Annotated in this window: 103 protein-coding genes (1 of these 103 running past the window's edge); 36 read left to right on the top strand and 67 right to left on the bottom strand. The window is 45.2% G+C overall.

Annotated elements, in window-relative coordinates:
• Window positions 1–1,894, top strand: the 3' portion of a protein-coding gene (locus tag L0U88_RS18125) for an outer membrane protein assembly factor (RefSeq protein WP_234867848.1). Its footprint begins 1,580 nt before the window's first position; the window shows 1,894 of its 3,474 coding nt (coding positions 1,581–3,474); its start codon lies beyond the left edge, outside the window; its stop codon occupies window positions 1,892–1,894.
• A 67-nt stretch (window positions 1,895–1,961) separates the two neighbouring features.
• On the opposite strand, the gene creD is transcribed toward L0U88_RS18125, so the two are convergent.
• Genes creD through L0U88_RS18110 form a run of 3 tightly spaced genes read right to left on the bottom strand, consistent with a single transcriptional unit; the run spans window position 1,962 to window position 4,670 of the window.
• Window positions 1,962–3,719 carry a cell envelope integrity protein CreD gene (gene creD / locus L0U88_RS18120; protein WP_234867847.1) on the bottom strand — a complete coding sequence of 586 codons (1,758 nt, stop codon included), beginning with the start codon at window positions 3,717–3,719 and terminating at the stop codon, window positions 1,962–1,964.
• Window positions 3,720–3,743: 24 nt separating this feature from the next.
• The gene (locus L0U88_RS18115; protein ID WP_234867846.1) at window positions 3,744–4,040 is read right to left on the bottom strand and encodes a winged helix-turn-helix domain-containing protein; all 297 of its coding nucleotides are present in this window, start codon (window positions 4,038–4,040) and stop codon (window positions 3,744–3,746) included.
• A 12-nt stretch (window positions 4,041–4,052) separates the two neighbouring features.
• A complete protein-coding gene (locus tag L0U88_RS18110) occupies window positions 4,053–4,670 on the bottom strand; it encodes a hypothetical protein (RefSeq protein ID WP_234867844.1) in 618 nt (205 codons plus the stop codon).
• 122 nt (window positions 4,671–4,792) lie between these two features.
• Between L0U88_RS18110 and L0U88_RS18105 the strand changes: the two genes are divergently transcribed.
• The 5 genes from L0U88_RS18105 (at window position 4,793) to L0U88_RS18085 (ending at window position 11,723) form a co-directional block, all read left to right on the top strand.
• A complete protein-coding gene (locus L0U88_RS18105; RefSeq protein ID WP_234867842.1) occupies window positions 4,793–7,312 on the top strand; it encodes a DUF5686 family protein in 2,520 nt (839 codons plus the stop codon).
• A gap of 47 nt (window positions 7,313–7,359) precedes the next feature.
• Entirely contained in the window at window positions 7,360–8,859 is a 1,500-nt protein-coding gene (gene glpK, locus L0U88_RS18100) for a glycerol kinase GlpK (protein ID WP_234867839.1), read from the top strand.
• Window positions 8,860–8,893: 34 nt separating this feature from the next.
• A complete protein-coding gene (locus tag L0U88_RS18095) occupies window positions 8,894–10,447 on the top strand; it encodes a glycerol-3-phosphate dehydrogenase/oxidase (RefSeq protein WP_234867837.1) in 1,554 nt (517 codons plus the stop codon).
• A 15-nt stretch (window positions 10,448–10,462) separates the two neighbouring features.
• The gene (locus tag L0U88_RS18090) at window positions 10,463–11,173 is read left to right on the top strand and encodes an MIP/aquaporin family protein (protein WP_289623319.1); all 711 of its coding nucleotides are present in this window, start codon (window positions 10,463–10,465) and stop codon (window positions 11,171–11,173) included.
• 73 nt (window positions 11,174–11,246) lie between these two features.
• Window positions 11,247–11,723 carry a RidA family protein gene (locus tag L0U88_RS18085; RefSeq protein ID WP_234867836.1) on the top strand — a complete coding sequence of 159 codons (477 nt, stop codon included), beginning with the start codon at window positions 11,247–11,249 and terminating at the stop codon, window positions 11,721–11,723.
• Here the strand turns inward: L0U88_RS18085 and L0U88_RS18080 are convergent.
• Both L0U88_RS18080 and L0U88_RS18075 read right to left on the bottom strand, forming a co-directional pair.
• Window positions 11,704–15,150 carry a TraB/GumN family protein gene (locus tag L0U88_RS18080; protein WP_234867835.1) on the bottom strand — a complete coding sequence of 1,149 codons (3,447 nt, stop codon included), beginning with the start codon at window positions 15,148–15,150 and terminating at the stop codon, window positions 11,704–11,706. The genes L0U88_RS18085 and L0U88_RS18080 overlap by 20 nt on opposite strands.
• A gap of 39 nt (window positions 15,151–15,189) precedes the next feature.
• Window positions 15,190–16,380 (bottom strand): aspartate aminotransferase family protein, encoded by a 1,191-nt coding sequence (locus tag L0U88_RS18075; RefSeq protein WP_234867834.1) that lies wholly within the window; start codon window positions 16,378–16,380, stop codon window positions 15,190–15,192.
• Window positions 16,381–16,528: 148 nt separating this feature from the next.
• Between L0U88_RS18075 and L0U88_RS18070 the strand changes: the two genes are divergently transcribed.
• From L0U88_RS18070 to L0U88_RS18055, 4 genes are all read left to right on the top strand, one after another.
• Complete coding sequence (locus tag L0U88_RS18070; protein ID WP_234867833.1) at window positions 16,529–17,050, top strand: gamma carbonic anhydrase family protein; 522 nt, start codon at window positions 16,529–16,531, stop codon at window positions 17,048–17,050.
• Between the two features lie 70 nt (window positions 17,051–17,120).
• Window positions 17,121–17,291, top strand: a complete 171-nt coding sequence (locus L0U88_RS18065) for a hypothetical protein (protein WP_234867832.1) — start codon at window positions 17,121–17,123, stop codon at window positions 17,289–17,291.
• A gap of 37 nt (window positions 17,292–17,328) precedes the next feature.
• Entirely contained in the window at window positions 17,329–17,661 is a 333-nt protein-coding gene (locus L0U88_RS18060; protein ID WP_234867831.1) for a DUF3630 family protein, read from the top strand.
• 94 nt (window positions 17,662–17,755) lie between these two features.
• A complete protein-coding gene (locus L0U88_RS18055) occupies window positions 17,756–19,012 on the top strand; it encodes a PQQ-dependent sugar dehydrogenase (RefSeq protein WP_234867830.1) in 1,257 nt (418 codons plus the stop codon).
• A gap of 142 nt (window positions 19,013–19,154) precedes the next feature.
• Here L0U88_RS18055 and rsgA read toward each other — a convergent pair whose 3' ends face one another.
• Genes rsgA through L0U88_RS18030 form a run of 5 tightly spaced genes read right to left on the bottom strand, consistent with a single transcriptional unit; the run spans window position 19,155 to window position 23,958 of the window.
• Window positions 19,155–20,081 (bottom strand): ribosome small subunit-dependent GTPase A, encoded by a 927-nt coding sequence (gene rsgA, locus L0U88_RS18050; protein WP_234867829.1) that lies wholly within the window; start codon window positions 20,079–20,081, stop codon window positions 19,155–19,157.
• A 36-nt stretch (window positions 20,082–20,117) separates the two neighbouring features.
• Window positions 20,118–21,125: a vWA domain-containing protein gene (locus tag L0U88_RS18045; protein ID WP_234867828.1), complete on the bottom strand. Its 1,008-nt coding sequence runs from the start codon at window positions 21,123–21,125 to the stop codon at window positions 20,118–20,120.
• Window positions 21,122–22,048: a BatD family protein gene (locus L0U88_RS18040; RefSeq protein ID WP_234867827.1), complete on the bottom strand. Its 927-nt coding sequence runs from the start codon at window positions 22,046–22,048 to the stop codon at window positions 21,122–21,124. Before L0U88_RS18040 ends, L0U88_RS18045 begins: the two co-directional genes overlap by 4 nt.
• On the bottom strand, window positions 22,035–22,904 hold the full coding sequence (locus L0U88_RS18035) for a DUF58 domain-containing protein (RefSeq protein ID WP_234867826.1): 870 nt from the start codon (window positions 22,902–22,904) through the stop codon (window positions 22,035–22,037). The genes L0U88_RS18040 and L0U88_RS18035 overlap by 14 nt, the downstream gene beginning before the upstream one ends.
• Window positions 22,905–22,956: 52 nt before the next feature.
• Entirely contained in the window at window positions 22,957–23,958 is a 1,002-nt protein-coding gene (locus L0U88_RS18030) for an AAA family ATPase (RefSeq protein ID WP_234867825.1), read from the bottom strand.
• A 144-nt stretch (window positions 23,959–24,102) separates the two neighbouring features.
• On the opposite strand from L0U88_RS18030, the gene L0U88_RS18025 reads away from it, so the two are divergent.
• Window positions 24,103–24,579, top strand: coding sequence for a lipocalin-like domain-containing protein (locus L0U88_RS18025; protein WP_234867824.1), 477 nt, complete (start codon window positions 24,103–24,105; stop codon window positions 24,577–24,579).
• An 88-nt stretch (window positions 24,580–24,667) separates the two neighbouring features.
• On the opposite strand, the gene L0U88_RS18020 is transcribed toward L0U88_RS18025, so the two are convergent.
• Window positions 24,668–26,377 (bottom strand): NAD+ synthase, encoded by a 1,710-nt coding sequence (locus tag L0U88_RS18020; protein WP_234867823.1) that lies wholly within the window; start codon window positions 26,375–26,377, stop codon window positions 24,668–24,670.
• Window positions 26,378–26,458: 81 nt separating this feature from the next.
• Between L0U88_RS18020 and gldB the strand changes: the two genes are divergently transcribed.
• Window positions 26,459–27,478 (top strand): gliding motility lipoprotein GldB, encoded by a 1,020-nt coding sequence (gldB, locus tag L0U88_RS18015; protein WP_234867822.1) that lies wholly within the window; start codon window positions 26,459–26,461, stop codon window positions 27,476–27,478.
• Window positions 27,479–27,486: 8 nt separating this feature from the next.
• Here gldB and L0U88_RS18010 read toward each other — a convergent pair whose 3' ends face one another.
• From L0U88_RS18010 to L0U88_RS17995, 4 genes are all read right to left on the bottom strand, one after another.
• Window positions 27,487–28,557 carry a fatty acid desaturase family protein gene (locus L0U88_RS18010; RefSeq protein ID WP_234867821.1) on the bottom strand — a complete coding sequence of 357 codons (1,071 nt, stop codon included), beginning with the start codon at window positions 28,555–28,557 and terminating at the stop codon, window positions 27,487–27,489.
• A gap of 62 nt (window positions 28,558–28,619) precedes the next feature.
• Window positions 28,620–29,096 (bottom strand): YcxB family protein, encoded by a 477-nt coding sequence (locus L0U88_RS18005; RefSeq protein WP_234867820.1) that lies wholly within the window; start codon window positions 29,094–29,096, stop codon window positions 28,620–28,622.
• Window positions 29,097–29,099: 3 nt separating this feature from the next.
• On the bottom strand, window positions 29,100–30,455 hold the full coding sequence (locus tag L0U88_RS18000) for an alkaline phosphatase D family protein (protein WP_234867819.1): 1,356 nt from the start codon (window positions 30,453–30,455) through the stop codon (window positions 29,100–29,102).
• 433 nt (window positions 30,456–30,888) lie between these two features.
• On the bottom strand, window positions 30,889–34,254 hold the full coding sequence (locus tag L0U88_RS17995; RefSeq protein WP_234867818.1) for a vitamin B12-dependent ribonucleotide reductase: 3,366 nt from the start codon (window positions 34,252–34,254) through the stop codon (window positions 30,889–30,891).
• A 255-nt stretch (window positions 34,255–34,509) separates the two neighbouring features.
• On the opposite strand from L0U88_RS17995, the gene L0U88_RS17990 reads away from it, so the two are divergent.
• Window positions 34,510–35,262 carry a DUF2490 domain-containing protein gene (locus tag L0U88_RS17990; protein ID WP_234867817.1) on the top strand — a complete coding sequence of 251 codons (753 nt, stop codon included), beginning with the start codon at window positions 34,510–34,512 and terminating at the stop codon, window positions 35,260–35,262.
• 58 nt (window positions 35,263–35,320) lie between these two features.
• Window positions 35,321–36,079, top strand: coding sequence for a phosphoglycerol geranylgeranyltransferase (locus L0U88_RS17985; protein WP_234867816.1), 759 nt, complete (start codon window positions 35,321–35,323; stop codon window positions 36,077–36,079).
• Here the strand turns inward: L0U88_RS17985 and L0U88_RS17980 are convergent.
• Genes L0U88_RS17980 through L0U88_RS17965 form a run of 4 tightly spaced genes read right to left on the bottom strand, consistent with a single transcriptional unit; the run spans window position 36,066 to window position 40,159 of the window.
• Complete coding sequence (locus tag L0U88_RS17980; protein WP_234867815.1) at window positions 36,066–37,010, bottom strand: M28 family metallopeptidase; 945 nt, start codon at window positions 37,008–37,010, stop codon at window positions 36,066–36,068. The two genes, L0U88_RS17985 and L0U88_RS17980, sit on opposite strands and share 14 nt — an antisense overlap.
• Entirely contained in the window at window positions 37,010–38,299 is a 1,290-nt protein-coding gene (locus L0U88_RS17975; RefSeq protein ID WP_234867814.1) for a M28 family peptidase, read from the bottom strand. Before L0U88_RS17975 ends, L0U88_RS17980 begins: the two co-directional genes overlap by 1 nt.
• A gap of 59 nt (window positions 38,300–38,358) precedes the next feature.
• Window positions 38,359–39,090: a LytR/AlgR family response regulator transcription factor gene (locus L0U88_RS17970; RefSeq protein WP_234867813.1), complete on the bottom strand. Its 732-nt coding sequence runs from the start codon at window positions 39,088–39,090 to the stop codon at window positions 38,359–38,361.
• A 10-nt stretch (window positions 39,091–39,100) separates the two neighbouring features.
• Window positions 39,101–40,159, bottom strand: coding sequence for a sensor histidine kinase (locus tag L0U88_RS17965; RefSeq protein WP_234867812.1), 1,059 nt, complete (start codon window positions 40,157–40,159; stop codon window positions 39,101–39,103).
• Between the two features lie 157 nt (window positions 40,160–40,316).
• On the opposite strand from L0U88_RS17965, the gene dxs reads away from it, so the two are divergent.
• Window positions 40,317–42,245 carry a 1-deoxy-D-xylulose-5-phosphate synthase gene (gene dxs / locus L0U88_RS17960; protein ID WP_234867811.1) on the top strand — a complete coding sequence of 643 codons (1,929 nt, stop codon included), beginning with the start codon at window positions 40,317–40,319 and terminating at the stop codon, window positions 42,243–42,245.
• Between the two features lie 63 nt (window positions 42,246–42,308).
• A complete protein-coding gene (locus L0U88_RS17955) occupies window positions 42,309–42,608 on the top strand; it encodes a hypothetical protein (RefSeq protein ID WP_234867809.1) in 300 nt (99 codons plus the stop codon).
• On the opposite strand, the gene L0U88_RS17950 is transcribed toward L0U88_RS17955, so the two are convergent.
• The 6 genes from L0U88_RS17950 to mscL all read right to left on the bottom strand — a co-directional run bounded on the left by L0U88_RS17950 (window position 42,579) and on the right by mscL (window position 47,462).
• On the bottom strand, window positions 42,579–43,514 hold the full coding sequence (locus tag L0U88_RS17950; RefSeq protein ID WP_234867808.1) for a bestrophin family protein: 936 nt from the start codon (window positions 43,512–43,514) through the stop codon (window positions 42,579–42,581). The two genes, L0U88_RS17955 and L0U88_RS17950, sit on opposite strands and share 30 nt — an antisense overlap.
• 3 nt (window positions 43,515–43,517) lie before the next feature.
• Window positions 43,518–44,168 (bottom strand): hypothetical protein, encoded by a 651-nt coding sequence (locus L0U88_RS17945; protein ID WP_234867806.1) that lies wholly within the window; start codon window positions 44,166–44,168, stop codon window positions 43,518–43,520.
• 45 nt (window positions 44,169–44,213) lie between these two features.
• Window positions 44,214–44,978 carry a type 1 glutamine amidotransferase domain-containing protein gene (locus L0U88_RS17940; protein ID WP_234867804.1) on the bottom strand — a complete coding sequence of 255 codons (765 nt, stop codon included), beginning with the start codon at window positions 44,976–44,978 and terminating at the stop codon, window positions 44,214–44,216.
• A gap of 111 nt (window positions 44,979–45,089) precedes the next feature.
• A complete protein-coding gene (locus L0U88_RS17935) occupies window positions 45,090–45,878 on the bottom strand; it encodes a segregation and condensation protein A (RefSeq protein ID WP_234867803.1) in 789 nt (262 codons plus the stop codon).
• A gap of 55 nt (window positions 45,879–45,933) precedes the next feature.
• Entirely contained in the window at window positions 45,934–46,968 is a 1,035-nt protein-coding gene (locus L0U88_RS17930; protein WP_234867801.1) for a DUF3078 domain-containing protein, read from the bottom strand.
• Window positions 46,969–47,051: 83 nt separating this feature from the next.
• Entirely contained in the window at window positions 47,052–47,462 is a 411-nt protein-coding gene (gene mscL / locus L0U88_RS17925) for a large conductance mechanosensitive channel protein MscL (protein ID WP_234867799.1), read from the bottom strand.
• Between the two features lie 58 nt (window positions 47,463–47,520).
• Here mscL and L0U88_RS17920 point away from each other — a divergent pair, with 58 nt between their 5' ends.
• The gene (locus L0U88_RS17920; RefSeq protein WP_234867797.1) at window positions 47,521–48,396 is read left to right on the top strand and encodes a DMT family transporter; all 876 of its coding nucleotides are present in this window, start codon (window positions 47,521–47,523) and stop codon (window positions 48,394–48,396) included.
• Between the two features lies 1 nt (window position 48,397).
• Here L0U88_RS17920 and frr read toward each other — a convergent pair whose 3' ends face one another.
• Together frr and L0U88_RS17910 are read right to left on the bottom strand one after the other, a co-directional pair.
• A complete protein-coding gene (frr, locus tag L0U88_RS17915; protein WP_234867796.1) occupies window positions 48,398–48,961 on the bottom strand; it encodes a ribosome recycling factor in 564 nt (187 codons plus the stop codon).
• 37 nt (window positions 48,962–48,998) lie between these two features.
• Window positions 48,999–50,126: a glycosyltransferase family 4 protein gene (locus L0U88_RS17910; protein ID WP_234867794.1), complete on the bottom strand. Its 1,128-nt coding sequence runs from the start codon at window positions 50,124–50,126 to the stop codon at window positions 48,999–49,001.
• A gap of 141 nt (window positions 50,127–50,267) precedes the next feature.
• Between L0U88_RS17910 and L0U88_RS17905 the strand changes: the two genes are divergently transcribed.
• Entirely contained in the window at window positions 50,268–51,104 is an 837-nt protein-coding gene (locus tag L0U88_RS17905) for a transketolase (protein ID WP_234867792.1), read from the top strand.
• Here L0U88_RS17905 and L0U88_RS17900 read toward each other — a convergent pair.
• Window positions 51,101–52,321, bottom strand: a complete 1,221-nt coding sequence (locus tag L0U88_RS17900; RefSeq protein ID WP_234867791.1) for an FtsX-like permease family protein — start codon at window positions 52,319–52,321, stop codon at window positions 51,101–51,103. The two genes, L0U88_RS17905 and L0U88_RS17900, sit on opposite strands and share 4 nt — an antisense overlap.
• 10 nt (window positions 52,322–52,331) lie before the next feature.
• Window positions 52,332–52,694, bottom strand: a complete 363-nt coding sequence (gene rbfA, locus L0U88_RS17895) for a 30S ribosome-binding factor RbfA (protein WP_234867790.1) — start codon at window positions 52,692–52,694, stop codon at window positions 52,332–52,334.
• Between the two features lie 95 nt (window positions 52,695–52,789).
• On the opposite strand from rbfA, the gene L0U88_RS17890 reads away from it, so the two are divergent.
• From L0U88_RS17890 to L0U88_RS17880, 3 genes are all read left to right on the top strand, one after another.
• Complete coding sequence (locus L0U88_RS17890) at window positions 52,790–54,610, top strand: ABC transporter ATP-binding protein (protein WP_234867789.1); 1,821 nt, start codon at window positions 52,790–52,792, stop codon at window positions 54,608–54,610.
• A gap of 25 nt (window positions 54,611–54,635) precedes the next feature.
• Entirely contained in the window at window positions 54,636–56,747 is a 2,112-nt protein-coding gene (locus tag L0U88_RS17885; protein ID WP_234867788.1) for a S9 family peptidase, read from the top strand.
• 75 nt (window positions 56,748–56,822) lie between these two features.
• Window positions 56,823–57,929: a Gfo/Idh/MocA family protein gene (locus L0U88_RS17880; protein ID WP_234867787.1), complete on the top strand. Its 1,107-nt coding sequence runs from the start codon at window positions 56,823–56,825 to the stop codon at window positions 57,927–57,929.
• 100 nt (window positions 57,930–58,029) lie between these two features.
• Here L0U88_RS17880 and L0U88_RS17875 read toward each other — a convergent pair whose 3' ends face one another.
• A complete protein-coding gene (locus tag L0U88_RS17875) occupies window positions 58,030–59,160 on the bottom strand; it encodes a TraR/DksA family transcriptional regulator (RefSeq protein ID WP_234867786.1) in 1,131 nt (376 codons plus the stop codon).
• Between the two features lie 40 nt (window positions 59,161–59,200).
• A complete protein-coding gene (gene ileS, locus L0U88_RS17870) occupies window positions 59,201–62,602 on the bottom strand; it encodes an isoleucine--tRNA ligase (RefSeq protein WP_234867785.1) in 3,402 nt (1,133 codons plus the stop codon).
• Between the two features lie 138 nt (window positions 62,603–62,740).
• On the opposite strand from ileS, the gene L0U88_RS17865 reads away from it, so the two are divergent.
• Window positions 62,741–64,906, top strand: a complete 2,166-nt coding sequence (locus L0U88_RS17865) for a T9SS type B sorting domain-containing protein (RefSeq protein WP_234867784.1) — start codon at window positions 62,741–62,743, stop codon at window positions 64,904–64,906.
• A gap of 338 nt (window positions 64,907–65,244) precedes the next feature.
• Here the strand turns inward: L0U88_RS17865 and L0U88_RS17860 are convergent, their stop codons facing one another.
• On the bottom strand, window positions 65,245–66,063 hold the full coding sequence (locus L0U88_RS17860; RefSeq protein WP_234867783.1) for a hypothetical protein: 819 nt from the start codon (window positions 66,061–66,063) through the stop codon (window positions 65,245–65,247).
• 40 nt (window positions 66,064–66,103) lie between these two features.
• A complete protein-coding gene (locus L0U88_RS17855) occupies window positions 66,104–67,381 on the bottom strand; it encodes an OmpA family protein (RefSeq protein WP_234867782.1) in 1,278 nt (425 codons plus the stop codon).
• A gap of 200 nt (window positions 67,382–67,581) precedes the next feature.
• On the opposite strand from L0U88_RS17855, the gene L0U88_RS17850 reads away from it, so the two are divergent.
• The gene (locus L0U88_RS17850) at window positions 67,582–69,576 is read left to right on the top strand and encodes a tetratricopeptide repeat protein (protein WP_234867780.1); all 1,995 of its coding nucleotides are present in this window, start codon (window positions 67,582–67,584) and stop codon (window positions 69,574–69,576) included.
• Here the strand turns inward: L0U88_RS17850 and L0U88_RS17845 are convergent.
• Window positions 69,573–70,178 carry an FMN-binding negative transcriptional regulator gene (locus tag L0U88_RS17845; RefSeq protein ID WP_234867779.1) on the bottom strand — a complete coding sequence of 202 codons (606 nt, stop codon included), beginning with the start codon at window positions 70,176–70,178 and terminating at the stop codon, window positions 69,573–69,575. The two genes, L0U88_RS17850 and L0U88_RS17845, sit on opposite strands and share 4 nt — an antisense overlap.
• 66 nt (window positions 70,179–70,244) lie before the next feature.
• Between L0U88_RS17845 and L0U88_RS17840 the strand changes: the two genes are divergently transcribed.
• Entirely contained in the window at window positions 70,245–71,732 is a 1,488-nt protein-coding gene (locus L0U88_RS17840; RefSeq protein WP_234867777.1) for an aminotransferase-like domain-containing protein, read from the top strand.
• Between the two features lie 54 nt (window positions 71,733–71,786).
• Here L0U88_RS17840 and L0U88_RS17835 read toward each other — a convergent pair whose 3' ends face one another.
• The gene (locus tag L0U88_RS17835; protein ID WP_234867775.1) at window positions 71,787–73,124 is read right to left on the bottom strand and encodes a vanadium-dependent haloperoxidase; all 1,338 of its coding nucleotides are present in this window, start codon (window positions 73,122–73,124) and stop codon (window positions 71,787–71,789) included.
• Between the two features lie 290 nt (window positions 73,125–73,414).
• Between L0U88_RS17835 and L0U88_RS17830 the strand changes: the two genes are divergently transcribed.
• Window positions 73,415–74,350: a sensor histidine kinase gene (locus L0U88_RS17830; RefSeq protein WP_234867773.1), complete on the top strand. Its 936-nt coding sequence runs from the start codon at window positions 73,415–73,417 to the stop codon at window positions 74,348–74,350.
• Window positions 74,343–75,041, top strand: coding sequence for a LytR/AlgR family response regulator transcription factor (locus L0U88_RS17825; protein ID WP_234867772.1), 699 nt, complete (start codon window positions 74,343–74,345; stop codon window positions 75,039–75,041). The genes L0U88_RS17830 and L0U88_RS17825 overlap by 8 nt, the downstream gene beginning before the upstream one ends.
• Window positions 75,042–75,050: 9 nt before the next feature.
• Here L0U88_RS17825 and L0U88_RS17820 read toward each other — a convergent pair whose 3' ends face one another.
• The 5 genes from L0U88_RS17820 to L0U88_RS17800 all read right to left on the bottom strand — a co-directional run bounded on the left by L0U88_RS17820 (window position 75,051) and on the right by L0U88_RS17800 (window position 79,585).
• The gene (locus L0U88_RS17820; RefSeq protein ID WP_234867770.1) at window positions 75,051–75,446 is read right to left on the bottom strand and encodes a hypothetical protein; all 396 of its coding nucleotides are present in this window, start codon (window positions 75,444–75,446) and stop codon (window positions 75,051–75,053) included.
• Window positions 75,443–76,195, bottom strand: a complete 753-nt coding sequence (locus tag L0U88_RS17815; protein WP_234867768.1) for a class I SAM-dependent methyltransferase — start codon at window positions 76,193–76,195, stop codon at window positions 75,443–75,445. Before L0U88_RS17815 ends, L0U88_RS17820 begins: the two co-directional genes overlap by 4 nt.
• Complete coding sequence (locus L0U88_RS17810) at window positions 76,186–76,923, bottom strand: DUF2071 domain-containing protein (RefSeq protein ID WP_234867767.1); 738 nt, start codon at window positions 76,921–76,923, stop codon at window positions 76,186–76,188. Before L0U88_RS17810 ends, L0U88_RS17815 begins: the two co-directional genes overlap by 10 nt.
• Window position 76,924: 1 nt before the next feature.
• Window positions 76,925–77,299: a DoxX-like family protein gene (locus tag L0U88_RS17805; RefSeq protein ID WP_234867765.1), complete on the bottom strand. Its 375-nt coding sequence runs from the start codon at window positions 77,297–77,299 to the stop codon at window positions 76,925–76,927.
• 96 nt (window positions 77,300–77,395) lie between these two features.
• Window positions 77,396–79,585: a TonB-dependent receptor family protein gene (locus tag L0U88_RS17800; RefSeq protein ID WP_234867763.1), complete on the bottom strand. Its 2,190-nt coding sequence runs from the start codon at window positions 79,583–79,585 to the stop codon at window positions 77,396–77,398.
• Between the two features lie 196 nt (window positions 79,586–79,781).
• On the opposite strand from L0U88_RS17800, the gene L0U88_RS17795 reads away from it, so the two are divergent.
• Complete coding sequence (locus L0U88_RS17795; RefSeq protein ID WP_234867761.1) at window positions 79,782–81,227, top strand: radical SAM protein; 1,446 nt, start codon at window positions 79,782–79,784, stop codon at window positions 81,225–81,227.
• On the opposite strand, the gene L0U88_RS17790 is transcribed toward L0U88_RS17795, so the two are convergent.
• Together L0U88_RS17790 and hemH are read right to left on the bottom strand one after the other, a co-directional pair.
• Complete coding sequence (locus L0U88_RS17790) at window positions 81,228–81,779, bottom strand: CopD family protein (RefSeq protein ID WP_234867759.1); 552 nt, start codon at window positions 81,777–81,779, stop codon at window positions 81,228–81,230. It abuts the gene before it with no gap.
• Between the two features lie 145 nt (window positions 81,780–81,924).
• Complete coding sequence (hemH, locus tag L0U88_RS17785; RefSeq protein WP_234867757.1) at window positions 81,925–82,944, bottom strand: ferrochelatase; 1,020 nt, start codon at window positions 82,942–82,944, stop codon at window positions 81,925–81,927.
• 219 nt (window positions 82,945–83,163) lie between these two features.
• On the opposite strand from hemH, the gene hemA reads away from it, so the two are divergent.
• From hemA to hemL, 8 genes are read left to right on the top strand one after another with little or no spacing between them, the layout of a single operon-like run.
• On the top strand, window positions 83,164–84,417 hold the full coding sequence (gene hemA / locus L0U88_RS17780) for a glutamyl-tRNA reductase (protein ID WP_234867755.1): 1,254 nt from the start codon (window positions 83,164–83,166) through the stop codon (window positions 84,415–84,417).
• A 1-nt stretch (window position 84,418) separates the two neighbouring features.
• Window positions 84,419–85,366: a hydroxymethylbilane synthase gene (gene hemC, locus L0U88_RS17775; protein WP_234867753.1), complete on the top strand. Its 948-nt coding sequence runs from the start codon at window positions 84,419–84,421 to the stop codon at window positions 85,364–85,366.
• Window positions 85,356–86,075 (top strand): uroporphyrinogen-III synthase, encoded by a 720-nt coding sequence (locus tag L0U88_RS17770; RefSeq protein ID WP_234867751.1) that lies wholly within the window; start codon window positions 85,356–85,358, stop codon window positions 86,073–86,075. The genes hemC and L0U88_RS17770 overlap by 11 nt, the downstream gene beginning before the upstream one ends.
• A 19-nt stretch (window positions 86,076–86,094) precedes the next feature.
• Window positions 86,095–87,129: a uroporphyrinogen decarboxylase gene (hemE, locus tag L0U88_RS17765; protein ID WP_234867749.1), complete on the top strand. Its 1,035-nt coding sequence runs from the start codon at window positions 86,095–86,097 to the stop codon at window positions 87,127–87,129.
• Entirely contained in the window at window positions 87,122–88,030 is a 909-nt protein-coding gene (gene hemF, locus L0U88_RS17760; protein WP_234867748.1) for an oxygen-dependent coproporphyrinogen oxidase, read from the top strand. Before hemE ends, hemF begins: the two co-directional genes overlap by 8 nt.
• A 16-nt stretch (window positions 88,031–88,046) precedes the next feature.
• Window positions 88,047–89,021, top strand: coding sequence for a porphobilinogen synthase (gene hemB / locus L0U88_RS17755; protein ID WP_234867746.1), 975 nt, complete (start codon window positions 88,047–88,049; stop codon window positions 89,019–89,021).
• Window positions 89,022–89,051: 30 nt separating this feature from the next.
• Window positions 89,052–89,345, top strand: coding sequence for a YciI family protein (locus L0U88_RS17750; protein WP_234867744.1), 294 nt, complete (start codon window positions 89,052–89,054; stop codon window positions 89,343–89,345).
• Window positions 89,346–89,357: 12 nt separating this feature from the next.
• Complete coding sequence (gene hemL, locus L0U88_RS17745) at window positions 89,358–90,647, top strand: glutamate-1-semialdehyde 2,1-aminomutase (protein WP_234867742.1); 1,290 nt, start codon at window positions 89,358–89,360, stop codon at window positions 90,645–90,647.
• Window positions 90,648–90,650: 3 nt separating this feature from the next.
• Here the strand turns inward: hemL and L0U88_RS17740 are convergent, their stop codons facing one another.
• The 25 genes from L0U88_RS17740 to L0U88_RS17620 all read right to left on the bottom strand — a co-directional run bounded on the left by L0U88_RS17740 (window position 90,651) and on the right by L0U88_RS17620 (window position 113,205).
• Window positions 90,651–91,166 carry a hypothetical protein gene (locus L0U88_RS17740; protein ID WP_234867740.1) on the bottom strand — a complete coding sequence of 172 codons (516 nt, stop codon included), beginning with the start codon at window positions 91,164–91,166 and terminating at the stop codon, window positions 90,651–90,653.
• Between the two features lie 3 nt (window positions 91,167–91,169).
• Window positions 91,170–92,711, bottom strand: a complete 1,542-nt coding sequence (locus L0U88_RS17735) for a M20/M25/M40 family metallo-hydrolase (protein ID WP_234867738.1) — start codon at window positions 92,709–92,711, stop codon at window positions 91,170–91,172.
• Between the two features lie 106 nt (window positions 92,712–92,817).
• Window positions 92,818–93,225, bottom strand: coding sequence for a hypothetical protein (locus L0U88_RS17730; RefSeq protein ID WP_234867736.1), 408 nt, complete (start codon window positions 93,223–93,225; stop codon window positions 92,818–92,820).
• Entirely contained in the window at window positions 93,222–93,728 is a 507-nt protein-coding gene (locus tag L0U88_RS17725) for a hypothetical protein (RefSeq protein ID WP_234867734.1), read from the bottom strand. Before L0U88_RS17725 ends, L0U88_RS17730 begins: the two co-directional genes overlap by 4 nt.
• A gap of 27 nt (window positions 93,729–93,755) precedes the next feature.
• Window positions 93,756–94,100: a hypothetical protein gene (locus tag L0U88_RS17720; RefSeq protein ID WP_234867732.1), complete on the bottom strand. Its 345-nt coding sequence runs from the start codon at window positions 94,098–94,100 to the stop codon at window positions 93,756–93,758.
• A gap of 60 nt (window positions 94,101–94,160) precedes the next feature.
• Window positions 94,161–94,757 carry a mobile mystery protein B gene (locus tag L0U88_RS17715; RefSeq protein ID WP_234867730.1) on the bottom strand — a complete coding sequence of 199 codons (597 nt, stop codon included), beginning with the start codon at window positions 94,755–94,757 and terminating at the stop codon, window positions 94,161–94,163.
• The gene (locus tag L0U88_RS17710; RefSeq protein WP_234867729.1) at window positions 94,748–95,206 is read right to left on the bottom strand and encodes a mobile mystery protein A; all 459 of its coding nucleotides are present in this window, start codon (window positions 95,204–95,206) and stop codon (window positions 94,748–94,750) included. The genes L0U88_RS17715 and L0U88_RS17710 overlap by 10 nt, the downstream gene beginning before the upstream one ends.
• Before the next feature lie 104 nt (window positions 95,207–95,310).
• Entirely contained in the window at window positions 95,311–96,222 is a 912-nt protein-coding gene (gene moaCB / locus L0U88_RS17705) for a bifunctional molybdenum cofactor biosynthesis protein MoaC/MoaB (protein WP_234867726.1), read from the bottom strand.
• A gap of 9 nt (window positions 96,223–96,231) precedes the next feature.
• The gene (locus L0U88_RS17700; RefSeq protein WP_234867724.1) at window positions 96,232–96,675 is read right to left on the bottom strand and encodes a molybdenum cofactor biosynthesis protein MoaE; all 444 of its coding nucleotides are present in this window, start codon (window positions 96,673–96,675) and stop codon (window positions 96,232–96,234) included.
• Between the two features lie 2 nt (window positions 96,676–96,677).
• Window positions 96,678–97,787 carry a HesA/MoeB/ThiF family protein gene (gene moeB, locus L0U88_RS17695; RefSeq protein WP_234867722.1) on the bottom strand — a complete coding sequence of 370 codons (1,110 nt, stop codon included), beginning with the start codon at window positions 97,785–97,787 and terminating at the stop codon, window positions 96,678–96,680.
• On the bottom strand, window positions 97,787–98,020 hold the full coding sequence (locus L0U88_RS17690) for a MoaD/ThiS family protein (RefSeq protein ID WP_234867720.1): 234 nt from the start codon (window positions 98,018–98,020) through the stop codon (window positions 97,787–97,789). The genes moeB and L0U88_RS17690 overlap by 1 nt, the downstream gene beginning before the upstream one ends.
• A 5-nt stretch (window positions 98,021–98,025) precedes the next feature.
• On the bottom strand, window positions 98,026–98,763 hold the full coding sequence (locus L0U88_RS17685) for a sulfite exporter TauE/SafE family protein (protein ID WP_234867718.1): 738 nt from the start codon (window positions 98,761–98,763) through the stop codon (window positions 98,026–98,028).
• Between the two features lie 8 nt (window positions 98,764–98,771).
• A complete protein-coding gene (locus tag L0U88_RS17680) occupies window positions 98,772–99,956 on the bottom strand; it encodes a molybdopterin molybdotransferase MoeA (RefSeq protein WP_234867716.1) in 1,185 nt (394 codons plus the stop codon).
• A 5-nt stretch (window positions 99,957–99,961) separates the two neighbouring features.
• A complete protein-coding gene (locus L0U88_RS17675) occupies window positions 99,962–102,535 on the bottom strand; it encodes a TonB-dependent receptor (RefSeq protein WP_234867714.1) in 2,574 nt (857 codons plus the stop codon).
• Window positions 102,532–103,521, bottom strand: coding sequence for a GTP 3',8-cyclase MoaA (moaA, locus tag L0U88_RS17670; RefSeq protein WP_234867712.1), 990 nt, complete (start codon window positions 103,519–103,521; stop codon window positions 102,532–102,534). The genes L0U88_RS17675 and moaA overlap by 4 nt, the downstream gene beginning before the upstream one ends.
• Window positions 103,522–104,136 carry a nucleotidyltransferase family protein gene (locus tag L0U88_RS17665; protein ID WP_234867710.1) on the bottom strand — a complete coding sequence of 205 codons (615 nt, stop codon included), beginning with the start codon at window positions 104,134–104,136 and terminating at the stop codon, window positions 103,522–103,524.
• Entirely contained in the window at window positions 104,133–105,290 is a 1,158-nt protein-coding gene (locus tag L0U88_RS17660; protein WP_234867708.1) for an XdhC family protein, read from the bottom strand. Before L0U88_RS17660 ends, L0U88_RS17665 begins: the two co-directional genes overlap by 4 nt.
• A complete protein-coding gene (locus L0U88_RS17655) occupies window positions 105,287–106,270 on the bottom strand; it encodes an XdhC family protein (RefSeq protein ID WP_234867706.1) in 984 nt (327 codons plus the stop codon). Before L0U88_RS17655 ends, L0U88_RS17660 begins: the two co-directional genes overlap by 4 nt.
• The gene (locus tag L0U88_RS17650; protein ID WP_234867704.1) at window positions 106,263–107,402 is read right to left on the bottom strand and encodes a vWA domain-containing protein; all 1,140 of its coding nucleotides are present in this window, start codon (window positions 107,400–107,402) and stop codon (window positions 106,263–106,265) included. Before L0U88_RS17650 ends, L0U88_RS17655 begins: the two co-directional genes overlap by 8 nt.
• Window positions 107,399–108,262, bottom strand: coding sequence for an AAA family ATPase (locus tag L0U88_RS17645; RefSeq protein WP_234867702.1), 864 nt, complete (start codon window positions 108,260–108,262; stop codon window positions 107,399–107,401). The genes L0U88_RS17650 and L0U88_RS17645 overlap by 4 nt, the downstream gene beginning before the upstream one ends.
• Window positions 108,263–108,266: 4 nt before the next feature.
• On the bottom strand, window positions 108,267–108,794 hold the full coding sequence (locus L0U88_RS17640) for an SRPBCC family protein (protein WP_234867700.1): 528 nt from the start codon (window positions 108,792–108,794) through the stop codon (window positions 108,267–108,269).
• Window positions 108,795–108,872: 78 nt separating this feature from the next.
• Window positions 108,873–111,239: an aerobic carbon-monoxide dehydrogenase large subunit gene (locus L0U88_RS17635; RefSeq protein ID WP_234867698.1), complete on the bottom strand. Its 2,367-nt coding sequence runs from the start codon at window positions 111,237–111,239 to the stop codon at window positions 108,873–108,875.
• Between the two features lie 29 nt (window positions 111,240–111,268).
• The gene (locus L0U88_RS17630; protein WP_234867696.1) at window positions 111,269–111,772 is read right to left on the bottom strand and encodes a (2Fe-2S)-binding protein; all 504 of its coding nucleotides are present in this window, start codon (window positions 111,770–111,772) and stop codon (window positions 111,269–111,271) included.
• Between the two features lie 21 nt (window positions 111,773–111,793).
• Entirely contained in the window at window positions 111,794–112,666 is an 873-nt protein-coding gene (locus tag L0U88_RS17625) for an FAD binding domain-containing protein (RefSeq protein ID WP_234867694.1), read from the bottom strand.
• 56 nt (window positions 112,667–112,722) lie between these two features.
• A complete protein-coding gene (locus L0U88_RS17620; protein WP_234867692.1) occupies window positions 112,723–113,205 on the bottom strand; it encodes a hypothetical protein in 483 nt (160 codons plus the stop codon).
• 1,235 nt (window positions 113,206–114,440) lie between these two features.
• On the opposite strand from L0U88_RS17620, the gene L0U88_RS17615 reads away from it, so the two are divergent.
• The gene (locus L0U88_RS17615; protein WP_234867690.1) at window positions 114,441–115,019 is read left to right on the top strand and encodes a hypothetical protein; all 579 of its coding nucleotides are present in this window, start codon (window positions 114,441–114,443) and stop codon (window positions 115,017–115,019) included.
• Window positions 115,020–115,343: the final 324 nt, after the last annotated feature.

Genomic DNA, 115,343 nt, shown 5'->3' with positions numbered 1-115,343 from the left:
TCACTTCACTTTTGCAGCAGATGAAAACGGTATAAACAACCGGTATGCCGGCTTCTTCTCCACTACAAGAGCCGGAGTAGATACCATTTACCAGGTGGGTGATGATATCCTTCGAAATCCGGATTACAGGGATCTGGATTCACTGCTGAAGTTCTATGACAAAACAGAGCCTGATACCATTTATACCTTCTCGATTACCAACGATTCTGCATATGTATTTCCGATAACCAACTACCAGAGTGGATTGAAGGAAACCAAGTCAGCCGGAGACAATGATATAGTAAGTGAAGTGCGCCAGGAAGGAGAGTTAAAATTCCTGTACAAACTGAAAGTGGATGAGAATACCCTGCGCAAGAGAAATATCAATCCAAGGCCAACAGATTTCCGGAAACGGACAGTAGACCAATTGAGACTGGCAAGAGGAATACCTGCACAAATTCGTCCGACTGCGCCGGTTGATACTGCCAGAAAAGTACCCACCATCGAATTTGAATCTGAATTTGATGATGAGCCGGTAGATTCTGCTGCCATCGCCCGAAACAGGCAAAAAAGACTGGAAGAAGAGGCTCCAACAGTATTGAAAAAAGCCGGACGATTTGATTATACCTGGAAATTCTCAGTAGACCAGGTAACAGGTTCATTGTTTAACAACGATGTATTGGTAACGCGCTATGAACCCTTCACCGGATCATTACCAGTAACGAACAGTGCCAATAATGGATTCAATGGTATGTTCAAAGTGACTGTGTATGATATGATGGAAGATCTGCGGTTTACAGGTATGTTCAGATCACCCCTTATAAATACAGCCGGACAAGGATTTCCTATCAATGTAGGACAACCGAATATATTCATACCCGGGTCTCAGTCGCTCTTTAATTCAGGTTCTGAATACCTGGCAAGAGTGGATTACCTGAAACACCGGTTTGATTATAGTGCATTGTATTATCGTCGTACGGATGTGGGTTCAGCCAACCTGGGTGGAGGCATATTTGGTCCGGCCAAGTTATTCACCAACCTCTACCAGCTAGGAATACGTTATCCCTTTGATAAGATCCGGAGTTTGCGTATCAATGCAGGCGTTCGTTCCGACAAAGTGGTAATCAAAGCCATCTCTGATCCTCCGCAGACCCTGACCATTGATGATTCCAAACAGACCTATGGTTTGTTGCGCCTCGAATATGTACATGACAATACAGTTCAGAAAACCCTGAACATATTAAACGGACTTCGCTACAAAGCCTATATTGATTATAATACACAACTGGCGAATACCAATAAAACCATTGCCGGCAGAAATACCTTCAACCTGGGTTGGGATGCGCGTTATTATTATCCCATCTTCCAGAATTTTATCTGGGCAGGACGTGTTGCGGCAGACTTCTCCTGGGGTGATAAAAAAATCGTGTACTACCTGGGCGGCCAGGATGGGTGGTTATTCCCCAAGGCTAACAATGAAGTACAACCGCAGGATCCAGACTATGCCTTCCAGGCATTGGCTGTGAACATGAGAGGTCACCGCCAGAATATCACCAACGGAAACAATGCTGTGGTAATAAACAGTGAATTCCGGTTCCCTGTATTTACTACCCTGCTGAAGCGCCCGATCAACAATGCGTTTTTACGAAATTTCCAGTTGGTACAGTTTGTAGATCTTGGAACTGCCTGGAATGGCAGCTACAATGGCATTCAGCGCCCGTCGAGAGTTTACCAGGAAGGAAATGTGCTGGTTAAGATCAAAGCGGGTGGTGTTGGTCCCTTTGTTGGCGGATATGGATTTGGTGCAAGATCAACGCTGCTGGGTTATTTCCTGAGACTGGATACCGGTTGGGAGATGAATGGTGTATTCAAAGGAAAACCGATCTGGCATTTTGCAATGGGCATCGATTTCTAAACAAACAGTAAGGTATAAACGAAGAGGCTGCATCAGTAATTGATGCAGCCTCTTTTTTTTTGTGGGTTCAGGATACCGGCACAGCAGGATACCAGTTGATTTTCCGGGTACCATACATAACCAATGCGAGAATCAGGAAGAGTCCGATGCTTCCAACCAGGAGGGCTGTATCTTCCAGGCGAACCAGTATGAAGGCAAAGAGATAAAGACAACTAAGAACCAGTGCAAACAGGGATGCCGTTTTCCAGCTTTTAAAATGAGCATTCGCATAAAGAGTAATCAGCAGAATGGTAGCAATTGCTGCAATTCCATAGGCCGAATCAAAAGGCAGGAACTCCGAAACCGATAACAAGAGTGTATAAAAAACAGAAAGCGCAATACCAATCAGTACATACTGAACCGGGTGTACCGGCTTCTTCTGCATCAGTTCGATTACGAAAAAGAGAGAGAACGTAAGACCAATAAAGAGGATGGCATACTTCACACTGCGTTCTGTTTTAGCATAGTGATCTGCAGGCTGGATCATGGATACACCAAAAGAAAAATCAGTTTCGTTTAGATCAACTTCGCGTAATATGGTGCCGAAGGGCAGATTGGCTTTGCTAAACGACCAGCTGGCAGAAAATCCGCTGTCCTGAACGAGATGTTTGGCAGGCAGACTGGTACCATCAAAAGAAGGACTGGGCCAGGTTGATTTTACTTCGTAGGTACTGTTACCTGCAAGGGGAACAAAATGTAATTGTTCACTGCCGCGAAGTTTCAGTTGTGTTGAAAAGGAAAGTTTGGCAGGATCCAGACCGGTTAAATCAACCAGTGCGGACAAACCAGTTTTAACCAATTCCTTATTAGGTAAACCCGGGGATAATTCCAGTTCCTGTGTACCCAGTTTAACTACCACTTTTTCTTCAATACCCTTGATATCAGATAAACCCATGTTGATGCTGGCATCTTTCCAGATAACCTGTTCCGGCAGGATTTCTTTTGGTAACTGAATGGCAAAATGACCTGAGAATTTGGTATCGGTGCGGTACAGCAGCACTTTGTAAATACTGCGGGTACGTACTACCGGTTCCATAGTACTTCCAACAGTAAGATCCTCCGGCAATACCACAAGCTCCTTGCGGATCATCGTTTCTTTACCCTTTTCATCTTTGAAAGGCTGCTCATAGGGTAATACCAGGAAGATGCCGGATAATTCCTGCGCACCGGCCCATCGTTTGCTGTCTTCCTCCACGATTTCGCGCTGGCGGGCTTTACGTTCCTGCACCAGGCTGGAAATAAACAGGGTGGGAATCATCATAAGCAGGATCAGAACCCCGGTTATGATTCCTTTAAATAAAATCGGAGAGTTGGTTTGTTGTTCCATAATTGATTGGTATGATTGATTTAGTATAAGCACATGGTAAATCCGTTTCCGTGTCAGGTAACTACCAAGTATAACCGAAAGCAGCAGCGCGGCGGTAAGTGCCATCCACAATTGCCATTCCTCTGGTCTGCCTCCCAGGAAGAGAATGAGCAGGGCCATTCCTGCGGAATGCACGAGCACGATTCCTGCCAGCAGCAGCAGGAAAGATTTCAGGCGTCGGAGATATTGATCCAAGGTACGGGTGATGATAACAGTTCCGACAAACACTACTACCAGTGAAGGAATACTGGCAACTAAAGAGCCTGGAACCAACGCCAGCAGCCAGCTCATATCATCTTCCGGCAGGAGCAATAAAAAACCCACCATCAACAGGAGCGCAAAAATCAGGGCAGTCCGGATCCATATATAGATCGCCATCTGTGCGAGGGCAGATAACTTATTATTCAAAGCGCTTTGCATTTCAAAGTATTTAGATAAAAAAAATTACTGTATAGACCGGATCATTTTTTCCAATGCATCCAGGTGTTGTTTGAAGGCTTTTTCGCCTGCTTTTGTTACAGAATAAGAGGTATTTGTTTTACGCCCGATAAAACCTTTCTGTACTTTGACGTACCCGCTGTCTTCCAGGGTTTTAAGGTGAGAAGCCAGGTTGCCGTCGGTTACACCAATGAGTTCTTTGAGCTCGTTGAAGCTCATCTTCTCATTCACCAGCAGTGAACTCATGATGCCAAGCCGGATACGGCTATCGAATATTTTATTTAACTGATCTATCGGATTCATGTCTGTCGCGGCTTAATTCCTTTCATATTTCCACCACATAGCAATTCCATATACAATGTGCAAGATACCAAATCCAAAGGCCCAGGCAGCCAGCCCGTTACCAGGAAACCAAAGGCAATAGAATCCGGTGATCAGTTGTCCATATCCCAAAAACCGGATCTCACCCAGGGTATATTTACTGCCATTCACGAGTGCAAGTCCGTAAAAAAGCAGGGAGCTGGCTCCAACCAGAGAATAATATTGCATTTCCATCAGGTGGAAAATAAATACCGCACCAACTGCCATGGGTAACATGGTATTCCAGAGCAGTTTGCGTGCAGTTGTACCCCAAATGGCAACTCCATCTCTCTTGGAGCGGGTATAAGTAAAAAAGAAAGCAAGTACCAGGGCGCTGATAAATACCAGGCCGGCAATCACCATCAGGTCCTGTTTCAGGCAGGCGGGACAAGCATCCGGCGTACCATATGCATTTGCATAGTAGGCTTTTATGTACCGGTTGGCAAAAAATGCACCCACCAGGGCCGAAATACCAGCAGCAATCCCACTCCAGCCACTCAGGCTGATGAACCGGCTGCTTTTTTCCATCATCTGGCGGATCTCCCGAAGGTCCTGGTATGAACTTGTTTCCATATTTACTAAAGCACTTTGAATTTCAAAGTAAATAAAGGAAATCCGGATTTCAAAATATTCCTTTTTAACACATCTGTTAAATTCGGTAAATCCATCATTCTATATCCTAATTTTGCGCTTCTATGGAACTGAGACCCATTCGGCTACGTGCAGTCGGGCTAGTGCTTTCCTTATTATTAACCTTATTCACCCAGGCGCAAACCAAAACCATCCGGGGCTACGTGAAGGACAAGTTGAGTGAGGAAAGGATTCCCTTTGCTTCTATTCAATTCCTCGCCGGTACCCAGGGAAAACTGACTGACTCGGCGGGGCATTTTGAATTTCGCTTTGCCGAATGGCCAACAGATACCCTGGTTGTTACCTATGTTGGTTACCAGGATCTGAAAATTCCCATTCATCCGGGCATGACCCAGATTTCAGCCGACGGCCAGGTAATGGAGCTGGTGCTGGCATTGGACCGCGGTAAGTACACCAAGGAAGTTATCGTGAAGCGTAAAATTGATCGCGGCTACCTCATGTGGAAAAGAATCAATAAGCGCAAACCATACAACGATCGCTACCGGTTCAGCAATTTCACCTACGAATTATACAACAAGCTGGAACTTGACCTGAACCGCATCAACAAGGAAAAACTGAAGGAATTAGGTCCGCTTAAACCCTTTGATTTCATTTTTGACAATGTGGATACTACGGAAGGTCAGCCCTTCCTACCTGTTTACCTGACTGAAACCATCTCAAATTATTATTATCAGAAATCACCCTGGAGAACCCGCGAAATTATCAAGGGCGTTAAAACCATGGGGGTGGAAAATGAAAGTATTTCCAAACTGTTGGGAGGAACCGAGCAGAATATCAATATCTACAACAATTTTATTCCGGTTTTCGACAAACAGTTTGTGAGTCCGTTGAGTGATAACGGTCCGGCTTATTATAATTATACGGTGCTGGACACGCAGTATGTTGCCGGCCAGCGACTGATTCATTTTGTATTTCAGCCAAAGCGCCGGGGTGAAAATACTTTTGAAGGGGATGCCTGGGTGCATGATCCTACCTGGGCCATTCAGAAAATGACCCTGCACCTGAGCCGTGAAGCCAATATCAATTTTATAGATAAACTTTCCCTGATCCAGGAGTTCTCATTGATCAGCGACAGTACCTGGTTTCTTTCAAAGGATAAATTCGTGGCAGATATTGCACCGATTGGAAAATCCAGGTTTGGAGTGATTGGCAGAAAAACCACTACTTATCGAAATGTAGTGGTTGACCAGCAATTTATACGGGATACCATTGCTAAAAATAAAGTTCAGTCAGAAATCCTGTTTGCGGAAGGCGCAATGAAAAAAGAAGACAGTTACTGGTCTGACTCTCGACATGAATCACTTACCAAAAATGAGAAAGCGATTTATGATATGATTGACACGCTGCAGAAAATGCCGCTGTTCAAACGATATGTAACTACGATCAACTTTTTGGCTACCGGTTACCGAAATGTGGGCAATTTTGAAATCGGTCCCTGGTACAACTGGTTCACCGGTAACCTCTGGGAGGGATTCCGTACCCGCTTTGACCTCGGAACCAACACCAAGTTTCATAAAGACCTCTACCTGCACGGTTACCTGGCTTATGGTTTTGGCGACCGGGTGTTTAAATACAAGGCGGAGGCCAAGTACCTGTTCAGCAGATCGCCCCGATCGTATATTCATGGTAGTTATACCAAGGATCTGGATAATGGCCAGGTGTATTATGATGAAATAAGTACGGACAACATCTTTGCACTTGCGATCCGAAAGCCGGGCATACCGATCAAGTTCATGCAGATCAAGGAAGCCAAGCTGGAGTATTTTAAAGAATGGAGTCCCGGCATATCTGCTACCATCATTGGTACACATAAAAGTTTTGATCCATTGAAAAATATTCCACCGAAGGAAATATTCCAGATCAATGGAGAAAAAGGAACGCCCTTAACCAATTTCGAAATGGCCATTAAATTGCGATTTGGTTACAATGAGCGATTCTTCGAAACCAATTTCAACCGCTTCAGCCTGGGTAGCTCCTACCCTATTGTTGAGTTTATGTATGCTCGCGGGTTTCCGGGTGTGTTTAACAGCGATTACAGCTACAACAAATATTATCTGAGCATCTCTGATTATGTAAAAGTGGCGCCTGTGGGAACACTCTACTATAATCTGTTTGGAGGAAAAACCACCGGAACCCTCCCTTATATGTTATTGAATGTTGCACCGGGAAATGAAATTTATTACTACAATAAATATGCATTCAACCTGATGCAGCGATTTGAGTATATCCATGACCGTTATATTGGATTCAACGTAGAGCATAATATCGGAAATGGGATATTCAGGCTGATACCATTAACCAGGAAATTAAAATTCCGGCAGTTCTGGACAGCGAAGGGAATCAGTGGTGATCTGTCTGAAGCGAACCGCGCCCTGAACTTCGACAACGCGTTCAACCAGTTTCAAAACCTGGATGGAAAGACCTACATTGAACTGGGTACCGGGGTGGATAATATCCTGAAGGTATTCCGGCTGGATTTCGTCTGGAGGGTAAGTCCACGCCCCCTACCAGAAGCAAGAGTAGGTCGCTTTGGCATTTTTGGAAGTTTCCGATTGGCATTCTAGTCCCGAACCAGTATATTTTGCTTATCTTAAAAAGCAAAATTCGATGCATGCCGGAAAAATACATTTTAGCACTTGACCAGGGAACGACCAGCTCCAGAGCAATCTTATTTGATAAATACGGGCAGATCTGTCATATCGCGCAGAAAGAATTCACTCAACTATATCCCCAACCCGGATGGGTTGAACACGATGCGGAGGAAATATGGGCTACCCAATTTTCCGTGATGGCAGAGGCCATCGCTAAAGCCTCCTTAACCACAGCTGATATTGCTGCGATAGGCATTACCAACCAGCGGGAAACTACAGTAGTTTGGGACAGGGCCAGTTCCAAACCGATCTACAATGCCATTGTTTGGCAGGATCGCCGAACGGCAAGCTATTGCGATCAACTCAAAGCAGATGGCCTGGCCCCCCTCATCCAGTCCAAAACCGGTTTGGTAATTGATGCCTATTTCTCCGCTACCAAATTGAAATGGATCCTGGATAATGTAAGTGGCGCAAGAGAAAAAGCGGTGAAAGGGGAACTTGCATTCGGCACTATCGATTGCTGGCTGAACTGGAAACTAACTAACGGAAAAGTACATGCGACAGATGTATCCAATGCAAGTCGCACGATGCTGATGAACCTCGAAACCTGCGAATGGGATGAAGAGTTACTCAGGCTCTTCGATATTCCTGCCTCTGTATTACCTGAAATCATTCCAAGCAGCAAAATATATGGAGTCACGGAATCGGTGGTTAAAACTGCCAATATTCCCCTGGCTGGAATTGCAGGTGATCAGCAGGCTGCACTTTTCGGACAGCAATGTACCACTCCCGGTATGGTGAAAAATACCTATGGGACCGGTTGTTTCATGTTGATGCATACCGGAGATAAAATTGTGCACTCCTCCAATAAACTGCTGACAACGGTTGCGTGGAAACTCAATAACCGCGTTGAGTATGCTGTTGAGGGCAGTATTTTCATAGGTGGTGCAGTGGTACAATGGCTGCGTGATGGCTTGCATATGATCAGGTCATCCGCTGAAATAGAAGAACTGGCATCCCGGGTTACTGATACCGATGGCGTTTACATTGTACCTGCCTTTGCCGGATTGGGTGCACCTCACTGGAACCAGCATGCAAGGGGAACTGTCTTTGGATTAACGCGAGGCACAACGCGGGCGCACATTGCGAGGGCCTGCCTGGAAAGCATTGCTTATCAAACCATGGATGTACTAAAAGCCATGGAAGCCGATGCAGGTTTACCTATAAAAGAGTTAAGGGTGGATGGCGGAGCTACCATCAATAACCTGCTCATGCAATTCCAGTGTGACCTGCTGCAGGTGCCGGTTATTCGTCCGGAAGTATATGAAACCACCGCATTGGGTGCTGCATACCTGGCAGGATTGGGAGTAGGTTATTGGGAAAGCACAGCCGATATCCAGCAGCAATGGAAGGCCGCGAAAGAGTTCCATCCCGAACGCACAACCGAAGAAATGAGATCCTTCACACGCGGATGGGAAAGGGCGATCAAAGCAAGTATCGCCTGGGCTGATGAGCGATAGAAATTCAGAGTAAGAACCGGAAAAAAAACTGATTATGTTACGTTCGGAGATGATCCTCCAGTTAAAGAGCACTACACGTTGGGATATATGCATAGTAGGCGGTGGGGCAACAGGACTCGGTATTGCAATTGATGCTGCTTCCCGTGGATATAAAACCATACTTATAGAGCAGGCAGATTTTGCAAAAGGGACTTCCTCCCGTTCCACCAAACTGGTGCATGGAGGGGTACGCTACCTGCAACAGGGAAATGTAAAACTGGTAATGGAAGCGTTGAAGGAAAGAGGACGCTTGCGAAAGAATGCACCACACCTGGTAAAGAATCAATCCTTTCTGTTACCCAATTATAAGTGGTGGCAGGGGCCGTTTTACGGACTCGGATTAAAAATCTACGACTGGATGGCAGGTGACCTTGGGCTTGGGCCATCCTTGTTCCTGTCGCGCGAGGAAACCCTGGAAAGAGCCCCCACACTGGATCCGGAGGGATTGAAAGGTGGCGTGTTATTTCACGACGGTCAGTTTGATGATGCCAGGCTAGCCATCAACATGGCACAAACGGCTGCTGAACAGGGAGCGGTAGTACTGAATTACATGAAGGCAGGCAGACTGCATAAAGAGAACAACCAACTGGTTGCCATTGATGCGGTAGATCAGCTTAACGGAGATGCCTACACGATACATGCCGGCTGCTTCGTAAATGCTACCGGCGTATTTACAGACCATCTGCGTAAGGCAGATGATCCTTCCAAAGAACCGGTCTTATCCCTGAGCCAGGGTACGCACCTGGTAGTAGACAGGAAATTTTTGCCGGGAGATACAGCCATCCTCATTCCTGAAACATCTGATGGCCGTGTATTATTTGCAGTTCCCTGGCATCAGCATACCATCATTGGAACAACTGATATACCGGTAGACAAGCCCAGTATGGAACCCATACCAAAGGAAGATGAAATCCAGTTTATCCTTGATAATATCAAACTCTACCTGGCCAATGATCCCCAGCGAAGTGATGTATTGTCGGTGTTTTCAGGATTACGTCCACTGGTGAAAGGCAATGCCAGCAGCACTTCCGGATTATCGAGGGATCATTTTATTGAAACCAGTGAATCCGGCCTCATCAGTATAACAGGAGGTAAATGGACTACCTACCGGAAGATGGCAGAAGACGCTGTGAAAGTAGCTATCCAGGCAGGTAAACTGGAAGACCGGCCTTGTGTAACGCAGGACCTTCCCATTCATGGAGCGATGCAGGTACCCAACTATACAGATCATGGGTATTATTATGGAAGCGACTGGGCAAAAATCAAGGCATTGCAACAGGAGAATCCCAGCCTGGCTGAAAAAATTCACCCGGACCTGCCCTATACAAAAGCAGAAATTGTTTGGGCCGTGCGCGAAGAAATGTGCATGACAGTGGATGATGCTTTAGCCAGAAGAACAAGAGCCATCTTGTTAAATGCCGGAGCAGCTATTACAGCAGCCGCCATGGTAGCACACCTGATGGCAACGGAATTAAAAGAAGACCTGCAATGGGAGCAGGAGCAAACAGATGCATTCTGCAGCATTGCATCCAACTATGTAGCCAAATAAACCAACGCTTGCTATATGATGAATCCTTACTTAGCTGAATTCATTGGAACCGCCATTCTGCTTGCATTCGGAAATGGTGTGGTGGCCAATGTTCTATTAAAAGAATCCAAGGGAAACAATGGTGGCTGGATTGTAATTACTTTCGGCTGGGCCATGGCAGTTTTTCTGGGCGTATTTGCAGTATCCAAATTCAGTGGAGCGCACCTGAACCCGGCAGTAAGTATTGTGCTTGCCCTGACCGGAAAATTCCCCTGGGCAGATGTGCCCCTTTATATTCTTGCACAAGTTGCGGGTGCCTTCAGTGGAGCTGTAATTATGTGGATCTGTTATAAAGATCATTTTAAAGCAACCGAAAATGAAGGATTGAAACTGGCTGTCTTTGCAACGGGGCCGGCTATCCGAAATCCGGTCAGCAACCTGCTAACGGAGACAGTGGCCACGGCTATTTTCCTGGTGCTCGTGCTATTGATTATTGCACCAACCAATAGTTTGGGTGCACTGGATGCATTACCGGTTGCATTGCTGGTGCTGGGTGTGGGGTTATCGTTGGGCGGACCAACAGGATATGCCATCAATCCGGCGCGTGACCTTGGTCCGCGTATTGCCCACTTCCTCTTACCTTTGGGCCGTAAAGGCAATAGCGACTGGGCTTACTCCTGGGTTCCTTTGCTGGGGCCCATTTTAGGAAGCTTTATCGCCGCCGCTATTTATCATTTATTAATGTAATCTCCACTTCCTAATTCATAATTCACACTTTTATATCATGCGTTATTTTTCACTTGTCATCTTAACTCTGATCATGTCAACAACACAAGCACAATCGCCAGAAGAAAAATTAAAGCAGTTGGGTGTTAAACTGCCTGCTGTATCCAAGCCGGTTGCCAACTATGTAAATGTGGTACAAACAGGTAAGCTGCTGTATCTTTCTGGCAAAGGTCCCACCGATGCAGGAGGAAAAGACATCACCGGTAAAGTTGGCAAAGACCTGACCATTGAAGAAGGTTATGCAGCAGCGCGTTCTGTGGCATTCAATCATATTGCGGTGCTGAAAGATTACCTGGGCGACCTCAAAAAAGTAAAGCGGGTGATCAAAGTATTAGGCATGGTGAATTGCGAAAGCAGTTTTACCCAGCAGCCCAAAGTCATGAATGGCTATTCCGATACCATGGTTGAAATCTTTGGTGAAAAAGGAAAACATGCACGTTCTGCAGTAGGTTTTCATGCATTGCCCAATAATATTGCAATAGAAGTAGAAGTTATTGTTGAGATTGAATAAAGGCTTCAAACTGTTCCATTAGCTTCGATTCATCAAATAATTCATCATAATACACGCCTGTGTATTCTCCGGGTGTGGTATCGATCCTGCTTTTTGAAAGATAGGGTCCTGCCACACCCAAATAACTTTCTTCCCCTTCCTCCGTGTTGAAGCTCACCTTATACAGATAGTAATACTGTTTTTTACCATCCTTCGTCAGGCTAATTTGCTTTATGAATTTCAGTTTATAGTCTTCCGCACCATACCAGATCTCCCGGTAGAGATGTGATTCGGCAATCAGTACAGGTTTTCTGTAACGTGCTGGAAATTTCTTACCTTGATTTGTCGCATTAAATCTTCTGTAGAGAAGCGCCCGGTAGAAAGGATCAGCCAGCAGTTTGTTAAGTGCCACTGAAGGCACCGGTTTTTTCTCCTCTATCAACACATCTACCGTATTGAATTGAATATCTTCATTGGAATGAACTGCGAAACTGTCTACCCGCTGCTGAGCTGCCGGAGATCCGTACATGAGTAATAGTTTTACTAATTCATCGAAATGAATGGGCATTTGCAACTGTTTGTCCTGCATTTGCTGCTGGTATTGATCAGCCATTCTAATAAAGACAGGTTGAAGTTCTTTGAACCTGTTATCAGCCAACGCGTTGATGGACTTCATATCCAGGGTAAACCGTGGCAGGATAGTACGAAGCAGGGAATCTTCTGTATGCTGCAAAACAAAAGGGAAAAAAGTTTTGGCGAGTTCCAGGCTGTCTTGCATGGCTGAATATAAAATTTCCGGACTTCCGCTGGCAGGCAAACCGGATGACAGCAGGGATTCGATCAAACGATAGGACTCGGCTGTTTGAAAGCGCGCCAATACAGACAACAACGGATATTGTAATACTGCATTTCTTTCTTTTAAACCAGGATACGCCTGTTGAATAAATTCAATCGTACTGCTATCCATCACCTCTTCCAATCGGCTGATCACTTCATCATGCGTGCAGGGCATTCTCTCGCTGAAATCAATCAGCGGATGCAGCAGGGCTTCGTGCAGGTAAGGCAGATCTTCCTTGCTTATATCGATCTGGGAAAGCGCATCTTTAGCTTCCTGGAATATCAGTGAATCCGGAAGTAAGAGATCCTGGAAGAGCCGTTTTGCTTTCGACTGTGTATAACTGTTAGGTGAAGGTTGCTGCAAACGGAATGAATCAAATATGGTTTGATACGCTGCAGTTTTGGAAACCTCGGGAGAGAATACACCGGCAACTGAATAGAGTGTATCGCCACTGGCCATAATTTTTACTCTTTTCAGATTGTGGGTTCCATCGAGTTCGAACAAACCATCTGCGGTGGCATAGCCATCCTGATAGTTAATCTTCAAATGAACCAGGCTATCGGTTTCAGTCGATTTGAAATATTGTATGAATTGCGTTAAAAAACTACTGTCTGAGGTAGTACTGTAATACCGGTTCAATGGTTCTTTCTGCACGTGAAGGGTTACGGCAGAAGTTGAATCATACATGATAAACCGGCTGGAACCCTCTTCAATAGCTGCATCAGTTTCTTTAACAAAAGGCATGGGCGATTGAATGGAAAAATTCTCAAATGACGGGTGGCCGGCATTAGTGCGATTGGCAGCATAGGGAATGAACCGGATTCCTTTCAGGAAGCGTTGGGCATCTGCCAGGTTTTTCTCTCCCGGGAAATAGGCAGCCATAATAGCGTACCGACGATTCCCCCTGTTGATGATATTAAAAAGATACCGGAGAGAATCACCTCCTTCGCTTGATCCAAAAGAAAGGGAAAGACCAGGGAAACCATCCTGATTGATAAATGAATATTCATACAATTGATAGGTCTCATTCTCCTGGTAGGATTTTATTACATCCAAAAAATAGAGACTATCCAAACTGGAAAAAAGTCCGGGTTTGGTTTCCATCAGATTCATGTAATAATAATTCCCGGTTGTTTCATCTGATCCTGCAAAAGTCTGGGTTATCCAGGAAGAGTCCGCTTTCGTACTTGTAAAATCCAGTTCAACCGGAGCTTCGTAACTCAGTTGTTTCAGTGCATTTATTTTTCTGCGCCATCCCAACTTATTTGGATCCTGAGGCTTTTTATTCACTACAAACGAATGGAAGAAACTGGTTGCACGGGCCATTTTTAAACCACTCTGCGACATTGAAATAATCATATTCAATACCATTCCACCCGGAACTGGACTAGCCAGCACCTGCATGAATCCATATTTGTTTTTGCCCTCAATTTCATATGCTTTTTTCCCATTCAGCAGCCAAACCGAATCCCGAAACAAATCACCCTCTGTCTCATAGTTTTTTCGCATACGCAGGTAGGCTGAATCAATTTCAGCTTCTGATCGAAAGACCACAGGTATAAAACCCGACATATAACCCGACATACTGAAAGGATCAAAATAAATACAGGCCTCCTGAAAGGCACCCAATTCCTGCATATTGGAACCGGTGCCTGGCATTTTGATAACAAAATCGCCATTGGCCCATTTATTCTCTTTCCAGTTACCGGTGGTTTGCTGGTGCAGGAATTCATCCGGTTCCACACGATTGGCAGAAAATACCGGATCCACCTGGAAGCCTTTATTTCTAAGGAGTTGAATCATGCCGGAATCACCTGGCAGGTGTGCTGCTCCCACTGCGTAAAAGCAGGATCGGATCTTAGCCAGACTGTCAATCCGACGAACCATATTCAGGTTGCGGAAATTCATTTTCCGGTTTCCATAATCACCGCTGGCCTTCACCACAATTTCATTCATCCGCGATAAATCTTCAGACAGATAAATAGATACAAACGCTTCTAATTGCTGCTGTTTTTGTTTGTCGTCTACAAGGGCATTCCGGATGATTGAATCCATTTCGACGGGTTCAAGATCCAGCTGATCTTCTACTTTTTCCAAAGCGCCGGTCCATTTTCCTTCAGCACCAGCAATACCAAAAAGATAAGCGTCTACAAAAGTGGGCATGTCATCTGGCTTTCGGAAATAACGCGTCCAGTCGCTGGCTTCATCTTCCACTTCTTCAAACGTGATGGCGTCGAATGATTTCCCGAATTTTTTTTCAAGCGCGCGCTGATACTTTTTTTTCTGCGCGGTAGTCAGTTTGTCTTTTAATAAAACGGGATGGTCGCCCTTCTGTTCTTCATCTTTCATTAACTGAATAATCCAGTCATTCAAATCATTCATATCCAGTTCAGCTGCAAATCCTTCAACGCTTCGGATTCCGGCATACAGGGAATCTGTAAATTGAAACAATCGCTTGTCCTGCAAGTGCATGGTTCCATAGAGATAGGAAGGTTTTTGCATACCCTTTCCGCTGATCCGCCACAAAAGTGTGGATGCAGCATTCTTTTTTGGTTGTGCAGTCAAAAAAATGGGGACAATCAAAAGAATAAAGAAAAGGATGCGCTTCATAAGATGAACTTAGCGCATCAAAATACTACCAGAATTTGTTTATCGCAAGTATTCAGACTGGATTGCTTCCAAAATGATGGAACAGGCTTTCTTTATTTCTTTTTTCGAGATACTCAACGGAGGTGCAATGCGAAGGCAGTTGGAGCCAAAAAGGAACCAGTCGGTCAATACCCCATTGGATATGCAGCGATCAATAACCCGCTTGTTTACCTCGAAACTTTCAAACTCTACTGCGATCAATAAGCCCCGGGAGCGAATGGCCTGGATAGCAGGATGCACCAGCAGTTCCCTGAACAAGGCCTCTTTTTCAGGCACTTCACTGATCCATTTTTCTTTGAGCAAAACTTTTAGTGCAGCTAATCCGGCCGCACAGCTAACCGGATGCCCGCCAAAGGTGGTAATATGTCCCAATACCGGGTTCAGTGTGAACTGATCCATCAATGCTTTATCCGCCACAAAAGCGCCAAGTGGCATGCCGCCACCAAGGGCCTTGCCGAGCAGGATGATATCCGGAACAATTTCAAAGGGTTCAAAACCCCATAAATGACCGGTTCTCCCAAAACCCGTCTGAATTTCATCCAGTATCAGCAAAGTACCAGTTTCAGTACAGCGTTTGCGCAAGGCCGTTAGCCAGGACTTCTTAGGGGGATTGACTCCTTTTTCTGCCTGTATGGTTTCAAGCAGTACGCAGGCGGTGTCGGTTGTTATAAAGTCGAGAACCGCGGGATCATTGTATTCCAGGTGCAGGATGCCGGGTAAGAGCGGCCGGTAAGCATTTCGCCAGTATTCATCGCCCATGAGGCTGAGTGCACCTTGTGTGGAGCCATGATAGGAATGATTGAATGCGATCATCTGTGTTCTTCCCGTTACCCTTTTGGCCAATTTCATAGCGCCCTCTGTAGCTTCTGCTCCGGAACTGGTAAAGTATACCGAGTTCAGGGAGGAAGGCAGGAGTTTGGTCAGGAGGGTTGCATATGCCACTTGTGGAGTTTCTACCAGTTCACCATAAACCAGCAGGTGCAGGTAATCGCCTGCCTGTTTGCGGATGGCTTTCACCACTTTCGGATGGCAATGCCCAACATTACATACACTTATGCCAGCAATAAGATCGAGATAGGTTTTTCCTTTCCGGTCTGTTAATACGGTCCCTTTGGCTTTCACGATTTCGAGTGCCAGGGGAGCAGGAGAAGTTTGCCCTACATGCTGCAGGAAAAGTTGACGTTGATTCACGATGCAAAAATAACGGTGAAACGTGAGATGTGAGACGTCAGATGTGAGACGGGAGAAAGGAGACGGGGGACAGGGAAGGCGCAGGGTTACAGTAAAATTCCGATCTTTCGGGTTGGAATATATTTTTTCACCATTAACTATTGAAATCGTGCCAACCATCCTTCATGTCAACGGAGTTTACCCACAGTTCGGCCAGGATTGCTTTATCGCCCCTAATGCCACTATTGTGGGTGATGTAGTTATGGGAGATCAATGCAGTATCTGGTTCAATGCGGTTGTACGTGGAGATGTAAACAGCATCCGCATCGGGAACAAAGTCAATATCCAGGACGGAGCTGTGCTGCATGCCACTTTTCAGAAAACAAAAGTTCATATCGGTCACAATGTTTCAATAGGTCACAATGCGATTGTACATGGTTGTACGATTCATGATAATGTACTGATCGGGATGGGGGCTATCGTGATGGATAATGCAGTCGTAAACAGCAATACCATTGTTGCAGCCGGGGCTGTGGTACTGGAAGGAACAGTTTGCGAACCGGGCAGTATTTATGCAGGCATCCCTGCCAAAAAAGTAAAAGAAATTAGCCAGGAGCTGATTCATGGGGAAATTAACCGGATTGCCAATAACTACCTGCAGTATTCGGGCTGGTTCAAAGACCAGGTATAGTCCATTCGTCGAACTGGCCTGATTGTTGGATACTAAAGGGTGAATTTGCCCGTTATAAGCAAAAAGCCTTATGAAACTGTTCCGCTGTACATCTCTGTTTGTGATGCTTGCCGTTATGACCCTGCTGGTTTCCTGCAGTGCTTCTAAAAAATCCGGCTGCCCCTCAAATGGAAAAAATGTAGGTGCAGAGCGAATTCTGAGTGGTGAAAAAGTTCCGAAGGCGAAGAAATTCAAGGCCTGATAAAGGTCTCAACGCCGGAACCTCTAAACCATATCATATGTGCCCCGTACTCCACACCCACGATGGCTTTGTTGAAGCTGTAATTGATGAAGATGGCGGTCTGAAACGCTTTTATGAAGTGGCTAACCTGCTGTCTGAAGAACTCCGGATTTCCTTCCACAACAAACTCGATGATTTTGATTCCCTGATCTGGGATTTCCGGTACAAAGGGCAGCCTTTGAGCTTACAGTATAATATCTATACAGGCATCTGCCTCTATCCACAATCAGTCAACCGAAACAAGCTGCATCCAAATGAAATGGTTACCGAAGTGGCCAGCTTCCTGGAATCTCGGTTACTGGTACATACCGTAAAAAAATACATCTCCTGATTGCCTGAAACCGACTTTTTTCTATCTGAACTCCTCTTGGGGAATAATCGTTAAGTTTACACTCTTCAAGGTTTTCACGTTAAAAAAAGTCGTAATGAATCAAGCATTTCTCGGAGTTCTTTCAGGAGTGCTGCTCACCGCAGCAGCCTGCAATTCGCAAACTCCTTCCCAGTCTTCCGGTGCCAGAACAAGTCCGGAAACAGTGGTGGATACTACTGGTGCTCCAGTTGAAACCAAGGCTCCCAACACCACGTATAAGCCGGCATTTGCTGGCCAGACGCGTATTGGCAGTGTTAAGACAACTACCCCATATGAAGTGACGGTATTAAATACCACGCTGAAATCTCCCTGGGCATTAACTGAACTTCCGGATGGGCGCTGGCTTATCACTGAAAAAGGTGGTGTGCTTCGGATCGCCTCCAAAGATGGCAGTTTGAGTAATCCGATTACAGGTATTCCACCGGTAAACGCCCGCGGTCAGGGAGGTTTACTAGGTATCACCCTCGATCCTGCTTTCAGCAGCAACCGGATGGTATATTGGGTGTTTGCAGAACCGATGGCCAATAATGAAAGTGTAACAGCTGTTGGAAAAGGGCGACTATCAGACAATGAATCCACTATTGAAAATGCAGTGGTGATTTATCGCGCAACGCCTGCAACTTCCAAAGGCAATCTGCATTATGGTGGTCGTATTCTTTTTGATAAAACAGGAGCGCTGATTGTAAGTACAGGAGAACGTTCGGATAAATCAACACGCCCGCAGTCACAGGATCTGCAATCAGGTCTTGGTAAACTGGTTCGCATCACAACAGATGGTCAACCTGCAACCGGTAATCCATTTGCCGGACAGGCCAATGCGAGACCTGAAATTTATTCTTATGGGCATCGCAATGTGCAGAGCCTGGCCTTTCATCCACAAACCGGTGATCTTTGGGAAGCTGAATTTGGTCCGCGTGGTGGTGATGAACTGAACCTGATCCGCCCTGGTAAAAATTATGGATGGCCCACCATCAGCTATGGAATTGAATACAGTGGTGAAGCGCTGGAAGGTTCACGCACGCAACAAGAAGGTATGGAACAACCGGTTTATTACTGGGATCCAACTCTATCTCCCAGCGGAATGACCTTCTACAGTGGCGATGCCATTCCAGAGTGGAAAAACAATTTGTTTATTGGTGGATTGAGTTCCATGCATATAGCGCGACTCGTAATTAAAAACAACAAAGTGGTTGGTGAAGAAAGAATTGCTGAAGATCAGAAAGATCGTTTCCGCGATGTGCAGGCAGGTAAAGACGGCGCTTTGTATGCAGTGAGTGATGGAGGGAAGTTGTATCGCATAGGAAAGAAGTGAGACGTGAGAAGGGAAGAGGAGGAATGGAAGACGGAGAAAAGGAGAAAAGAAGAAAAGGGAGATGGAAGCAACCAGGTTTCCTTCTCCCTTTTCTCCTTTATCCTTTCCTCCATTTCACATCTCACGTCTCACATCTCACATCCTAATAGTTCTTCTCTTCAATAGAGTCCAGGATCGTACAATAACTAACATACCGATCCAAATGAATGCGGCCATCCTGCACAGCTTCTTTCACGGCGCAGCCCGGTTCATTCATATGCAGGCAATTATTGAACTGACAATTGTTGAGCAGTTCCCGCATCTCAGGAAAATAATGAGATAATTCCTGCCGGCTGATACCTACCAGACCAAGCTCCCTTATTCCGGGTGTATCGATGATCTGTCCGCCACCCGGCAAATCAAACATTTCCGCAAAGGTTGTTGTGTGCATGCCCTTTCCACTCCAGCCACTCACTTCCTGTGTACGCAAGGCCATTTCAGGAAACAACGCATTTATGAAAGTGGATTTACCCACACCGGAATGACCACTGATCAGGGTCGTTTTATTTTTAAGAAGCAGTTTCAATTCATCCAGTCCCTGCCTTTCTTTCACACTGGTCAAAAAAACTTTATAACCGATAGCCAGATACATTTCTTCCAGCTCGGCATATTTGTCAAGCTCCTTATCGCGATAAATATCTGCCTTATTGAAAACGATAATGGCTGGAATATGGTAAGCTTCCGCCGTACATAAAAAGCGATCGATAAATCCCTGGGAAGTGCGTGGTTCTTTTAGCGTGGCAAAGATAAGTGCCTGGTCCAGGTTGGATGCTACAATATGATGCTGTACTTTTTTATGCGGAGAAGTACGGGCAATATAATTTTCACGGTCATGTATAGCCGTAATTGTTACAGATTTTTCCAGTTCATTTTCCATTTCAACTTCTACCCAGTCGCCCACAGCAATAGGATTTGTGGAAGTTATTCCTTCTATCTTGAAAACTCCCTTTGCCCGGCCATTAAACGTTTGTCCGGCTTCATTTTTCAACTGGTACCAACTACCGGTAGATTTATACACCCTTGCCTTCATACATGCTGCTCTTACTGCGAAAGTACAGGTTTTGGCTTAGGGTAGTTTGCGGAAAATAGTAAGACGAAGGATCCACTCCAGTGCCAGGAAAAGAAGGGCAGCAATGGCAAGAGGAAGAAAGCGATCCGTATACTGCCGAAGTGAGCTTACCTCAATGGTTGACTTCTCCAGTTCATCAATTTCTTTATACACATCTTTGAGTCCCTCATTATCAGATACCCGGAAGTATTTCCCGCCTGTTTCGTTGGCAATCTGGGTGAGAAGTTTTTCATCAATATTTACCTTTTCTCTTTGCATCACCACCCTGCCAGCTCCATCCTGAACAGGAATTGGTGCGTAACCCTCTGATCCAACACCAATGGTGTACACTTTAATTCCCAGGTTTTTTGCTATTTCCTTGGCAGTAACCGGTGGGATTTGTCCACCATTGTTCTCCCCGTCCGTCAGGAGGATTACGACTTTTGACTTGGAGGTACTCAGTCGCAGCCGGTCGGCACTGGTAGCAAGGCCTGATCCGATGGCAGTACCATCTTCCAGCAGTCCGCTTTGAATGCCATCAATCTGGGCCTTCAAAACATTCTTATCAGTGGTGAGTGGTACCATGGTAAAACTCTCGCCGGAAAAAATCACCACTCCTACTCTATCTGTTTTACGACTATCAACAAAATCAATTGCTACTGCCTTTGCAGCTTCCAGTCGGTTGGGACTGAAATCCTGTGCCAGCATGGAGCCACTGACATCCAATGTGAGAATGATATCAACTCCTTCGCCTTTCACACGCTCTTCATCAAAATGCGATTGAGGTCTTGCGATTGCGAGGATGATGCAGGCAAGGGAAAGAAGCCGCAAAATAAAAGGCAGGTGCTGGAAACGAACTTTCAGAGACCTGGTACGGTGGTTCCATCCGGTAGTGGAGACCAGCATGGTGCCTTTTTTACGACGGCCAGTTTTCCAATACCACCAGGCCAATGCCGGTATCAGCAGGAGTAACCAAAGCAGCCAGGGCCAGGCAAAATCAATGCTATGGAAATAATCGGCTATCAAGATCCCGGATTTTTATAATGAATTTCATCAATGATCGGCAAGGTTTTGCGGATTACATCATATGCCTCCTCCTGCTCAGCAGCAGATGGATTGTATTTTGCAAACTTAACAGCATCGGTTAAACGCAGCGTTTGGGCAAGTTGCAATACCTGATCCCTTGAAAGATCCGATTGCACTTTCTGAACAAAACTTTCATTTCCGGCATTCGGAGCAGTAACCAGATTGCGATTTTTAAAATAGGTACGCAGGATATCATTCAGCCGGGTAAAATAAGTTTTTACATTGGCTGAAGAGCTGGCCGCTTTCAGTTCTTCCAGTTCCTTCATCGCCTGTTCCAGTGCGGAAAGCCGGGGAGCTGCAGGTGCGGGAGTTGCTGCTGCTTTCTTTTTTCTGCTCAGGAGCCAAACCAGTAATGCAATAGCAATCAGGGTTGCCGCAACCAGGATATAGTTAATATACAGTGAATCCGTTTCAGGCACTTCAACAATATCTTTCAGATCGTGGTAGGGTTGGTTGGGATCAGCCGGACTATAATCAACCATAATGGATATTGAATCTGTCAGGTATCGGTTATTGCCAACCGTTAGTCCGAGTTGCGGAATCACCCACTGACCTGAATCAAAAGAAGTGATCGAAAGTATTTGTTTGAAGAGTATGGTACGTACATTATTCTGCGTATCAATTTTATTCCTGGTAATAAAAGTGAAATGAGGAATGGTGTCGAGGTTAAACCAGCCCATGGGAGTACCCTGCGGAATTTCGACATCCAGGCGAAGCTGAATGGGTTCGCCAATTAATATTTTATTTCGGTCAACAGATGCCTGCACGCGAACATCCTGGGCCTGCACAGAAAACAATCCGGCAACTGTTACTAACAACCATATAATCGTGATTTTTTTCAGCATGGTATCAGGCGCGTCCAATAAAGAATTTCTGTAACACTTTAACGTAATCTTCTTTGGTAGAGATATGCAGTAAATCACACCCTGCTTTGTTGAATACCTGTTTGGTCCATTCCGTGTGCTGGAAGAAAGCATCATGATGTGATTTGCGCACCAGGAAATCGGAGGTATCAATGGTGGTAATAGCGCCCGATTCTGCATCTTCCACATCCAGTAATCCAACATCCGGCAGGTTCATATCCATGGGATCATATACTTTGATGCCTACCACATCGTATTTTTTTCCTGCAACCCGCAAAGCATCTGCAAAATCAGGATCAAGGAAATCACTCAACAGAAATACGATGCATTTCTGACGAGTGGTATTGTTTAGAAACTTCAATGCCTGTGTGAGATTGGTTCCTTTCTTTTTCCCTTCAAGAGTAAGTAGTTCACGTACAATAAACAAACCATGGTCGCGCCCTTTTTTGGGAGGAACATAGAGCTCAATACCTTCACTAAAGAGAATCGCTCCAACTTTATCATTGTTGCTGATTGCGGAAAAAGACAATACAGCCCCGATTTCAGTAACCAGGTCTTTTTTGCGGGCATGCACGGTACCAAATAAGGAGCTGGCACTAACATCTACCAGTAAAATCACAGTGAGTTCGCGCTCCTCTTCAAATAGTTTGCTGAAGGTGGCATTAAAACGTGCAGACACGTTCCAATCAATAAACCGGATATCATCACCTGCATGGTACTCACGTACTTCCTTAAACGACATACCTCTGCCCTTAAAGGCAGAATGATATTCCCCGGTAAACAAATGCCGGGTCAAGCGCTTGCTTTTAATTTCAAGCTCTTTTACTTTTTTCAGTATGTCGGATGTTGTTAGCATTTAGCCTCCTTTGTTTCCTTCTTCCATTCCTCCTTCTTCCATTCCTCCCTCCTTACGGCACCTGCACCGCTCCCAATATATCCTCTATCACCTGCTCCACATTTACATTCTCTGCTTCAGCTTCATACGTGAGTCCCACCCTATGCCTGAGCACATCTTTGGCAATCGCCTTCACATCTTCCGGAATCACGAATGCCCGTTTAGACAGATAGGCATGCGCTTTTGCCGCAAGAGCCAGGTTGATGCTCGCACGGGGAGAACCACCATAGGAGATCAGCGGCTCCAGTTTTGCCAGGCCATACTCGGCTGGGCGTCGGGTTGCAAATACGATATCGATTATATATTGTTCAATTTTTTCATCCATATAGATCTGGCGCGTCAGATCCCTTGCTTCCACCAGTTCACTCATACTAACTACCTGTTGTATAACGGGTGGTCTTACTCCCTGCACCTGCTGGCGGATGATGAGTTGTTCCTCCTGGCGACTCGGATAGCCCACCACCACTTTCATTATGAAACGGTCGACCTGTGCTTCGGGTAAGGGATAGGTTCCCTCCTGTTCCAGCGGGTTTTGAGTAGCCAGTACCAGGAAGGGTTCATCCAGTTTATAGGTTTGATCACCAATGGTTACCTGTCTTTCCTGCATGGCTTCCAGCAGCGCACTCTGCACTTTGGCCGGGGCCCGGTTGATCTCATCTGCCAGCACGAAGTTGGCAAAGATGGGTCCCTTCCGAACTACAAATTCATTTTTCTGCTGGTGGTAAATCATCGTACCGATAACATCCGCAGGCAACAGATCCGGGGTAAACTGGATCCGGCTAAACTTTGCATGCACCGCCTGCGCCAGCGATTTGATGGTCAGGGTTTTTGCGAGCCCGGGCACCCCTTCCAGTAATACATGTCCATTACTCAGGAGCCCGATCAATAACCTGTCCAGCATATACTGCTGTCCTACGATCACCTGCCTCACCTCATCCCTTAACCGGTCGATAAAGGCTGCCTGATGGCTGATTCTATCATTTAACTGCCTGATGTCATCCGATGTTGGCAACATATAGTAAATTTAAGTATGCAAAATACAACCTCAAGTTTAGCAATTCCTACGCCAATATCTGAAAATCAAGCAGTAGGGAGAATATTTTTTTGCGAAAGCAATAAAAGGCCTAAAAAAAAGTTATTAATAGCAAAATCCAACCTTATGATAAAAAGCAGGTTCCACAACATGCTTTTATTAGGCTCTGTTCTGCTCGTCACACTCTTCTCCTGTCAGAAGAGCAATGATGACGACGGACCAAAATCAAAATCAGCTCTTCTTACTGCCAGTTTATGGAAGATTGCTTCTGTAGGCGCGGATCTTGATAAGAATAATACGGTGGATTTACCTTATCCCCTGGAAAACTGTGAAAAAGACAATACACTGGAATTCAAAACAGATGGTACCGGCATCTCCAGGGAAGGCGCTACCAAGTGTGATCCCGCAGATCCTGATTCAGAAAATTTTACCTGGTCGTTGAAGAATAATGAAACCATTCTGAATATCGCCATTCCAGGTTCCTTTTTCTCAGGTGATGCCACGATCATCACATTGAATGAAACCACTATGGAAGCCTATCTGGATATTACAGATCCGGATACCGGTACCCAGGTAAGAATCATTTTCAAACTCATACATTAATAAGAACTACTGTTCCATATTTTTTTATCTGCTGATTTCATAAACAAGCCCCTGTATTTCCATACGGGGGCTATATTTTTACAGCCTTTTAACTCAGGTATTTTCCCACTATCGGCATTCTTCTGCCTACTCCAAATGCTTTCGCACTTACCCGGATAATCGGACAAAACTGATTGCGTTTGTATTCATTGGTATTCACCAGTTTTAATACACGCTGCACCAGACTATCGTCAATGCCCATGCGAATAATATCATCCGGACTTTTTCTGCGCTCAATATACTGGTACAAAACTTTATCCAGCACTTCATATTCAGGCAAGCTGTCGCTATCTTTTTGTCCCGGGCGCAACTCTGCAGAAGGTGGCTTCACCAGGATATTATTCGGTATGATTTCCTTCTCCCGATTAATAAATCTTGCCAACGCAAACACCTGCATCTTATAAACATCTCCCAATACACTGAGTCCGCCAGCCATATCTCCGTACAGTGTTCCATAACCGGTTGCCAGTTCACTCTTATTGGAAGTATTCAGCAATATATAGCCGAACTTATTGGAGATGGCCATGACCAGGTTTCCTCTGGTTCTGCTTTGAATATTTTCTTCGGCTACACTAAAGGGTAAGTCGCCAAACACAGGCGCAAGCGATTCCAGAAAAGCATCAAAGACCGGCTTGATTGGAATGATATCATAGGGATTTCCCAAATTCTGACTCAATGTAACCGCATCATTCACAGAATGATCAGTTGAGAATTGGGAGGGCATCAGGATAGCCCGCACATTCTCCTTACCCAGTGCCTCGCAGGCAAGTGCCAGGGTTACTGCACTGTCAATACCACCACTGCTTCCAAGAATCGATTTTTTAAATCCCATCTTGCTGAAGTAATCGCGAATGCCCAGAATCAGGGCATCATGTATCTGACGGATATTATTTTCAGCAGTGAGGTAGTCGATGATTTTTTCCGGATCCTCAATTTTTGAAACCCGCATATCCTTATCCAGCAAACGAATTACTTCATCAGGAGCTTGCTGCAGGTTATTCATTTCTTCCAGATCCACTACCAACAGGTCCTCCTCAAAGTATTTCCCTTCTTTCACCAGTTCACCGGAGGCTGCATACACAAGGCTTCCACCATCAAAAACGATCTCGGTTTGTGAACCCACACAGTTCACATAAAACATAGGTAATTGATACCTGCGGATATTCGCTTTCACCACTTCCTTACGATCTTCATCATGATCGTAATCAAAAGGCGATGCTGATATATTGATCATCAGATCAGGTTGCTGCCCGATCAACTGATCCATCGGACAAACGCGGTAGAGCGGATTCTCACTGAGCGCCCACATATCTTCACAAATGGTCAGTGCAATTTTTTTTCCTTTAAACTCAAGCACATTCCATTCAAAGGCCGGTTCAAAATAGCGGTATTCATCAAATACGTCATAGGTTGGCAAACAGGTTTTATACGCTACTCCCTGCACTTTTCCCTGATACAATAACCAGGCTGCATTAAATAGATCTTTTCCTTCTTTGGCCGGATTACGTGCCGGGCTCCCAATAATCACTCCAATATCAACACTCACTTTTGCGATGGTTTCCACCGCAGCATAACACTGGTTGATAAAATCATCAAACTCAAGAAAATCACGGGGTGGATAACCACATACACATAATTCTGAAAACACAACCAGATCTGCCCCCTGTTTGCGGGCTTCACCGATGGCATCCAGGATCTTGTTGGTATTCGAGCTAAAATTGCCAATATGGTAGTTTTGCTGTGCCAGTGCTATCTTCATCGGATTCAATATTTTTGCCACTTGGTATATCGTACGAATGTACGTCATACAACAAAACCCATACGCAAACGTTTTTTGCCCATGAAATTCAGCAAACTGTTCCTGGCAGGAATGATCTTCCTGGCAGCCTGTTCCAATAATGAGAATCGACCTGATATCAGTAGTATCAAGGTAAACACAACCATCGAGCGATTCGACCTGGATTATTTTGCACTGGATTCCAACCGGCTGCAGGAAGGGATGAAAACCCTGGTTTCAAAATATCCTTATTTTATAAATGATTTTACGGCCAATATCCTGGGAGCCGGACCGGTTTCAGATTCCAACCAGGTGTTACCCATTATCAACCGGCAATTCTTTACCACCTATTACCCGGTTGCGGAGATCATAAAAAAGGACCTGAAAGATCTTGGAAACACGGAAAAAGAATTGAACAGTGGGTTTCGCTACCTGACCTATTATTTTCCTGACTATAAAATGCCCCGGCTGATTGCCTACCTTGGTCCCTTTGATGCACCAGGTGTTGCGCTGACCGACAGTGCCATCGCCATTGGCCTGCAATTGTATGCAGGAAAGGATTTCCCTTTTTATACATCACAACAGGGACAGGAATTATTCCCCTCCTATATTTCGAGGCGGTTTGAAAAAGAATACATTCCCGTGAATGTGATGAAAGCAGTGCTGCTGGATCTATATCCGGATCGTTCAACCGGTTTTCCATTACTCGAAAAGATGATTGAGCAGGGCAAGTACTGGTGGTTAACCAAACAGGTGCTTCCGGATGCAGCAGACAGTCTGGTTACCGGTTTTACAAAATCCCAGCTGGAGTTCTGCGAAAAAAATGAGGGCCTGATCTGGAATATGTTTTTACAAAGTGAATTTCTCTATACCACCGATCCTTCTATCCAGAAATTATATATAGGCGAAGGTCCGGGTACACAGGGATTACCACCCGCTGCCCCTGGAAACATCGGGCAATGGATTGGCATGCGCATTGTCAAAGCGTACGCTGACCAGCAGGACAAATCCATTCAGCCCCGAAAGCTTATGCAACTATCACCAAGGGAAATTTTGGATGCATCAAAATACAAGCCCCGTTAAGATACAGCTCAGGGTTTTTCTCCCAGTGCTTTCATCATCCTGAAATGGGAGATCATGGAAGCTGTCATGGTTGGATAGGTGTGATACGGCAATCCATGTTCCTGGCAGGTTTCCTGAACTATTTTACTTAATGCGGGATAATGAACATGACTTATCCGTGGAAACAGGTGGTGCTCCACCTGGTAATTCAATCCTCCTACAAACCAGTTAATGAAAAGATTATCCGGTGCAAAGTTGGCTGTGGTGCGAACCTGGTGTTCAGCCCAGGCATTTTCTATTTGAGTTACTTCCCCATGAGCAGCTTCAAATTCGGTATGCTCCACCACATGCGCGAGTTGGAAAACAAGGGCAAGCGTCAATCCCATAACCAGGTGCATAGCGGTAAATCCAAGGGCCCAGGGACCCCAACCCACCAGGTAAACCGGAATGGCAACATAAAAAATCAGGTACAAAACTTTACTTAACCAGAATATCACATGATCCTGCAGACTCATTTTCTGCAAAGGAGTGGTATAGACTTTTTGTTTCAGGTATTTGTTGAAATCCATGATGAACACCCAGGCGAAGGATGAAATCGCATACACAAGCACCACGTAAATATGCTGGTAACGATGAGCTGGCACCCATTTCTGGCTTCTGCACTGTCGCATCAACGGACTCTTGGCAATATCATCATCCATGCCATCCACATTGGTATAGGTGTGGTGAAGAATATTGTGTTTGAACTTCCAGATAAACGCATTTCCTCCCAGGGCGTTCAGGCTGAGCCCCAATACTTCGTTTACCCATTTGCGTTGGGAATAACTGCCATGGCAGGCATCGTGCATAACGTTGAAACCGATACTGGCTAAAATAGCGCCTAGTAAGCCAGCCAGCAGGAGTTGCACCCCGCCCGGAATGTTTACTGTCAATAACAGGATATAAATCAATAAAGCAGCCGGAATCAAAATGGCTGTTTTAAGATAGAGTTCCAGGTTACCTGTTTTCTTAATCTGTTTCTCGGAAAAATACTGATCGACTTTAGTTTTCAGTGATTGTGCAAACGAATTTTGTTTGTTGTTAAAACTTACTTTGGGCATATAGGGTTACTGTTCCACTTTTTGAAAGTCCGTAATATAAACTTTTCTTGTGTTTGGGAGTGTTAATGTTTAATCTTTCTTCGGATCAATTCCCGGATTTCCTGCTGGTCGGTTATCGTGGAAAATGCATCCTTGGGAATGAGAAAGAAGGATCGGCTATCGAAATAGAGGTGAAAAAAATAGGGCGTTTCCACAAATTTGCTAAACCTGGACCAGGGCCAAACCTGCCTTCCCCGTTCGGTTTCCAGTGTTACTTCATCTTCCTGGAACTGCATCAGGAAATCATCCCGGAAAGTCTGTGATTTTTTATATACACTGTTAGGTAACAATCGCCAGATGACCAGCATAAGAATCATCCAGATAGTGGAAAAGAACACAAAAGACAGTGGATTCACCTTTTTGAAGTACAGTAGCACTGCCGCAGCAATGGTAAATACATTCACCAGGATTACCAGTATCCTGATTTCAGGCCTGGTGAAAAAATGATACCGGAGCGCCTGGATAACCTGCTTTCGGTCGTAGGTAAATGTTATCTGCATGAATTATCTGGCTTTGAGGTCTTTTTCATTGATGCTCCAGTTGCCCAAATCTTCTCCTTTTACGCCCAGGAACTGAACCGTCAGCTGCCGGTTACCACGAGCACCTGTAAGCGAAATTTTTCCATAATTCTGTTTTTGATCAAGGCCGAAAACCCGGTAGGGGTTATCTTTTTCAGCGGCGCCAAATACATGTGTTCCGGAGGTCAGAGGTGATATGGTTATATCATACAGTGGATAATTGTTGATCCGGTTGACTTTAATAATTTCTGAATGATGGCGATCACCGGTAAGGAAAAGAATGCCACTGATTTTCTGCTCCGCAATAAAGCCGGTTAATTCATTGTATTCTGCCGGGAAATCGAGCAGTTTATCAAAAGGAGATACGGGGTTCAGCACCTGGCTGCCAACTACAATAATTTTAAAGCTTGCCTGGCTGGCCACCAGGGCATTTTTCAACCAATCGAGCTGCTCTGTACCCAACATCTGTTTATCCGGATTCGGTTGTCCGTTTATGGTAGAAGGCATATCGTCTTCTGTTCTCCAGGTACGATCATCCAGTAAAAAGAAATCCACATCACTATAGGATACTTTGGTGTAAATGCCTTCCCGGCCGTTGCCATAGGAAGGATTTGACCAATAATTTTTAAATACTTCCCGCGTGGTATTTTTCAGGTGATAACTTTTACCTAGATCATTCGGACCATAGTCGTGATCATCCCAGATTGCGTAATGCGGCATTGCTTTCAAAAAAGACTGAAGCACAGGCATGCTGCGGTCTCTGCTGGCCCGATACCACAATCCCCATTCGGATGTATAATCAACTTCCCTGGTGTACCAGTTATCACCCAGCCACAACATAAAGGCGCTTTTTTCACTGGCCATTGTTTCAAAAATGGAAGAGTCAAGGCCGTATGGTTTCCCGGGTCGGTCAAATTCGGGCTCATTGAAATAGGTACAACTTCCGGTCAGAAAACTGAAATCAGGCGCCGGCTTCCGCCATTGCCATAATTCACGGGTAGCAAACTCACCGGAGTAACTACTTTCTTTTCCATTGATAATAATTCTGTATTCGTATGAAGCGCCAGGTTCCAGTCCGCCGATTTCTGTTTGAACCGGATTAAAATCCCCCGAACCGCCAACAGCCCCAAGGTTCAGGATTTTGTTTTTTGCCTGGCTACTGTTTCCTTTTTTCCAGTACCGGATAGCAAGTGTTTTTACTTCAGGTGAAGGTTCCATCCAAATTTTTGCAGTGCGATAATCGTTCTGTCCAAGCATAGGTCCGGATAGCAATCCACCTTTCGATTGAGCATTCCCAAGAATGGTCCAGAGCATCGCCAGCACCAAAACAAAGCCTTTCATAATTTTTTGTTTGAACCTGCAAAGTAGTAAAAGCCCCAAAACAAAATACCCCCCATTCCGGAGAATGAGGGGCATTTTGTCAATTCATTTAACCAATCAGGCTTATCGGATAGCCCTGCAGTGCTTGTATCGGCCGCTCGCCGCTTCCGCGGGTGAAAGAGCCTTGCAAGATGAGAGGAATACCACTATAGCCAGGACTGCCAGGAGTTTTTGCATAGTCTCGGATTTCGTGAATAAATATCATTTTTCAAACGCCAATTCTATGCCAATAGTATGTAACCCATACTTTTTTCATCTGGGTGTATTATTGAAAATCAATCTTTTAGAAAATCTGCTACATAAATTTTTCGACGAGCGAACCAAAAATAAAAGCCCCGGGTAGAAACCAGGGGCTTTGTTTCTATTAGAAACCGTCCATGTAATTCATTTGGTACTAGCTACATCCGAGGCTGTTGCCACAGTTCAGACATTTATAGCAGGTGCCGCTGCGGATGGTCAGATGGCCGCAAACATTACAAGCCGGAGCATCACTCTGCATGGACTTGTTTGCCTGGTTCAACGCATCATAACCGCTTGCTGCACTTGCCTTTATAGCAGTTGGTTTGGCTGATTTAGTAGCTTCCGGCTGTTTGGTACCGGCCACAACCCGTACATCACTTAATTCAGGTGTTTTTTTTTCAAACTCCCTTGCTGGTACTTCATCCCACTCATCTTCCCCGGTATTCATTACTTCCGGCTTATCCAGCACATGCACCAAGTCGGTCCGGTCCAGGTATTCATAGGCCAGTGAACGGAAGATAAAGTCCACAATGGAAGTAGTGCTCTTGATATTCGGATGATCTACCATACCGGCTGGCTCAAAGCGCGTGAATACAAATTTCTCCACGAACTCTTCCAGGGGAACACCATACTGTAAACCGATGGATACTGAAATCGCAAAGCAGTTCAACATGCTGCGCATGGTAGCTCCTTCTTTGGCCATATCGATGAAGATCTCACCCAGTGTACCATCACCATATTCGCCGGTTCTTACAAAGAGCGCCTGACCATTGATCTTCGCTTTCTGCGTATAACCCCTCCGTTTAGCCGGCAGTGTTCTGCGTTCTACGATTCTTGCGAGCTGGCGTTTCAGTTTGGTATCGGGAGAGGATTGTACGCGCTTCTGAACTTCTTCCAACAGGTCTTCTACTGTAAGTTTGCTAAGATCAATGATATTGGAGCTGCTTGCAGTTTCCTCTTTTACTTCAGCTTCCTTCTCGTCTTCTCCTTTCTTCTTCTTATCGCTCTTATTGCTCAAGGGCTGGCTGAGTTTGGATCCATCACGGTAAAGCGCATTTGCTTTCAATCCAAGTTTCCAGCTCAACAAATAACAATCGGCAATCTCTTCCACTTTTGCTTCGTTCGGCAGGTTGATAGTTTTGGAAATAGCGCCACTGATAAAAGGTTGAACTGCCGCCATCATCCGGATATGTCCATGTGCATGGATATAACGCTCACCTTTCTTACCACATTTGTTGGCACAATCAAATACTGCCAGGTGTTCCTGTTTCAGATAAGGCGCACCTTCAACAGTCATGGTACCGCACACATAATCATTCGCCGCATCTATCTGTTCTTCGGTAAATCCGAGTGCCTCCAGCAGGTTGAAATTCCAGTCGTTGTATTGATCTGCAGTAAATCCTAAACGCTCCAGGCAGGCTTCACCGAGGCTGTATTTGTTGAAAACAAACCCAATTTCAAAGGCAGCCTTCACTGCATCATCTAGCTTCTTGATTTCTTCCGCGATAAATCCTTTTTCACTCAGTGTCTGGTGATTGATAAACGGAGCTCCGGAGAAGCTGGCTGCACCCACTGCGTATTTAATGATGGCGTCAATTTCTTTTTCTGAATAACCAAGATTTTTCAGTGCAGCAGGTACAGACTGGTTGATGATCTTGAAATAACCACCACCACTCAGTTTTTTGAATTTCACCAGAGCAAAATCAGGCTCCACACCAGTGGTATCACAATCCATCACCAGACCGATGGTACCGGTTGGCGCAATCACAGTTGTTTGTGCGTTGCGGTAACCATATTTCTCACCAAGTTGAACTGCTTCATCCCAGGCTTTAGTAGCAGCTTTCAGGAGGTAATCCGGGCAGTATTTCGCCTGGATACCCTGAGGCTTGATGCTCAATCCTTCATATGCTTCAGAAGCATCATACGCAGCAGCGCGGTGATTGCGCATTACCCGCAGCATATGCTCCTTGTTCTCATTGTATTTTGCGAATGGTCCCATGATCTGTGCCAGCTCAGCCGATGTTTTGTAAGCTACACCGGTCATGATTGCAGAGATCGCTCCAGCAATAGCACGGGCTTCTTCACTGTCATAAGGGATACCGCTTACCATGAGCATGGTTCCAAGGTTGGCGAATCCAAGTCCGAGTGTCCGGTAATCATAGCTGAGTTGGGCCACTTCTTTGGAAGGAAACTGTGCCATCAGTACAGAAATCTCCAGAACCACAGTCCAAAGACGGCAATTATATGCATATCCGTCAACATCAAACACATTCGTGTCTTTGTTGAAGAATTTCATCAGGTTGGCCGATGCCAGGTTACAAGCCGTATTGTCGAGGAACATGTATTCGGAACAGGGGTTGGATCCACGGATTGGACCACCTTCCGGACAGGTATGCCATTCATTAATAGTAGAATCATACTGTGTACCCGGATCGGCACAACGCCATGCAGCGTATGCGATTTTATTCCAAAGCTCACGGGCAGACACTTTCTTCATAACCCGTCCATCGCTGCGGGCTTTCAGTTCCCAGTCTTCGTTGTTCTCCAGTTTTTCAAAGAAGCTATTGGGAATACGAACAGAGTTGTTGGAGTTTTGTCCGCTTACGGTACGATAGGCTTCACCCTCATAATCACTTGCATATCCTGCTGCAATAAGGGCACCTACTTTTTTCTCTTCTTCTACTTTCCAGTCAACAAACTGAATGATTTCCGGGTGATCCAGGTCCAGGCAAACCATTTTGGCCGCCCGGCGGGTTGTACCACCACTTTTAATAGCTCCTGCAGCACGGTCACCAATTTTCAGGAAGCTCATCAGGCCGGATGAGGTACCGCCACCGCTGAGCTTCTCCCCTTCACCACGAACATTCGAGAAGTTGGTTCCTACACCGGAACCATATTTGAAGATCCGGGCTTCCCGAACCCAGAGATCCATGATACCACCTTCATTCACCAGGTCATCTTCAACACTTAAAATAAAGCAGGCATGTGGCTGGGGACGCTCATACGCGGAGGTAGATTTCTTTAGCTGACCATCCAGCTGGTCAACATAATAGTGTCCCTGGGGTTTTCCAGCAATGCCATAACACTCATACAAGCCGGTGTTGAACCACTGTGGACTGTTAGGAACACAAGCCTGGTCGAGGATAGAGTATACCAGTTCCTCGTAAAAAACCTGTGCATCTTTTTCAGATGCAAAATAACCATAGCGTTCACCCCAAACGCGCCAGCAATGCGCCATACGGTGAGCTACCTGCTTGGACGAAGTTTCGCGACCCAGGCTGCCATCCGGCTGGGGTACACCCGCCTTGCGGAAATACTTCTGCGCCAGGATATCGGTAGCAATCTGACTCCAGCCTTTCGGAACCTCCACGTTGTTCATTTCAAACACTACCTCTCCGCTGGGGTTGCGGATAATGGAAGTCCGGTAGTCGTATTCAAACTGATCGAATACAGACACATCATCGCGTGTAAAGCGACGGGGGAACTCAAGCCCCTTCACGGCTGTTTTTTTGCTGGCCATACAATATTTTATTAGATTTTGTGTTATGTAATCTTTAAATCTCCATGAGGAGATCGTGAATAACGAAAATAGCTGCCTCCAATCTAAATTCCGACCCGGAAATATCCACCTATGTGGATAAAGGATGGGGATTATTTCATTATCCTTATTCCTGCTGGATTTGCGTCAAAATCCACCAATTCAGGAAAAAATTATTTGGTGGTTCCCTACAAAATCCTTTATTATCTTGCCTGCTCTTTACAAAGTTAAGGATCTATGATGCGTACTTACACTCTGATTCTCCTGCTTTTGGCCGCTTCCCTGCTGGTAAAGGCACAAACAATCAATACCACCTGGTTAGCAGCTTTTACCACCACCAAAATCAATAAAAAATTCAGTATCCATTTTGATGCGCAGTGGCGTTCAGGTGATCAGTACTCCACCATGTCTACCCTACTATTGCGTCCCGGAATGAATTACCACCTAAACGACCGCCTGGTACTGACTGCAGGATATGGGTATATTACAAACCGAAGGAGTTTTATAGTACCCGGACCAGCAGATGAGCCTGTTAACGTAACTGGCTACTTACCGGAACACCGGCTTTGGCAGCAGGCCCTCTATACACATCCCATCATTGGAAAAAACACCATTACCCACCGGCTTCGTCTTGAACAACGATTTTTAATGCAGCCATCCATTGAGAACTACAACCTGTCGGCTGACGGTAATACTTATGCGAACCGGGTTCGGTATTTTTTCCGGACTGTCATTCCAGTCAAACAGGAATTTCCATTTAAGAAAGGCTTATTTGCCGGACTGCAAAATGAAGTGATGTTCAATTTTGGGGATAAAACACCTGTAAATGGAAAAATCTTTGACCAGAACCGTTTGTTACTAAGCGCCGGATACCGCATCCAGCCTAAGATTGATGTGGAATTGGGCTACCTGAATCAACATGTAAAGGGGCGGGCAGATGCCTTTGTGAATAACCATGTAATTCAACTTGCTGCATACACCCGTTTCTAAGCACAATTGGGCATACCAGCATTTTTTTGCATTTTTGCCCCTAGCCATTACCTTTTGAATGCAAAAAGGCATCTATCAACAGATACAAAATAGCAAGCAGGCAAAACAGAAATCTTTTGCCGTTCTGATCGACCCGGATAAAGTCCGGCCTGCTGAAATTCCGGCCCTGGTGCAACTTGCCCTGGATGCCCGGGTTGATTATCTGCTGGTAGGCGGCAGCCTGGTGATCTCCAATCACCTGGATGAATGTATACAGGCAATCAAGTCTCTAACGGATATTCCGGTAATTCTCTTTCCCGGCAGCCCCTCTCAAATTTCCCGGTACGCAGATGCGCTGCTTTACCTCTCCCTGATCTCAGGCAGAAATCCCGAGTTATTAATCGGACAACATGTGATCAGCGCGCCTTTTGTAAAACAAAGCGGACTGGAAATCATGAGTACGGGATATATGGTAATTGATGGGGGTGCGCCTACCACGGTTTCCTATATCAGCAATGCAAGTCCTATTCCATCTGATAAAAATGAAATCGCGCTTTGTACAGCACTGGCCGGGGAAATGCTGGGAATGAAACTTATTTATATGGATGCCGGCAGCGGAGCCCGAATCCCCATCCGGGAATCTATGATTGCCGCAGTGGCAGAACAGATCACGGTTCCACTTATCATTGGAGGTGGAATTACCGATCCTGAAAAAGCATACAGAAATTGCCGGGCAGGTGCAGACCTGATCGTAGTGGGGAACGCTATTGAAAAGGATCCTGGATTAATCCGTGAAATGAGTGCCGCCATTCATGCGTTGAGTGCTACTGCACCCTGATCCTGGTTGGTGTTTCTGAACCATCCAGCAATCCTTGCATCATATAAATAATGCCTTTGGCAAGCGCCGCCATATTGGGAATGTTCATACGCTTTAATTCATCACAAGGATGATGATAACAGGGTTCCCGGTCATCACTCGCCATAATCGTGTGTGCAGGGATACCTTTTTTAGCCAGGGAATAATTATCAGAACGTTCAAACAGGTCTCCCCGCTCTCTCCGAAAACGGATAGAAGCTGCTTCTGCACGCTTCCGTAAAATCTTGTATAAATCTGAATTGTACATACCCGTCAGCATAACTGCTTGCCTGCCATACTGCGGATAACCCAGCATTTCAAGATTAATGCCGGCGACTATCTGCTCAGGGTTGATTTTATCGGCAAAGTCGGCAGAACCTATAAGTCCGGCCTCTTCTGCATTAAAAGCACAAAAAACAATACTTCGCTTATACGGCCCTGTTAGTACCAATTGCTTTGCTATTGCCAGCAATACAGACGTGCCGGATGCATTATCATTTGCCCCGTTGTAGATCTTGTCGGTTTTATTGTAATACCCAACCTGAACATGATCAAAATGCGCAGAAAGAACAATGAATTCTTCGGGCTTTTCAGAACCGGGCAGCCATCCGATCACATTACTGGTTGAGATGGAAGTATCTGTATTATCCCGGTAAAAGGTATGCAGCAGACCACTATCCAGGTAGGGTTTTAATCCCAGGCTGGAGAAATAGTCAGCGATAGCCCTGGTAACTTCCTGATTTTGCGGAGAGCCCTCTACCCGACCTCTCAAGCGGTCAGTTGTCAGGTATTCCATCCAGCTACGGATATCTTCCAATATGGTACTACTGTCAACAGCTAACTGTGCTGAAGCCCGCTGCGTCAGCAGCAAACAACTAAAGAGAAAAGCAACCGCGATATGACCAGTTCTCATCAACGCAAACTGGATGTATCTACCCTTGTTGGTGTATCCGTGCCCGCAACAATGGTTCTCGAACTGAGTGCAATAGCACGAATGATACGGGTCATGTTTTCCATATCCAGTGTTTCAAATTCATCATCAACGGTATGATAATATTTTTCACTGTCCATTTTGGAAGTAGAAATGGTATGTGCAGGCACACCCAACCGGGCCAATGTAGCGTTGTCAGAACGATAGAACAATTGCTGATCAGGATAGGGGTCCGGATGAAAAGTAAATCCTGTTCCTTCCAGGTTCTTCTTCATGATCTCACCCATGCTGGATTTTTCATATCCTGTAATATAGGCGGAGTTTGTACCCCATTTGCTCTCCGTACCGATCATTTCAATATTGAACATGGCCATTACAGTAGCCGGATCGAACTGACGCGAAAAATATGTAGCGCCGTAACCTCCCATTTCCTCTGCAGTAAAGGCTGCAAAAAGAATGGTGCGTTCATTATTCCGAAGTTGTTTAAAATATTTCGCCAGCATGATTACCGCAGTAGTACCAGCAGCATCATCATTCGCCCCATTGAAAATGGAATCACCATTCACTGGCTTACCGATACCGAGGTGATCATAATGGCCGGAAAAGATTACATACTCATTCTTTTTGGATTTTCCAGGCAATACACCTACCACATTATGAAGTTTGGACACTTCAAACTGGTGATTGGCAGTAACTGAAAAGCTGGTCAGCGGCTCAGCAGATAAAATGAAAATTGTAGAAGCCCCACCTTCCATCATCTGTCTTTTGAAAAAGGAAAGCCTTCCGAAATTAGATGCGTAGGAAGGATCTACTACTACCACTTTGTTTTTACCGGAGGAAACATGTCCGTATGCTTCCTGCATAAAATTGCCGCCTGCTTTGATGGCAACCAATTCAAAACCGGTGCTCTCTGTTACAACCAGGTTTTCTTTTGGAGTAACAACAAAGAAACTTTTATTATCCAGTACTTTACCATTGGCAGTAACTGAAGCAGCAATCTGATTGGGCTTCAGCATTTTGAAAGATTGCAGGTAACTATTACTGTTAGGAAGCTTTTCCAGTCCGATTTTTTCAAACTCTGCAGCAATAAAATTGGCCGCCTTATCAATACCCGGAGTAAAAATTCTTCTTCCCTCCATATCATCTGCAGAGAGGGTCTTTTCAATCCTGCTTACTTCTTTGATATCAATACCGGGTTCTTTCTTAGATTTCTTCTGTGCATTTACCTGAAGCGCCAATCCCAGCGCCCCCATCATCAATATATACTTCATATCCATTTCTTAATTCTTACTAAATACTTCTCACGTCTGACGTCTGACGTCTCACTTCCTTACAAGCTCATCATCTCCTTAAACTTCACTGTTTGCCGTCTGCTCACTTCAATCTTTTCGCCACCTTTCAATTCTAACAGGAGTCCGCCGTTAAAATAAGGTTCAATTTTTTCAATCAGTCGCAGGTTGACAATATGTTTTCGGTTGGCACGGAAAAAAACCTTTTCATCCAGTCTTTCTTCCAACGCATTCAGTGATTTCAGGATCAGCGGTTTGTTGTTACCGAAGAAAACTTTGGCATAATTCCCAACGCTTTCGAATAACCGAATATCACTCAATTTTACAAACCAGCAACGTTCTCCATCTTTTACGAACACCTGGTCGTGTTCGCTGAGTAAACTACGATTGGAACTGATGGCGGGTGCCATAGCTTCCTTCTCCTCTGCCACATGTAATTTATTGATGGCATCTGCCAGGCGTTTGGTATCCACCGGCTTGAGCAGGTAATCAAGTGCATTTACTTCAAATGCCTTGAGGGCATATTCATCATAAGCAGTTGTAAAGATCACATGGGGTGCTTTACCCAGTTCGCTCAACATATCAAAACCGGTTTTACCCGGCATCTGGATATCGAGGAATACCAGGTCAGGTTGGAGGTTTTCGATTACATCAATCCCCTCGGCCGCATTGGCAGCTTCACCGATCACTTCAATTTCAGGGAATTCGGATAATAATTTTCTTAGTTCTGTACGGGCCAGACGTTCATCGTCGATCAGTACTGCCTTTATCATAAGTGTTCGTTTAAGCGGGTTCTGTTACCGGAATTTTTACTCTCGCTTCCACCATATTGCCATTACTCTCCTGGATATGGAAATCTGCTTTATCACCAAAAAGAAGCTGCAGCCGGTTGCGGGTACTGCTGATTCCAAATCCATCACCATTAATATGTCCGGATAAACGTCCGGTATTTTGTACCAGTAATTCGTGGTAATTATCCCGAAAATCAGAAATAATACGCACCACTCCCCCTTTCATCTGCTTTCCAATTCCGTGTTTGATGGCATTCTCCACCAGGGTTTGCAGCATCATAGGCGGAATGGGTTGATCGAGGGTATCTTCATCGATCTGGTATTCCACTTTTAACCGGTCTTCAAACCGGATATGTTCCAGCGCCAGGTAATCCCGTACGATATTCAGCTCTTTCTCCAGCGGTACCGTTTCTGATTTCTCCGACTGCATGCTACTACGAAGAATATTGCTGAGTTCCGTGATGGCATCCCTGGCCCGACTGGGATTTTCATCAATCAAGGCCCTGATACTGTTGAGGGCATTAAAAATGAAATGGGGATTAATATGGGCTTTGATGGTCTTCAGCTCCAGTTCTTTCACCAGCGCTTCCAGTTTAAGGGTATCTACTTCCTGTTTCCGGCTCTTCGCCACGTAATGGTAAATATAATAGATCAGCGTCCAGGGAATTATAAAAAGACCAATATCCAGGGTAGCCCCCAATAACCGGGCTGGAAAATCGATCCGACGCTGCACATCAGTCTGAACATCAAAGAGTTGCACCAGTGCCATGAACAACAGGCTACAAAGCAGACTGGTTATGACAATTCCCATTGCCATCCGGGGTATCACTTTTTCAATCGGCAATAATAACCAGCCGCTCCGCTTGATAAAGGCCCGGAACATATGGGTGGTAAAAATCCCGGATATGAATATCAGTCCCACCCGCACAAACAGGCGCTGATCAATCTTGGAGGGGGTGAAGGTATATACGAAAATTACCATAGTCAGGGCCACGAAGGTCCAGCCCAGTACCTGGCAAATCCAATAATATTTAATTCCGCGTGGTAGCATATAGGCAAATCTAGCTGTTTGTTCCACCCCTAATATACCGAATTGTACTAATGGCCAAATAAATTGGGACGGGGGTAACTGGCCGGGATGGATGGCAGCCAACTATTTTAGGACGGATTTGTTAAATTCTTTATCTCATACGCTTTATTTTTACCGAATGGAAATTAAACCGGGGCCACTTTTAGAACAGATCAATCAGCCATCCGACCTCAAGAAGCTGGGAAAAGAACAATTGCACCAGGTTTGTGACGAGCTCAGGCAGTACATCATTGATGTAGTGAGTGTGCATGGAGGGCATTTTGCAGCCAGCCTGGGTGTGGTAGAACTGACTACAGCCCTGCACTATGTGTATAATACCCCCTACGACCAATTAGTTTGGGACGTGGGTCACCAGGCATACGGACATAAAATTTTAACCGGTCGGCGTGATAATTTCCCAAGCAACCGCAAATACGGTGGCTTGTCTGGCTTTCCCAAACGCTCTGAAAGTGAATACGATACGTTTGGAGTAGGCCATTCCTCCACCTCCATCTCAGCCGCCCTGGGTATGGCTTTGGCGGCCAAATACAAAGGTGAAGACCGCAAGTCCGTGGCTGTGATTGGCGATGGCTCCATGACTGCAGGTATGGCCTTTGAAGCAATGAACCATGCCGGGGTTTCTGATGCCGATATGCTGATCATCCTGAATGACAATTGCATGAGCATCGACCCCAATGTAGGTGCCCTGAAAGAATACCTTACAGATATCACCACTTCACCAGCTTATAACCGATTCAAGGACGATGTTTGGAAAGCGTTGGGTAAACTCCCGGTTGGCGGAAATTTCTCAAGAGAAATGGCTTCCAAACTGGAGCACTCGATCAAGGGTATGCTGAATAAAAGCAGCAACCTGTTTGAGGCATTGAAAATCCGGTACTTTGGTCCAATCGACGGACATAATATCACCAAACTGGTAGATACCCTGCAGGACCTGAAAAATATTCCTGGTCCAAAAATTCTGCACATCATTACAGTGAAGGGCAAGGGCTATGAGCTGGCCGAAAAAGACCAGACCAAGTGGCATGCACCCGGGCTCTTCGACAAGATTACCGGCGAGATATTCAAGAAAAAATTTGATACGCCCCAGCCACCCAAATACCAGGATGTATTTGGGCATACGATTCTGGAACTGGCGGAACAAAATCCCGCCATCTTTGGCATTACCCCTGCAATGCCATCGGGATCATCACTGAAAATCATGATGGATAAAATGCCGGATCGGGCACTGGATGTAGGCATTTGTGAACAGCATGCAGTAACCGTGAGTGCGGGATTAGCAACACAGGGTATGAAAGTGTATTGCAATATTTATAGTTCTTTCATGCAAAGGGCTTATGATCAGGTAGTACATGATGTTGCCATTCAGAAATTACCGGTTGTATTCTGCCTGGACCGTGCGGGATTGGTAGGCGAAGACGGACCCACTCACCACGGTGCTTATGATATTCCTTATTTCCGTTGTATTCCCAACCTGATCATCAGTGCACCGATGAATGAAGCGGAACTGCGCAACCTGATGTATACAGCTCAACTGGAATCCACCAAACTTCCTGTTGTGATTCGTTATCCACGAGGTGAAGGTGTTATGCCGGAATGGAGAACAGAAATGAAGGAAGTGGAAATAGGAAAAGGGCGCAAACTGAAAGATGGGGAAGAGATTGCCGTGTTGAGTTTCGGTCATCCTGGAAATTTTGCGGCAAGTGCCATTCGTGAAGTGAAACAATATGGCATCAATGCAGGCCATTACGACCTGCGATTTGTAAAGCCCCTGGATGAAGAAATGTTGCATGAAGTATTCCAGCGTTACACAAAGATCATTACAGTTGAAGATGGTACAATAGTAGGTGGAGTTGGTTCCGCTGTATTGGAATTCATGGCTGCACATAATTACCAGGCAGAAGTCAGAATGCTTGGTATTCCCGATCGTATCGTGGAGCATGGCAGCCTGAAGGAATTACATCGCGAATGTGGTTATGATGCCAATGCTATTGCGGAAACCTTACGAGATATGATGAAGGAGAAAGTGCGGGTTCAACTGTTACAGTAAAATTAAATTCGTAAGTACATTGTGGAATAAAACATAGCCTGCATCTCTCCGGAAATGCAGGCTATGTTTTTTAAACTATTATTGATCAGTTTATCCATGTTGGCATTATCCGGACGGTCGCCTGATAATTTCAGTTCAAGACTAAACCAACATGCTTCAGGACTGAAAAAATTTGCCAGACAGCATGGATATAATGACCAGCTCGCTTTCTTTGTTGATATGAAAGAAGGTTCCGGTCTGGCAAGATTTGTGATCTACAATCTAGCCAATAATACGATTAAAAAAACAGGATTGGTAACGCATAGCCGCTGCAATAAACTCTGTTTGTATGGCTTAAAACAAATACCCATTTTCTGCTGCTGATTTTTCAGGTAAATGGGATTCACCTAACATTTCTCGCAAATCTATTTCTACCGTATTGCACAAAGCTGTTAAGGGCACATCGGTAATTCTGTTTTCAAAAGGATCTTCATTCACTTCACCCACTTTCCCGATTATGGCAAAAACAAAAGACAGGATTATTGAAACTGGTAGCATCAAAATTGCACTATTCATTTTAGTGAAGTCACCAATAAGGGAAAATGGAAGAAGCAACATAAAAGCATACAGAAACACCCTCGTAAAATAATCGTATTGCCTTAGCAATGGGGTGTCTTTAATACGTTCGCAATTACCCTGATAATTTGCCAGGGCCAATAGCTGTCCCTCCATTTGAAAGCTGTCAAAACCACCCAAAGTTCCGTTTGCCATGGCTTCATATATCTTTCTCCCAGCCAATAGCTGAATATAATTGGGTTTATTGTTTGCTTTTTTAAGTAGTTCGTATTCCTGAACTGGCAAAAATGCTTTCAATTCCTGCCAGTTATCCTGTTTTCTTAAATGCAAACGCAACCCATGAGCCCAGGCAATGGTTTTATAAATCAATTCTTTTTTGAATTGTTCGCTTCGTACCTTATCAAAATTTGCCTGATGAGCATGGCTATCCGTAAACGTAATTGTTAATCTCGCCAGAATACGGCAGGAATTGATAATACCTCCCCATTGAGTTCGGGCTTCCCACCATCGGTTATAGGAACTGTTATTTCTGAAGGCAATAAATATAGCTAACGCACTTCCCAGTATTGCAGCTACAGAAAAGGGAAGTTGCAGAATTGTTACATTATTCTTATGTAATAAAAAAACAGCTACAGATATAATAACCGAAAAAGTCAATTCAGTTTTGATATACTGAACGACTTTAATAAGATTAAAATTTCGCTTTACTATCATAGTTTAAAATTCATGCCTGATAAAAACTCCAAAATTGCACGACTTAATAAATGAGGCATTACCTGCCTGGTTAAAGTCTGCGCCTGAACCAAACTGGTAATTATTTAGTTCAAGGCCCAATCTGAATCGTTGTGTAAAACTGAAATTAGTTGAACGAACTGTTGGAAATGTATTTACGCTTTCTACCTGGGTAAAAAGTTTGAGTTTTGCCGTAAGCAACGGAGTATAACGAAAGAGTATAAAGTAATCCAGATCCGGTTTTTTAAGAAGCTCGCATACAAACCATGAAAAAATGGTCATGCTTTTATTGATATGTGCATATTGAAATCCTGCTTTTGGATATATACCCGAATTTAAAACCTGCACAACCATTACAGGTGCAAAGCCTTTTAATTTCTCATGATTGTATGAAATGGCTTCCGTAAATCCAAATTGTGGTAAATAAGTTGTTTTGGTCATTCGATAGTCAAAACTTGCGCGATTTCTATTGAAGAATAACCAGCGGGAATTTTCACCCTGCCTGTTTTTGAAATACTTGAAAAACATGATATCAACGGTAGTGCGTTCATGTCCACCAAATAGCTCAACCGGAATTTGAGCCATTGCAGTATTGTACAGACCAATCAGAATTATCAGAAACAACTTCTTCATCATGTTCGGAAGCTATACAGGCAGGAAATACCTGCCTGTATAAGATAACTATTTACTTAAGAGTTCTACCACCAGTTCTGCGGCTGCAGCTCCTGAGTTTTGTTGTTGGCCGGTTACTAAATTACCATCCTGAATGGCATACGAAGTAAATGGAGCAGCTACTTTAAAAGTTGTTCCGGATAACTTATTGGCTTCCTCTTCAATTCTGTAAGGTTGAATTTTTATTCCTACTGCAGTATCTGCGAAGTCCTCCTCAGCATTTGCAAAGCCCGTCCAGGTTTTGCCTTTAACCAACAGTTCTCCGTCTGATGTTTTGGCTTCTAATAAAAGCGTAGTGGAATGGCAAACAGCTGCCGCCGGCTTACCTGCTTCATAAAACGAAACAAACAGTTGCTGTAATCCGGCATTGCCTCTGAATGTATACATCGGGCCTTGTCCGCCTACCAGAAAAATAGCAACATAATCCTTGTGCTTTACATCTGTAAGTTTTTTGGTATGCTCCAGCATGTTTTTAAATTCAGGCTTCTGCAGATAACCCAAGGATATGATATCGTGTGCAGAATAACCGCTGGCATCTGTGGGATTGGAGTAACCATCCATTTCAAGCTTTCCACCTTCAGTGGAAACCAATTCGATTTCGTATCCTGCTTCTTCAAACACCCACATGGGATGTGTGAGTTCGGCAGCCCAAAAACCAATTGGCCAACCGGTTTGACTTGAAACTGCCGGTGAACTGGCCACCATTAAGATCTTACCTTTTGTGGGAGCACCATGAGGATGAACATAGCGCTGTTTTTCGTTTGGATTATTCATACTTAGTAGTTAAATCAATGAATAGAAAGAGTATGTATCAAATTTGATACATCTCATCATTTTTCCTGATTTACTAACTAAGTAAACAGATACTTCCCTTTTGGATAGTAACTATGACTGAAGCAAGAAATCATTGACATCTTCCTCGCGCTCCTCATTCCATTCTACGATAAAATTATTGCGGCCCTCGCCTACAATGAGGCGCATGTATTTCTGCTGTACCAGTTCCAGCATACTCAGGAAGGTAAAAATGGCATGAATGCGGTTTTCGCAGACTTCAAAGAGTTTCTCAAAACTCATGGTCTTTTTAGTTCGACAAATATCCAACACACTTTCCCGGCTTTGCTCCATGGTGTAATTGTATTGCACCACGGTATGAACTGGTTTGTTGTTTCGGTCGTACACTTTTTGCATTACTTTTTCAAACGACTTCATCAGTTTGAACAAGGTGATCTGCTGGATCTCTGATCCTTCACTGGCTTCTTCGCCGATATGGCTCAGCTCCTTGTGAGCATTGCCTCGCTTCACCATCAGCATCCGCACCGCTTCCATCTCTGCCAGTTCAGCTGCTGCCTGCTTGTATTTTCTGTATTCAAGCAGTTTATCTACCAGTTCCTGGCGCGGATCAATCTCATTCCCCTGTGCATCCATCTCCTTGCGCGGTAAGAGCATCTTGGCCTTGATCCGCATCAGGGTAGATACAAACAATATAAATTCACTGGATAACTCAATATTGAGTTTCTCCTGGCCATGAATGAAATCCAGGAAATCATTAATGATCCGGGTAATCGGAATATTATAGATATCCAGTTCATCCCGCTCAATAAAGAACAACAACAGGTCAAAGGGTCCTTCGAACTGCGGCAGTTTGATCTGGTAAGAGGGTTGCTGCGCGGCCATACTTCACAAAAATTAAGCTTCCCGGGAAACCCGGGAAGCGCGAAAGATACGAAACTTAAAATTTTGCTGATAAACCCACACCCAACAGGGATCTTACCTGGGTACCCGGTGAATTTCCATTCGGCCCGAATTGTTTTACATCATCATCGTATATCAGGTCGAAATTATATGTTACACTCAGGAATTTATTCACTTTCATCGCAATGCTATTGGTCCAGAAGACGTCAATATTCTTGGGTTGGGCACCGATTTTTGCATCCGTAATCGGATCCCGCTTTCCTGCATAGTTGGAGAACAGATCCAGCCTGGACTTATACGATACATTCTTAAGCACTTCCTTAAAAAAGTTGGCCGACAAATAAGCACCTGCTTCCATGGCCACTTTCCTATTGGGGTTTACGCCATACAGCGCCGCCAATGGGGTTTCCTGGCCGCCATCCGGTAAAGGAATCTGGCCGTTTTCATAATAATAGCTATACGGATCATTACTCACAATTACCCAGCGTGCGGATATCGGTGACAACATCACACTGAAATAAGAAGTAGGCTTCCATTCTATACCCGGAGAAATAAGCATATAGGCTGGAGCAAAGAGTCCGGATATACGGCGACGAATTCCCTTTGACAGGTAATTATAATCATATCCATCGGTCATCTGGGTACGCAGGTTATAAACTCCTACCAGCGCCCATTTATCATTTATTTTTTGTCCGGCTTTGCTGTAAAAATCAATTTTATCATCGGTCTTGCGGGTTCCTACCGAACTGGTACGCTGTACTGCATAACCAAGGTCAAGGGTGTTATCCCAGAAGAACTTTCCTTTTTTCTTATTGGCAAAAAGTGTAGAGTATCCTGCTACAGAAATGGAAGAACGTTCTGCACCTGCAGCCCAGTTGCGGGCACTACCCTGGGCCAGATTCAGGTTAAACAACCCGCCCTTGCGCCAGCCCTTTGCATTGTACTTATAAGTGGTGTCATCATAAGTGGCTCTTTCCGCACTTTTTTTGAGCCCGCTTACAGTGGCATCCTGGGCTAATAACGACCCGGCCAGCAAAAAAAATCCGCAAAACAGGGTCATGGTTTTTTTCATAGTCATTATCTCATTCATTAGTTTATAAAAAAAGGCATTTTGAGAACGTCAAAATGCCATTGCAAATATATATAGAAGAATCTTTATTTCTTCTTCAGCTCATCGCGGATTTCCATCAGCAAGGATTCTGTAGGTGTCGGTCCGGCTGGCGGTGCTTCCGGTACAGGCGGCCTGCGGAGTATGGCTTTGATGAAAACATAACAAACGAGTGCTACAATAATGAAATCGAGCAGGGCGGTCAGAAAAGCTCCATACTTAAAGGTAATCGCTTCTGAAATCACAGCATTACTCGCATCCAGTTGTGCCTCTTTGATCGTGAGCGCCATTTTTGAAAAGTCTTTGCCGCCGGTAATCAACCCCAGGATGGGAGCAATTAACCCCTCGGTAAATGAGCCAACCAATTTCGTGAAAGCAGTACCCATCAGGAAACCGATGGCAACATCCACCAGGTTGCCTTTGGTGGCGAATGCTTTGAAGTCAGAGAAAAATCCCATAATAAGTGGTTTTAGGTTATCTGTCTAAATATATGATTAAGATAAATATTTTTGCCGGATGTCTCCAAAATTGCTGAACTGGTTTCTTTTTGCCGCGCTTGCACTCATCTGGGGCAGCTCCTTTATTTTGATGAAAGCCGGCATGGAAGCACTTTCAGCTTACCAGGTAGCCGCCATCCGAATGCTGAGTGGTGGCCTGATACTACTTCCCATGGCTTTGAAATCGTTTCGTGAAATTCCTCGCGAAAAAATCGGACTGGTGGTGCTTTCCGGATTCCTTGGCAGTTTTTTTCCTGCTTTTTTCTTTTGCATTGCCGAAACAAAAATCGATAGCTCACTGGCAGGCATACTGAATGCGCTGACTCCCATGTTTACCATCAGCATTGGTGCACTGTTTTTCCAATTGCAAATCAACGCGGCTAAAATTGCAGGGGTAGTGCTTGGTTTTATTGGTCTCTGCCTGCTATTCCTGGTTCGCGGAAAACTGGAGCTGAGTTATCTCTCCTACTCTTCCCTGGTTATTCTTGCCACCCTTTGTTATGGTATCAATGTGAATATGGTAGCCCGGTACCTGAAAGGAATTGGTTCTGTTAGTATCGCCTCTTTTGCCTTTGCATGCCTGATCCCGCCTTCTCTGGCAGTTCTATGGAAGACCGGTTATTTTGAAATGGATAGGATTCCCGATAGTGGAACCTGGTGGATGGCTACCGGTTCGGCCGTGGTATTGGGTGTAATGGGAACGGCCCTCGCCTCCATCATTTTTTACATGCTGGTGAAGAGGGCCGGAACCTTGTTCGCTTCACTGGTTACTTATGGTATTCCCTTTGTGGCTATTGGGTGGGGATTGCTTTTCGGAGAATCCATCACCCTGGCGCAGGTTGGCTGCCTGTTGATCATTCTTGCCGGGGTCTACCTGGTGAACCGGAATAAATGACTTATACCGCCATGATTTCTTTTTCTTTCTGTGCCAGGTGTTTTTCCACCAGGGCAATATGCTTGTCGGTCAGCTCCTGCACTTCTTTTTCCGCATCTTTTGCAGCATCTTCACTCAGACCGTCTTTCTGCAATTTTTTAATCTGTTCGATGGCATCCCTGCGAATACTGCGGATCGCTACCTTGGATTGCTCTCCTTCACCATTACATCTTTTCACCAGTTCCCGGCGACGCTCTTCTGTCAGAGGAGGTAAAAACATCCGGATCATGGTTCCGTCATTCTGAGGATTGATACCGAGGTTAGAATTGATAATTGCACGCTCAATCGGCTGCAACATATTTTTCTCCCAGGGCTGAATGGTCAGCGTTCGGGCATCCGCCGCCGTTATATTGGCAACCTGGCCAATCGGTGTTGGCGAACCATAATAATCTACCACGATACCATCCAACATCTGTGGATTGGCTTTTCCGGCCCTAATCTTAACAAGCTCCACTTCCAGGTGATTGATCGCTTTTTTCATGGTATCACTGGCATCGTCCAGGATCATGGATAATTCTTCGGTCATGCTATAAAATTATTCGGGCAAAACTAAGGAAATGGAATTATTTCTTTTCCATCATGGGGTTTTCCGAAAGCGGAACCAGCTTGCCACCGGATTGTTTCAGGATCTCATTGGTGGGACCAACAAACAATTGCGGCCTGCGTTTTCTCACCATGTAGAGCAGGCCAATAATACTGAAGAAGATGCCAAAAAATATGGCCATCAATGCCGTTGTTCCCAGTTCCTGCAGGTAAAACCCTAGTGCGATTACCACTGTATTAAGCGATGTTAGGGTAATAGCAATTGCACGATGCGACAGGCCCAAATCCAGCAATAAATGGTGAATATGATTTCGGTCTGGGGAAAAAGGAGAACGACGATGCAGGATCCGGATCCCAAAGACACGCAGCGTATCCATCAGTGGTATCATCAGGATACCAAAGCCCAATGCCGGAGCGGCTTGTACAGAAAATGCCTGTCCCGGCTCCATAGCAACATTAATAAATTTCACCACCAGCACTGCATTTACCAATCCGATCAGCAGTGATCCGGTGTCTCCCATAAAAATCCTGGCCGGCTGAAAATTGAATATCAGAAATGCCAGGAGTGCTCCTGCCATTGCGAATGCCATCACGGCTTCCGGTAAATGTCCAGTCAACACGAAATAGGTTCCGAATACTGTAGTGCATAACAGTCCCAGGCTGCCGGCCAGTCCATCTACCCCATCAATCAGGTTGAAAGAGTTCATCACCACGATTGCAGTCAGATAGGTAAAAAGCAGACTGAATGACTCCGGCAATTCGTTCACCCCCAGGAAACCCTGCATACTATGGATCTGAAGTCCGCCATAGTATATGATGATAAAAGCAGCCAGCACCTGCCCAATGAATTTTTTTACCGGTGAAATGATGATGATATCATCTTTCAATCCCATATAAAAGATTACCACTGCCGCTGCGAGGAAAAACTGAAGATTTTTACTTTCCTGGAAATTGGCGATCAGCAAAACGGAGAAAAGAAATCCGGCAAAAATCCCCAATCCCCCCAGGGCTGGAATAGCTGCCTGGTGAATTTTTCGTTCATCCGGAATATCATAGATCTTCTTCATTGCGGCTACCCGAATAATTACAGGAATAGCCAGAAAGGTTATTGTAAATGCAATGGTTAATGATAGAACGACGTCAAACATGTGCTGCTGTTTCCGGTTTGGAGATGATCTGCTCCTTAAAAAATCGTACCCTGGACTATAAACGAAAAAAAGCCCTATTTAGTCTTATCCTCCTGTAAAGATCGGGTCAAAAAAGTTAGATTTGCTCCACAATTTTTGAATATGGCCAGTTTACAGGAAATCGCTTCCCAGATCAGAAGAGATATTGTGCGGATGGTGCATGGCGCCTCCAGTGGTCACCCTGGCGGCTCACTGGGTTGTACGGACTATTTTACCGCACTCTATTTCAAGGTCATGAAGCACAATCCGGATTTCAGCATGGATGGTCATAATGAGGATTTGTTCTTTCTTTCCAACGGACATATTTCACCGGTATATTATTCCACCCTGGCCCGCGCCGGTTATTTTGATATCAAAGAACTTTCCACATTCCGCAAACTGAACAGTCGCCTTCAGGGTCATCCTGCCACCCACGAGCATCTTCCGGGAATCCGGATTGCCAGTGGCTCACTGGGACAGGGAATGAGTGTGGCGATCGGGGCGGCACTTGCCAAAAAACTGAACAAGGATCCTCACCTGGTATTCTCCCTGCACGGGGATGGTGAACTGGATGAAGGTCAAAACTGGGAAGCAGCCATGTTTGCTGCCCATCATAAAGTTGACAACCTGATTGCTACCATCGATTGGAACGGCCAGCAGATTGACGGTTCTACCAAAAAAGTAATGGATCTCGGTGAACTCGATAAAAAATTTGAAGCCTTCGGTTGGGAAGTATTGATTCTCGAAAAGGGAAATGATGTAGATGCAGTAGTAGCTATGCTGGAAAAAGCTAAAATACTCACTGGCAAAGGGAAACCGATTGTTATTCTGATGAAAACCGGCATGGGTGCAGGTGTGGATTTTATGGAAGGCAGCCATGAGTGGCATGGCATCGCGCCTAATGATGAACAACTGGCAAAAGCACTTGCACAGCTTCCGGAAACATTGGGTGATTATTAACCCAGCTCCATATTGGAGGCAGCAGCTTTCCGGGCCGGCAGCCAGGATGCCAGGAAGGCGACCAGCACTACGGTTGCACTTACCAGTAAAAAATCCGGCCACATGAGTTTTACCGGGTAATGGTTGATGACAAAACTGCCACCTTCCAGTTTAATCAATTCAAATTTTTGCTGTGCCCAGCAGATGAGTAAAGCCAATGCCATACCCACCCCCGCTCCAATGCCCGCCAGCAAAAAACCTTCACTGATAAAGATTCCCTGAATCCTTCCGGAGGAAGCACCCATGGCTTTCAATACCTGGATATCTTTCTGTTTTTCCAGCACCAGCATGGTCAGGGAGCCTATCATGGTAAAGGCCGCCACCACCAGGATCAGGGAAAGCAATATATAAATCACCCATTTCTCCATCTGCATAACACTGTAGAGTCCCTGGTTTTGCTGGTACCTGCTCAAAACCGTATAGTTTTTACCGAGTAGTTTTTCCAGGCTTTCGGTGATGTCTTTTTCATCTGCACGTGGCTGAAGGGCGATTTCCACCCCGCCATATTCATCCGGCTCCAGGCTGAGCAGCCGTTTCAGGAAATCCAGGTTGGTAAGGACATATTTATTATCAAACTCCTGCTGAACTGCAAAGGCCCCGGCTGTTCGCAGGTTTTCTGCTATCAGCGCCGACATCGGGTCAGACACATTGATGCCTGCACCGCGCTTGGGGAGATAAGCTGTTACAGGTAATAATTCTCGGTCGCTCCACAACCCTAGTGCGGATTCCACCCCGACGCCCAAAATAGCCCGGGGCTGTTCTGCCGTACCCAGGTTAAACTCTCCCACTTTAACATAATCAGCCATGGTGGTTACCTCTGTATACTGGCTATCCACCCCTTTCAGATACACAATGGTCTGCGCCTCCCCATTCTGCAACAGGGCTTTTTCCTCCACCACTTTCGACCAGGCTTTAATTCCGGGAATCCGGGCCATCGAAGCTTCCTGCTCCGGTGTTAGCTGGAGTAGTTTGCCCTCTGCAGGAACAATCTTTAATTCCGTGTAAAAAGTGGCGTACAGTGATTTCACCAGGTCTTCAAACCCGTTGAACACACTCAGTACCACAATTAGGGAGGCGGTGCCCACTACCACTGCCACAACGCTAACCCAGGCAATGATATTGATGGCATTGGTGGATTTCTTCGATTTGAAATAGCGCCAGGCGAATAGAAAATTCAAGGAGTCGGGTTTACTTTTCTTCTTTCTTTATTTTTTCAAACACTTCTTCCATCTTGAACACATAATCCAGAGTATCATCCAGATAGAATTGGAGCTCCGGAATCCGGCGAACCTGGTTTTTGATGGCAGCCGCCAGTTCTTTTTTAATTTCCCAGGCGCGATCCTCGAGTTTTTTCATCGCAGCCTTGGGGTCGGCCACTTTAAAAAGGCTGATATAAATACGTGCCTCCAGTAAATCCGGGGTCATTTTTACGGACGAAATAGATACCATGCCGCCATCTATCATGGTAAGGCCCAGGTGCTGAAACACCTGGTTCAGCACCCCCTGAATTTCACCTGCTACCTGCTTCTGTCGTTTTGTCTCCTTTTGCATGGGGTAATTGCTTGGTTACTGCAAAGAAACAAAGAATTCGGGAGCTGCCCCACCCTAAATTGACGTAGGTTTGCAGTTTCTAGTTAATTGGTAGAATGAAGAAATTTTCGCTCGTATTTAAATACCTCGCAGAAAAAAAGGCCAATATCGCGCTCTATTTTCTGTTTAACCTGCTCTCCATCGTTTTCTCCCTGGTTTCCCTGGCAATGCTTGCACCCTTCCTGCAGCTGCTTTTTGGGTTGGAAAAACTGATGATTGAAAAGCCGTTTTTTGAATGGACAGCCTCCTCAGTGCTCGACCAGCTGAAATACCAGCTCAGTGAACTGATCAATCAGAACGGTCCGGTTGCCGCCCTGGCTGCCATCTGTATTACGGTAATTGTTTCCATCTTTTTCAAGAACCTCTTTCTCTACCTCGGACTTCGCATGCTCACGCCCATGCGTAATCATGTGATGACCAAACTCCGCGGAGAACTCTATTCCAAGATCCTCAGCCTGCCCATCGGCTATTTTACCGAACAACGAAAAGGAGATATCATCAGCCGGATGAGCAACGATGTCAATGAAGTGGAATGGAGTATTATCGGGGCGATGGAAGTCCTGGTCAAGGAACCCCTCACCCTGATCCTGATCATCAGCTCGCTGATCTTTTTGAGTCCGCAACTGTCCTTATTTCTCGTGGTATTATTACCGGTAATGGGTTTTGTGATCGGCCGTGTGAGTCGCACCTTGAAAAAGCAATCCAACCAGGCCCAGGTGCAACAGGGATTGTTGTTAAGTGTACTGGATGAAACCCTGGGTGGCATGCGCGTGATCAAAGCCTTTAATGCCGAGAAACTGATCTCCGGTAAATTTGGCAGCATCAACAAACACCTGAATCATATCCGCAATACCATGAATTTCCGCCGCGATCTGGCATCGCCGATGTCGGAGTTCCTGGGTGTGCTGGTATTGTGTGCGATCCTCTGGTTTGGGGGACAATTGGTATTGAATAACAAAGCCGGACTGGATGCTGCCGGTTTCATCACCTACATTGTTTTCTTTACACAGATCATCAATCCATCCAAGGCTTTCTCCAATGCCTTTTATAATGTGCAAAGAGGAACAGCCGCCATTGAACGTATTGAAGAAGTAATCAACGCCCCGGTTAAAGTGATAGAAGCCACTGCACCGAAAACACTTTCTTCGTTTAACCATAGCATTGAGTTCCGTAATGTATCCTTTGCATATGAGGAAACAACAATCCTGGAGGATATCAATCTCGTTATCGAAAAAGGAAAAACAATTGCACTGGTTGGCTCCTCCGGATCAGGAAAATCCACATTGGCCGACCTGGTGCCCCGTTTTCATGATGTAACCAAAGGAGAGATTCTGATAGATGGCGTGAACATCAAGGAATACTCACTGTCATCCATACGCGATCAATTAAGTATCGTAACCCAGGAGCCGATCCTGTTCAATGATACCATTGCATCCAATATCTCACTGGGTATGCCGGAGGCCGACCAGGTTTCCATTGAACAGGCAGCAAAAGTGGCGAATGCACATAGTTTTATCATGCAGAAAGAGGCCGGGTATGAGACCAATATTGGGGATCGCGGCAGCAAACTCAGTGGTGGTGAACGTCAGCGACTCACCATTGCCCGGGCAGTGCTGAAGAATCCGCCCATCCTCATCCTGGATGAAGCCACCAGCTCTCTCGATACAGAAAGTGAACGCCTGGTGCAGGACGCGATTGATAATATGATGCAACATCGCACCAGTATTGTGATCGCCCACCGCCTCAGTACCATCCGCCATGCTGATGAGATCATCGTTTTGCAGAAAGGCCGCATCGTGGAAAGAGGCAACCACGAAAGTCTCTTATCTCAACAGGGATTTTACAAGCGGTTAGTGGATATGCAGGAGGTCAAATAAATTTGAATCATACAAATACAAACACATGAGACAATTTTTCCTTGGCTTATGCCTTTTGGGGGGATTGAGTCTGGTCCAGGCGCAGCAACCCGTAAGTTATGAGCAGGCATTCAAAGGGGCGCCTACCAATATGATGCAGCCCCTGCCCATGGTTAGCAAATGGCTCGATGGAAAACATTACCTGGAAACCCGTACCGAAAACAATGTTCGCCAAACAGTAAAGGTGAATGCAATTAGCGGAGTGGCAGAAGCCTACGCTCCTCCCCAGGCTGAAAAACCAGCTCCGGCGGTACCTGCGATTGCGGTTATGGGTGCCCGTAACCAAACCAGTTCTCCCGACGGTAAGTATTTTGCCTACACCAAAAAGGATAACAATCTGTATATCCAGGAGATTGCTACCAAAAAAGAAATTCAACTGACTAAAGACGGGAACGATTCTGTACTGAATGGATATGCGTCCTGGATCTATTTTGAAGAGATCCTGGGCCGCGCTTCCCGCTACAAAGCATTCTGGTGGAGCGAAGATGGCAAACACCTCGCCTTTATGCGCTTCGATGAAAGTGGCATGCCCGTTTTCCCAATTTATGTGGCAGATGGCCAGCATGGATACCTGGAAAACAACCGGTATCCCAAACCGGGTGATAAGAATCCGGACGTGCGTATTGGTATCGTAAATATTGAAACCGGCGCAACCACCTGGGCTGATTTCAATGAAAAAGAGGATCAGTATTTTGGTACGCCGGTATGGACCCCAGCCGGACAACTTTGGATTTCCTGGATGAACCGTGGACAGGATCAGCTGAAAGTCTACAATGTGGATTTGAATTCAGGAGCCAAATCACTGGTGTATGAGGAAGCACAAAAAACCTGGATTGACCTGGATGATACCGACCGCTTTGAATTCCTGCCTTCCGGTAAAGGATTTATCCTGCGCAGCGATGTGAGTGGCTGGAAACATTTTTACCTGCACGATATGAGTGGCAAAAGGCTGGCGACACTGACTTCCGGAGATTTTACAGTTGGCGCAATTCATAAAATTGATGAAAAGGCAAAACGCATCTATTTTGATGCACGCAAGGAAAACAGCGCCCGCACAGACCTCTACAGTGTTGGCATGGATGGGAAAAACATGCAGCGGCATTCTTTTGGCGATTATACCTTCCGCGGCATGACCATTTCTCCTGATAACAAATATTTTATCACCACCTATTCCAATCTGCAAACTCCGCCTACAACGGTGTTAGCAGACATGAAAGGAAAGGTTATTCGTGAACTGGGAACATCAAAAGGAAAAGGTGCTGACATGTATGCACAACCGAAAAGGGAATTGGTTCGCGTAAAGTCTGCTGATGGATTGTTTGATCTACCGGTATTGATTACCTATCCGATTGGATTTGACCCTGCGAAAAAATACCCTGTCATCATTAATATTTATGGCGGTCCGAATGCAGGAACGGTGTATGATACCTATCGTGCAAACCCAACTGAAATCTGGTGGGCCCAGGAGGGACTGATACAGGTTGCGATCGACAACCGTAGCAGTGGGCATTTTGGTAAAAAGGGAATGAACTTTATTCACCGTCAATTGGGTAAATACGAAATCGAAGATTACATGAGTGCAGCAGGTTGGTTGCGCAAGCAGCCCTGGGTAGCAAGTGACCGGATCGGTATCACAGGTGGCAGCTTTGGTGGTTATATGACTGCTATGGCTTTGACATATGGTTCGGATTACTTCACTCATGGTATTGCGAATGCATCTGTAACAGACTGGAGTTTGTACGACACTCATTACACCGAGCGCTTCATGGATACCCCGGCTGAAAATCCTGAAGGATATAAAGTCACTTCAGTGATGACCTATGCAGATCGTTTAAAGGGCACCCTTCGCATTGTGCATGGTACTACCGATGATAACGTACACATGCAGAACAGCGTGCAGTTAATCAACAAACTGCAGGACCTGGGCAAACCCTTCGAAATGATGATTTACCCGAATGAACGACACGGCATTGGTGCCAATGTTCGCGCCAAGCGCGAGCACCTGGTTTCCGAGAATGCCAGCTTCTTCTACAAACATCTGCTGAACAAGCCGGTTCCGGAAGTCTTCTGGAAAAAAACCGAGCGCAAGGCATTTTAATAGTACGAATTAAGCAGGGCTTAATGACTTCTCAAAGAGGTGTAGTAACTTAGATACTACACCTCTTTGATTTTTATGACAAACCGCCGCCAATTCATCAGCAAACTGACCGCTCCCTTCCTGGCTATGCCGGTATTATCGGAGCTGGCTTTTCCTTCCTGTGCCAATCCTTACGAAGGACCTGTTTTAAAAGTTGCCCTGATGGGATTGGGAGGTTATGCTTCGCGGGTTGCTGATGCCATGCAGGCCTGCAAAAAGGCCAGGATCACAGGACTCATAAGTGGCACACCGGAAAAGCTCACCTCCTGGCAGCAGAAGTACAATGTATCCGCCAAAAACTGTTACAACTACGAGAATTTCGATGCCATCAAAAACAATCCGGAAATAGATGCCGTCTATATCCTGACACCGAATGCGCTGCACCATCCGCAGGCGCTGCGGGTAGCTGCTGTAGGCAAACACGTGATCTGCGAGAAGCCGATGGCCCTCAATGCCCGGCAGGGAAAAGAAATGGTGGACGCCTGTAAAAAAGCCGGGAAACAATTACTGGTTGGTTATCGCATGCATTTTGAAGCCAATACGGTAGATATCATACAGAAGCGTATCAATGGAAATTTTGGAAAGATTCTTTTCTTCCAGGGACTCAGTGGTTTCCGGATCGGGAATCCCAGTCAATGGCGACTCAACAAAGAACTGGCAGGTGGTGGAGCGATGATGGATATTGGCATTTATTCGGTTAATGGAGCCCGTTATATGGTGGGTGAAGATCCTGTTTGGGTAACGGCGCAGGAGACCAAAACCAATTCAACACTCTTTAAGGAAGGGGTAGATGAAACCATTCAGTTCCAGCTGGGTTTTCCGGGGGGCGCAGTAGCTTCCTGTTTATCCACCTATAATATGAATAACCTGGATCGATTTTTTCTAAATGGTGAAAAAGGCTTCACGGAACTCTATCCTGCATCCGGATATGGTCCCATCAAAGGAAGAACACACCAGGGTGAATTGAATCATCCGCATGTGGCGCATCAAACCACGCAGATGGATGAAATGGCCGCCATTCTGCTTGAAAATAAAAAACCATTGGTACCGGTCGACGGAATTGAAGGCTGGAAAGATCTGGTCATCATTGATGCCATCTACAAAGCCGCCGCAACAGGCAAAAAAGAACCCATCATGTACTGATCCTTATACTGCTACAAAAAATTAGGGAGCCACTTTTTAGTAGCTCCCACTTCTAACTTCTTTTTTCACTTCTGACGTCTGACGTCTCACGTCTCACGTTTCACTTATTCATCGTATTCTTCGCTTCAATACTCAAAGTCGCATGTGGCACTGCACGCAGGCGCGCTTTATCAATCAGCTTTCCGGTAACCCGGCAAATACCATAGGTTTTGTTCTCGATGCGCATCAACGCTTTTTCGAGGTGATCGATAAAGGTGATCTGTCTGCTGGCCATCTGTGCCAGTTGCTCACGCTCCATACTCACACTTCCATCTTCCATGGTCATATAACGGCTTTCACTTTCATCACCACCCATTTCATCTTTACGGGTGATCAATCCCTGTAGATAGGCCAGTTCTTTTTTTGCGGCGTCCAGTTTTTTGTTAATCAACTCTCTGAACTCTGCCAATTCTGCATCACTGTATCGCATAGTAGGTCCGGTTTGAATAGGAGCCTCCTGATCCAACACACTCTTGGTGAAATCAGGATTGTACGGCTTCACGGTTTTAGTTTTTATTTCTGGCACCACCCACTTGGTCGGTCTTTTTTCTGGTGGTGGAGCCGGTTTCTTAATAGGGATCGGGGTCAATTGCTTTGAATCGTCCTTCACCGATGCCGGTTTCATAACAGATGGCTTCCCAATTGGTTGGCGAATTGTTTTGACTGCCGGTTTTTTTCCTTTTCCTTCTGCTTTGGAAGCGGGGCTTTTAGCCGGGGCTGCCGGCGCTTTCTCCTGTTTGGGAGGTTCAGTTTTTTTAATAGGTTCTACTTTTTTTGCTTTATCGGCTTTTACTGGTGGTTCTGCATTCTTCGCGACAACTGCTTTTGCCGGAGCTTCAGCTTTCGCTGCCTGTGCTTTGGCGGGTGCAGGTTTTGCGGGAGCTGCTTTAGCAGGCGCCTTTGCAGGAGCTGCTTTGGCAGCCACTGGTTTCGGAGCTGCTTTAGGGGCCGCTTTCGCAGGAGCTGCTTTTGGAGCTGCCTTTGCAGGTGCTTTCGCTGCTGGTTTGGCCGCTGGTTTCGCAGGAGCCTTCGCAGCAGGAGCTGCTTTTTTTGCGGGAGCCGGTTTAGCTGCTGCTTTCTTCGCAGGGGCAGCCTTGGAAGCCGCTTTACTGCCTGCCGCCGATTTTGCCGGTGCAACTTTTTTCGCTGATCCAGCTGCTTTAGCAGCCGGTGCTTTTTTGTTGGTTGCCATAAATATTCCTTTTTCCGGTGATCAATGTCCTATTTATATGTCAGGATCTGCTTAGTTTATTCACCCAAACTTTGACCTCCTGTTCATTCACCTCCACAGGAATGCCCTCGTTTAGCTGATCTACTAATTCGAGCTCATCCGCCAAAACCTCTGTTTTAATGTAGTTGGCAAATTGCTTAACCGAATCTGCCAGACTTCCAATTCCTGCCAGCTTGATAGCAATCCGGTCAGTGAGTTCATATCCATTATCCTTGCGGATCTTCTGGATTCTGTTCACCAGCTCGCGGGCATTGCCTTCCTGCTCCAGTTCCGGTGTTACTGTCACGTCCAGGGCCACAGTTAATGCTCCTTTTGAGCTTACCAGCCAGCCCGGAATATCCTCACTGGATATTTCCACCTCATGGATTTGTAATATTAAGGGTTCGCTATCAATTTCCAAAGAATATGATCCTTCTTTTTCCAGCTTTGAAATGGCTTCCTGATCAAAGGCCTGAATAGCGGCCGATACAGCCTTCATTTTTGCCCCTACCCGCTTGCCCAGCGCCTTAAAATCCGGTTTGATCTTCTTTTTAATAAATCCTTCCGCATCGGTCAGGTACTGCAGTTCTTTCACATTCACTTCCGACTTGATCAGGTCTTCCACTTTCAGTAACTGTTCTTTCATCGCCGGGTTCAATACCGGGATCAGCACTTTCTGCAAGGGTTGCCGTACCTTGATATTCACTTTTTTCCGCAAACCTAATACCAGAGAGGAGGCATCCTGGGCCAGTTTCATGCGTTCTTCCAGGCTTTGGTCAATCCGGCTCTCATCCGGCTTTGGATACAATACATGATGAACCGACTCTCCTTTTAGACGACCCGTTACCTCATTCAGGTTGCAGAACAACCAGTCTGCAAAAAAGGGCGATACCGGTGCCATCAGCCTTGCGATGGTCTCCAGGCATTCATATAAGGTCTGGTAAGCCGCAATCTTATCCTGGCTATAATCCCCTTTCCAGAACCGGCGTCTGCACAAGCGTACATACCAGTTACTCAACTGCTCATCCACAAAATCTTCAATGAGTCGGCCTGCCTGGGTGGGTTCATAATCATCAAATGCCGCAGTCACTTCCTTCACCAGTGTATTCAATGAGGACAGGATCCAGCGGTCAATTTCCGGCCGCTCTTCCAGCGGGATGGCTGCCTCTTTAAAAGCAAATCCGTCCACATTTGCATAAAGCACAAAAAACTGGTAGGTATTATATAAGGTGCCAAAGAACTTCCGCTGCACTTCGCGGATGCCCTCCAGGTCAAATTTCAAACTATCCCAGGGAGATGCATTGGTGATCAGGTACCACCTGGTAGCATCCGCGCCAAAGGTTTCAATGGTCTTGAAAGGATCCACCACATTGCCCAGGCGCTTACTCATCTTATTGCCATTCTTGTCCAGCACCAATCCATTCGACACTACCGTTTTGTAGGCAACGCTATCATACAGCAATACGCCCAGCGCATGTAAGGTATAAAACCAGCCACGGGTCTGGTCCACGCCTTCTGCAATGAAATCAGCCGGATAATTCTGCTCAAAGGGTGCATTGAAGGGCTGCTCTGCTCCTGCTTTCAGCTTCTCCTGGTCCAGTCCCCACTGTGCATAAGGCATCGCACCACTGTCAAACCACACATCAATCAGATCCGGCTCCCGATGCATGGGCTGACCGCTTTCACTTACCAGCACCACTTCATCCACATAGGGTTTATGCAGATCCAGAATGCCATCGTGCAAATAAGTTTTATTGATATCTCCACCCAGCACTTCGTTTGCCTTGCGGATTTCCGCATTTAACTCAGCAATGGATCCAATACATTTTTCTTCTTTTCCATCAGCTGTTCTCCAGATGGGAAGAGGAGTACCCCAATAACGGGAGCGACTCAGATTCCAGTCCACCATATTCTCCAGCCAGTTGCCAAATCTGCCTTCACCGGTTGCCTTGGGTTTCCAGTTGATGGATTTATTCAGTTCCACCATCCGGTCTTTCACTGCAGTAGTACGAATGAACCAGGCATCCAGCGGGTAATACAATACCGGCTTATCTGTTCTCCAGCAATGCGGATAACTGTGTTCATATTTCTCAACTTTAAACGCACGGTTTTCTTTCTTCAGTTTTACACTGATGTCAACATTCACATCCACATAATTCGGATCATCTTTGTAATTCTTTACAAAGCGACCACTGAATTCTCCCAGTCCGTCTACAAATTTTCCCTCCCTATCCACCATGGCCAGGAAGCCAATTCCATATTTCTTTCCAACCTTATAGTCATCCGCACCAAAAGCAGGAGCTGTATGCACGATACCGGTACCATCTTCGGTGGTTACAAAAGTATCACAGAGCACTCTGAAGGGATCACCTCCTGCAACAGCCGGACTGTTCGCGTCATACGGCAACAATTGTTCATAACGGGCACCCTCAATCGAAGATCCTTTGAACTCAGCAATTATTTTCCAGGGTAATAACTTAGTCTCTGCCGAATAATTTTCAAAATCACCATTTTCGCCTTCCGGCTTGAAATACTTGCCCAGCAAGGATTTGGCCAGGATTACATTCACCGGCAGATGAGTATACGGGTTGAAGGTCTGCACCAGTACATAATCAATATTCGGTCCTACGGTCAAACCCAGGTTGCTTGGCAGGGTCCAGGGAGTAGTGGTCCAGGCGAGGAAGAAAATGTCAGACGTGAGATGTGAGACGTCAGATGTGAGACGAATGGAAGACTCAACAGCGTCAAAAAGAAACTGCGACTTTTCATCCTTTACTGCTTTGAACATCGCAACGGCCGATGTATCCTTCACATCTTTATAGGTGCCGGGTTGGTTCAGTTCATGCGAACTCAGTCCGGTTCCTGCTGCCGGAGAATAGGGCTGGATGCTGACACTTTTGTAAAGCAATCCCTTTTCATGCAGGCGCTTTAACAACCACCAGAGCGTTTCGATGTATTCATTTTCAAAGGTTACATAGGGATTTTTCAGATCCACCCAGTAACCCATTTTATTGGTCAGCTCATCCCATTTATCCTTAAACCGCAATACCGCTTCCCGGCATTTCTGATTGTATTCTTCAATGCTGATGCTCTTGCCAATATCTTCTTTGGTTATACCCAATTCCTTCTCTACTCCCAGTTCAATCGGCAATCCATGGGTGTCCCAGCCGCCTTTTCTTTTCACCTGGAATCCCTGCATGGTTTTATAGCGACAAACCAGGTCCTTCAGTGTCCGCGAGATCACGTGGTGAATTCCTGGCATACCGTTCGCGCTGGGCGGACCTTCATAAAACACGAAAGAAGGAGCCCCTTCCCGCACTTCAATACTTTTTTCAAATGCCTGGTGCTTTGCCCATTTCTCGAGAATGGTTGTCTCGATGGATGGTAAATTCAACTGTTGAAACTCACGATACTTAGCTGCCATAAATAACTAGCTGATTCTTAAGTGCTTATAAAAACTAAAAGATCGAAATAGACGCGAAGTTACTGAAATTTGACCGCAACCCGATGGCAGCTTAAACCTCTAGCCCAGGTATTTGTAATTTTAGGTGAAGCCATCCACTTGACCAAAAACTGCTTTGCCTGTTTCCTGGGATTCCTTTTCGGGTTTCTGCTTTCCGGATCTACCCTCCGGGCAGCAAGCTTTTTGGTAACCAGCACCGCGAATGATGGTCCGGGTAGTCTTAGAAACGCAATACTTGCCGCCACCGCAAATGGCACCACAGAAACAGATACGATCCTCTTTGCGCTTACTGGTTCCGGTTCTTCCCTGCCAACCATTCAACTGAGCGCAGAACTGCCGCCACTTCCTTCCAATCTGCTTATTGATGGAAGCAGTTCAACCGGGCCGCGTGTACCCCGCATCAATGCTGGCGTTATTCTGAATTTCACAGGCCCGCTTAGTTTTCAACGCTTTCATTTTTTCCGCATACTCGAGGCTACTGATATTGCTATAAAAGGTATCGCTTTTCAAAACCTCCTGGGACCTTTTCAATTTGAACTGGCAGTAGCAGGTATTCAGCTTAGAAATGCAAGCCGCATCCAAATTGGTGAAGAAGAAAAAGGCAATCTATTTTCGGGCGCGATGGTTGCCCTGGTGAATGAAACCCGTAATGGTGTAGAAGCCGGTTTTGTGAGAGATGTTCGTGTTGTTGGTAATATAGTAGGATTGAATACAGCGCTTTCCAAAGCTGATTACAATGGTATCTACCTCGCGAACGCAAAACGCTTGAGGATGGAGAAAAATCTTTTTGTCAATACGGTATTACAGGTTACGGAAGCAACCAATACCGATGGCGATTTTATAAATTTCATCAATAACCAGGCAAATAACATAGATGGACAACCGATTCCCGATGGTACTTTTTTATTACGACTGGAAGGTAGTATCGGCAGCAATGGGAAAACATTGATTGAAAATAATTTTCTCTACTCGGTTGACAGGGCGATCGAATTAAAATTCATAGAGCATCCCGTTTTTATGCGGGCCAACTTATTTGCTTCCAGCAGTTCACAAGCCTGTGCAGAATTGCGGTTCGCCATCACCGTTACAGATTGTAAGGATGTCACTATTGGAACATCTGATGGAGAGGGTACCAACCGCATTCGTGGTTCCATCTGGCAATATGGTACAGGAAAAATGATCGTATGGCAGAACCAGTTATTAGGAGAGATTCACCCTTCGGAAACAGCAACGCAGGGGACTAATACCATCACCTATTATTTTGAAAATATTCTGAAAGGGAAAACAGACCCGGGAGCAGTAGTGCAGCTATATGGAACCAATTGCTCGGATCCCTGCCCGCTTAAAACCTATATCAATGCTGCTACTGCAGATGCTGAAGGCAACTGGACCATCTCACATAATTTCCTGGCGGGCGCTTACTTTCTTACTGTTACAAAAAATGGCCAGACCGGATCACTGCAACCGATGGCCAATCAATCCAATCTTATCCGGCTGAATGATATCAGAATCACTGCTGATACCTGTGAAGCCAACTCAGGTTCCCTTGAACTTAGCCTGCCCAACCTTGATCCTGGCACTCAGTTGAAATGGACTTCCTCAACCGGTGAATCCCTGGGTACGGATAAAAAGATTTCCGGGTTACCAGCAGGCGATTATTTTCTGGTCAACAGGCAAACTGCCGGAGCATGCGAAACCACATTGGGTCCGATACAGGTACCTCCAGTAAGCATTGAATTTGCCCCTGCACAATCAAAAGAATTATGGACCGACGCAAATGCGGAGGTTGAAATCGTTATTGAAGCAGCACCGGGATTGGAATATTTTCTGTTTGATCAGGCTTCAGGATCCACATCCGCTATTGATAGTTCCTCAACCGGTGTCTTTACCATAAACGCCGGTAGTTCTGACAAAACCTATTATATCAGAATCAAGAAAGGTAATTGCTGGAGTGAAACCTCAACAATCAAGGTTCGGATTCGTAAAGCAGCCGGACTGTTTTTCCCAACTGCATTTAGTCCCGATGGCGATGGCCGCAACGATACCTGGAAACCCATCACAGATGGTTCCTTTGAAATTTATAAACTCCGGATATACAATCGGCTGGGGCAATTGGTATTTGAATCCGGCATTCCGGAACAGGCATGGGATGGCAAACTAAAAGGACAAATTCAGTCTTCCGGAATTTATATCTGGGTGCTGGAAGCAAGAGACCGAACCAGCGTACAAATACGAAAAAAGGGACAACTCCTCCTCGTCCGATAACCCGCAAACGCCTGTAAAATTTACTAGCGACAGAGCCCCAGGTTCATAGTGGTAGAATTACGAATTAAGGAAAGTAAAGTCCCCAACGGGCAAGTGTAAACGAGAATTTCAGCTCTTTTTTCTGTTAAAAATCTCATTTACAGCCGGTAAGCACCCCGGATTTTTCCACATTTTCCAGCTTTGGCACAATTTCTGGTCACTATTTAAGCGAAAATCAAAACAAACAGATGTCAAGTACATCTTAAAAATATACCAGCTTGAACTGGTAATCTTTCTACGGTTTAGGGTTTAGGGGTTAAAATAGGGGGTTGTCTAGCCCCCTTCCTCATTTTTATACCTCACTTAATTTCATTCATCCACTGTTCTGTAAATTTTCTTGCTGTTTCAATCACCGGTTTACCTGCACGAAAAGCCATTTTCCAGCGTTTCCCCTTACTCTCATAATTCTTATTCACGAAATATTTTACACCATTCTTTTCAATGAGTTCCGCATTAAAATCGATGTCTTTTGTTTCATCCAGAAATTGCTGCAACCGGGTTTTTACAAACAACATATGATTCACGGGATATTTGGCTTCCCATTCCTTCAACAATCGCTGATTCCCAGTCTCTGCATCCTTTTGAAATTGCGGATAATTCTTTTTATAGGCCGCAATTTGTTTATTATTCGGATCCTCATTAGCCACCTGTTGCTTTTTTAAATCCGCCAGCATTTTTTCAAACATAGGTTTCATGGAAGGGTCAGCCTTTTTTAAACTGGCTTCCATGTCGGCAACTCCTTTTTTTCCATTTGCTATCATTTCTTTTTGCATATCCTCGGGAGTTTGAGGCACAAAAAGTTCGGGCTTTTCTTTCTCCCTCATTTCGTTGTACTCTTTAATAAAATCCGGACTCGCAACATATTTCTTTACATATGTCAGCAGGCTGCTGGCAACAGCCGCACGATTACCAACTGCAATATTGCGGGCATTGCGAACGCCTTGCTGATCAAGGGAACCCCAGAGAAAACTGCCTGCAATTTTTTGATCCGCATCCGTTTTGCTGATACCCAGTTGCTTTAAAAAATCATCTGTAAAATGGCTGGCAGGTTGAAAGGCAAATAAGCCGGATAAAAGAACCACCATGCATGCGGCGATTAATAGATTTACTTTTTTCATGATTAGGAAAGGTTTATTGTTATTATAGTTAATGCTGGGATTAAAGCCGGATGAATTCAACCCGTCTGTTTTGAGCGCGACCTGCTTTGGTTTGATTATCGCCAACCGGATCAGTTTCTCCTTTTCCATCAGTCTCGATCCGCGATGCTTCAATTCCAAAATTTTCCACCAGGTATGCTTTTACGGCGGTTGCTCTTTTTCCTGACAACTCCAGATTACTGGCATCATTGCCGTCACTATCTGTATGACCAACAATTTTGATTCGAACAGCTTCTGCTTTTAGTACCTCAGCAAGCTGTTTCAGTACACCATTGCTTTGTTCTTCAATACGTGCGGATCCCTTTTCGAATAAAATTCCGGTAGTAGAAAACCTACCTTCATTGAGCAGTTTATGACGGGTATCAGGCAGCCCTTTTGCCATCCTGATATTACCAACGGCATACCCTACTTCAGCTTCTTCACCACCATATCGCCTTACTACTAAATAGAATTGATTGATGCTTGTATTGGGTGCTATCGCTTTTGGCAGATCATAGAGCTTGGTGCCATCCAGCCAGATTCGCAACCGCTCTTTCTGCACCTGCATCGATACATGCAATACCCGGTTGAAATATTCCTGTAATTTTCCATATCGCTTCAAATCAGTATTCAGGTATTTTGATTGATTCTGAAACGTATATAAATGCAATTGTGAATCATTATTTCCAAGTGGCTGGATATTCAATTCAGTAGCAAATGTTTCAGTATATCCCTTTAAGAGTTCATTCGCCGTACCCGAATAGTTTCCGGAAGCCAGTACGCCAAACGCAAATACCGGAAAGGGCGCTTTGGGGTTGGTCTGCTTCATGATCAAATCAAACTCAACAGTAAAATTCTCCGATAGGGAATCCGTATTATCTGTCAGATAAGTAGCATTCTGAAAAAGCTGTACCCATTTGCCTTGAAACCCTTTTATGGTCACAACTTCTGCAGTACCATTGGTATTCCAGTTGATCGGTAATTCTCCAACCGGATCAGAACTGAAATCATTGAAATATACCAATTGCTCACCAGGAATAAAATCAAACCTGGACTGTGTTTTTAATCCATTGTTTGCTTCTGACTTTTTTTCTTTGGTGGTATCTGCAGGTTGTACAGCATCCTTACCACCTGATTCAATTTCATCGATCGTTTTATCGATAGCGTTATCAATATGACGATCAACACGCTGGTTGACCTTTGCTGTTGTTTTTGATTTTACTTTATTCAGTATCCTGGTTTGCGAATAGCCGACAAGCGTTATTCCAAAACATATAGAGAGTATTGCGATCCGCTTCATTTTACTTTCAATTTGGAAGGACAAATTTGCTTTGATAGCATCGCTGAAGCAAGTAGAATAGTCATGAACTGTGGTTTTCAGTACATGAAACGGAATACCATTTTTACTTTTCATTTCATACAGAACAATTGACGGTTCATGTAAGTCTGGATTTTTCTGCACAGACGCTGTAATGATATTTGTTCCCTAAACCTTATTACATGAAATTATCAGGCCTGCTCCTGGTGCTCTTGATTTCTATTTGCAGCAACGGACAAACAAATAAATCCACCCCAGTTCCAACCACTGTTGATGTAAACCAATTGCTGAAAATGAGTCCCGAAGAAAGGGAAGCCTACAAGCAAAAACTGATTAGCCAGGCTTCTCAATTGGCTCCAGCTGCTTTCCCCGAAATGGAATTAAAACCACCCGTGAAAGACATAAAAAGATTATCCCTCATTCCTTCCCGTCCACCCAACAGGCAGGAGATTACCACCAGTCTGCAACAATCCATACAGCAAATAAAAAAGGGTATTCCTGCTCCTAAAATTGAAGCAATTAACCAGCAGGTGGAATCTCTTACTGTTGAGCAAATCGATGATAAAGCGATTGCATCCTTTTACCAGGACAAACCCGAAGAAGGATTGCTGTTATTAATGGAAATCACTAAAAGGGATCCGGATGAAATTAATAGTTTGAACAATCTTTCTTCCATGTTAACCATGTGCGGAGTAGAACAGAAAGCGATTCCGCTATTAATGTATGCATTGGAAAAAGTCCCTAACAGTAGTACACTCTTAAATAATATCGGGCAGGCCTATATGGGACTCGGTGATATGCAAATTGCCATGAATTACTTTAACCAATGCCTGGCAATCGACGAGTTGAATCCAGAAGCCAATCATAGCATGGGAATGATTCATTACTACAAAAAGGAGTACGATAAAGCGATGCAATACTTTGAAAAGGAATTAAGTGTATCCTTAAGAAGATCAACCTTGGCCATGGCTTACAAAATGGGAAAGAAATTCAATGTGGGAGCGATTGCACGCAATCGGAACAGATACAAAGGCGCTGGTGAAAAAGATTATTTTGAAGAAATCACGCTTGGCAAGTTTTCCTTACCAGCTTTCCCTTCCACCACCAAAGAACTGGCGGCAAGAAAAAACGAACTGCAGACCTATGCAGCCAGCATCCAGGCAGAAATGTTATTCTGGATGAACAATGCCCAGCAGGTTAATTTAGCTGCCAGCCTGGATGCAGATGCGTATCCGGGCTTATATGCCGACCTGGTAGAAGCCATGCTGGAAGAACTGGGCAATGAATTTACACCGGAATACCTGATTCCGTATGGAGAAAGTGAAACCGCATTAGTGACGGAAATCATCAGCAGGAATAGCCATGCAATTACAAGAGTTGAATGTCCGGAAGCCCCTGCCGGTAGCAGTATCAAAGTACAGCAGGAATTTGCCATAGCCTGTTGTGAAAATCAAAAAAGACCATTGGCCGACAAACTGATGGGAGAATTGGGCAGCCAGGTAAAACCAATTTTTGACCTGGGCGTGCAGCGATGGAAATCTTATATCAACCAACTGGTTACCATCGTACAACTGGATCCCTCTCCTGCTAACCAGGCGATGGTCTACAATGCCGTTTCCGGGTATTTTAGTTTTCTGAACCTGGCGATGCTTATGTACACGGGAGGTGAAATAACGAATTTACTGGTCGATTGTGTTCCGGACTACAAACCAACTGATCTTGATAGCCTGGTACAAGCCGACCGCGAATGGAAAATGAATTGTCCGTCCTGGCTAAATCTTGAAGTAGACCTGGGTGGTGCTTCCATCAAAGCTGATTGCAATAAATATGCAATCGAAGCCGGTGCTGCGGTGATGGGAGGATTTGAACATGAGTTTAGAACCGGCAAATCAACCTTACTAATCGGTGTTGGGATTAAAGACAAACTCGCCAAAATCCTGAAGATCGAAGCTAAGTCGCAGTTTTATATCAGTTTTGATAACAATAAAGAATTCAGTGATTTCGGAATTCGCAATACCTATAAACTCGGACTCAACTTCAATCCGCTACCAATAGGAGGTATTAAAGTTGGCGCCAACTATGGAGGCATTGAATCAGTCAACAATAAAAGTTTACTTACAGGATCCGATGATTATAAAGTAAGCAGGAAGGGTGTTGTAGCCGCCTTATTCGACTAACCCATTCGCATATGTTGAGCCAGTTGTTTAGCTGCTGCATCACCTTCGGATTCCAGCCTGGTTATTATCCGATCGCGCTCTGTTGCTGTTTTATTCTGGCTCAACTTTTTCTTGCCCTGTAAATCTGTAACGAGTATTTCAAAAGCTACTATGCCCTTCATCATTCCGTTACGGTATTTATCAGAAAGTCCGTTCCACTGTTCCAGGTAGGAGGGTTCAACTTCCCGAATCATTTCTTCCAGCAGGGATAGAACCTGTTTTTCCTCCCTGATAAGGGTAGCAGTTCCATATGCATGAACAGCCATATAATTCCAGGTAGGCACCGACTCGCGTTTATCATATTCGGCCGGAGAGATATACGCATGAGGTTCTGAAAAAATTATCAGAGAAGGGGCTGAAGTGATTGCTGTAGCCTGTTCATTGGCAGCAGCAAAATGCGATCTCAGCAACAGTTTACCCTCCTGTTCAACCACCTGGAAAGGCAAATGGGTGGCAATAGGCAGCCCCTCTTTCACCGTAATGATCGTTGCAAAGCTGTATTGCTTCATAAAACTTATCATGTCGGTAGCATGCTCAAACCGGAAAGCAGCAGGTGTATACATATCGCTGAGATTAGGGCTGCAAGTTCCAATCTTAATGGATTATATTAGTAGTCCATTTAGCAGATAATGAGTAGTCCATTAAAAATAGTCTGGTTTTCAAATATTCCACTTGATTCAGCTGCTGGTAAAGCAATTTATTTGCAACTGGCGGATGGCATTATGAACCTCATCAGGAGAGGGAAACTTCAAGCGGAACAAAAAATTCCATCCACCAGGGAACTGGCAGAGATATTGAATATAAACAGGGTTACCGTTACCAAAGCGATCGTAGAATTGCAGCAACAGGGATGGCTCGAATCTTTTGTTGGTCGGGGCACTTATATCTCCAAACATATTCCGATTCAAATTCTACCAGCTAATCATTCATTGCCGCGAAAAAAAGCAGCAGGTACATCTCCGGTTGAACTAAGGGCCAATAAACTATCTGCTAACAATTACCAGGTTATAACAACCAAATTGTATTTGGATGACGGTTACCCGGATCCGACTTTTGCGCCGCTGAAGGATTTTTATCGGGCTTATCGGAGTCAGCTTACCAGGTCCGGACTCTATACCCGGTTCGGAGCATACAGTCATCCACATGGATCAGTTTATTACCGGAAGATTATTGCTGACTATCTAAACCATACGAGAGGACTAAACACAACATCGGAAAATATCCTCTCTACTAGAGGCACATTGATGGCCATTCATCTTGTTTGCAGCACGCTGATCGAACCGGGTGATTTTATTGTATCAGGTATTCCCGGCTGGAACCGGGCCGAACAAAATTTCCTTCATGCAAAAGCCAACCATATTGGCGTACCAGTTGATGAACATGGAATTGTGGTAGATGAAATTCGTAAGCTTTGTCACAGGCGAAAAATCAGAATGGTATATGTTACCCCACATCATCATTACCCTACCACGGTCCCATTACGCATCGACAGGCGACTGGAATTAATTCAATTGGCCAATGAGTACGGATTCCTGATTTTTGAAGATGACTATGATTTTGATTTTCATTACAGTCACCGTCCCTTATTACCATTAGCAAGTACTGATGAAAATGGCGTTGTCCTCTATGCAGGATCTTTCAGCAAGAATTTTTCTCCAGCCTTCAGAATCGGTTACCTCGCAGCATCCGAAAGTATCATTCAGCAACTTTCCAACTATCGGATACTTGTAGACCGGCAGGGTGATCATATTCTGGACAATGCGATGGCTGAACTCATTCAACAGGGTGTGCTACAACGATCCATCCGTAAAGCAGTAAAAGTATACAAAGAAAAAAGGGACCTGTTTGCTGAGCTCCTCTCCGATAAGTTAGGAGATACTATTCAATTCACTCTTCCCGAAGGCGGAATGACTATATACACCAGTTTCGATCCCAGCATTGACCTTGAAAGACTATCTGCCGCTGCCCTAAAAAAAGGGCTCTACATTTCCAATGGTAAAATCCACCAATACCAAAACTACAACACCAACTCCATACGCCTCGGCTTCGCCTCCTCCACTAAATCCGCTCTCACCCGCAGCGTCAATATTTTACATGATTTATTGCTCCAAAAATAAAAGACCTGTGTTACCCACAGGTCTCCCTATATCCCGTCTCCTGTCCCCCGTCTCCTATTTCCTTTCTTCCATTCCTCCTTTCCTCCCTTCCTCCTTCTTCCTCACCTCCTCCACAATCCATGCCCCCACTTTCTTTCCCATCTCCAGTCCTACTTCATTATCCGTGCGAAAATGAATTCCACCCTGAAACCTGGACTCTGCTCCATCGATTGCACGCTTGCGGAAATAGGCAGCATCCGCAGGAAAAAAATGCGATAAGATTTCCGCCATCACACTTCCAACCATTGCATGTCCGGATGGGTAACCAGGAAAGGGCGGAGAGAAAAACAATACCGGTTTAAAGCTGGTATCATACTGATCCGGACGTGTACCCCAATAGGTATATTTGGCATCCCAGCAGGAAATAAATCCATCATACATCCCCATTGCGGCAGTGGCATAAATCAAGGCTGCTTTTGGCGGATTCAGATGCAGATTGTGCTCAAAAATTTTCTTCTCCAGCATATCAGACCAGAAGGATTCAGTAGCAAAATAAAAGGCATTGGCAGTTGAACCGAATCCGGGTTTAAATGCTTTCAGTTCCTCCATGTCTTTGGCAAAATCAGGAGGCGGACCCGGACGAAATTGATTAGCCGACTTTAGCATCACTGTTTTAGACAATCCCGCATTGGCAAACATAGGAGTGCCCTGCCAGATATGTTTTCCTTCTGGTCTTTTGCCATCCCATTTAACTGCCGGTGGAAAATCTTTTACATACTCCAGCTCCTGCTTTGCTATGTTTACACCCAATTCAAATCCTGCTTTTGTATCACTTGGAAAGGCCTGTCCCGCTGCCACTCTCGACTCCATAACACGTTCAGCCAGTTTCATGGCAGAATCTGCCAGGTGAGGGTAATAGGTTCGCAGTACCGTAACTGCAACCCCTGCTGCTACCGAACTTTCGCAGGGATAGGATGGAGATTCCGATGCAGGACCAAATCGCTTTACCCGCTTATCCAATACTGCCGGACGGGCACGATTGTATTTGTACTTTTCTTTCCATGCCACAATGGTAGCATCATAAATAGCAACCTGCATAACCATTGCCGAAACAGGACCGGTTTCGCCAGCATCAGAAGATAACCACAGATCCTCGATCCAGTTAATCCATCTGTAACCAGGGGCACCGGCACTCCAATACTGTATATCAGCCAATAATTCTGGTGACATGGCAGCCTGTTTGCTAAGCACGGCAGCCAGTTCCGTTTTACCAGCAGGTGGTGCTGGTAGTGTAGCAGCCTGATTCGACTTAATAAAGAAAGTTGGCCAGCTGGCAACAGGATTTTCAGATTGACAAATAGCTGGAACTGGTAAGAGTAGTACAACCAGCCAACTCAAATAAAATGATTTCATGTGAAGGTTAATTTTCATCTAACCTACTGTATGCTTTTACACAAAATTGACAGCGTCAACAGACAACTGATTGGAGGCTACCAACCCGAATGGAACCATTGGTAGCCCTTACGATGTTGTTCATAGACAAGGAATCAGGTTAAAGCTGGAATTATTGAAAGGGAAGAGATTTATCTTTATTTTAAAGCATTAACTGAACTGGTTTGTCTTCAAAAATTAACTGGAAACTGTATGGCTGGATAACCTTGTCACTCATTTGCCTGAGGTGGCTTGTTTATATTCCGCAAGACATGGAAAATGCATCCGCCATTTTCTGGAACCAGGCCTGGTGGTTATGTTTCATTACAGCCGTCACCATTCTGTTTTATGAATACCTGCTTCCCTACATAAGAAAAGGGATTCTACAGGCGATACCGGCTATTTTATTAACCATTTTTCTTTTTACCGCTGGTGCCAGTCTGTGGCGATATCTAGGGATCGGAATAGGTATCCATACACCGCTTGGAAGTCCGGAAAATTCAATGTCATTAGGTGATCATATGGCCAATAGCCTCGGGGGATTTCTGTATATTTCCATCATCCGGCATTTTTATCGTTATACACAACTGAAGTCAACGGCCAAACAATTGCAGCTTGCCAAACAGGCGGCTGAACTGAATTACCTTAAATCACAAACCAACCCGCACTTCTTATTTAATACCCTGAATAATATTTACGCACTGGCATTACAGAAATCGGACAGAACAGCGAGTTCTGTTATGCAATTATCCAAAATCCTTCGTTTCATGTTATATGAAACCAATACCCCACTCATCCCCATTGAAAAGGAAGTACAAATCATACAGGATTATATTTCATTGGAAAAATTGCGCTACGATGAACAACTCACAATCTGTTTTGATATAGATATACAACAGCCATCAACCCGCATACCGCCACTTTTGTTGATTCCCCTGGTTGAAAATGCTTTTAAACATGGAAGTGCGGAAACAATAGAAGCTCCTTTTGTACGGATTCGATTAACAGTCTTTAACGACCAGCTCAATTTTGTTGTTCAGAATTCAACGGGAGATGGTTCACCGGATGAGCCAATTAAAGAAAACATTGGCTTATCGAATATTCGGAGGCAACTTGAGTTGTTATATACAGATTACAAAATTGCTTACAAAAAAGAAGGAACTGTATTCAATGCTCACCTGTACATAAATACCAAAACGCATGTCTAGCATTTCCTGTATTGTAGTAGAAGATGAGCCACTGGCCGCAAAGATTCTAATAGATTATATTGATCAACTTCCTTCCCTGGAATACAAAGGGCATTTTAAAAACGCCTTACTGGCAACCGAGTTTCTACAAAAAGAATCCGTAGATCTTATTTTCCTGGATATCCACCTGCCCAGGTTAAAAGGCATGAATTTTCTGCGAACCTTACAAAAGCGCCCCCAGGTAATCATCACCACTGCTTATCATCAATACGCAGTAGAGGGTTTCGAATTAAACGTAGTCGACTATTTATTGAAACCAATAGAGTTCGATCGCTTTATCGCTGCTGTGAACAAGGTCAGACAAAACAATGATAAAAATCCACCCGCCGGCGTGCCAGCGCCTGAAAAAGATTTTCTTTTCATTTCTGTTCAAAAGAAAAAAATCAAAGTATTGCTTTCCGACATCTTATTCATTGAAAGCCAGCGGGAATACATCCGGTTCGTCACAACCAATACCGAATACCTTACCAAAATGAGCACTACTGAAATTGAAAGCCGCCTACCTGCTTCTCAGTTTCTCCGGGTGCACCGATCCTTCATTGTTTCCATCTCCAAAATTGATTCCTTTACAGCGGAAGAAGCAGAAATCAAGGGCCATACCCTCCCTATCGGCAGAAGCTACCGCGATAAGCTATCCCAACTATTATCGTGAATGAATTCATCAGGAAAAGGCGACCCACCAAAACAGGACAGTAACATACGTCCAGAACAGACTGAAAAAAACATGTACTGCTGTTTCAAATCTTTTTCCTTTCCAGTTCACAGAAGAATATCCAGTAAACTGAACAATCCATCTGATAAACCAAAACAAACCGATACCAGCAGCCAGTCTTTTTCCTAAGGTTGTTTCGGTAAGTTCATTTGCACTTGATATACATAAGACTCCCATTAACAGTACCGTTAGTGCAATAAAAAAAGTATGAACAATCATCATTTCTCGATTAATGATACTCAACCCTGCCAGTTCTTTTTTCCAATTGAAATACCTTGGAAAAATCAGATGTAAAAGCGCCAGCATTATAAGCGCGATTCCTACAATTTGAATTTGCTGAATCATTTTTTTGTCAATATGAATAGACTAATGAAAACTGTTTGTTTTTCCTCCCGCTCCAGTTTCAGTTCGGCCAGTTCAAAACATTTTATCCAGGCAGCGTGAGAATGGAAATGGAAAAACCCAATGGTGTAGGCCAGGAAATTTGGCAGATCCCGAAGGTGCTCCATAACAATAATTTTTCCACCTTCGCGAAGTACCCGTTTTAACTCTAAAAAGAACAAAATACGTTCTTTTGGATTTCTTATTTCATGGGCGGAAAGAAGTACAAATATTATATCAAATTGCTGATCACCATAAGGCAAATCAGATGTATATACTTTCAGAACTTCCGGTTTAGGCGGATAGATTTTCCTTGCTCTTTCGATAGAAGGTTCGGTATGTAGCCGGGGATCATAAAAATCCGCCATCGCAAATCGGAGGAATGGAAATTTATGTTGTAGTATCTCCGTGGTTTCATCAAAACCGGCATTTACAGTGAGTGCAGATCCGGCTTTTTGAAAATCCAATCCATCCAACCAGCCAAAATCATATAGGCTCGAACGATCATAGATATAATGAGATACCACAAGCGAAACAAGCATTCCACCTAATGCTGCCAAAGCAGCTGCCAGCAGGAAATAAAAAATCAATCCGGAAAAATAACCAGCTATTCCAATCACCAACAAGATTACAATACCGGCAACTACATAGAAAGGCCAGTTAAAGCGAACAATATTCCAAACTCCCTGGTAAGATTTTCTGTTTAGCTCCATGTATCTTTTTTTCCTTTTTTCCAGTAATAGGGAATTTCTCTTATCTCAAATGCATTCGCCAATACCGGAGTTTCTAAACCAAGGGTTTCCAGGAAAGGTATTTCATACTCCAACACCTGGATAGGTTTGGGAGTCCAGTTGCTTCTTACTCCTTCAACTATCAATACTTTCTTTTCTCTTTCGAGATAACTGAAGGTAAAAGGTAAGGGTCCGGCGAATCTCCGAGCCTCTTTCCAGTCGGAAAATGGTGAATGTATGGGCAATGGTATTTCCTGTTCAACCCGTCTGAACTTTACCAGCAATCCGGATGAATCAGACTGTATAAGTTGAGTATCCTTTTCCCGTTGAGGCCTGATATCAATTGTGTGGTACTTGTATTGCGTGAAGATCGAACCCAGCCACTCCATCTTTTTTTTATCTGTTTCAGATCTCAGAATATACAAGCCCCGCAAACGTTTTCCTTCGCTGGTTTTATAACGAACAAAAATCCGGTACCCGATCAGAAAAAAATCATTTCCCATAAATGCGGGAAAGCCTTTGGGCCGCAATTTCCTGGTTTGCACCATCGCTACTGCAATGAATCCATATTGCTCCTTTAGCAGATCCAGCTCCAGGCAAGGAGGTATCAGTTGAATCAGTTGCTCTTTCGGAACAGCGAAACTGAGCACTACCGAAGAATCAAAATAGGCTTCTACAGCAAATGGGTGGGATTTGAGGAATTGCATCATGCTAGGAATTGGTTGCTACTGGTTTGCCGATCACAAATTCAGTAAAATAAATGAGCGCGATAAAGAGTAGCGCGAATACACTGTTCCAGCTGCCCCACAGCAGAAGATCCCTGGCCAACAAGTATTCCAGCAAATTCATACTGGCGACCAACAGCATTTGAACAATTGCTGCCAGCCTGGATTGAAACCGACTAATTATCCATATCGCAATTCCAATTTCTGATAATCCAATTAGCAGGGTTAGCACCCTTGCTTCCTGCAATTGCAGCACCCTTGCAACAATCGCTTCATGCCTTGGAACACCGTTCAACACTTTACAATACAACCCATTTATCAACCACACCAAAGCAATTACTACCTCCAATATTCTTTTCATAGAATTTCCTTACACCCCAATATAATACAAAAGACCTGTGTTACACACAGGTCTCGTAATTTCTTCCTTCTCACGTCTCACGTCTGACGTCTCACATCAAAGCGTCAGCTCCACCCCCGCTGTCACAAACGCCGGCATACCTACTCTGATTCCCTCGGGCCTGCGACTCGCGATATATCTTTTATCACCCAGGTTCTTCGCACTGATATTGAAGTTCACCTTTTTGTTCAACTGATAATAGGCAGTTCCATCAAACACCATTCTGCTATCAATGCGACCAATACGCCCATTGGCAGATGGCGCCACTGTATTCAACTCATCCGCAAACTGTTCACCTACATAATTGGCAAAGAATCGAATTCCCAGTCCGCCTTTAGACTCAAACCCAACTATACCATTCCAGATAAAGGAAGGTGCATAAGGCAGTTTATTATCGCGGATATTGATCTTTTCCGTTCCACTGGTGATAAAACGATCCGCCGAATACACACTCTTTACATAGGTGAAATTGGAACTCAATTGCAGACTGTGTTTCCAGTTTAATGCTTTACCAAAATCCAGTTGCACAGCAGCTTCCACTCCGGTGTGAGCAGTTTTACCACCATTCGCGAGTCCGGTTGCATTGGTATTGCCGCTCGACTGCGAAATCGGAATGATCTGGTTGTCAAAGTCCATTCTGAAGAAGGTCAGCTCGCCTTCTATCCAGTTAGCATGATTAAAGCGTAATCCCAATTCAAAATTCCAGCTCTTCTCTGCATCCAGATCAACTGCAAAACCAGTTGAGGTGATGGCATCCTTGGTTCTCGGAGGAGCAAATCCACGATGTACTCCACCAAACAAATTCAAACTTCCATTCACCACATAATTAAATCCACCACCAGGAATCACAGCAAGCACATTTTGCTTCGCCAATACATTCGTATCGGCCACTACAGTTGCACCATTCACCGGAAAACGTCCTCTTAAAATACGGCGATTGTAATTGAAGCTTTCCAGTCGCACACCTGCATTAACAGTAAAACGTTTGGTAAGAGCCAGCTCATCCTGAATAAATCCACTCAATGCATGCCCGCTCCGGATTTCATTATCGCGCATATCCCCGGCCGTTGCATCTGCTTTTTTACCAATTACAAATTGCTCTCTCGCTTTCTCATACAGGTAGCGAACCCCTGCATTGAGTTTATTTTCTTTATCACCAATCTTTCCTTTAACAGTAAGGCGAGGCTCCACTCCCATCACTTCAAATTGCCGGTTGCGATGCCCATTGCTATTCAGCATATAAATTGCTCCTCCAGCTACTGTACGATCACCCCAAATCACCCCGGTTTGATTGGCTGCAGTAGAAGAATAACTAAAATCCTGACGCTGCCAGTTTCGGTTAGTGGTATAAGCAAATGCCGTAGTCTGCAAATTCACACGCGGATTGATTTGCAGGGAATGTGTCACGCTTAAATTATACCTGCGTACAGGCAGGCGATCATCCGGTGCCAGTCGCACATAATCAGATCCACCGGCATCATACATCGATTGCGTAATGCCTATATAAGTAGAATTGGAGAGTTCATCATACACGCCGAGTTTCATCCCGATAGAAGATTTTTCACTCAGCTGAAAACGCAGCTTGGCACTGAGGTCGTTAATTCTAAACCAGGTTGGACCAATATTATCTGCCTGCTTACGCAGGTAACTTACATTGAATCCCATATTGCCAACAGTGTTGCCATAACTGGCATAGGTGGAGAAAAATCCTCCCTGGCCACCTTTCACACGCAATTCTGTTCTTTCTTCTGCCGGAGGATCAGCTGTAATCAGGTTTACCACAGCCCCAATGGTTTGCGGTCCAAACTGCACCTGACCACTACCCTTCAATACTTCAATGGATCGCACTTTATCAATCACCGGTGTGAAATACATTTCTGGCTCACCATAAGGATTCAGGGCAACAGGCACACCATCTTCCAGTATCAGCAAATTGCGACTGCGATCCGGATCCAGTCCACGTACACCAATATTGATTCTTAAACCAGCTCCTTCCTCGTCCACAATATTCAATCCGGGTACCCGGCGCATTACATCATTTCCGCTGATAGGAGCCAATTGCTGAATCTCCTTAAACCGAATGATGGATACCGATCCTGGTACCTTTGATAATAATTTGTCTTTATATCCAACCACCAGCACCTGGGGCATTTCCTGTTCTTTTCTTGCTGTATCTGCTGCTTCCTGGGCCATTCCCGCAACTGAGACCAGCAGCGCCATTCCACTTAATAATCCATTCTTTATCATATCAGTTTCTTTCGGCCGCAAAGATCAAATACACCAAAATTTATGGTTTACGCAATGCGGAAAAAGCATTTACGAAATGCGGAAAAATCTGTAAATGACAATTCCGTGACAGAAAAACAGCACAAACTGACAAAGATCAGGCCCCATTGCGACGCTGGTCAGTGCATAGCCCTCTTTGCGGCTCTTTCTTTGCGACATGATTACCGCCAGCTTACTTAAGAAATACGACCGACCGGTTCCACGATACACCAGTTATCCTACTGTACCTCAATGGGAGCCGGAAATTTCAGTGGAAAAATGGGAGACCAATTTCAGTGAGCAGTTTTCCATTGAGAATTCCCAAAACGGGATCGCACTCTATATTCACCTCCCTTTCTGTGAGAGTCTTTGCACCTATTGCGGCTGTAATAAAAAGATTACCAGCAACCATAAAGTGGAAGGCGAATACATTGAAGCTATCCTGAAAGAATGGACCCTTTACTTACGACTCATGAAGGAAAAACCGGTGCTTCGGGAACTCCATCTTGGCGGAGGAACACCTACCTTTTTCTCACCGGAAAACCTGGAAAAACTATTACTGCCGATTCTCAATTCCTGCACCCTTGCCGATGACCACGCTTTCAGTTTTGAAGGCCATCCCAATAATACCACCTACGATCACCTGAAAACCCTGTATGATCTGGGCTTTCGCCGGGTTAGTTTTGGCGTGCAGGATAATGATCCTATTGTGCAGCAAATCATCAACCGCATTCAGCCTTTTTATAAAGTGCAGGAAGTAACCGAGATCGCACGCGAAATTGGTTATACCTCAGTCAACTATGACCTGATCTATGGTCTACCAAGACAAACCACCGAATCCATGGAACGCACCCTGAAACAGGTACTTTCCTTAAAACCGGATCGGGTTGCTTTTTACAGTTATGCCCATGTACCCTGGACCAGTCGCGGCCAGCGCCTCTTTGATGAAAACGACCTCCCATCTGCAGAACTGAAAATGGAACTCTATCGCCTGGGGAAATTCCAGTTTGCAATGCATGGGTACCAGGATATTGGCATGGATCATTTTGCCCTACCAACAGATGAGTTGTATCTCGCCAGGTGGCGGGAAGCAGGGAAGACGGGGGAATGGAAGATGGAGGAAGGAGAAGGGAAACGGGAGGCAGGATACGGGAGACGGGAAGAGCCAAAGCTCCACAGGAACTTCATGGGGTATACGACTCAATCTTCCAAGCTATTGATTGGTTTAGGTGTGTCCAGTATCAGTGATACCGGCAACGCTTATGCGCAGAATAATAAAACCATTCGAGAATATTATGAGCTGATTAACCAGGGTAAACTGGCCATCACCAAAGGCTATTTTCTGGATGAGGAAGATTTGTCATTCAAACAATACATTCTCGATATCAGTTGCAAGGGAAAAACCAATTTCAAAAAAGCTGATTTACCTATGCTTCAACAATTCAGTTTTCCGGTGTTGGAAGAACTGGCAGCTGATGGCTTACTAACATGGAACGAGGAAGGACTATCACTCAGTTGCAAAGGCCATCATTTTATCCGGATTGTCTGCAGCGCGTTTGATTTATTCATTCAACGTAAAAGACAAGAGGGAGAAGAATCCATCCGGTATTCCAAAGCGATCTGATCAGGAATTGCCTTGCCGGATTTTTTTATAAATCCGGATCGCCAGCATCAGGATGACCACCAGGCAGATCAAGCCCCCTATACCCCAAACCAGGCTCATGCTCTGTTTGACCGTAACCAAAAAAACAATCGCAAAAAGAAAAATGGTAGCTACTTCATTCCAGATTCGCAACTGTGTGGAACTGAATCGGAAGACACCTGCCATTTCCTCTTTGAACAAACGATGTAAACTGAAATGGTAGGCAAATAAGCCGAGGATAAATATCCATTTCATGAGGAACCATCTTCCTTCTGGTTTGAAGAGGATTTTATCCCAATCGCCCATAAGCATCACCGTTACTCCAAAGATTAAGGTCAGTATTGCTGATGGCCAGGTAATTCCATACCAGAGTCGTTTCATCATGATGGAAAACTGCTTCCTCAAAATATTTCTCTCCACCGGCTCCTTCTCTCCTGCTTCCGTAGCATAAATGAAAAGTCGGGGCATGTAAAACAACCCCGCAAACCAGGTAACTACGAAGATGATATGGAGGGCTTTTATATAGAAGTACATAGGAGAAAAATTAGCACGGAAACGGGAAACAAAGGAGACGGGAGACAAAGGAGGAGGGAGACAAAGGAGATAGGAGGAGGGAGGCTACACAACATTAAAAGACCTTTTCACATTTCACCTCTCACGTCTCACCTTCTTTCACCTTTCACTTTTCACTTTTCACATATGTTTTCAACGTCCGTACCCACTCCGGATGCACATTCAAACAAGGTATCATCACAAACTCTTCCCCACCCGCATGCAAAAATTCTTCCTTGCCTTCTTCCGCAATTTCTTCCAGTGTTTCCAGGCAATCACTGATGAAAGCCGGACAAGCAACCACCAGTTTTTTAATACCCTCGCCGGGCATTTCTTCAAAACGCTTGGCAGTATAAGGTTTCAGCCACTCATCACGCCCCAATCTCGATTGAAAACTCATGCTCCACTTGCCTTCCGGCAATCCTAAAATTTCAGTTACTTTTTTGGTTGTCACCCAACACTGGTGCCGGTAACATTGTGCATGCGCAGGAGATGCCACTTCACAACAATTCGCCACTTTCAAACAATGCGTTCCTGTGCAATCTCCCTTGAAAATATGACGCTCCGGAACCCCGTGATAGCTAAACAAAATATGATCAAACTCCTGTTCCAGGTACGGACGAATACTCTCCGCTAATGCATGTAAATAATTGGGCTCCTCGTAATAAGGCGGCACGATATCCAGCTTAAAAGGATAGTTCCCTTCCTTGTGCTGCAATTTCGCATACTCAACCGCAGTTTCATAACTGCTCATCGCATAATGCGGATACATCGGAACCAGGATTACTTCCTCGAGCCCCGGATGCTCTTTCATCAGTTTATCATAAGCCGCCTTGGGCGATGGCGTACCATAACGCATACAAATCTCCACCGGCTCTTCCACCTGCTCCTGCAAAGCCGCCTGTAACTGTTTGGTCAGTACAATCAGGGGCGATCCCTCATCAGTCCAGATCGAGGCATAGGCCTTGGCAGATTTCGGTGCCCGAAAGGTTACGATGATTCCTTTTACCAGCAGTACCCGCAATAAATAGGGCACATCAATCACCCGTTCATCCATCAAAAACTCATTCAGGTACTTCCGAACATCCTTAACCGAAGTGGAATCCGGAGAGCCCAGGTTCATCAACAAAATGCCACGTTTCTTCATTGAGGGGAAATTTGATGCAAATAACAAGTTTCAGGACACAAAGTTGCAGAAAAAAACCTGCCCTGATCACATGCATAAAAAACACAATTCATTCGTTATTAGGTACAAATGATCCAACAAAACCGGCATTTATCATGGAATATGACAATTCACTGACAGTATGCACTCGGGAAATCAATTACCGCAGGTTATTTTTGCACTGGAATTTGTGAGAATACTATGGGAGATTATCCGAAAGATTTGCAGCATTTTTTTGTGGTTGGGCTCAGTTATAAAAAATCTGACTCCGCCGTAAGAAGTCGTTTCGCCATCAGCCAGGAACAATATGATTGGATTCTGGAACAGGCCAACGCCCGCGGTATTGCTGAACTCTTCGTTTTATCTACCTGTAATCGCACCGAAATTTATGCCATCGCCCCTGAATTGGATGCCCTGATCACCCTAATCTGTGAAGCTACCGGGCAATCGGAAGAAGAATTCAAACAATTTGCTTATCTGTATCGCGCTGAAAATGCGGTACAACATCTGTTCCAAGTGGCAGCCGGACTCGATTCACAAATCCTGGGCGACTATGAAATTGTTGGACAAATCAAGATCGCCATCAAATACGCCAAGGAAAAAGCTGCCATCGGTCCATTTATCGAACGCCTTTTCAACCAGGTGCTGGCAACTTCCAAATTGATTAAAAATCAAACAGCCCTGAGCAGTGGCTCCGTGTCTGTTTCCTTTGCCGCGATTCAGTACCTGAAAGACCGGGTACCCGATGTGGCCAATAAATCTGTCCTGCTGATTGGGACTGGTAAGATCGGTCGCAATACCTGCAAAAACCTGATCGATTACCTGGGTTGCACCAACATCACCCTGATGAACCGCACCCATGAAAAGGCAGAGAAACTCGCAAAAGAACTGGATTTGGCAGCACTGCCCGCCAGCTTCCTGGCACAAACAGTTGCTGATACCGATATCATCATTGTTGCCTCCAATGCCGCGGAAGCAATTATTCGTCCCGAACACCTTAAGCCCGGCACAGAACAATGGATCATTGACCTGTCTATCCCTAACAATGTGGCTCCTGAAGTGAGTGAAGTGGATGGTAAGGAACTCCTGAATGTTGACCAGCTTTCCCGCATGAAAGATGAAACCCTGCTGAAGCGCCAGGCTGAAGTGCCCAAAGCACTTGTCCTGATTGCTGAACAAAGCGGTGAGTTTTACGATTGGTGCAAAATGCGCAAGCAATTGGCCGTACTGGGACAGGTAAAACTAAAACTGGAAGAAATTCACGTAAACACCCTGAGCGCTGATACACAGCACCCTCAATGGTTTTATACTACTACCTTTGCCAACACCGAAGAAGCCGCAACCCGGATTCAGAAAGTGCTGAACACCATGGCAGCCAAAATGCGGGTGAAAAACCAGCGTGGTTGTCATTACCTGGAAGCGATTAACGATTTCATGGCCTTCGGTGCCAATTAACATGAACAAGATTATCAGAATCGGAACGAGAGACAGTCAGTTGGCTGTCTGGCAGGCTACATTAGTACAGTCCCTGCTCAAAGAAAAAGGATTTCAAACCGAATTGGTTCCCCTGAAATCGGATGGCGATATCGATCTCGTTACCCCCCTCTATGCCATGGGCGTACAGGGTGTGTTCACCAAAACACTCGACAGTGCCCTGCTAAGTGAGCGCTTTGATATTGCCGTACATTCCATGAAAGATGTACCTACACAAATGGCACAGGGAATTGCTGCTGCTGCCGTTTTACCAAGAGCCAGTCACAAAGATTTACTGGTTCCCAAAAATGGAACGGAATTTCTTTCCGATGCTGCCTATTCCGGTTTAGTTGCCACCAGCAGCATTCGCAGAAAAGCACAATGGCTGAACAGATACCCCCACCATCGCATCACCAACCTGCGTGGTAATGTTAATACCCGCCTGGGTAAATTGTCTGAAGAAGATTGGGATGGCGCCATTTTCGCAGCTGCCGGATTGGAACGTATCAACCTCCGGCCTGAATCAGCTATTGAACTCGACTGGATGTTACCTGCACCGGCACAGGGTGCCATCCTCGTTGTTTGCCGGGAATCTGATACCACTACTTTTGAAGCCTGCGCTTTGTTGAATGATCCGGATACCGCGCTCTGTGCCAATATTGAACGTGATTTCCTGAAAACCCTGATGGGTGGCTGTTCTACACCGATTAGTGCGCTCGCGGAAATTGAACAGACGCTGGACAAAGAAGGTAATCCAATACGAATGCTGCGCTTTCGCGGAAACATTTTTTCACTGGATGGCGCAGCTCATCTTGCTATTGAAAAAACCGTTGCGGTTGAGGATGCCCGAGAACTTGGTACCATAGCGGCCAATGAATTACTTGAACAAGGTGCCGATAAAATTGTTGCAACTATAAAAAATGGCAATTGAAACCCACACCATATTGCCCCGCTTATTAACTACCAGGCCGCTGGCAGATGCCACCATCCTGGAAGCAAAAAAAAGAGGTGTTGAGATTAGCACCCTTTCTTTCATAGATACCGCACCGATTCATACGGCTGAAATTATTGAAGAAATTCAGGCCGCCCTGCTCATGAGTACCACCGTTGTTTTTACCAGCATGAATGCAGTGGAATCTGTGGTAGAGATCATGCAGGATCAGCAACCCGACTGGCAGATCTATTGCATCGGTCAAACAACCAAATCCCTGATAGAAAAATACTTTGGAGAAGAGCGCATCATCGGCACTGCAGACAATGCAGTTGCTTTAGCCGATCGTATCATTGAAGATGAACTGTCGGATGAAGTGATTTTTTTCTGTGGTGATCAACGTCGCCCGGAATTACCCGACATGCTGTTTGCAGCGGGTATCCTGGTTACGGAAATCGTAGTGTATGAAACCATTCCCGTTCACCACAAACTGAACCAATCCTTTGCAGGCGTGTTGTTTTACAGTCCGTCTGCTGTGGAGAGTTTCTTCGTCAACAACAAACTCGACCCCCGCACCCTGGTATTTGCAATTGGTGATACAACAGCCACGACTATCCGAAAATTCTGTTCCAATAAAATTATCCTGGCTGATAAACCGGGAAAAGAGGGACTGGCAAAAAAAGCCATTGATATCCTCGCACTGAACTGATAAAAAATAAGTACACTATATGTCGCTACAAAACGATCTCATTCTGCGTACCCTGAGAGGAGAAAAAACGGAAAGAACCCCCGTGTGGATGATGCGCCAGGCTGGTCGCTATCTCCCTGAATACATGGTACTGCGTGAGAAGTATGGCTTTTTCGAACGTTGCCAGACTCCTGAGCTGGCCTGCGAAATCACCCTGCAGCCGATTGATATTGTTGGGGTGGATGCCGCCATCCTGTTCTCTGACATCCTGGTAGTTCCCCAGGCAATGGGATTGGAAGTACAATTGATTGAAAGCAAGGGTCCCTTTTTGCCCGACCCCATTAAAAATATTGCCGACTTAAAGCGCGTAGGCGTGCCCGATGTAAATGATCGCCTGCATTATGTGTTTGATGCGATCAAGCTGATAAAAAAAGAATTGAATGACCGGGTGCCGTTGATTGGATTTGCAGGTGCTCCCTGGACACTGCTTTGTTATATGGTACAGGGTAAAGGAAGCAAGACTTTTGATGAAGCCAAAGCTTTCTGTTATGCACAACCGGAAACAGCCCATCAGTTATTGCAGATGATCACCGATACAACCATCGCCTACCTGAAAGGTCAGGTAAAAGCCGGTGCAGACCTGGTTCAGATTTTCGATAGCTGGGGTGGATTGCTGAGTCCGGATGATTTCGAAACCTTCTCCCTGCAATATATCCGCCAGATTGTGGCTGCATTGAAAGAGGAAGTGCCTACTATCATTTTTGCTAAAGGTGCCTGGTTTGCGCTGGAAGAGATGGCAGCAACAGGAGCACATGGATTAGGAATCGACTGGTGTATCAAACCCGCCATGGCGCGGCAGTTTGCTGGAAACAATGTAACCCTGCAGGGCAATTTTGATCCGGCCAAATTACTGGGACCTATACCCGAAATTCAGAAAGCAGTGAAAAAAATGATGACAGATTTTGGTCCGGGCAGACATATCGCGAATCTCGGTCATGGTATCCTGCCCAATGTTCCGGTAGATCATGCACGTGCATTTGTTGATACGGTAAAAGAATTTCGTCATCATGTTTAAGGACAAGTTCATAGCCTATATCCACGATCTGCAGAACCGGATCTGTGCTGCACTCGAGGCCGCAGATGGCAAAGCCAGCTTCGTGGAAGACCAGTGGGAAAGACCTGAAGGTGGTGGAGGTAAAACCAGGGTAATCGCCAATGGCAATGTGATTGAAAAAGGAGGCGTGAATACATCTGTAGTATTTGGCGAAGTAACAGATGCGATGCGCACCCAACTTAAGATCAATGGTCACAGTTGGTTTGCGTGTGGATTAAGCCTGGTGATACATCCCTACAATCCTTTTGTACCGACCGTGCATTGCAATTACCGCATGTTTGAATTGTACAATGAAGCGGGAGAAGTAATGGATCGCTGGTTTGGTGGAGGCACTGATTTAACGCCTTATTACCTGTTTGAAGAAGATGCCAGGCATTTTCACCAGACCTATAAAAATGCCTGCGACAAATTCGATGAGAGCTTCTATCCTGCCTTTAAAAAAGTATGCGATGAGTATTTTGTGAACTGGCATCGCAATAAGGAAAGAAGAGGCATTGGTGGTATGTTTTACGATTACCAGCGACCCACTGCAGAAAGAGATGCCAACTGGTGGCTGGCCTTTGCGCAATCCTGTGGCGATGCATTTATGGAAGCTTATATTCCGCTGGTAGAGAAAAGAAAGAATACGAACTTTACACCCGAGCAGAAACACTGGCAGGAAATTCGTCGCGGCAGGTACACGGAATTCAACCTGGTACACGACCGCGGTACACTATTCGGATTAAAAACCAATGGGCGAATTGAAAGTATCCTGATGAGCCTGCCACCAACCGTACGCTTCGAATACAATTACCAGCCTGTACCCGGCTCGGAAGAAGATAAATTATTACAAGCCTGTTTGCATCCGGTAGACTGGGTGTAACACTAAAGTATATACGATGATCCTGCAAAGAAGAAACCGCATACTCCGTCAGTCGGCAGCCATCCGTTCCCTGGTAGCAGAAACGAGATTAAGTCCCGATGATTTTATAGTTCCCCTTTTCATCGATGAAGGAGAAAATACCCGCATTGAAATTCCTTCCATGCCGGGGTATTACAGGAATACACTGGACCTGACAGTAGCAGAAGTAAAGGAATTGTGGCAGATGGACCTGAAATCGGTATTGCTATTTATCAAGTGTAAAGACGAGTGGAAAGATAATACAGGCAAAGAAGCCTGGAACCCGGACGGACTGATGCAGCGTGCCGTAAAAGCAATTAAAGACGCGGTGCCTGAAATGCTGGTGATGACCGATGTAGCGCTGGATCCTTATTCCTCCTTCGGGCATGATGGCATCGTAGAAAATGGACAGATTGTAAATGATCCAACTGTAGAAGCTCTGGTGAAAATGAGTATCTCACATGCAAGAGCAGGTGCAGATTTTGTAGCTCCCTCCGATATGATGGATGGCCGGATTGGCGCTATCCGAAAGGGATTGGAAGCAGAAGGATTTATCAATACCGGCATCATGAGTTACAGTGCCAAATATGCCAGTTGTTTTTATGGCCCCTTCAGAGATGCGCTGGACAGTGCGCCTGGATTTGGCGACAAAAAAACTTACCAGATGGATTATGCCAACCGAATTGAAGCGGTGAAGGAAACCCTGATGGATGTGGAAGAAGGCGCCGATATCGTGATGGTAAAACCGGCACTGGCTTACCTGGATATCATCCGGGAAGTAAAAAACAGTGTATCCGTACCTGTTAGTGCATACAATATCAGTGGCGAGTATGCCATGATCAAAGCGGCGGCAAAAATGGGCTGGATCAATGAAGACAAGGCAATCCTGGAAACCCTGACCTCCATCAAAAGGGCAGGCGCGGATCTGATAGCCACTTATTTTGCAAAAGACGCGGTGAGGTTGATTAGTTAAACCGATTACTAAACTTTTGAATAAGATCCTATGTTTATTATCGAACTCAACTACCAGGTACCTGTAAGCGAAATTGACGCCAACATGGCGGATCATATTGAGTATCTCGACAAACACTATCGTTCCGGGCATTTCCTGGCATCCGGCAGAAAGGAGCCAAGGGATGGCGGACTGATCTTTGTAAAAGCAGCAAGTAAGCTGGAAGTGGAAAAGATCATAGCAGAGGATCCCTTCAACAGGAAAGGATTGGCGACTTATCGCATCATCGAATTCAAAGCAACCAAAAAAATCAAGACCTACGATAATTTCGCGGGTGATGAATAATATTTCAGCAGCATGAACAACATATCTGTCAGCAAAGCACTTTTCTCAAAGGCCCAGGAATCCATTCCAGGGGGTGTCAACTCTCCCGTACGAGCATTCAAAAGCGTAGGAGGTACCCCCATCTTCATGCAGAAAGCAAAAGGCGCTTATCTATATGATGTGGACGGGAATCAGTACATCGATTATATCGCTTCCTGGGGACCCATGATATTGGGACATGCATATGGGCCGGTGGTGAAAGCCATCCAGGAATATGCAGCCTATTCAACTTCCTATGGTGCGCCGACAGAGTTGGAGATCAAAATGGCAGAGCTGATCAAATCCATGGCACCCAATGTGGATCTGATCCGCATGGTGAGTAGTGGAACCGAAGCCTGTATGAGTGCCATTCGCGTGGCGCGGGGCTATACGAGCCGGAACAAGATCATCAAATTTGAAGGCTGTTATCACGGGCATGCGGATTCTTTCCTGGTAAAAGCCGGAAGTGGAGTGGCAACCTTCAATATCCAATCTGTACCAGGGGTAACAGCGGGAGTAAGCGCAGATACATTGACCTGTGCCTATAATGACCTGGAGGCGGTGCAGCAATTAGCGGCTAGTCATAAAGGTGAGATTGCAGCCATCATAGTAGAGCCGGTAGCCGGTAATATGGGCTGTATCCTGCCAGCTCCGGGCTTCCTGGAAGGACTACGTTCCATATGTGACCAGGAAGGAATCCTCTTAATCTTTGATGAAGTGATGACCGGATTTCGACTGGCGCCTGGTGGTGCACAGGAATTGCTGAAGGTGGATGCCGACCTCGTAACCTATGGTAAAGTAATCGGTGCTGGTATGCCGGTAGGAGCATTCGGAGGCAAAAAAGAAATCATGCAGGTAGTGGCACCACTGGGTTCTGTTTACCAGGCAGGCACCCTGAGTGGCAATCCCATCGCGATGATTGCAGGTTATACCCTCTTATCAGAATTGAAATCAAATCCCGGCATTTATAAAGAACTGGAAGAAAAAACGCTGTACCTGAAGAAAGGGCTGGATGAAGTGCTGGCAGCCTGGGGACAGCCCTATGTGATCAACCAGTTGGGCAGTATGATCAGCATCCATTTCAGCGAACAGGCAATTACCGATTTCGCCAGTGCCGGTGCAGCCAACAATGCACGCTTCGCGAAATACTTTCATGCCATGCTAAACCGCGGCATTTACCTGCCACCCTCAGCATTTGAAAGTTGGTTCCTGAACAATGCGCTGACTAAGGAAGATCTGGATAAAACGATTCAGGCGACAGGAGAATGCATGGCAGAACTTTAAGGATTAGAGTAACTTTTTCGAAAAATCAAATGGTTCATCTATACCGGGAATTCTAAGTCTGTAGAGCTCGTGTAATTTTTGCTTTTTTCCCGTGACGAAGAATTCCAGTTTCTCACAAATGCTGTCTATTGATTCGTGAATCGTTGCTCTTTCCAATCCAATACAATCCTCCGGCTTGCATGGAATTGGCTCCAACTGTCCTGCAATGATCAAATAGCATTTTTCAATATTGGTAAAATCCTGTCTGAAAAATTTCGGAGTAAAAGATTCTTCATCTTTTGAAAGCTGAATCACTTTCAAAAACTCCATTTCCTTATATACATCTTTGTGTACAAAATTGGAATAGATTGGTGTTGCATCAGGAATTAATGCATCTAACTCAGTATCCTCTTGTACTTGCGGAAAATAATAGAAACTAGTTACCCCAAACTTCATTTCACGTGCAACATAAATTCGTTGAGATGTTGTACATCGCAATTTAAAACAACTACCTTCTACTATCTTTTTTGATCTGGCCATTTTTCACTTCTTATCAAACTGCTGCATTAAATAACTGTAATAAGATATCATCCGGCCATAATTATCAATGCTCATGTATTCATTGAAATTGTGAATGCTGCGCTGTTCAAATGGATTCAGCAATACCGGCATAAACCGATAGATGCGATCACTCAGCTCGCCCATGTGTTTACAATCCGTTGCTCCAATGGTGAGATAAGGTGTCACGAGTGTTCCGGGATATAACTGTCCCACAGCATCCTGTATTATATCATACCCTCTTCCGTCTGTAGGTGATACGTTCGATGGCTCAACCGGTATCCTTGGTGCATCAATTTCCACCTCAAATCCTTCACATGCTTTTTTGATATGCGCCAACACATCCTGGGAAGTTTCTCCTGGTAAAATTCTAAAATTGATCACCACTTCCACCACAGGAGCCAGCACATTATTGCCATCACTTCCTTTCAACTGCGTGATCGCGGTTGTTGTCCTGGTCAGTGCATTCGCCTGTGGCGTTTTAGCCATCTGTTTGAATAACATTCCCTGGAACAACCATTGGTTGGCGATTGCCATACGGCCAGTAAAGCCCATACCCGCACCGGCAATATTCATAAAATCTGCAGTAGGTTTAATCATGCGTTGAGGAAGCTGGTTGTTTTCGAGTCGCTGCATAATAATAGCAGCCCTTCCTGCAGCTGTTTGCAAAGGAGGCATGGAAGAATGTCCACCTGTTCCTTTTACTTTAATGCGATAGGCTACCACCCCTTTCTCCGCAATACCTACAAATGCTATGTTCTGATTGATGCCTTCCGCTGTACCCGGACTTGCAACAATTCCTCCTTCATCAAAAATGGTTTCGAAGCGAATGCCCTGATTTTTTAAATAAGTAGCCAGGTGAGCCGCACCTCGTAATCCGCCCACTTCCTCATCCGGGTCCAGAGCGATATAAATATCCCGCTGTGGTACAAATTGCTGGGCCAGTAAGGTATCAACGGATTCAAGCAAAGCAAAGACGACACCTTTCATATCGATGGCACCCCGGCCATGAATTCGTCCCTCTGTAACCGCACCAGAAAAAGGAGGATAGTTCCATTTGCTGAATTCTTCCGTTGGTAATGGTGCAGGATCCTCCGACATATCAAACATATTCTGACCGATAGCATCCTCATCGTGCTCATGGGCACCAGGTGCCACCACATCATAATGACTCATAAATAGCAGGGGCTTTAAGGAAGGATTGCTTCCTTTCCAAACCAACAGCAACTGATGACCATTGATCAGGGTATCTTTGAGGTTACTAAAGACCCTTGGATAGGCCTCTCTTACATACAATCGGAAAGAATCATAAACGGGAAATGGATTTTCAGCACTGTCGATATAACTCACCGTATTGTATTGAAGTCCGGTTGCAAACCTCTTTACACTATGTTCTGAAACGGGTACTTTTAAAGGCTCCGGCTGCTCTGCGGACAATTTAGCAAAAGGATGCGTGTAGGTTTTGAATACAATAACAGCCGCCAAAGCAAGAAGTATTAATCCTAGTAGAATACCCAATTTTTTCATGGTCCTGGTTTAAAGAGAGGTTGATTATGTTTTAAATTACATAATTATATAAACCATACCTAATTAATTATTAATGAAATTGATCAGGTAGTTGGGTAATTTAAATCTAATCAAAATGATATTTCCGAATATACCTTCTATCAGCTATCTGCCTAACAGAAATGCCGGCATTTGGATATTCCTGGGGTTCACCTGATTTATTATTATACTGAAAAACAAGCTCTACACTTTCCAGGTATTTTTCTTGGTTTCCTAAAATAAAATTGACTGTACCTTCTAGAGTATCTTTTCGCAAACACTCCAACTTTAAAAGTTGTACCCACTCCTGTTCTTGCAAATTAAAACACCCATCTTTTTTACAACAAAAATCAGTCATCATAGCATCAGAAGAAATATTAATTGCTAGTTTTTCAAGTAATTCGGAATGTTTAAAATAGTATTCTTCAGCTGCATCTCTACACGATGAAAAAATGAAGAGAAAACAAGATAATATTAGCAGGATTGAAGTTTTCATTTGGAATTCTGAACGATTGAGTAAGTACCACTTCCATCAAAATCAAATCCAGTATCAATACCAGGCGCCATAACAATTGCAAAATCAGTTAAATTAAAATTGCCTACAAGTGTTTGTAAATATGTTGAATTTAAGAAATCAGCTCCCATACAATCCACCAACTTCTCATAATCATAAATCTTTATAAAACTTTCAAGAATTTGATCTTTTAAAATAAGGATTAGTCCGGTATCTGTTGAAAACAGGCTTGGATCTTCCGCAAATTCTTCATTGTCATTTTTTTTTATTTGGTTAACATGCAAGGTATCCGTCGTAAATACGGTTACTGCAAATGGGGAATCAGTATAAGGAAATAGATCATCTTTTGCATTCTGCCAGTAATCAACACTATTGATGTCTAACTCTTTTTCCTTTATATCATTTAGATACATGGCATCAATAATGATATACCTAACTCCAGCTTCTATGCGGATTGATTCACCGTTTGTAGAAATATTATTCATGTTATTAACTTGCGTTATATTACATGATCACTGTTCTCTCTTGATTAAAAATAAATATCCTTTTCCTTCTTTTATTAATAAGAGGGTATCTGATTTGGGCCTTTTAATTATTGTATCGCCCTTTTTTGCAAGAACAGCGAAACTCTTTGTCTCATCGTATAGAGGATACGATGAAAAAACATACTCTTCATTGGAGTCGGTAAGCTTAATGCAATCACGGTGATATTTAATATCGATAGATTCTAATTTGCCATTGAATTCAGCCGAATCGAATTTTAGAAAAGCCTCTCTAATGTTTTTGTCTGTAGTAGATATTCCATAAAATAGAAATAGTATAATCAGTATTGCCAGTATTGTGAATATATATTTCATTTCCCCAAACTTCCGATTAACATAATAAAACTTTTACCTGCTGTGGTATTAAGCGAGCAGTTAGGATCGTGCAAAAGCAATTAATGATTCATACTCGCCTCTGTCTGCCGCTTTAAGAGCTTTCAGGTATGCAGCCCTCGCATCCGTTTTACCAGAGAAGGTACTAGCCCCCCACGTAAATACTGGCTGCTTATAGATATTCTCAATGATGATATCAGCCATTAATCGGCTATGCCTTCCATTTCCATTCGGGAAACAATGAATACTTACAATCCGATGCTTGAACCGAATTCCTATTTCATCAGGATTATAGATGTTATTCTTGTGCCAATACAATGCATCGTCCAGCAGGGATTTTAAGGCCGTAGGTATTTGCCATTTGTCAACACCAATATTCCGGTTTGATTTTCTAAAATCTCCAGCCCAGGACCATACATCTACAAACATGCGTTCATGAATCATCCTTATAAAATGTTCTGTAAAAACAGTAGCTGGCTTAAAACTTTTTCCAAGGGTCCATTGTACTGCCCGTTCTATATTTTGCTGTTCAAACTCATCCAGTTCTCCCCTTGTACTTATAGTGGGAATTAACAACCCCTCACGTTCCTCCTCATCCAATGGAGTTTGGCCTTCCGAACTGTCAAACTCTAATCCCATAAAATTTTAGGTATTTCTTTCTTTATCTCATTGGCACGCTCCTGAATTGCCTTTTCAATTCTTTCCTTTGAATTAGCCTGATCTTCTAACTCCATAGTCGTTGCTGTCCGCAATACAATTTTGGTTGCCAGTTCAATTGCCCGTTTCTCAATCAAGGAATCTAATGAACCATCATTTGGAATAAATCCATATACCAATTGCATATCCAATGCCCTTGCTACTTCCTTCAGGGATTTAATTGTTATAGATCCATCTTTTTCCCTCCTCTCTAGATCCAAAACCCCCTGTTTGGAAATGCCCAATTTGTTACCCAGTTGCTGCATTGACATGCCCAACGAAGTGCGAATTGCTTTTACCCAACCATACTGTGGAATGGCTACCTGTTTTAAAATAGCAAACGACTGCATTTTGCTATTTAAGTGTTGCAGCTGAAGTGATTGTTTGCTCATATCGTAAAGTAATAACTTGACATAATTAGTATAAAAGTAAAGCTTTTATTTTACTTTCTACACTCAATTGTCAAGTTTTAACTTTACTTAATTCAAGCTCCTCCTTAGGAATGCCGCACCCCCTCCGTCACCTTAAACACATGCAATATCGCCGGGAATAAGGCATCTATGCTCTCCTCACTGCCTCTGGGCGAGCCGGGGAAGGTGAGTACCAGCATATCGCCAATAAAGCCTGCCACGCCCCTGGAGAGCATGGCATAGGGCATGCGCTGCTGCCCATAATTCCGGGCCGCTTCCATGATACCAGGAATTTCGCGGTCCAGCAGGGGTGCAATGGCATCCGGAGTAACATCGCGGGGAGATAAACCTGTTCCTCCTGTGAAGATGGCCAGGCGTACACCCGCATCCTTCAGCTCTTTCACCTTGGCCTGGATGGATATTACATCATCGTATACAGCTGCCCGTAAGACGCCCTGAATATTGTATTGTGCCAGCTTGGTTTCAATTAAATCTCCTGTTCTATCGGGATAAGTGCCACTTGCCACACCATCGGAACAGGTTACGATGGCAGTCTTCACCGTATCCGGCATCTCATACCGGAAATCTGTCTTGCCGCCTTTTTTCTCTTCCAGTTTGATGGTGCTTATTTCAATGGATTTGTCAATTGGCTTCAGCATATCATACATGGTCAACGCCACCACCGACGCCCCATGCATGGCTTCCACTTCCACACCGGTTTTGTAAATCGTCCTCGCCTCTACTGAAATTATAATATCCAATCCTTCTATCCGATGCGTGATAGCCGCATATTCAATGGGCAATGGATGACAATCAGGGATCACATCACTGGTTTTTTTGATGGCCAGTAAGCCAGCAGCCCGCGAGAACTCAAATACATCACCCTTGGGCACTTTCTTCTGCAAGATGGCATCAATGGTAGCCTGACCCGATACCCTCAAAATCGCCGTAGCAATTGCCTGGCGCAGTGAACTTGATTTATGCGTTATGTTAACCATGCTTCCACTTTATTTATTTTCCTTCCATTGATAAGATTCATCTTCAAATAGTTCCTTGCCCCATACCGGTAACTCAAACTTGATCTTTTCCACCAATTCCGTACAGGCATCGATTGCCATTCTGCGATGTTTGGAAGAAGTGAATACAAAGAGACAGATCTCGCCTGCCGCTACCTTACCCAGACTGTGATACACATGCATACAGGTCAGGTCGTACTTACTAAAGATAGCTTCCCGGATCTCCAGCATTTTCTCAAGGGCCATCTCTTCATAAGTAGTATACTCAATGGCAGCTACGGGCTTTTCCTCAATGGTATCGGCCCGCACCTGTCCAAGAAAGATACTATGACCTCCAATATCGTGACGCGTACTGTGCTTTTGTATGCTGTCAGCTATAAAGGCCGGCGAAATCGCGCCTTGTACAAAGATCTGTTTGGGTTTACGTTCTTTCATATCTACTGCTTGTAGGTTTTCCAATGGAGTACTCCCCCTTTTAAACTGTATATGTTGATCCGTGTATTGATTTCCGCCAGCCAGTTCGCTGCTTGCAGGCTTCTTTTGCCCGACTGACAAATGAATACAACGGTATCTGCATCTATTGTATGCAATTGCTCTTTCAATCCGGATAAAGGCATTTTCAGATGTTGCACCCCCGTAATTGCAGGCAACTCACCTTCCTCTCTTACATCAATCACCAGGAGTTTTTCCTGCGCTATGAGCGCTTCCAATTGTTTGCTGTCAATCTCCTTTGCATCCACCCCGATACCACATAACCACTCATAATTCGTACTAAGAAATTCCTGCTCATTCTTCGGCATCCATTTCCTGTTTTCCTCCACCACTGATAACTCCACCGTCATATGTTGGTTATACAAGGCATGGTAGGTATACAACTGATTCTTCAATACCTCTCCCATTCCCGTGATCCACTTGATGACTTCATTCGCCTGCATGCTGCCAATAATGCCAGGCAACACACCCAATACACCCGCTTCCGCACAATTCAACACCTCGCCTTCTACAGGTGGTTGCGGAAAGAGATCCCTATAATTAACAGCTGTTTTATCTGTTGCAAACACAGCAACTTGTCCCTCGAATCGGGATACCGCCCCGTAGACCAATGGCTTCTGCAACAATACACAGGCATCGTTCACCATATAGCGCGTTGCAAAATTATCAGTGCCATCCAGGATGATATCATAGGAATCAAACAGTTCGAGACAAAGCGCAGTATCCAATTTAGCCGGATAGGTTAGTATGTTGATATCCGGATTGATGGCTTTCAATTTTTGCTCTGCCACCAGCACTTTTAACTGTCCGATATCCTCTGTTCCATACAGCACCTGCCGGTGAAGATTGCTAATTGATACGGTATCAAAATCAACTATGCCAAGGGTGCCAACTCCGGCTGCTGCCAGGTACAACAAAGCCGGACAACCCAATCCGCCTGCACCCAGCACCAATACCTTTGCTTCAGCCAATCGTTGCTGACCTTGCTCACCAAACTCCTTCAGGAGTACTTGCCGGTGATAACGTTCCTGTATAATTCCAGTTTGCTGCATCATTATCCTCCGGAAAAGGGTGGTAATAAAGCAATGCTGCTGTTTGCTGCTAATGCTGTATTTCCCTGGATGATTTTTTTATTCACTGCCACTACAAATTTGGCGGTTCCCAATGCAGGGTATTGTTGCTTCAATGCTGCTAATAGTTCATCGGTATTGCTGACTGCAGGTATCCGAATGTTGCTGCTCCCTGTTATATCTGTCAATTGCCCGAATATCGTAATCTGTAGTTCCATTTTTTCTACGCTGAGGTAAACAATAGTTTAAAGGCCGCCATCGTAAGCACGGTTGCCAGTGTGAATTTCAGCACTTCCTGCCTGAATTTCAAGGATCCGAACCAGGCCCCTAACAATCCTCCACCAAAAGCGATTACCACCATCCACAACATGTCTGTACTGAAATGAATGCCCTTGGTCAATTGCCCGAATAAGCCACTCAGGGAATTCACGAATATAAACAAGGCACTGATGGCCGCGGTTTGCTTTTGATTGGTCCAATTTAATAACAACAAAATCGGCGAAAGGATGATGCCTCCACCAATTCCTATGAGTCCGGATAAAAATCCTATACCGGCTCCAATGAAAACCGACACCCACACATTCGACTCTACCGACCCCGCCTGCTTGCTATCTTTTAATAAAAAGAAGCGCAGGATCGGCAACAATAACAGCGCCCCTAATATCTTCTTATAAATCGTTGCATCGATAGTTAGCAGTCCGCCTACAAATGCCATAGGTATGGAGGCCAATGCCAATGGTAAAAAGATCTTCCACTTGAAATGCCCGCCCCTGTAAAACTGGATATAAGAAGTCAGGGATACAAAGAGATTCAGCAGCAGCGCCGTGGGTTTCATCACTTCGGGTGCAAATCCGTACAGGGCCATCAGGGCCAGGTAACCACTGGCACCACCATGCCCTACCGATGCATACAAAAAGGCAACGACAAACAAGATGATATAAAAAATCAGCGTAGCATCCATGCGCGCGATTAAAAGGGTAAGATATGGATTTCTACTTCATCACCCGGACCCGCTTGCGTGCATTCTTCCGGTAGCATGATCAGGCAATTGGCCCGCGCAAAGGAATTCAGTTTATAGGATTCCTGTCCTTCCAATGACATTACTTTTTCGCCATCTGCATAACCTTTAAGATAATGAGTCGGACCAGCAGGTTTTTTCACCGTATTCGCAAGAATGGCGTTGCGCTTGCGCAGGGTAAGGTTACGATGTTGCATTTCGCCTATCGCAACCAATACGTATTCATAAAAGCAGGTCATAACCGAAGCCGGATTGCCTGGTAATCCGAATACAGGTTTTTGTCCCTGTTTGCCAAACAGGATGGGCTTGCCCGGTTTCTGTTTGATCTTATGAAAGATGGTTTCGATGCCACATTCCAGTGTCGCCTTCAGCGTGAAATCATAATCCCCTACACTAATTCCTCCTGTCAACAATACCAGGTCGGACTGTTCCAGCGCAGTTGCCAGGGTAGCACTTAATGAGTTCAAATTATCCGCCACCCGAAAGAGTTGAATATCCCGGATCAACAGGGCTTCCAGCGCGGCTGTCAGAGAGGCGGAGTTGGATTCATACACCTGCCCGTATTCCAGTGGCTTTCCCGGTTCCTGCAATTCATTGCCGGTAACGATGATGGCTACCCGAGGTTTGGGATATACTTTCACTTCCGCCAGGCCAATCCCTGCCAGGAATCCAATTCCCGGTGCTGTTAAGAGGGTGCCTTTTTCCAATGCCAATGCATTTTTGCTGATCTCAGATCCTATAGGACGCACATTATCGCCTGCTGTCAGTTCAGGATCTTCAATATGCAATTCATCGCCTTCCAGGCGGATCTTTTCTTGTATCACCACCGTATCTGCTCCCGGTGGTACGGCTGCTCCTGTAAAAATGCGGACTGCCTTGCCGGGGATTAGTTCAATGGTTTGATTACTTCCCGCAGCCATCTCACCATACAAATCCAGGGGTTCTCCGGGCTTCCATCCTGCATAGGAAAATGCATAGCCATCCATGCTAGATTGCGGATAACAGGGAATATCAACAGGAGCATAGATATCTTCCGCCAGCACAGTACCCATTGCCTGCTTGATGGGAAGCACCACCGGTGGCAAGGCTTCACATTGTTCTTTTATTATTGCTTTTGCTGCTGCAGAGCTGATCATAGTGTTTATTTTTTTAGAAGTCCCCAGGTCAATGTCAGGTAATAATAACCGCCAATAGAGGGACCACCGAGTATGGAATAATAATATCGATTGAACAGGTTATTGCCTCCCAATTTAAGCTGAAGTGGCATTTTTGTAAACTGATAACTAATATTTGCGTCCAAAGTTGTGATGGATGGCACATCGCCATTCACCAGGAAGGATTCCCAATAATACCGGCTCTGCCAGCGCAGATTCAGTCCCGCCCCTATGCCATGAAAAATATTCTGGTTCGCAATGCCCGCATTCACCATCCATTCCGGTGTATTAAATCCATCTTCCAGTCCATCCTCGTTACTGGTTTTCAACAGTTGCTGGAAGCTCGTATTTGCATTAATCACATAATCCTTTACTAGTCGAAAACTGCCTCCTGCATGGAAGCCAATATTGTCAATCGTAGTGGAGGAATTGGTCCACATCCGGTACTGCTCCTGCAACCGGTTATCCGCCAGGTAATAAGCCATGGAATCCGGATTTGTGGTTCTTGGAATATTCATATTCGCCTGCGCGATGAAAGAATTGTAGCGATTGAAATAAGCACCTCCATCCACATACAACCTGCCACTTAAAAACACGCCCCTGTAACCAATTTCTACAGATCTTACCTGCTCCGGCTCGAGATAGGAATAGGGATTTTTCTGCAACAACCCTTTGTTCTTTTCGATGGCTTCATTTCTACTGAGTCCGCCCTGGTTCTGGTCTCTTAAGATAGCTGCCTGGTAAGTAGCGATGGAGGTCTGCAACCAGGCATTCTCAAAAATCCCATTCGACATCACGGGCAAGCCTCCCACTCTTTTCACGCCTCCACTGTTCACATTGGAATAAGCTTCAAATACAATGGGGAAGCGATAACTGCTGGTGAAAGAAAGGCGCAGGCTCTGGTTGCTATTGATACTGTAAACAGCCGTTACTCTTGGATTCCATTTTACCTTAAAATAATCATTCTTATCGGATCTCACAGCTACCCCTAACCGTAGTTTATCCTGCAACAATTGTTTGTATGCAGATACAAAGGCGCCGGTTCTGCCATAGCGGATAGTGCGACCTGCTTTGCCTGCTTCCGGATTGATAAAATAATTGCCATCCGGCTGCACCAGGTAGCTGCGATGATCTATACCAGCCACGAGCTCCAGTCCAGCTTTTTCTTTCCATTTTTTCAACCATTGCTCTGTGAGATTAAACTGCACTTCTCCATGGATGAATCCTGCCCGCACCTTTAATGCCGCACCGCTATCCCAGTTGTTGATTTGTTGCAGTCGCGAAATAGTTTCATTAAACCCGGCTGTTCCTGGTTGCAACCGATCCCGGTCTGCCAACTGCCGTGCTTGTTGATGCGCCGCTTCTACCGACTGACCACTCTGTAATGCAGTTGTATAACCCTGGTTATAGAGTGCAAACCATTCATTATCGCTTAGTCCCGCCCGATCCAGATTTTCTGCCATGGAGCGTAGGTTATACGAATCACCGGTATTTTCTCCATTGTAATACAGCTTTGCCTGTATGGAGGGCGATTGATAATTAATTCCATGCTGGTACAGCGCATAATCCTCCAACCGGAACCGATTCGCGCGCTGGTAAATATTATTCAGGAATGCATATCGGAAAGTATAAGAAAACCGATGCCCTTTTTTGGTTTTATAAAATAATCCCGCATCTCCTTTAATATTCTGCAGGGTATAATCCGTTACATCGATTTCCCGATAACCGGTTCTCGCCACCTGGTAAGCTCTTCCGCCCAGGTTAAGCGTACGCCGGTTCGGTCCTTCATTGCCATAACTATTCACGGGGTTCAGTGCCGGATTCGTATTAGCTATCAATCCTGTACTGGCATTGGCTTGCGGACTTAAATCATTATAGTTATCGGCCACCCAATCATAACCATGCATATACCCCAGGTTGAATTTCACCGCCCATTGAGCATTCAGTTTTTTCACCCAACGAAGCTGGGTTTCAGAAAAGATTCGTGGCGCACTGGATGTATTATTCAAATGCGTGAGGGCAGTATGCTGGCGAATGCTGAGTCCTTCTGATAGAAAGGGATCGCGACTGTAAAAATTAGCCAGCCCGTTGATGCTGTTCATGCCATACATCGTGGAGGCTACGCCGGGTATGATTTCTACACGTTCAATATCCAGGTCACCCGGACCTAATACATTTCCAACCGGACTTCCAATATGCGGCGATTGAATATCCATTCCATCTACCAGTTGAGCAAATCGCACATTGGTGGTATTGGCAAATCCACGTGTGTTGATGATTTTGAATCCCATGCTAGGCGTAATGGTCTGCACACCTTTCACCTGGTCCAGCGCATCAAAAAAAGAGGGGGATGAATTGGTCAGGAAAAAAGAGCGGCTTACTTTCTCCACCGTCACCGGCGATAGCAACAATTTTTCGGGCAAACGCGAAGCCGTAACAATCACTTCACCCAATACCGATTCCCGAATGCTATCCTTACCGGAAAGAACTGTAGTATCCCTTTCTTGTGCAATTGCAAGAAAAGAATATGCAAGAAGCAGAATGGTTAAATATAACTTCATCCTCCAATGGTGATCATACTTCGGTTATGGATGGTCGTTGCTTCTATGTTTTCAAAATCGGTAGTGAATTGTCCGCCTAACTCTTTGTGTTTAGCCCTAATGGTTTGCTGAATCAGCGGCAGGATATCTTCTCCCATCCGCAATGGTTGCAACAGGTCAGTTTCTGACGCAGAAAACAGACAGTTCTTCATCTTGCCATCAGCAGTTAGCCTTATGCGATTGCAGGTGCCACAGAAATTATTACTCATAGTGCTGATTACCGCAAAAGTGCCTTTATGCCCCGGCACCTGGTATTTTTTAGCCGTATCATTAGGCTCAGCCGCCAGGGGAAGGATATCATACCTGGTTCCCGCGAGTTCCAGCATTTCCTGCCAGGTAACCACTTTATTGCTGGTCCATCTGTTGCCACTAAAGGGCATGAATTCAATAAAACGTACATGCACCGGATCCAATTTCGTCCACTCAATAAAATCAAGAATCTCTGCTTCGTTCATCCCCTTCATCACCACCATGTTCACTTTCACATGAAAGCCTTCCCGCAGCAACAAATGAATATTATCATAAACCCGCTGAAACTGATCCCTGCGGGTCATCAGGAGGAACTTATCCCGGTCCAGTGTATCCAGGCTGATATTCAAAGAACGAATTCTGTTCTCTTTCAGCAGCTCAATGAATTCATGAATCCTGCTACCATTGGTAGTAATGGTAAGGTTCACCGGTAATTGCGCCAGCAGTTGTATAATTTTTGCCGCATCTTTTCTTACCAGGGGCTCACCACCTGTCAGCCTGATTTTATTCACGCCCTGCTCAACAAAAAGTTTCGCGATCTTATAAATCTCATCCGCCTGCATCAGTTTACTGGCTGGTGCAAAATCATAGTCCTCTTCCGGCATGCAGTAAAAGCACCTGAAATTGCAGTTGTCCGTCAACGATATCCTCAGGTAATTGTGAACGCGGTTATAAGTATCTATCAGTTGGCCTTCCATTTAATCTTGTTTCAGTAAGGTTTGGTAATCGGATGGGGTATCGATATCAATGCTCCCTTCCGGGAAGGGTATCGTAGCTACTTCCTCCGCATATTGTTTGATCAGTTTCCTGGCGCCGGTATCTCCTTTGATCTCCAGCAAGGCGGGAAATAGTTTGCTGCTGAATAAAGCCGGCGTACCGGATAACTCTCCATAACTACTTGCCACAATGGGCTTCGAAGTTGCTGAACTTGTTTCGATCAATTGCATCAACAATTCAGGACTCACATGAGGTTGGTCACATACCATGAAGATCACACCCTCCGTTTCAGGAGCCACCTGCTGTGCTTTTTTTAAGCCGCATCGCAGAGAAGAGCCCATGCCTTCTTCCCATTGCTCATTCAGCACGATCACCACTTCTTTGTCTATTAACTCCTGCTTCATCATTTCATTCCTGGCGCCCAGCACCACTACAACCGGCCGCAGACCTGTTGCTACTGCGGTATCCACTGCCTGCACCAATAAGGATTTCCCTTTGTAAGGTAACAATTGCTTGGCTTCCCCGAGTCTGCTAGATTGACCAGCGGCAAGGATAACAATCGCGCAGTCATGGGTATGGTGGTTGTCCGGTTTCACTGGATATGTTTTTCACTGATCCGGGTAGCTTCCCTGGAATGGATGGTATCTAACTTGGTACGAAGGGATTTGCCTCCGGTTCCTGTTTTAACTGCCCGGATTTCCGACAAAATGGAAAGGGCAATCTCTTCTGCTGTTTCAGCACCAATCTCCAAACCAACCGGACCATAAATCCTTGATAGTTGTTCTTCGGTTAGAGTGATACCCTCCTCTTTCAAATCTCCCAGCATGCGGTCGAGTTTTTTCTTTGGTCCCAGCAGGCCGATATAAGAAACCGGAGTATGCACCAATGCCTTCAGCATTGCCAGGTCGTAATTGTAATTATGGGTCATCAGCACAAACACGGTCTGCTCATCAATCACCAATTGCTCCAATACTTTTTCCGGTTTGCTGACCAGGATCTGGCAGGCACTTGCAAATCGTTCCCGCTTTGCGTGTGTAGGCCTTCCATCTATGACAGAAGGTTCCCAGCCCAGTGTATTGGCCATTTCCACCAGGGGAATCACATCATTGCCGGCACCAATAATCATGAGTGCCAGGGCAGGTTCGATGTATTCAATGAAAGCTGTTATCGCAAAATCGGCAGACCGGTAATTTCGAAAAGCGGATTGTTGCTGATCGAAACAGGTAGTAACATCTTCCAACACTACCTGCTTCAATGCCGCGTCTGTCATATCACCACTCACCGTGCCATCCGCTTCTACCAATAAACAGGTACCTGGCTGTGCGCCTTTTTTATCTTCCAGGGAGAACAAGGTCACCAGTACATAGGGCTGGCGTTTACCAACTACCTTTTTCAACAATTCAACCGGATGATTGGCCCTTGCATGATCAATTGGTTCCATCAGTACCTGGATCACACCCGCGCATCCCAACTGCACACCAATGGAAGCATCTTCTTCATCACTGGTATCATAGGTAACCAATCTGGATTGCTGTTGATTCAATACCGATAAGGCTTTCCGCAATGCATCACCTTCCAGGCAACCACCACTGATTGCACCCGTCATCTCTCCTTCATCCGTCACCAACATTCTTGCGCCCGGTCTTCTGTAAGAGGATCCCTCCAAATGCACCACGGTCACCAGGGCCGATTTCTTGCCTTCCTGTTCAGCCTGCTCGTATGCCTGTATGATCGCTTTTATTTCCTTCATGCCTTCTCCATATATTTTTCAGGGTTCTGCTCAAACTTCACTTTGCATCCATCACAGCAGAAATACACTTTTTCTCCTTTGTAGTCAATTACGTGTTTGGGACTATTCACATCCACCGGAACCCCGCAAACAGGATTGATATAAAACTTGGGCTTACCTGCTTCTTCTCTTGTGGTATCAAACATCGTGAAGGCAGCCCCCGTTGCTACCTGACTCTTCACCTGGATGACCTCTGCCAGAATACTGATGGCCACTTCTTCCGGACTCTTGGCATTGATATCAATTCCTGCTGGCGATTTGATAGTTGCCACCCGGGAAGGATCCACACCGGCATCCTTTAGGTAGTCCATCAGCTTATCACCTTTTTTCCTGCTCGACACAAACCCAAGATAAGAGGATGTTTTACCAATTGCTTCCTGCAAAGCGATCTCATCATTATCTCCCTGGGTGGCCACCACAATACTGCTTGCAGGTGTGGTATTCACCTGTTTGAGACTGTATTGCGTGATCAGCTCATCCACTTTGTCAAAGGTATCGGGCTTGACATCAGGCGCTACTGCCGTTACCCGAAATCCGCTTGCCTTGGCCAGCTTTACCAATGCCTTGGCGATGGCTGTTTTTCCCATCACGACCAGGTGGGGTGGCGGCAGTACGGGTTCGATGAACACTTCCACCAGTCCTTCACTCTGACAAGTCATTTTATATTCCATAACGCCTTCCTGTTGAGATTGGTTGAGAGCTTTCCCAATTCGCACGAGCCGGGCCCTGCCTGTTTTCATCGCATCTTCTGCTTCCTTGATGATAATGGCGCGCACACAACCTCCTCCTACCCAACCAATGATCTCACCAAATTTATTGATTATGGCCTTATCACCTGCTTTGCCACTGCTGGGTGCTTCCCTCCTCACCACCAGTGCGATGGCGAAGGGTTCATTCTTTTTCCTCAGTTCCTGTCCTTTTTCTAAAAAAACCTCAAGCATCTTGTAAAATATTTTCGAGTTCCAGCAAACTTTCCAGGTTATGCGCCGATCTGAATTCATCAATAGCAGGCAGCGCGGCGCTCATGCCTTTTGCGATCGGTGCATATCCTTTCATTCCTTTTAAGGGATTCAGCCAGATTAATTTTCTGGCCTTCCCCTTCATGTATTTCAATTCCTTTTGCAGTTCTTCCGGAGTGCCGGTATCCAGTCCATCACTTAGAATCAGTACGATCGGTGAACCATTCAGCAGCAACTTGCCATAACGTTCGTTGAACTTAGCCAGGCAACTACCGATTCTCGTGCCACCCGACCAATGTTCAGCCTGGTCGGATACGGTTTGCAGGATCTGGTCAATCCGGTTCAATTGCAATGCTTTTGTCACCCGTAGCAATTGAGTACTGAACAGGAAGGCTTCCAGTTGCCTGAACTGTTCTTTCAGGGCGCAAATGAAACGCAGCAGGTAGAAACTGTATTTATCCATCGAGCCGCTTACATCCAGCAATACAATCAGTCGTTGTTTTTTGGGCTTTTGCGCTTTCCGGAAAAGTTCCATCGGCTCACCTCCATAACTGATGCTGTGCCGGATGGTTCTCCGCAGGTTGATCCTTCCCTTCCTGGTGGAACTTTTCATGCGTCTCCTCATCCTAACGGCCATCTCCCTAAAGAGTTTTCGTGCGATTGCTTCCAATTGCGCTGCATCTGTTTCTTTCACGTGCGCCAGGTCTGTTTTCTTCAGGCGTTCTTTTTCATTGGCCCCACTCACATTTTTCGCATCGGTTTCCTGTTCCTGCTTATCTCCTCTCCCCAGCATCACGAGGGTAGCATTGGCCTTTTTTTCTACGAGTCCCTGCACCGTAGCCTTGCCCTTTCTTTCCTGCAGATCAATGGGATTGGTATCCCAATACAACAGGAAGATTTTTTCAAATACCTTCTCTTCTTCCGGCGATTTGCAAAAGATCGTTTTCAGTGCATCCTTGAATAGCTCCCGATTGGTTAATAATCCCAGGTCGGCAGCCAGCAAGGCATCCTTTGTTTCCGGCAGCCCTACATTCAATCCATGGCTTCGGGCAAAATGCACAAATGCCACAATGCCTTCGGTTAGGCTGGTTGTTTGATAGGCCTGTTGTTTCATACCAATCCTTCCGCTTTTACCTGGTTGATATCATCTGTCGATTTCAGGATGGCACCCAGGGTCTGATCAAATGCCTGTTGATTCAGTTCCCGGTAACCCAATGTCATCAGGGATTGCGCCCAGTCGATCGTTTCTGATACCCCCGGTATTTTCGCCAGTTTTTGCTGACGGAAGCCCTGCACCGTTTTCACCACCTGCTCCAATAAACTGGCTTCTATTCCCGGCAGGTGCTTTTGTACGATCTGCATTTCCAATGCCAGATCGGGGTAATCAATCCAGTGATAGAGGCATCTTCTTTTCAGCGCATCACTTAACTCACGGGTACGGTTAGACGTAAGTATCACATAGGGTTTATGTTTTGCCTTGATCGTTCCCATTTCCGGAATGCTGATCTGAAAAGCGGATAACAATTCTAGCAGGAAGGCTTCAAACTCTTCATCCGATCTGTCCAGTTCATCAATCAGCAATACCGGCGATTGGTACAATTCGGTTATGGATTCCAGTAAGGGGCGCTTTAACAGGTATTCATGACTGAAGATATGTTTCTCCTTCTCTTCGATGGAGAGTGCAGTGCCTTCCTGGAGTTTGATTCCGAGTAACTGTTTCTGGTAGTTCCATTCATATACCGCCGCATTGATATCAAGCCCTTCATAACATTGCAACCGGATGAGTTTGGTGTCAAGGATCTTAGCCAGGGCATGGGCTACTTCTGTTTTGCCCACACCAGGCGGACCTTCCAGCAGCAATGGCTTCTGCAGTTTCAGCATCAGGAAAAGCGAAGTGGCAAATGCATCAGCTGCCACATAGTTCATCCTGTCGAGCGCATCAATGATTTCCTGTTGGGATTGGATCGTATGCACATTGTTATTTTTTACCTCCAAAGAATCCCTTGATCATACCGCCCACCATGGAACCCGCACTTAGTGTATTGTCCACCTGCTCGCCAGCCAACTGCTTTTTGAAGTTGTTGACAAACTGGTCGAATACCTGGTTGGATACATCATTGATCAGCCTTGAACCGAACTGTGCCATCATACCGGTTACATTCACTTCCATGGTAACATTCACATCAGTACCACCATCCTTTTCAGAAAGCTGGCCATCCATTTTCATATCCGCGCCACCTTTTCCCTTGCTGTCGGTACCGGTACCTTTGAGCGACATTTTTTTGGTGGCTGCATCTCTTTCCAGGAAGGTGATCAGTCCGTCGTACCTGGCCTTAACCGGACCGAATTTAAGCTCCACTTCCCCCTTGTAATTGTCGTTGTCGATTTGCTCTGTCAACGAGGCCCCCGGCACACAGGTAACTACCTGCGTGGGATTGGTCAGGTTATTCCATACAGCATCCACCGGATGATCTACATGGAATGATTTGGTTATCGTCGTTGTCATTTTGAACTGTTTATAATCATTAAGAAATTAGCCGGGTCCAGCATGCAGACCCGGCTATAGTAGTTAGTCGCGTCTAGCTTAAATAGCTCCCTTTTCCTTCAATGCCTTCCACACTTTGAAAGGTGTGATTGGAATATCGAGGTGGGTAATACCATAGGGACTCAAAGCATCCACAATCGCATTGGCAATAGCAGGAGGTGCACCAACGGTGGGTGATTCACCCACACCCTTAGCTCCAATCGGATGGTGCGGTGAAGGAGTAACCGTATGACCGGTTTCCCACTTGGGAGATTCAACTGCAGTTGGCACCAGGTAATCCATAAAGGTTCCATTCAGGATATTACCCGCTTCATCATAAATCAGTTCCTCATACATCGCAGGAGCAATGCCCTGTGTTAAACCACCGTGAACTTGTCCCTGTACAATCATCGGGTTGATGATATTACCGCAATCGTCGATGGCCACAAAACGCCTTACATGAATGGCACCGGTTTCCTTGTCAATATCCACTACGCAGATATAGGCACCGGAAGGGAAGGTAAGATTTGGTGGATCGTAGTAATGGGTTGCTTCAAAACCTGCTTCCATGCCGGGAGGATGGTTGGTATAAGAAGCAAACACAATCTCCTGGATGGTCTTCGACTTCTCAGGTGCGCCCTTTACAAAGAACTTACCGGGTTCCCATTCCAGGTCATCCTCACTCACTTCGAGCAGGTAAGCTGCAATCTTCCTGGCCTTGTCGCGCAACTTACGGGAAGCCACAGCCGCAGCAGCACCAGCAGTTGGCGTGCTTCGGGAAGCATAGGTACCCAATCCGTAAGGAGCGGTATCAGTATCCCCTTCTTCGATCTGGATATTTTCAGCAGGGATGCCGAGTTCTTCTGCAATGATTTGTGCATAGGTAGTTTCGTGCCCCTGACCCTGTGATTTGGTACCAAAACGTGCAATGGCTTTACCGGTTGGGTGTACCCGAATTTCTGCACTGTCGAACATTTTGATACCGAGGATATCAAAGTCTTTAGATGGACCGGCTCCTACTACTTCGGTAAAAGTAGAGAGACCAATACCCATCAGTTCACCACGTTTTCTTTTCTCTGCCTGTTCTGCGCGGAGCTGGTGATAATCCACGGTATCCATGGCTTTCAGCAGGCCCTTGTGGTAATCGCCACTATCATAGATCCATCCGGTGGGAGATTTCCAGGGGAAGTCTTCTTTTTTGATGAAGTTCTGCAAGCGTAGTTCTGCAGGATCCTTTCCAATTTCCAAAGCAAAGCGATCGGTGATGCGTTCAATGGCATGCACAGCTTCGGTAACGCGGAAGGAGCAACGATAGGCAACACCCCCTGGCGGCTTGTTGGTATAAACGGCATCACATTCCATATAGGTGGCATCATAATCATAAGAGCCGGTTGCGATGGAGAACATACCCGTCGGGAATTTAGAGGGGTTGGCAGACGCATCTGTATAACCATGATCGGCGAGGACTTTGAAGCGCGTGGCCAGGATCTTACCATCTTTGGTACCGGCCATTTCTGCCGTGATATGATAATCGCGTGCAAAAGAATCCGCCTGCAGGTTTTCACTCCGGTCTTCAATCCACTTTACGGGTTTGCCAACCAGGAAAGAAACTGCAATGGCGATTACATAACCCGGATATACAGGAACCTTACCACCAAAACCACCACCGATATCGGGAGAGATCACGCGGATCTTTTCTTCGGTGAGACCCACATGTCCGGCTACCAGGGCAATTACTGTTCTGATTGCATGGGGCGCCTGGGTAGTCATGTACATGGTGAGGTGATTGTTCACCTTATCGTAATCGGCCACACAGCCACAGGTTTCAATAGAAGCCACATGGATACGCGGGATATGCATCTGTTCTTTCACCACCACTTCTGCTTTGGCGAAGACATCATCTGTCTTTTGTTTATCGCCCACTTTCCAGTTCCAGATATGGTTGTCTTTCTTGCCCTCTTTGTCGGTGCGTAAAACAGGAGCATCGGGGTCCAGTGATTTGTAGGGATCGATCACCGGTTTCATGGGTTCATATTCCACCCTTACGGCTTCGCGGCCATCACGCGCGGCATATTTGCTGGTAGCGATCACCGCAGCTACTTCCTGTGCCTGGTACATTACCGTGTCGGTAGGTAGTACCATCTGGGTGTCTGACATCAGGGTAGGCATCCAGTGCAGGTTGTATTTTTCGAGATCTCTGCCGGTAACCACAGCTACTACGCCGGGCACTTTCATGGCTTCGTCAATATTGATGTTTTTGATTTTGGCATAGGCATAGGGACTTCTAACGATATCCATATACAGCATACCTGGCAGTTTAACATCATCCACGTATCGACCCTTACCCTGGATGAAGCGGGCATCCTCTTTCCTCTTGAGGGAATGGCCCATACCGCCGATTTCTTTGGAAGTTTTGCATTGTATCATAAAGCAACTAATTGAATCGGTTTTGAATATTATACAAATTCTGGTTCGGTAGAAGGCAATTCCTCTCCGCGGATTTTGGCGCCCGCGTATTGAATGGCTTTCACGATATTATTGTAGCCGGTACAACGGCAAAGGTTACCCGCAATACCCCAGCGAATCTCCTCTTCGGTAGGATTGGGATTCTGAGCAAGCAGTTCAGTAGCGCGCAGAATCATGCCCGGTGTACAGAAGCCGCAATGCAAACCATGGTTCTCTTTGAAGCCTTCCTGCAGGGGAGATAACTGGTTATCCTGTGCCACGCCTTCAATAGTGGTAATAGATTTACCATTGGCCTGAACAGCAAGTACGGTGCAGGATTTTATGGATTTGCCATCGAGTAAAATGGTACAGGCGCCACAGCTGGAGGTATCGCAGCCAATATGCGTGCCTGTTAGGTTCAGTACTTCGCGGATCATGTGGACGAGCAGGAGTCGCGGTTCCACTTCCAGCGTATGTTGCTGACCGTTAACAGTAATCGTTATTTCTTTAAGCATACTATACTAGGTTTTGAAGGTTCATGAATTATTGGCGCGGTTGACAGCCTGGTGAATCATCCGCTTGACGAGGGTGGCCACGATGGAGCGTTTGTATTCTTCACTACCCCGCAGGTCGGAAGAAGGGTTGCAATCTTCTGATGCATACAGAGCTGCTTCATTGATGGTTGCTTCAGTTAACGGCTTACCGATCAGAGCCTGTTCAGAACGTGCAGCACGCAGCGGAACAGGATTTACATTGGTGAGCCCAATACCCGCAGCAGTAACCACACCATTATCTCCAATTGTGATTTGAACAGCCACACCAGCGGTAGCATAATCGCCCACTTTTCTTTCCATTTTGTGGTAGGCGCTACCGGTTCCGGGGGGAGGCATGGGGATTCTGATTTCGGTGAGGATATCACCGTGTTGCAGCGCAGTCATGTAGAACCCGTAGAAGAATTCATCGATGGGAATTTCTCTTTCGCCTTCGGGGCCGGTAGCCACGACAGTAGCATGAAGGGCCATCATAACAGCGGGATGGTCATTGGCTGCATCACCGTGGGCCAGGTTACCGCCGATGGTACCCATGTTGCGTACCTGGGGGTCGGCAATGAGTTTGGTAACATCTGCGAAGATGGGAAAATGTTGTTTGAGCAGATCGGAATGTTCAAGTTCCGCTTCCCTGGTGAGGCCACCGATTTTCAGTGTGCCGTTTTCTTCCCGGATGTAGGAAAGTCCGGGTATGTTATTAATATCAATCAGGTACTCGGGTGTGGCGAACCGGAGTTTCATCATGGGGATCAGGCTGTGTCCCCCCGACAGGATTTTTGCATCCTCTCCATATTGCTGAAGCATGGAGATAGCTTCAGCCAGGGAGCCTGGTGATTCATACTGGAATGACTGCGGGATCATAGCTTTTAGTTTAGCTGTTTAGATGTTGATTCAAAATCTATGTGGAGCCTGACGGATCAGGCAACTTTTTTCATCATTCTACCGCGAAACCAATGGTTCATTTTCTCCAATAAGCGAAACCTGCGCATGTTGATAGCCACGGCACCCATAATCAGGAGCACACCGAAATAATAGAGTGGTTCACCACCTGCGAGCAGCACACTGGTAAGGATGCAGGCAGTGCCACCGATAGCCACCAACAAGGCATAGCGGGTACGGGAATCTTTGTAGCTGAGGGCGATACTCAAAATTGCGAGTGAGCAAAAGACAGCAGCAAAGAGAATAGTTGGGATGGAGGAGTGCGTATCAGACTGGCTAATCGTTTCTCCTTTCCCACAGAGGACAAGGGTGCTGGAAAAGGCAACGAAGCAAAAGGGGCATTTGGGAAGAACTGCCAGCAGAATGCCTGAGAGCAGACCGAAGTCTTTCTTTTTACCCGGGGGAGGCACCGAAACTTGATGGCAGGGGCTACAACCCTTGACTTTAGGACGACAGGTCATCTGCTAAAGTTTTTGCAATCGTTAGTAATAATTGTATAAGTTACACTATTCCTTCCTCAAAAAATGTGATATTAATCACATGCCAAAGCCTGTCCGAAAGATCAAAGCCAATCTGGTTGTCACAGTTTGATTGAAACTGTCCTGTTGTTGCTGTTATGAGGGTAATTTGAGCCTAACCAACCTTCGGGCGAGATGCCAGAAATGAGTACCCTGGGATGGTGCCGTTGAATCAATGTTTCAACAATGTCTAATATAGGAATGTTTTGAACAACAAAAAAAATAATTCCGGTATTTTAAACATTTATTGATCAGGCGCAAGAATGGAGGGGGCAGTCCAGGCAATCGGTAGCAACCAGGGTAGCTGGGTTTCCACTCAATCAATCAAAAGGAGGACCGATTGGATACAACTAAACTTTGGCGAAAATCAAAAAAAATACTAGTTTACTTTAGTGAAATGGTTTGGCTTCAGTTTTGCTGAACGCAATCATTTTCAATAGTTGGATTAGCACCTACCATTCGGCCTACTTTGTTCGACCATTCGGCAGCAGTTGACCGTTCCGGCACTATTGTTTGACCGTTCTGGCATCGTTCTTTCACCGTTCCGGCATCGTTCTCCAACCGTCAGTGAACCGTTCATGAACCGCTCAGCAACCGCTCAGCCTTATTTTTTGTGACCTAAAATAACTATACAATAATGGTTACCAATACTACTATACCTATACACCTACAGTTACCAAAATACCAAAAGTTTGTACAACCTGAATAGCTATACAACTTCCTCCGTAAGCAACCCAATTCAGCGCCCTACAACATTATAAAACCCGATTTTATTCAGCTCTTTTGGGTCTCCGGTAAAAAAAACCGGATTGCATCCAACTGCCATGGTTAGTCGAATTATTATTGCTCATCCAGCGCCCCATAAGCCGGCGAAACCTCCGACTCCCCTTCCCCCAAAAAAGTATTGATAAAATGTTCGGCAGTCCTTGCACAGATCCCCGGAAAAGTATAAGTTTAAGCACCTTTCCTTTGATCCCCAATGGGACTCAGGTGGCGAAGCATTGCAGGAACCTCACCCCTTGAATTTCCAACAATCCACCTCAACGCACCCCCCACCCCCAAATTGGATTGGCGCAACCACAATCCACCTCAACGCGAAGGAGGTAATTGAAAATGAGGAATTTAGTATTTAACGAACTTCGTCTAATTGCGTAAATAAACGCGTAAGCTGCAATGCTATGAGAATCCTTCTATCAATCATATTACTATTTCCATTAATCGTTTTTGGACAAAAAACGTTTAGACTACCGGACTCTGCGAAGCTTGACACAGTTAGACTAAAGCGCTATAAAGTATTGATTGTTCATCCCAATATTAAATATAAAGTTTCGTCAAGACAGGTAAATCTTATCAAAATTGACACAACACTTAATAACGAAATTGAAAATGCAATTCTTACCCAGTATGTTTCTGCTCAAAGTAAGTACCTTGACATAGAAGAAAATATGAAGCCTTATCCCCATCAGTCAATGGACACAACCAAACTAACTGAAGCCGGTTTAAAACAACTCAGAAGAAAAAACATTCTTGCAGCGGCACAGAGAACCGTAGAAAAAGACATTTATAAATACGATCGATATTACTTTGGATATGTTAATCAGATTGGCGACAGATGGGTTTATATACTTTTTGACCCACACAAGATTAAAAGGTACAAAATGAGTGGAGAATCACACATAAAGAATCTACCAACCTTAGTCTATAATATTCTGACAAAACAACTTTATCTGGCTGGTTGGACAGGACTTAATGACTAAGCACATGCAGCTTACATGGCATTGGCAATATGGCGGGGCGAAGAATATATTCTCAGCTTTTTGTTCGCTACTCAACTTCGGTTTCAGCAGACGAATAACGCCGAGCAGCAAAATAAACAATGAGCTTTTGTATCTTTAAACAGCAGCGGCACCGGTCAGACGGAACACAGAATACCGCCACATCGCCAATGCTTTAACGTTGCATGCAATTATATTTGACACCCAAATTTTCAATCAGACATGGGATATAACCTACATATTGTAAGACGTAATGACTGGGACGACTTTGAAGAAGAAAGTAACATATCGCTTGAGGAATGGTTG

It is taken from the genome of Flavihumibacter fluminis (assembly GCF_021491375.1).
GTDB lineage: Bacteria > Bacteroidota > Bacteroidia > Chitinophagales > Chitinophagaceae > Flavihumibacter > Flavihumibacter fluminis.
Note: the sequence above shows the minus strand (reverse complement) of the source record. Positions and strands in the feature narration are given on the sequence as shown.

Excerpts from the sequence above, each read along its gene's own strand:
- creD (WP_234867847.1), bottom strand. The coding sequence starts at position 3,719 with ATGCAAAGCGCTTTGAATAATAAGTTATCTGCCCTCGCACAGATGGCG.
- L0U88_RS18115 (WP_234867846.1), bottom strand. The coding sequence starts at position 4,040 with ATGAATCCGATAGATCAGTTAAATAAAATATTCGATAGCCGTATCCGG.
- L0U88_RS18110 (WP_234867844.1), bottom strand. The coding sequence starts at position 4,670 with ATGGAAACAAGTTCATACCAGGACCTTCGGGAGATCCGCCAGATGATG.
- L0U88_RS18105 (WP_234867842.1), top strand. The coding sequence starts at position 4,793 with ATGGAACTGAGACCCATTCGGCTACGTGCAGTCGGGCTAGTGCTTTCC.
- glpK (WP_234867839.1), top strand. The coding sequence starts at position 7,360 with ATGCCGGAAAAATACATTTTAGCACTTGACCAGGGAACGACCAGCTCC.
- L0U88_RS18095 (WP_234867837.1), top strand. The coding sequence starts at position 8,894 with ATGTTACGTTCGGAGATGATCCTCCAGTTAAAGAGCACTACACGTTGG.
- L0U88_RS18090 (WP_289623319.1), top strand. The coding sequence starts at position 10,463 with ATGATGAATCCTTACTTAGCTGAATTCATTGGAACCGCCATTCTGCTT.
- L0U88_RS18085 (WP_234867836.1), top strand. The coding sequence starts at position 11,247 with ATGTCAACAACACAAGCACAATCGCCAGAAGAAAAATTAAAGCAGTTG.
- L0U88_RS18080 (WP_234867835.1), bottom strand. The coding sequence starts at position 15,150 with ATGAAGCGCATCCTTTTCTTTATTCTTTTGATTGTCCCCATTTTTTTG.
- L0U88_RS18065 (WP_234867832.1), top strand. The coding sequence starts at position 17,121 with ATGAAACTGTTCCGCTGTACATCTCTGTTTGTGATGCTTGCCGTTATG.
- L0U88_RS18060 (WP_234867831.1), top strand. The coding sequence starts at position 17,329 with ATGTGCCCCGTACTCCACACCCACGATGGCTTTGTTGAAGCTGTAATT.
- L0U88_RS18055 (WP_234867830.1), top strand. The coding sequence starts at position 17,756 with ATGAATCAAGCATTTCTCGGAGTTCTTTCAGGAGTGCTGCTCACCGCA.
- rsgA (WP_234867829.1), bottom strand. The coding sequence starts at position 20,081 with ATGAAGGCAAGGGTGTATAAATCTACCGGTAGTTGGTACCAGTTGAAA.
- L0U88_RS18035 (WP_234867826.1), bottom strand. The coding sequence starts at position 22,904 with ATGCTAACAACATCCGACATACTGAAAAAAGTAAAAGAGCTTGAAATT.
- L0U88_RS18030 (WP_234867825.1), bottom strand. The coding sequence starts at position 23,958 with ATGTTGCCAACATCGGATGACATCAGGCAGTTAAATGATAGAATCAGC.
- L0U88_RS18025 (WP_234867824.1), top strand. The coding sequence starts at position 24,103 with ATGATAAAAAGCAGGTTCCACAACATGCTTTTATTAGGCTCTGTTCTG.
- L0U88_RS18020 (WP_234867823.1), bottom strand. The coding sequence starts at position 26,377 with ATGAAGATAGCACTGGCACAGCAAAACTACCATATTGGCAATTTTAGC.
- gldB (WP_234867822.1), top strand. The coding sequence starts at position 26,459 with ATGAAATTCAGCAAACTGTTCCTGGCAGGAATGATCTTCCTGGCAGCC.
- L0U88_RS18010 (WP_234867821.1), bottom strand. The coding sequence starts at position 28,557 with ATGCCCAAAGTAAGTTTTAACAACAAACAAAATTCGTTTGCACAATCA.
- L0U88_RS18005 (WP_234867820.1), bottom strand. The coding sequence starts at position 29,096 with ATGCAGATAACATTTACCTACGACCGAAAGCAGGTTATCCAGGCGCTC.
- L0U88_RS18000 (WP_234867819.1), bottom strand. The coding sequence starts at position 30,455 with ATGAAAGGCTTTGTTTTGGTGCTGGCGATGCTCTGGACCATTCTTGGG.
- L0U88_RS17995 (WP_234867818.1), bottom strand. The coding sequence starts at position 34,254 with ATGGCCAGCAAAAAAACAGCCGTGAAGGGGCTTGAGTTCCCCCGTCGC.
- L0U88_RS17990 (WP_234867817.1), top strand. The coding sequence starts at position 34,510 with ATGATGCGTACTTACACTCTGATTCTCCTGCTTTTGGCCGCTTCCCTG.
- L0U88_RS17985 (WP_234867816.1), top strand. The coding sequence starts at position 35,321 with ATGCAAAAAGGCATCTATCAACAGATACAAAATAGCAAGCAGGCAAAA.
- L0U88_RS17980 (WP_234867815.1), bottom strand. The coding sequence starts at position 37,010 with ATGAGAACTGGTCATATCGCGGTTGCTTTTCTCTTTAGTTGTTTGCTG.
- L0U88_RS17975 (WP_234867814.1), bottom strand. The coding sequence starts at position 38,299 with ATGAAGTATATATTGATGATGGGGGCGCTGGGATTGGCGCTTCAGGTA.
- L0U88_RS17970 (WP_234867813.1), bottom strand. The coding sequence starts at position 39,090 with ATGATAAAGGCAGTACTGATCGACGATGAACGTCTGGCCCGTACAGAA.
- L0U88_RS17965 (WP_234867812.1), bottom strand. The coding sequence starts at position 40,159 with ATGCTACCACGCGGAATTAAATATTATTGGATTTGCCAGGTACTGGGC.
- dxs (WP_234867811.1), top strand. The coding sequence starts at position 40,317 with ATGGAAATTAAACCGGGGCCACTTTTAGAACAGATCAATCAGCCATCC.
- L0U88_RS17955 (WP_234867809.1), top strand. The coding sequence starts at position 42,309 with ATGTTTTTTAAACTATTATTGATCAGTTTATCCATGTTGGCATTATCC.
- L0U88_RS17950 (WP_234867808.1), bottom strand. The coding sequence starts at position 43,514 with ATGATAGTAAAGCGAAATTTTAATCTTATTAAAGTCGTTCAGTATATC.
- L0U88_RS17945 (WP_234867806.1), bottom strand. The coding sequence starts at position 44,168 with ATGATGAAGAAGTTGTTTCTGATAATTCTGATTGGTCTGTACAATACT.
- L0U88_RS17940 (WP_234867804.1), bottom strand. The coding sequence starts at position 44,978 with ATGAATAATCCAAACGAAAAACAGCGCTATGTTCATCCTCATGGTGCT.
- L0U88_RS17935 (WP_234867803.1), bottom strand. The coding sequence starts at position 45,878 with ATGGCCGCGCAGCAACCCTCTTACCAGATCAAACTGCCGCAGTTCGAA.
- L0U88_RS17930 (WP_234867801.1), bottom strand. The coding sequence starts at position 46,968 with ATGAAAAAAACCATGACCCTGTTTTGCGGATTTTTTTTGCTGGCCGGG.
- mscL (WP_234867799.1), bottom strand. The coding sequence starts at position 47,462 with ATGGGATTTTTCTCTGACTTCAAAGCATTCGCCACCAAAGGCAACCTG.
- L0U88_RS17920 (WP_234867797.1), top strand. The coding sequence starts at position 47,521 with ATGTCTCCAAAATTGCTGAACTGGTTTCTTTTTGCCGCGCTTGCACTC.
- frr (WP_234867796.1), bottom strand. The coding sequence starts at position 48,961 with ATGACCGAAGAATTATCCATGATCCTGGACGATGCCAGTGATACCATG.
- L0U88_RS17910 (WP_234867794.1), bottom strand. The coding sequence starts at position 50,126 with ATGTTTGACGTCGTTCTATCATTAACCATTGCATTTACAATAACCTTT.
- L0U88_RS17905 (WP_234867792.1), top strand. The coding sequence starts at position 50,268 with ATGGCCAGTTTACAGGAAATCGCTTCCCAGATCAGAAGAGATATTGTG.
- rbfA (WP_234867790.1), bottom strand. The coding sequence starts at position 52,694 with ATGCAAAAGGAGACAAAACGACAGAAGCAGGTAGCAGGTGAAATTCAG.
- L0U88_RS17890 (WP_234867789.1), top strand. The coding sequence starts at position 52,790 with ATGAAGAAATTTTCGCTCGTATTTAAATACCTCGCAGAAAAAAAGGCC.
- L0U88_RS17885 (WP_234867788.1), top strand. The coding sequence starts at position 54,636 with ATGAGACAATTTTTCCTTGGCTTATGCCTTTTGGGGGGATTGAGTCTG.
- L0U88_RS17880 (WP_234867787.1), top strand. The coding sequence starts at position 56,823 with ATGACAAACCGCCGCCAATTCATCAGCAAACTGACCGCTCCCTTCCTG.
- L0U88_RS17875 (WP_234867786.1), bottom strand. The coding sequence starts at position 59,160 with ATGGCAACCAACAAAAAAGCACCGGCTGCTAAAGCAGCTGGATCAGCG.
- ileS (WP_234867785.1), bottom strand. The coding sequence starts at position 62,602 with ATGGCAGCTAAGTATCGTGAGTTTCAACAGTTGAATTTACCATCCATC.
- L0U88_RS17860 (WP_234867783.1), bottom strand. The coding sequence starts at position 66,063 with ATGAAAAAAGTAAATCTATTAATCGCCGCATGCATGGTGGTTCTTTTA.
- L0U88_RS17855 (WP_234867782.1), bottom strand. The coding sequence starts at position 67,381 with ATGAAGCGGATCGCAATACTCTCTATATGTTTTGGAATAACGCTTGTC.
- L0U88_RS17850 (WP_234867780.1), top strand. The coding sequence starts at position 67,582 with ATGAAATTATCAGGCCTGCTCCTGGTGCTCTTGATTTCTATTTGCAGC.
- L0U88_RS17845 (WP_234867779.1), bottom strand. The coding sequence starts at position 70,178 with ATGTATACACCTGCTGCTTTCCGGTTTGAGCATGCTACCGACATGATA.
- L0U88_RS17840 (WP_234867777.1), top strand. The coding sequence starts at position 70,245 with ATGAGTAGTCCATTAAAAATAGTCTGGTTTTCAAATATTCCACTTGAT.
- L0U88_RS17835 (WP_234867775.1), bottom strand. The coding sequence starts at position 73,124 with ATGAAATCATTTTATTTGAGTTGGCTGGTTGTACTACTCTTACCAGTT.
- L0U88_RS17830 (WP_234867773.1), top strand. The coding sequence starts at position 73,415 with ATGGAAAATGCATCCGCCATTTTCTGGAACCAGGCCTGGTGGTTATGT.
- L0U88_RS17825 (WP_234867772.1), top strand. The coding sequence starts at position 74,343 with ATGTCTAGCATTTCCTGTATTGTAGTAGAAGATGAGCCACTGGCCGCA.
- L0U88_RS17820 (WP_234867770.1), bottom strand. The coding sequence starts at position 75,446 with ATGATTCAGCAAATTCAAATTGTAGGAATCGCGCTTATAATGCTGGCG.
- L0U88_RS17815 (WP_234867768.1), bottom strand. The coding sequence starts at position 76,195 with ATGGAGCTAAACAGAAAATCTTACCAGGGAGTTTGGAATATTGTTCGC.
- L0U88_RS17810 (WP_234867767.1), bottom strand. The coding sequence starts at position 76,923 with ATGATGCAATTCCTCAAATCCCACCCATTTGCTGTAGAAGCCTATTTT.
- L0U88_RS17805 (WP_234867765.1), bottom strand. The coding sequence starts at position 77,299 with ATGAAAAGAATATTGGAGGTAGTAATTGCTTTGGTGTGGTTGATAAAT.
- L0U88_RS17800 (WP_234867763.1), bottom strand. The coding sequence starts at position 79,585 with ATGATAAAGAATGGATTATTAAGTGGAATGGCGCTGCTGGTCTCAGTT.
- L0U88_RS17795 (WP_234867761.1), top strand. The coding sequence starts at position 79,782 with ATGATTACCGCCAGCTTACTTAAGAAATACGACCGACCGGTTCCACGA.
- L0U88_RS17790 (WP_234867759.1), bottom strand. The coding sequence starts at position 81,779 with ATGTACTTCTATATAAAAGCCCTCCATATCATCTTCGTAGTTACCTGG.
- hemH (WP_234867757.1), bottom strand. The coding sequence starts at position 82,944 with ATGAAGAAACGTGGCATTTTGTTGATGAACCTGGGCTCTCCGGATTCC.
- hemA (WP_234867755.1), top strand. The coding sequence starts at position 83,164 with ATGGGAGATTATCCGAAAGATTTGCAGCATTTTTTTGTGGTTGGGCTC.
- hemC (WP_234867753.1), top strand. The coding sequence starts at position 84,419 with ATGAACAAGATTATCAGAATCGGAACGAGAGACAGTCAGTTGGCTGTC.
- L0U88_RS17770 (WP_234867751.1), top strand. The coding sequence starts at position 85,356 with ATGGCAATTGAAACCCACACCATATTGCCCCGCTTATTAACTACCAGG.
- hemE (WP_234867749.1), top strand. The coding sequence starts at position 86,095 with ATGTCGCTACAAAACGATCTCATTCTGCGTACCCTGAGAGGAGAAAAA.
- hemF (WP_234867748.1), top strand. The coding sequence starts at position 87,122 with ATGTTTAAGGACAAGTTCATAGCCTATATCCACGATCTGCAGAACCGG.
- hemB (WP_234867746.1), top strand. The coding sequence starts at position 88,047 with ATGATCCTGCAAAGAAGAAACCGCATACTCCGTCAGTCGGCAGCCATC.
- L0U88_RS17750 (WP_234867744.1), top strand. The coding sequence starts at position 89,052 with ATGTTTATTATCGAACTCAACTACCAGGTACCTGTAAGCGAAATTGAC.
- hemL (WP_234867742.1), top strand. The coding sequence starts at position 89,358 with ATGAACAACATATCTGTCAGCAAAGCACTTTTCTCAAAGGCCCAGGAA.
- L0U88_RS17740 (WP_234867740.1), bottom strand. The coding sequence starts at position 91,166 with ATGGCCAGATCAAAAAAGATAGTAGAAGGTAGTTGTTTTAAATTGCGA.
- L0U88_RS17735 (WP_234867738.1), bottom strand. The coding sequence starts at position 92,711 with ATGAAAAAATTGGGTATTCTACTAGGATTAATACTTCTTGCTTTGGCG.
- L0U88_RS17730 (WP_234867736.1), bottom strand. The coding sequence starts at position 93,225 with ATGAAAACTTCAATCCTGCTAATATTATCTTGTTTTCTCTTCATTTTT.
- L0U88_RS17725 (WP_234867734.1), bottom strand. The coding sequence starts at position 93,728 with ATGAATAATATTTCTACAAACGGTGAATCAATCCGCATAGAAGCTGGA.
- L0U88_RS17720 (WP_234867732.1), bottom strand. The coding sequence starts at position 94,100 with ATGAAATATATATTCACAATACTGGCAATACTGATTATACTATTTCTA.
- L0U88_RS17715 (WP_234867730.1), bottom strand. The coding sequence starts at position 94,757 with ATGGGATTAGAGTTTGACAGTTCGGAAGGCCAAACTCCATTGGATGAG.
- L0U88_RS17710 (WP_234867729.1), bottom strand. The coding sequence starts at position 95,206 with ATGAGCAAACAATCACTTCAGCTGCAACACTTAAATAGCAAAATGCAG.
- moaCB (WP_234867726.1), bottom strand. The coding sequence starts at position 96,222 with ATGGTTAACATAACGCATAAATCAAGTTCACTGCGCCAGGCAATTGCT.
- L0U88_RS17700 (WP_234867724.1), bottom strand. The coding sequence starts at position 96,675 with ATGAAAGAACGTAAACCCAAACAGATCTTTGTACAAGGCGCGATTTCG.
- moeB (WP_234867722.1), bottom strand. The coding sequence starts at position 97,787 with ATGATGCAGCAAACTGGAATTATACAGGAACGTTATCACCGGCAAGTA.
- L0U88_RS17690 (WP_234867720.1), bottom strand. The coding sequence starts at position 98,020 with ATGGAACTACAGATTACGATATTCGGGCAATTGACAGATATAACAGGG.
- L0U88_RS17685 (WP_234867718.1), bottom strand. The coding sequence starts at position 98,763 with ATGGATGCTACGCTGATTTTTTATATCATCTTGTTTGTCGTTGCCTTT.
- L0U88_RS17680 (WP_234867716.1), bottom strand. The coding sequence starts at position 99,956 with ATGATCAGCTCTGCAGCAGCAAAAGCAATAATAAAAGAACAATGTGAA.
- L0U88_RS17675 (WP_234867714.1), bottom strand. The coding sequence starts at position 102,535 with ATGAAGTTATATTTAACCATTCTGCTTCTTGCATATTCTTTTCTTGCA.
- moaA (WP_234867712.1), bottom strand. The coding sequence starts at position 103,521 with ATGGAAGGCCAACTGATAGATACTTATAACCGCGTTCACAATTACCTG.
- L0U88_RS17660 (WP_234867708.1), bottom strand. The coding sequence starts at position 105,290 with ATGAAGGAAATAAAAGCGATCATACAGGCATACGAGCAGGCTGAACAG.
- L0U88_RS17655 (WP_234867706.1), bottom strand. The coding sequence starts at position 106,270 with ATGCTTGAGGTTTTTTTAGAAAAAGGACAGGAACTGAGGAAAAAGAAT.
- L0U88_RS17650 (WP_234867704.1), bottom strand. The coding sequence starts at position 107,402 with ATGAAACAACAGGCCTATCAAACAACCAGCCTAACCGAAGGCATTGTG.
- L0U88_RS17640 (WP_234867700.1), bottom strand. The coding sequence starts at position 108,794 with ATGACAACGACGATAACCAAATCATTCCATGTAGATCATCCGGTGGAT.
- L0U88_RS17635 (WP_234867698.1), bottom strand. The coding sequence starts at position 111,239 with ATGATACAATGCAAAACTTCCAAAGAAATCGGCGGTATGGGCCATTCC.
- L0U88_RS17630 (WP_234867696.1), bottom strand. The coding sequence starts at position 111,772 with ATGCTTAAAGAAATAACGATTACTGTTAACGGTCAGCAACATACGCTG.
- L0U88_RS17625 (WP_234867694.1), bottom strand. The coding sequence starts at position 112,666 with ATGATCCCGCAGTCATTCCAGTATGAATCACCAGGCTCCCTGGCTGAA.
- L0U88_RS17620 (WP_234867692.1), bottom strand. The coding sequence starts at position 113,205 with ATGACCTGTCGTCCTAAAGTCAAGGGTTGTAGCCCCTGCCATCAAGTT.
- L0U88_RS17615 (WP_234867690.1), top strand. The coding sequence starts at position 114,441 with ATGAGAATCCTTCTATCAATCATATTACTATTTCCATTAATCGTTTTT.